This window comes from Nocardioides baculatus (assembly GCF_016735675.1).
Classification (GTDB): Bacteria; Actinomycetota; Actinomycetes; order Propionibacteriales; family Nocardioidaceae; genus Nocardioides; species Nocardioides baculatus.
Genome location: NZ_JAERSG010000001.1, coordinates 960,871 through 1,074,821, shown reverse-complemented (window position 1 = coordinate 1,074,821; position 113,951 = coordinate 960,871). Strand labels below are relative to the sequence as shown.

The following is a 113,951-nucleotide window of genomic DNA, read 5'->3' as shown; positions in this document are numbered from 1 at the left end:
ACGACGGCGGACCCGACCGCGACATCACCGGCCGCGACCTGGACTGACCGGGCCGTCCCGTTGGTCGAGGAGGGACGAAGTCCCGTCACGAGACCCGGGTTTCGTGACGGTCGCTGCGCGACCTCCTCAACCGGCGGTTGCCGAGGCGGCGTCGAGCTGGGCGCGGGTGAGGACGGACCTGACCTCGAGCCCGACGTCGGCGAGCGGGTTCTCGTCGGCGGGCGAGCGGTCGATCGCGCAGACGACGACCTCGACGACGGCACCGAGCTCGCGGAGCGCGTTGGTCGCGTCACGCACGGCCCCGCCGGTGGTGATGACGTCCTCGATGATGGTGATCCGGCGTCCGGCGACGTCGGGGCCCTCGGCGAGCTTGGCGGTGCCGTACTCCTTGGCCTTCTTGCGCACGAAGAGGGCAGGCAGGCCCGTGCGCGAGCTGACCATCGTCGCGATCGGGATGCCGCCGAGCTCGAGGCCGCCGAGCAGCTCCGTGCCCTCGGCCAGGAGGTCGACCATCTGCGCCGCCACCCGGTCCAGCAGCGCCGGCTGGGCCTCGAAGAGGTACTTGTCGAAGTAGGTGTCGGCGACCTGCCCCGAGCGGAGGGTGAACTCGCCGGTGAGGCGGCAGGTGGCGTCGATGTCGGCGGCGAGGGCGTCGTCAGCGTGGGTCACGCGACCGACCCTAGCCACGTCGCTGGGTAGCGTGTCGGCGTGCCCACCGCCGAACCGACCAGCAAGCCGCTCGCCGCCCGCCTGGCCCACATCCCGCCGACCGTCTTCAGCGAGATGTCGGCGCTGGCGGTGCGGACCGGTGCGCTCAACCTCGGCCAGGGCTTCCCCGACGTCGACGGCCCGGCCTCGGTGGTCGCTGCCGTCAAGGAGGCGCTGGAGGCGGGTGCCAACCAGTACGCACCCGGCATCGGCGTCCCCGCCCTGCGGGCGGCGATCGCCCGGCACCAGCAGCGCCACTACGGCCTCGAGATCGACCCGGACCGCGAGGTCGTCGTCACCACCGGGTGCACCGAGGCCGTCGCTGCCGCCCTCCTCGGCCTCGTCGACCCGGGCGACGAGGTCGTCGTGCTGGAGCCCTACTACGACTCGTACGTCGCCATGCTCGACATGTGCGGCGCGAGGCGTCGCCCGGTGACGCTGCGGGCACCTGACTTCAGGCCGGACCCCGACGAGCTGCGGGCCGCGATCACCGACCGCACGAAGCTCGTCCTGCTCAACACGCCGCACAACCCGACGGGCACCGTGCTGACGCGCGAGGAGCTGCAGCTCGTCGCCGACCTCGCGATCGAGCACGACGTCCTGGTGGTGACCGACGAGGTCTACGAGCACCTCGTCTTCGACGACCGCGCACACGTCCCGATCGCCACCCTGCCGGGGATGTGGGAGCGGACGCTGACGCTGTCGAGCGCCGGCAAGTCCTACTCCTTCACCGGCTGGAAGGTCGGCTGGGCCACCGGTCCGGCACCGCTGGTGCGGGCCGTGCTGGCCGCCAAGCAGTGGCTGACCTTCACGTCGGGATCACCGCTGCAGCCGGCGGTCGCGCACGCCCTCGACCACGAGCCGGACTGGCCGACCGAGCTGGCGCGCGACCTGCAGGCGCGGCGCGACCTGCTGTGCGACGGGCTCGCCGCGGCCGGCCTCGAGCCGCGCGTGCCGGAGGGCACCTACTTCGCGACCACCGACGTGTCGCACCTCGGCTGGGCCGACGGCCGCGAGCTGTGCCTCGCCCTGCCCGAGCGCGCCGGGGTCGTCGCCATCCCGACGCAGGGCTTCTACGACGACGCCGAGGCCGGTCGCCAGCTCGTCCGCTGGGCCTTCTGCAAGCAGCCCGACGTCATCGCGGAGGGCGTACGACGTCTCGCCGCGGCGGACCTCAGCCGCTAGGTCGCGTCCCTCGACTGACGATAACGAAGCGCGGCGCCCGCAGGGCGGCGCGCAGGAGGCCATGGAGTCGAGGGACGCGGCCTAACGACCCGGGTAGTCCTTCGGCGGGTGGTCGGAGCCGCCCTCGCCCTGGGCGGGAGGCTGGCCGTAGGGGTTCTCGCTCGGCGGCGGCTGCTGGGCCGACGGATCGGGCTGACCGTAGGGGTTGTCGCTGGACGGGTAGGTCGGAGCTGCCGGGTACTGCTGGCCGGTCGGCGCCTGGCCGTAGGGGTCGCCGTACGGGTTCGGGGCGCCCTGCTGACCCGGGCTCGGGTACTGCTGGGTGTAGCCGCCGTAGCCGCCCGGCTGCGCGGGGAGCTGCTTGAACCACGCGCTGGCTCCGCCGGCGAACAGCATCACGATCACTGCCACCGCGGCGATGAGCCACACGGCGGAGATCACGCTGGTGATGCTCAGCAGGGAGAGTAGGGCCGTCACCGAGCACGAGATGACGAGCAGGATGCGGGCGACGTTGGAGCGCTTGAGCACGAAGACCGCGAGCACGACGGCGATCAGCGACCACACGAGGAAGCCGAGCATCACCGCGACCAGGACGCCCACCGCGGCGTCAGCGTCGATGTTGGCGTCCTGGAACTCCGGGACCCGCTCCATCTCGGTGATCACCTGGTCGCGCGCGACGATCAGCGCGAGCGTGGCGAAGCCGAAGACGGCCGCGACGATCGCGGACAGCACGATGGTGATCCAGGCGGCCGCGGTCACCGTGCCGGGACGACGGTCACTGGTCGGCTGCCCGTACTGCCCGTAGGCCTGGCCGTACTGCTGGTCGTACTGCTGGCCGTAGGGGCTGGGCGCGTCGCTCGGCGGCTGGCCGTAGGGGCTGGGCTGGCCGTAGGGGTCGGGCTGTCCGGACGGCTGGCCGTAGGGCGTGTGCGTCGGGCCGGGCTCCTGAGGATCACTCATGCCGGTATTCCACCATGCCGGACAACCTGGTCCGGGCGGGCGAGGCTCAGCGCGACTCGAGCATGAACCAGCGGCGTACCTCGACGCGCCGCAGGCACATGACCGTCGCCACGGCCGCCATCGCGGGGAAGACGACCAGCGGGCTGTCGAGCACGAAGAACATGCAGCCGACGGCGCTGAACGCGGCGATGACCATGAGCCCGCGCCGCGCCCAGTCGCGCCGGGCCATCGCGAAGCCGGCCAGGACGAGGGCGACGACGCACCACACGATGAACGCGCCGGCGAAGGCGAGCACGGTGTCGCGCACCTGGTCGAACGTCAGGCCCTCGTCGAACAGCTCGGGCTGCTGCTCGAGCACGCTGCGCAGGAAGTCGGGCGACAGGCCGGCGATCGCGACCCACAGCAGCGACATCGTCAGCAGGCCGCCGGCCATCACGACGGTGATCACGAACGCAGCCACCATCGCGGCGGGGCGGGCGTGGAGGTCCTGGTGGTGCTGCCACGCGTGGGTGGAGTAGGCGTGCGGGGCGTAGGCCGGGCCGGAGGGGGGCGGCGGCAGCTGACCCGGAGGCCGGTGCTGCGGCGGCGCGCCGGGAGGCAGCGTACGACGTGGTGCGACGTCGTCGGCCTGGGGGCGGGGCGAGGGAGGCGTCCACCGACCGGTGGCGAACCACTCACGACCGGGCGAGAGCCAGAGCATGACGGTGCCGGCAGCGACGAACGAGCCGGCCAGTCCCCCGACGGACATGCCGCTGAGGAAGACGGGCACGGCGAAGATCGACAGGCCGAGGCGAGCCGAGCGGTCGGGCTTGCGGACGTACCACCCGAGGATCGCGGTGGCGCACGCCGACATCGCGGCGACCAGCACCACCCAGCGCAGGAGGTCGGAGGCCGACTGCACGTCGAGGCCGAGCGACGAGAACGGCGGCTCCGCCAGCGCGGTCGCGATCGCCTCCTGCGTCTCGAGCGAGCCGAGCGTCGTCACCCGCTCCCAGGAGGTGAGCAGCACCATGATCGAGGCGAACATGATGATGCCCGACGCCAGGGTGACCTGGGGCGGACGCTGCTCGGTGGGCTGGCTCACGACACCATTGTCCCCGGACGCGCCCAACCCGCCCACATCTGCGGGCACCGGGGTCTTCTCAGGGTCGGTCTCGGGGACCGACCGGGCACTCTCCCCGATGTGCGGGAGCACCGGTCGCCACGAGGGTTGACCCATGATCAGCGTCGAGTCCCTCACCAAGCACTACGGCCCCTTCACGGCCGTCGACCACGTGTCCTTCACGGCCGCGACGGGCCGGGTCACCGGCTTCCTCGGTCCCAACGGTGCCGGCAAGTCCACCACCATGCGCGTCATGGTCGGCCTCACCCGCGCCAGCTCCGGCCGCGTCACCATCAGCGGCCGCGACTACCGCGAGCTCGTCAACCCCGGCCTCGAGGTCGGCGTCCTGCTGGACGCCTCCGCCCAGCACGCCGGTCGTAGCGGCCGCGAGATCCTCACCATCGCCCAGCAGACGATGGGCCTGCCGAAGGCCAGCGTCGCCGAGACGCTCGCCCGCGTCGGCCTCACCGACGACGAGGCCGGCCGCCGGGTGCGCGACTACTCGCTCGGCATGCGCCAGCGCCTCGGCATCGCCACGGCCCTGATCGGTGACCCCGAGGTCCTCATCCTCGACGAGCCGGCCAACGGCCTCGACCCGGCCGGCATCCGGTGGATGCGCGACCTGCTCCGCGGGTTCGCGAACGACGGCGGCACCGTGCTGCTGTCCTCGCACCTGCTGCACGAGATCGAGGTCATCGCCGACGACATCGTCGTCATCGGCCAGGGCCGGATCGTGGCGCAGGGCAGCAAGGCCGAGCTGCTGGCCGCCGCCGGCACCCTCGTCCGTACGTCCGATCCCGCCCACACGGAACGCCTCGCCCGTGCCCTGCACGAGGCGTCCGTCGTCACCACCCCGATCGACGGCGGCCTGCGCGTCGACGCCGAACCGGAGCTCGTGGGCGAGACCGCCCACCGCGCAGGCGTCGTCCTGCGCGAGCTCCGCCCCGCCGACGGCGCGGGCCTGGAGGAGATGTTCCTCGAGCTCACCGCCGACACCGCCCGTGAAGGAGCAGCAGCATGACCACCACGATCCAGCCCGCAGTCCTCGACACACCCGCCACTGAGGCGGCCACCCCGGCCCGCGTCGTACGCCCCATCCCCACCGCCCGACTCGTCAAGGTCGAGCTCCGCAAGATGTTCGACACCCGCGCCGGCTTCTGGCTGATGGCGAGCGTCGGCATCGTGTCCGTGCTCGCGACGGCCGCGGTGATCATCTGGGCGCCGGACGAGGCGATCACCCAGAACACGTTCTCCACCGCGATCGGGATGCCACTGTCGGTCGTCCTGCCGATCATCGCGATCCTGTCGGTCACCGGTGAGTACAGCCAGCGCACCGGCCTGACGACGTACACGCTCGTGCCGTGGCGCGGTCGCGTGCTGTCCGCCAAGGTGGTCGCGACGCTGCTCGTCGGCGTCGTGGCGATGTTCGTCGCGCTCGCCGTCGGTGCGCTTGGCAACGTCGTCGGCTCGGCGATCACGGGGCTCGACGCGACCTGGGACATCTCGCTCGCGCAGTTCGGCAACATCGTCCTGGCCAACGTGCTCGGGATGCTGATGGGCTTCATGCTCGGCGTGCTGTTCCGCAGCTCGGCCGCGGCGATCGTGGGCTACTTCGTCTACTCCTTCGTCCTGCCGGTCGCCCTCGGCACGCTCGCCGCCTTCCAGGAGTGGTTCCGCGACCTGCAGCCGTGGGTCGACGTGCAGTTCGCGGTCACCCGGCTCTTCGACAGCTCGATGACCACCGAGTACTGGCAGCAGCTCGGCGTCACCACGCTGTTCTGGCTCTGGATCCCGCTCGCCTTCGGGCTGCGCGCGGTCCTGCGTGCCGAGGTGAAGTAGGTCCCCTCTACTCCCTCGTGCCGCGTCGGCGGTCACCGGTCGGGGGACCGGTGGCCGCCGACGTCTGTCCGATGTCGCCCGCAGGTCCCCGGATATCCGGGGACCTGCCCGCTCACAGGTAGAGATCCCTACCTCGAAGCGGGCATCTCGAACTGGAAGGTCTCTGACAGGCTGACGGCATGCATCCCGATGCCTGGCTGGTCGTGATCGACCCGCAGCGGATCTTCGCCTCGCCCGACAGCCAATGGGGCTCGCTCATGTTCCCGGGCATCGTCGAGCCCGTACGCCGTCTCGCGTCCGCGGCCGGAGAGCGCACCGTGGTCACGCGCTGGGTGCCCGCGCCCGAGCCGCAGGGCAGCTGGGCGGCCTACATGGAGGCGTGGCCGTTCGCCGCGGTCCCCGACGGGGACCCGCTGCTGTCGCTCGTTCCCGAGATGGACGGGATCGGGAGCCACGTCGTCTCGGTGCCGACCTTCGGCAAGTGGGGACCTGCACTCGAGGCGATCACCGGCGCCACCCCGCACCTCGTGCTCACGGGCGTCTCGACCGACTGCTGCGTCGTGTCGACCGCGCTGGCCGCCGCGGATGCCGGCGCGACGATCACGGTCGTCACCGACGCGTGTGCCGGCTCGACCCCGGAGAACCACCGGTCGGCGCTGGACGTGATGGCGCTCTACCCGCCGCAGATCACCCTCGCCACGACCGCCGAGGTCCTGGAGTCGTGAGCCGGGTCATCCACACCGGCCAGGCGCTGGTCGACGTCGTCGTCGAGGTCCCCGACCTGCCGGCGCGCGGCCAGAACGTGATGGCGTCCTCGGCCACCGACTACGCCGGCGGTGCCGTGACCGTGCTGGTCGCCGCGGCCCGCTTCGGCGCCGAGTGCGTCCAGGCCGGGGCGATCGGCACCGGCCCCCACGGCGACCTGATCCGGTCGGCCCTCGCGGCCGAGGGGATCTCCGCGGCCGCCGACCCCGTGCCCGACCGCGACACCGGCATCTGCGTGGTGATGGTCGAGCCGAGCGCCGAGCGCACCTTCGTCACGACCCTCGGCGCCGAGCGCCACATCTCCGTCGAGTCGCTCGCGACCTCGGACCCGCGACCCGGCGACCTGGTCTGCGTGACCGGCTTCTCGTTCGCGCTCGCGAGCACCGGCGAGCCGTTGTTGGCCTGGCTGCCGACGCTCGACCCCGACGTGGTCGTCGTACTCGATCCGGGGGCTGCGTTCGCCGGCCTCAGCGAGCACGTCCGCGCCGCGATGCTCGAGGTCACCGACGTCTGGTCGAGCAACGCCGAGGAGGCCGAGGAGCTGCTCCGCGCGGTCGGCCAGGAGCCGCCGACCGACCTCGCCGAGCTCACCACCGCGATCGCTCCCCTGCTGCGTGGCGACGCGGTCGCCATCGTGCGCGACGGGCCCGAAGGGTGCGCCGTGCACGTGGAGGGCGGGACGACGTACGTGCCCGGCTTCCCGCAGACACCGGTCGACACCAACGGTGCCGGCGACACCCACACCGGTGCGCTGCTGGCCGAGGTGGCGGCCGGTACGCCGTGGGTCGAGGGCTGCCGGCGCGCCAACGCCGCCGCCGCCATCAAGGTGACGCGGCGCGGGCCGCAGTCGGCCCCGACGGCAACCGAGGTCGACGACTTCCTGCGCACGGCGGTCGAGTAACGGCCCGCAAGTCGACGTGCAGTGGCCTGCACGCCACCGGCAACCGGAGTACCTCACGGTCGCTGCATGACCACCACAACGCTCTACCGTCTCAGCGCCCTTGCGCTCATCATGTCCTTCGTCCTCAGCCTCCTCGGCGGGGTGCTGCACCCCGTCATCGACGGGCAGTCCCACTCCGTCGAGGTCTTCCTCGCTCCCAGGTCGCCGTGGGCGCAGTACCTGATCTACGCCGGCGCCGTCTTCCTGATGCTCGGCCTCCCCGGCGGCTACCTCTTCTTCCGCGAGGAGCTCGGCAAGCTCGGGTTCGTCGGCTTCACGACCTACATGGTCGGCAACGCGCTCAGCGCGATGGCTCACCTCGTCGTCGAGGCCTTCGTCGGTCCCACCCTGGCGGCCGACCCGCAGGGACGGCACCTCGTCTCCGACACGGGCGAGATCTTCGACGCGACGTCGTTCGTCGTCCTCCAGGCGGTGGGCGGGTTGATCTTCGTCTTCGGCCTGATCCTCATCGGCATCGCGCTGATCAAGGCAGGGGGCATCCCAAGCTGGATCGGCATCATGCTGGTCCTCGGCGTCCTGCCGCTCTTCGTGCCATTCCCGGAGCGCGCTGTGGTCGCCGGCCTCATCGTCGAGGTGCCGCGCGGGCTGATGGTCGCCTCGCTCGGCATCCTCATGATCCAGCGAGTCGGCGCGCCGCGAACGGCCGAGCGCGAGCTCGAGCGGGTCTGACCAGCTGCAAGTCGATCGCAAGTGGGGCGGCTGAGGATCCGTTCATCTCAGCCACCCCACTCCCTCGTCCCTAGGATCAGCCCATGCTCGAGGTCCGTGCCTTCGGCGGCGTCCGCGCCCGCCTGGACGGCGAGCCGGTCGACCTCGGCGGCCCACGTCAGCGCGCGGTGCTCGGGCTGCTGGTCGCCGCCGGTCGCCGGACGGTGTCGACGGACCGGTTCCTCGAAGAGCTGTGGAGCGGCGAGCCCCCGCCGAGCGCGACGGGCGCACTCCAGGCGTACGTCTCCCGCCTCCGATCCGCCCTCGAACCACACCGCGAGAAGCGCCGGCCGGCCGGCGTCCTGGTGAGCAACCCGCCCGGGTACGCACTCGCGCTGCCGACGGCCGCCGTCGACACCTGGCACTTCACCGCCCTCGTGCGCCGCGCCATCGGGCTCGACGACGCCGCGGCCGTGGACGCCCTCGACGAGGCGCTCGCGCTGTGGAGCGACGACCCGTTCGCCGAGTACCTCGACCACGAGTGGGCGGCCACCGAGTCCACCCGCCTCCACGAGCTGCACTCCGAGGCCGTCGAGCTGCGAGCCGCGGCCGCGCTGCGGCTCGGTCGTGGCGGGGAGGCGATCGCGGACCTCGAGGACCACGTCCGCACGCACCCGCTGCGCGAGCAGCCGGTCGGCCTCCTCGCCCGCGCCTACTACCAGGCCGGCCGCCAGGCCGACGCCCTCGCCGCCCTCGCCGTCCTGCGGGAGCGGCTGGTCGACGAGCTCGGCGTGGATCCCGGCCCGGACCTGCGCGACCTCGAGACCGACATCCTCAACCACGCCGACCACCTCGCGATCCCCGCGCGCCCGGCTCCGGTCGTGCCGCCCGGTCCGGTCCCGGAGGTCGTCGACGTCGATGCGCCGACCCTCCTCGGCCGGGAGGACGAGCTGGCCCGCCTCGGTGCGGCTGCGGACGCCGTCCGCAGCCGCGCGGGACTGGTCTGGGTGGAGGGCGATGCCGGCTTCGGCAAGTCGGCGCTGGTCTCGCGGTTCGGCGACCAGTCCGTGTCGACCTGGTCGGTGCTGCGGGGGCACTGCTCGGAGGTGGCTGGCACACCGTCGGGCCAGGCTTGGCTGGAGATCCTGGAGGGACTGGCTGTCGCACCGCCGGAGGACGCGCGCCCCTTCGCGCTCGCAGACGCCCTGCGGCACCAGCTCGAGGCGCGTGGCACCCGGACCTTGGTGATCCTCGAGGACGTGCATCGCGCAGACGACGACACGCTCCAGGTGCTGTGGCAGCTCGTGGAGTCGACGCACGCACCGGTCCTGTTCGTCGCGACCTTCCGCAGCCACGAGGTCGGGCGCGACCTGGCCGCCACCCTCGCCCTCACCACCGAGCGGACCCTCGACCGGGTCGTGGTCGGCGGGCTCGACGACCGCGCTGCGAAGGAGCTGCTCGTGCAGCGCGTCGAGGCGACGTTGCCCGACGGCGCGTGGCAGCGGCTCGTCGACCGCTCGGCGGGCAACCCGCTGTTCCTGCGCCAGCTCGCGCAGCTCGTGGACTCCGAAGGTCTCGACTCCGTCGACACGGTGCCGGCTGCGATCCGCGACCTGCTGCTGCGACGCATCGACCGCCTCCCCGTCGCGACGGCCGACGCCCTGTCGCGCGCGGCGGTGCTGGGTCGCGACCTCGACTTCGACCTCGTCGTCGCCTTCGAGCAGGAGTGGGCCGACACGGACGAGGACTCGGTGGCCAACCACCTCGACGCCGGCCTCGTGGCGGGCCTGCTCGACAGCCCGCGACCCTCGGACCTGCGATTCACCCACGCCCTCATCCGCGACACCTTCTACGGCCGGCTCGCACCCCTGCGGCGTACCCGGCTGCACCGGGCAGCTCTCGCGACCTACCTCCGCCAGTGGCCGGACCGGGTCGAGGAGGTCGCCCACCACGCCACCGCGAGCCTCGACCGGCGCTCGGCCGCAGATGCGGTGCCGCTGTTGCTCGCCGCGGCCGCCAGGAGCGGGTACGCCGCCGCGGTCCCGCACCTGCGCACCGCGATCCGGGCCCTCGACCTCGCCGGTGCCGACCCGGCCGAGGCCCTCCCGGTCCGGCTGGACCTCGTCCGGGCGCTGGCACGCGACGGGAACATCACGGCGGCGGCGACCGAGCGCCAGGTGGCGATCCGCGAGGCCACGGAGCACGGCACGCAGGTCGACGTGGCCCGCGCGTGGCAGTGGCAGTCGCCGATGATGTGGACCCGCCGTGCCAGCGACCAGGTGGACGCCTCCGCCATCGACGAGCTGCGCCGGCTGCTCGCAGCGGTCGGCGACGACGACCCAGCGCTGCACATCGAGCTGCTCAACGCCCTCGTCATCGAGGCCGACCCGTGGAACATCGACGTCGTCGTCGAGGCGGCCACCGAGGCACTGGCCATCGCGGAGGAGCTCGACGACCCCGAGCTGGAGTGCCGGGCACTCAATGCCGCCTACTTCGGCGTGCTCGCCTCCGACGACCCCGGTGTCCTGCGTCGCATCGGGAAGCGGATGCTGGAGGCGGCCGAGCGGGCCGACCTCCACGGCTACGTCGCCGTGGCCCACATGTACCTGCACTCCGCCGCGGTCGCCGAGGCCGACCTCGGCACCGCGGCCGCGCACATCGAGTCGGCCGTGCGCGCCGGCACGAGCGGCCAGCTCCCCGAGCTGCTGATGCTGTCGTCGATCTTCGAGGCGACGACCATGCTCGTGCAGGGCGACCTCGACGGGTCCCGGACCGCGTTCGACACGATCGCCGCGACGATCACCGCGTCCGGCGACCCCAACGGCTTCTTCATCTGGCTCTGGTCGATGTTCGCGATCGAGTTCGCCGCGGGCGACACGTCGTCGCTCCACGAGCACGCGGTCCGGATGACCGAGCTGATGCCGTGGCACTCCACCGATCTCCTGGTCGTCACGCTCCTCGACGCCGGCGACGTCGGTGCCGCTCGCCGGACGTGGAGCCCGACGCCGATGCAGCACGACGCGACGTGGCTCTTCGACATCGCCGTGCGCGCCCACATCGTCAGCGAGCTCGGCGACGTCGAGCAGGCCCGGGTGGTCTACGACGAGATGCTGCCGTGGGCCGGACAGCTCGCCCGATCACTCAACGGCGCCCTGGCGCTGGGACCTGTCGACCACTACCTGGGGCTGCTCGCGACGACGCTCGGCGAGCACGTCATCGCCCGGCACCACTTCGACGCCGCCCTCCGGCTGACCGGCCCTGGCCAGGCCAGCACGTGGGACCGCAGCTGGGTCCGCACCCCGGCCCACCTGCGGACCTGACGCTGCAAGTCCGCTGACAGTCGTCGGCAAGCGGGCCGGGCGACAGTGACCGCATGAGACGAACCACTGCGATCCCCCCAGCCGCGGTCGACGCCCTGCGTCGTACCGTCGACGGGCTGGTCGCCTACCCCACCGACCCGGCGTACGACGCCGCGCTGTCCGACCCGCACGCACCGCACGTCCGCCCGGACGTCGTCGTGGTTCCGGCCACCGAGCTCGCCGCAGCAGCGGCGGTCGACGTGGCACGCGCCCACGGTCTCCGCATCTCCGGACCGACATCCGGCGACGAGCCCGTGATGATCGTGCTGACCCACCGGCTCGTCGACGTGGACGTCGACCCCCGGACCGCGACGGCCACCGTCGGGGCCGGCGTCACCTGGGCCGACCTCGAGACCCGCGCCCTCGACAGCGGGCTCGCGCCGCAGCACCCCGGTCCCGACGCGCCGAGGGGTGTCGTCGCGTCGGCGTGCGCCGGCGTCGTCGATGCGCTGGCGGTGCGGGTCGTGCAGGCCGACGGCTTCGTCCATGTCGTCGACGACCCGCGGCCCGCGCCCGGCCAGGCGCAGCCGTGGATCGTCACGGCCGTCATCGTCCGGCTCCGACCGCTCACCACCTCCACCACCACGCCCAGCACCACCACCCACGCCACGAACGAACGGATGCCGTCATGAACCAGACCGCCCTCCCACCCCTCCTGCTGCCCGGCCAGGCTGCGGCACCGCCCGGACCGTGCGACATGACCGGCATGTACGTCATGCACCACGCCTTCCGACGTGACCTCGGCCGGTTCGCCTCCGCGGTGCGTCTTACGCCGCTCGACCAGCACGGCACCTGGCGCGCCCTCGAGCAACGCTGGGCGCGGTTCGCCCACGAGCTGCACGAGCACCACACCAAGGAGGACGTCGGCATCTGGCCGCTGCTGCTCGAACGCGTCGGTGGCGATGACCGGGCGGTCCTCGAGGCCATGGAGGCCGAGCACGCGCTGGTGGACCCGCTGCTCGAGCGTGCCGAGAGCCTGCTCGGACGCCTGGCCACCTCACCGCGCAGCGTCTTCACCGAGGACGAGCGTGACGGGCTCACGACGACGGTCGAGGAGCTGCGCGACGCGCTGCACGAGCACCTGTCGCACGAGGAGGCCGACGCGATCCGCATCATCCAGACCGAGATCACCGCCGACGAGTGGGCGCACCTGGAGGCCACGGTGCTGCGCGGCAAGCCGTCACCAGGGCAGATGCTCTTCATGCTCCCCTGGGCGACCGACGAGCTCCCGGCGGAAGCGGTCGCACGCCTGCTCGACGGCGCACCGCCCCCGATCCGCTGGCTGCTCGCCCTCGGTCGCCGGTCCTACACCCGGCTCGACCGACGCGCGTTCGCGTACGCATGAGCGGTCACACTGCTGCCATGGATCTGGACCTTCCCGCCGGGCTGACCCACCGTCCGCTCACCTTCGAGGACGCCTCCGGCGTGCTTGCCGCGATCGCTGCCGAGGAGGTGCACGACCTCGGTGAGTCGTCGATGACGCTCGAGGACGTGGAGGCCGACTGGCTCCGGCCGAGCTACGACATCGCGTCGAGCACCGTCGGTGTCTTCGACGGCGACCTCCTCGTGGCGTACGCCGACCTCAGCACGCCCACGGTCGGCTACACCGCCGTGCTGCCCGAGCGTCAGGGCCAAGGCATCGGCACGGCCCTGGCCGACTGGATCCAGGCCCGTGCCCGCGCCGCGGGGAGCGACCGCGTCGGTGCGCAGGTGCCCGAGGGCAGCGCCGCCGACCGGCTCATGCGCGACCTCGGCTACGAGGCGCTCTGGACGGCGTGGGACCTCGAGCTGCCTGCCGACCGCGAGATCGAGGCCCGCAACCTCCCTGCCGGGTTCACGATCGCCGACGCAGGCGAGGACGACCGCAGGGCCACCTGGACACTGCTCGAGGACGCCTTCCTCGAGTGGTCGGACCGCGACCGGCAGAGCATCGAGGACTTCGGGGCGCGCATCTGGGGACGTCCCGGCTACGAGCCGTGGAACCTCCGCGTCGCGCGCGCCGAGGACGGGACCGTGGTCGGTGCCACGCACGTGCACCTGTCCGGGGCCGACGAGGACACCGGGGAGGTGGGTGCGTACGTCGCCAAGATCGGCATCCGTCCGGACCACCGTGGCCGCGGACTCGCTCCCACCATGCTGGTCGACGCGTTCGGCCGGGCTCGGGTGCACGGCGCGAGGCGGTGCTTCCTCTCGACCGACACGAGGGCTGGTGCTCGCGGGCTCTACGAGAAGGTCGGCATGGTCGCCACCTCCACGTGGGTCAACCGGAGCATCCGCCTCTGAGGCACAAGCCGGACGCAAGCGGGCCACAAGCGGTGGGGCGCATCGTCGTCTCGACGGCCGCCGGGGTCGTCCCGCACAGAGAGACACGCAGATGCACACCGTCCAGATCCACCGACCGCTCACCCACCTCACCAGGCACCGACGTCACCGGCTCCAGCAGGACATCCAGCTGGAGATCGCCGTCCGCCGCATGGACTTCATCCGCTGAGGTGGACCACCCGTCCGCACCATCCGCCCCAGGGCCGCGCCGATCCTCGGCGCGGCTCTGCTGACATCTCGGGGCTCAGCGGACGAGGCAGGGGCGCTTCGGGTCGAAGGCCCAGTCCTTGACGAGGTACTGCATCGCGACGGCGTCGTCGCGCGCACCGAGGCCGTGCTCGAGGTAGAGCTCGTGCGCCGCGGCCAGCCGGTCGCGGTCGAGCGTCACGCCGAGCCCGGGCCGGGACGGCACCTCGATCGCGCCGTCGATGATCTCGAGCGGCTGCTCGGTGAGGCCTTGGCCGTCCTGCCAGATCCAGTGCGTGTCGAGCGCGGTGATCTCGCCGGGCGCCGCGGCGCCGACCTGGGTGAACATCGCGAGCGAGACGTCGAAGTGGTTGTTGGAGTGCGAGCCCCACGTCAGGCCGAAGTCGTGGCACAGCTGGGCGACCCGGACCGAGCCGGCCATCGTCCAGAAGTGCGGGTCGGCGAGCGGGATGTCGACGGCGTTCGTGCGGACGGCGTCGGCCAGCTGGCGCCAGTCGGTCGCGACCATGTTGGTCGCCGTCCGCAGTCCGGTGCGGCGCTTGAACTCCGCCATCACCTCGCGCCCGGAGAAGCCGCCCTCGGCGCCGCAGGGGTCCTCGGCGTAGGCGAGCACGTCGTCCTTGCCTGCCAGCAGGCGTACGGCGTCGTCGAGCAGCCAACCGCCGTTGGGGTCGAGGGTGATGCGCGCGTCGGGGAAGCGCTCGTGCAGCGCGGTGACCGCGGCGACCTCCTCGTCGCCGGGCAGCACGCCGCCCTTGAGCTTGAAGTCGCTGAAGCCGTAGCGCGCCTGCGCGGCCTCGGCGAGGCGTACGACGGCAGCGGGCGTCATCGCCTCCTCGCGCCGGACCTTCGCCCAGTCGTCGTCCCCAGCCTCGTCGTGCGAGCGGAGGTAGGGCAGGTCGGTGCGGTCGGGGTCCCCGACGTAGAAGAGGTAGCCGAGCATCGGTACGCGCTCGCGCTGCTGGCCCTCGCCGAGCAGCTCAGCGACCGGTACGCCGAGCGCCTGGCCCGACAGGTCGAGGAGCGCCGACTCCAGCGCGGTGACCGCGTGGATGGTGGTGCGGAGGTCGAAGGTCTGCAGCCCGCGGCCGCCGGCGTCGCGGTCGGCGAAGCGTGCGGACACGCCTCGCAACAGCGACCGGAACGACGCGACCGGGTGTCCGACGAGGACGGCGCCGGCGTCCTCGATGGTGGCGCGGATCGCCTCGCCACCCGGCACCTCCCCCAGTCCGGTGCGCCCGTCGGAGTCGGTGACGATGGCGATGTTGCGGGTGAAGAAGGGGCCGTGCGCGCCACTCAGGTTGAGCAGCATCGAGTCGTGACCGGCGACCGGCACGACCTCGACGGCGGCGATCGTGGTGGTCATTCCAGGTCCCCGTCGATCCGGCGGCGCACACCCCACGGGTTGTCGTCGCGGACGGCCTCGGGCAGCAGGGCGGCAGGCACGTCCTGGTAGGCGACCGGCCGCTGGAACCTTTCGATCGCCAGGCTGCCCACACTCGTGCTGCGGCTGTCGGAGGTCGCGGGGAACGGTCCGCCGTGCACCATCGCGTGCCCGACCTCGACGCCCGTCGGCCATCCGTTGAAGAGGATCCGGCCGGCCTTCGTCTCCAGCACCGGGAGCAGCTCTGCAGCAGCCGGCGCGTCAGCATCGGTGGCGTGGACCGTCGCGGTCAGCTGGCCCTCGAGGCCCTCGAGCCGCCCCAACAGGTCGGCCACGTCGTCGAAGCGGACGACCACGCCGGACGCACCGAACACCTCGTCGGTGACCGGGCCCTCGAGCGCCGACACCTCGACGACCTGCGGTGCGGGCGCGAGGTCGCCGGACGCGGTGCCCTGAGCCACGATGCGTACGCCGGTCACGTCCCGCAGCGTCGCGGTGCCGCTGCGGTAGGCCTCGGCGATGCCGGGGGTGAGCATCGTCTGCCCGGTCGCGGCGGCCACGGCCTCGCCGGCCGCCCGGAGGAACGCGTCGCCCTGCTCGCCGCGCGGGAGGAAGAGCAGGCCGGGGTTGGTGCAGAACTGGCCGGAGCCGAGCGTCAGGCTGCCGACGTACGCCGTCGCGAGGGCGCTGACGTCGCCGCCGAGCGCGCCGGGAAGGACGACGACGGGGTTGATCGACGACATCTCGGCGAAGACCGGGATCGGCACGGGGCGGGCCGAGGCCGCCTGCACGATCGCGAGGCCGCCGCCGCGCGAGCCGGTGAAGCCGACCGCGGTGATCCGCGGGTCGGCGACGAGCTCCTGGCCGGTCTCGACGCCGCCGAGCACGAAGGAGAAGGTGCCGGCGGGGAGGCCGGACTTCTCGACCGCGCGGGTGATGGCGCGGGCGACAAGGGTGCCGGTGACCGGGTGCGCCGGGTGGCCCTTCACGACGACCGGGCAGCCGGCGGCGAGGGCGGAGGCGGTGTCGCCGCCGGCGGTCGAGAACGCGAGCGGGAAGTTGCTGGCTCCGAAGACGGCGACCGGGCCGAGCGGCACCATCCGCTGGCGGATGTCGGCCCGCGGGAGCGGCGTACGGTCCGGGAGCGCCGGGTCGATGCGGACGCCGAGGTGGTCGCCCTGCTTCACGACGCCGGCGAACATCCGCAGCTGACCGGTCGTGCGACCGACCTCGCCGGTGATGCGGGCCTCGGGCAGCCCGCTCTCGCGGACCGCCTCGACGATGATCGCGTCCCTGTCGGCCTCGATCTCGGCGGCGACGGCCTCCAGGAACGCGCCGCGCTCCTCGGGCGAGGTCGCGCGGTAGGCGCCGAACGCCTTGGCAGCGGCCGTGGTCGCCGCGGCGACGTCGGGCTGTTCGGAGTCGGCGCCCGCGATGATCGAGTGTGCCTGGTCGGTCATGTCGTCCTTCGGTTGTAGCGGGGCGTCAGGCCTTCGAGCCTGCCACCTTGTCCACGAGGGTCTGGAGCTCGTCGCGCTCGGCGTCGAGCAGATCCGACAGCGGCGGCCGCACCGGCCCGGCGGGGCGACCGACAGCGGCCAGGCCGGCCTTGACGATCGACACGGCGTAGCCCGACTCGCGGTCGCGGATCTTCGTGTAGGGGATCACGAAGTCGTTGAGCATCGCGTAGACGGACGTCTGGTCCTGACGGCGCACGGCGGCGTAGAAGTCGAGCGCGAACTGCGGCACGAAGTTGAAGATCGCCGAGCTGTAGGTCGTGACACCGAGCTGGAGGAGCGGCAGCGCGAACACCTCCGCGGTGGGCAGGCCGCCGACGTAGACGAGGCGGTCGCCGAGCTGGGCGTAGGTGCGGGTCATCTGCTCGATCGAGCCGACGCCGTCCTTGAACCCGACGAGGTTGGCGTTGCGGGCGCAGGCCTGCTCGAGGGCATCGGTGCCGAGCACGGCGTTCGCACGCGAGTAGTAGATGACACCGAGGCTGGTCGCGGCGCAGACCTGGCTGATGTGCTCGACGAGGCCGCGCTGGCCGGCCTCGGTGAGGTACGGCGGCATGAGCAGGATGCCGTCCGCACCGGCCTTCTCGGCCGCCTGGACCTGGGCGACGGCGTTGACCGTCGAGCCCGTGGCGGGCGCCAGCACCGGGACCTTCCCACCCGCGCCGGCGATCGCGGCGCGGACGACGCGGTCGGTCTCCTCGGCCGTGAGCGAGAACCCCTCGCCCGTCCCGCCGGCGGCGAACAGCCCGGCGACGTCGTACCCGCTGAGCCACTCCAGGTGCTCGCGGTAGGCAGGCTCGTCGAACTGCAGGTCAGCGTCGAAGTGGGTCACCGGGAAGGACAGGAGTCCGTTGCCCAGGGTCTCGACGAGCTCGGTGGGGGTGTACGTCGTCACGCTGCGTCCTTCAGTTCGGGCGGTGAGGTGTGGCGGTGCTCACCAACCTAGGAACGAGCGACGATGCCTGTCCAAGCCCGATTTTGGATGCAGTGATGCATGGGGGGCATGGCTGTAGGTTCCAGTGGTGAGCAGAGATGTCCTGCTGGTCGGCGCGGGTGACCTCGGCGCGGCGGTCGGGCTGCGACTCGCCTCGCGGGGGCTCGACGTGCTGGCCCTGCGACGCAGCGCCTCGCTCGTCCCCGCCCCGCTGGTCGGTCGGTCCGTCGACCTGACCGCCTCGCCGCCGGACCTGTCCGACGTACGCCCGCGCTTCGTCGTCGTCGCGCTGACTGCTCGGCCGCGGACCGAGGAGGCCTACCGGGCGACGTACGTCGACGGGATGGCGCGGGCGCTCGACGCCCTCCCGGTCGCGCCCGAGCGGGCGGTGCTCGTGTCGTCGACGGCGGTGATGCCGTCCCACGACGGCCCTCCGCCGCTGGACGACGAGACGACGCCGGTCGCCCCGTCCGACGGACCGGGTCGTCAGCTGGTGGCGGCGGAGGAGGCGTTCCACGAGCGGATCCCGCACGGCACGGTGCTGCGCCTCTCGGGGCTGTACGGCGGCTCGAGCACGCGGCTGCTCGACCAGGTCCGCGAGGGGCGGATCGACGACCCCCACCGCTGGACCAACAGGATCCACCGCGAGGACGCGGCGGCGGCGGTCGTGCACCTGCTGACGATGTCCTCCGACCCGGATCAGATCTATCTCGGCACCGACAACGAGCCGGCGCAGCTCGGGGACGTGGCGGCGTACCTCGCCGAGGGGCTGGACGCACCGACCCCGCCGCCCGCTGATCCCGCGCACGGGCACGGCAAGCGGCTGTCGAACGCCAGGCTCCGCGCGACGGGGTGGACGCCGACGTACCCGTCGTACCGCGAGGGCTACGCCCGGGCGACATAACGTCACTCTTGGAGGGCGAGTCGCGCACTTGGAGGCCTTTGCAAAGGCCTCCAGGTGTCGGAGTCCCCGCACGAGCGGGGACTCCGACAGACCCGCGAGTCAGCCCATCCCCGCCAGCCGGGCCAGCGCCGCGACGCCCGGCCCGGTGGAGGCGGCAAGCCGCTCGCGGACCACGTCCAGCTCAGGTGACGAATAGCCCGGCGGGATCCGGGCCGGGTTGACCGCGACCGTGTTGGCCCAGGCGGCGATGTCCGGCTCAGCGCCGAAGGCCGCGGCGGCGCGGGCGCCGCGGACGTTCATCTCGGCCCACTGCTCGAGCGAGTTGCCGTAGCGCGAGGGCGGGCACAACCGGTTCTTCTCGGCGTCGTCGTGACGGGTCGCCTCGACGTAGCCGGTGATCGCGGCACCGAAGCACGGGAACCCCGCGCGGACGGGTTGCAGGGTGATCTCGGCGGGCGACCAGATCGGCACGAGCGGCGGGTTCTTCAGACCGTCGGCCGCGCAGTGCACCACGACGGCGTCGTCGGCGACGCGCACCGACGACCCGTCGCGGAAGGTCAGCAGCCCGCGGGAGACCGAGGCCAGGTGCCCGTGGCGTACGACGTCCTCGATCGACCGCAGCAGCTCGAGCTCCCACTCGCCGAGGGTCGGCGCCTTGGCCATCGTCGGCGTGAGGGACCGGTCGATCCGCATCATCACGCCGGCGTCCTCGAGCCGGAGGAAGACCTCGTCGAGCGACGACGACGCGATCGAGGCCTCCCACATCGTCGCGGGCACGCCGAGGTAGACGGCGGGGTCGGGCTGGATCAGCGCCCGGTTGAGCATCCACGGCTCGCGCGGGCGCACCCAGCAGATCGCGCCGGGATCGACGCCCTGCCCGAGCAGCCACACGCACGCGTCGGTGGCGGTCTTGCCCGAGCCGACGACGACGTACTGGCTCGGCGCCTCCTCCAGCCGCACGACGTCGTTGACCGTCACTACCCGCGCGTCGTCCGCGACGGCGAAGGGCGGGGACGACTCGGCCGGGATGCTCGGAGCGAGCAGGTGGGCGTTCACGATCCGGCACGAGTCCGGGACGACCCACGACTGCCCCGAGATGCGCGACACGACCGTCCGGTCGGCGTACGACGCCCCGGTGAGCACCTCGACGCGACCGGTCTGCCGCAGCCGCTCGACCTGCTGCGCGTAGTAGTCGACGATCTCCGGCTGCGACGCCCGCACCTGCAGCCCGGCCTCGGGCCCGCGCTCCTGCTTCCGACCGCCCGCGAGCACCGACGACGCGACGCCGTAGAAGGCCGACGACTGGTGCAGCCGGACGAAGGGGTAGTCCTCCAGCCAGTGCCCACCCGCCGCGTGCCGGCGGTCGACGACCGCCACCCTGGCGGACGGGGAGTGGTCGACGAGCGTGTCGACGAACCCCATCCCCATCGCGCCGGCCCCCACCACGAGGTAGTCCACGTCGAGCGTCCGCGTCATGCGCACACCGTCGCACCCACCCGGTCGGCGCGTCCATGATGGGTCCGTGCAGATCGCCCGAGCCGACTTCGCCGACCCGCGCCTGGCCGCGTTCCTCCAGGCACACCTCGACGACATGGAGCCGACGGCGCCGCCCGAGAGCCGCCACGCCCTCGACCTCTCCGCGCTCCAGCGAGAGGGCGTACGCCTCTGGGTGGCGACCAGCGGCGACACGATCGTCGGCACCGCGGCCCTCGCCGCGCTCGACGACCGGCACGAGGAGCTCAAGAGCATGCGCACCGACCCGGCGCACCGCGGCACCGGGGTCGCCAGCCGGATGCTCGCGCACGTGCTGGCGGATGCGCGCGGACGCGGGGTCGCGCGGGTGTCCCTCGAGACCGGGAGCATGGACTTCTTCGTGCCGGCGCGGACCTTCTACGCAGGCGCCGGCTTCACGCCGTGCGAGCCGTTCGGGTCCTACGTCGCCGACCCGAACAGCACCTTCATGACGCTGGCGCTCCGCTGAGGTCGGGGTCGAACGCGGGCAGCGTCACCGACACGGTCGTGCCCTTGCCCAGCTGCGACGCCACGTCGACCTGCCCGGAGTGGCGGCGCACGATGCGGTCGACGATCGCCAACCCCATGCCGGTCCCGGGCCGGGCGAGGGCGTGCGGGTTGGTGGAGCGGAAGAACTCGCGGAACAGCTGACGCTGGTCGGGCTCGGAGATCCCGATGCCCGCGTCGGCGAAGGCCACCCGGACCACGTCGTCGTCGGCCGTGAGGCGTACGTCGATCGCCGAGCCCTCCGGCGAGTACTTGATCGCGTTGCTGGCGAGGTTGGCGAGCATCCGGTGCAGCTCGTCGGGGCTGCCGGCGACGAGGACCGGCTCCTCGGGCGCGTCGATGCGGCAGTCCTGCGACTTGGCAGCCGCGGCGTGGCGGCACTCCTCGGCGACGTCGAGCAGCACCGCCCTCAGGTCGACCCGGTCCGGCACGAACGCGCGCTCCGGGTCGGCGATCTGCGCCATCGTGAGCAGGTCCTCGATGACGGCGCGCATCCGCTCCGCGCCGCGACTGGCCGCGGCGACCGAGCGCCGGTCCTCGGGGCCGAGGTTGTCGACGTCGAGCAGCTCGAGGTTGGCGGTCATCGAGAACAGGGGTGTCCGCAGCTCGTGGCCGAGGGTGTTGACCATCTCCATGCGGTAGCCGTCGATGCGTCGCAGGTGGTCGGCGACGGCCCGCTCGCGAGCGAGCTGACGGGCGTTGGCGACCGCGCGGCCGAGGTCGCGGCCGATGTCGAGCGCCGCGTCGCGCTCGACGGCCGTCCACTCCGGGGTGTCGCTGATCCGCGTGAGCACCAGGAAGCCGAGGCACTCCGGGCCCGCCCCGAGCGGGACGAAGAGCACCGAGCCGATCCCGATCCGGTCGAGGAAGGCGAGCAGTCGCTCGGCGTCCGCCTGCGGGAGGCCGGGGTGCTCGGCCCGCGCGTGCGAGAAGTGCGCGACGTACTGGTCGGTCCAGTAGCGGTGGGCCAGCCGGATCACCACATCGTCGATCTCCGCGAAGGGCGGCGTCGCGTCGTTGCCCACGGCGTACGACGTCGTGGCCTGCACGCCGTCCTCGTGGAACGCCGTGAGCCACAGGCCGATGGCGTCGAAGCACTCGGTGACCGCGGAGCGGCAGGCCTCCAGCACCATCTCGAGCGACGGCTCGCCGAGCGCCTGGCGCACGATCCCGCGCGCCTCGTCGGTGATCCGGACCCGCTCGGCGAGCGTCTCCCGCTCCAGCGCGAGCAGCACGAGCGTGCGCGCGACGCCGGCGTACTGGGTGAGCACCTTCATCTGCTCGGGACCGGGCTTGCGGCCGTTGCGGGGGCTGTCGACCGACAGCAGTCCTCGCAGCACGCCGTCGTCGTCGTGGAGGGGGGCGAAGAGCATGTCGAGCGGGTGCCACGCGTCCTCGACGTCCAGCGGCACGACGTCGGGGATGTGGCTGTAGGCCAGCACCTCCGCGCTCACGCGCTCGTGCGGGACGTAGCGCCACACGCCCCAGTCGTCGGCGCGCGACATCTCCTCCTCCATCGCCGACAACGGCACCCGCGTGCCGGCGAAGCCGTCGGGGACGCCCGCCGCGACGAGGATCAGGTAGTCCTCGCTCCGGCGCAGCGTGATCGCCGACTGCTCGAACCCGGCCAGCGTCGCGACGCTCTCGACCAGCACCTGGAGATGCTGGCGCGTCTGCTCGTCGGCCCACGGGACCGCTCCGTCTGGCCCCCCTGCTGTCACGTCTGCCACGTTGCCCCCTGGCTCGATCCCGCTACCGCCCCCACCTTCACAGATGAAGGGCCCCTGAGGGGAGGAATCGCGCTCTCGTGACCTAGCCGTGCTCGCGCTCCGCGACGACCTCGAGCACGCGCCGTACGACCGGGGTGACCGCCTCGCGCGACCAGATCGCGTGCAGCTCGACCGGCCGGTCCGGGTCGGCGTCGACCCGCGTGTCGCCGCCGTGCTGGGCGAGGTCCTTGAAGACGACGCCGTCCACGTGCAGCGACGCCGCCGACGCGGGGGCCAGGGTGATGCCGCGCTCGGCGGAGACGAGCAGCATCGCGGTCAGGACCTGGTGGACCCGCTGCTCGATGCGCGGGTGCGCGTTGGCGAGGAACCGCACCGACAGCTCGTGGAAGTAGCGCGACTGGTCGGGGTGGTAGCCGATCACCGGCTCGCCGTCGAAGTCCTCGGGCGCGAGCGGGCGGTCGGCGGTGGCCAGCTGGTGGGCGGCCGGGACGACCGCGACGAGCGGCTCGCGCAGCACCACGCGCGAGCGCAGGAGCGAGGTGTCGAACGGCGGCCGGGCCAGCCCGATGTCGAGCTCGCCGCGCCGGATGCCGTCGACCTGCGCGTTGGTGACGCGCTCGGACAGCACCACCTCGACGTCCGGCAGCTCGGCGGTGAGCCGGCGCAGCAGCGGGCCGAGGATGGAGATCGCGGAGACGGCGGTGAACCCGAGTCGTACGACGCCGGCGGCGCCCGCGTCGACGCGACGGGCCAGGTCGCCCGCCCCCTCCACCAGGTTGAGCAGCCGGTAGGCCTCGTCGAGGAACGCGGCGCCGGCACCGGTGAGCTCGACGCGGCGGTTGTCGCGCTCGAGGAGCCGCGCCCCGACGGTCTTCTCGAGCTTCTGGATCTGCCGGGAGAGCGGCGGCTGGGTCATCTGGAGCCGCTCCGCGGCGCGACCGAAGTGCAGCTCCTCGGCCACGGCGACGAAGGAACGGACCTGGTCGAGGGTGATCACGCGCCGAGGTTACGATGCTCTCGCTGGATCAGTCCATGCCGAATCGGGCTTGGACCGGCATCGTCGTACAAACCTAGTGTCGGTGGTCACACCCCTCATAAGGAGCACCACGATGCGCAAGCAGACCCTCAGCCTGGCGGCCCTCGTCGCCGGCGCTGCCCTTGCCCTGACCGCCTGTGGCGGCGTCCAGAACACCGCTGGCGGCGGCAGCGACAGCGGCGACTACCCCACCGGTGCGGTCAACATGCCGGTCGGTGCGTCGGCCGGTGGCTCCTCCGACCTGATCAGCCGCCAGATCTCGCGCGGGCTGTCCGACGAGCTCGGCGGCAGCTTCCCGGTCATCAACCGCGAGGGCGCCAACGGCGCGCTCGCCGCCGCGGAGGTCGCCAAGGCCAAGGCCGACGGCTCGACCATCTCGGTGCAGAACGCCTCGCTCTTCGCGATCACCCCGCTCGCCGTCCCCGAGGACCAGGTCACCGACATCGCCGACTTCGACGTCGTCCAGGGCGTCTCGCGCGACGACTACGTCCTCGTGGCGAGCAAGGGCTCGGGCTTCACCTCGATCGACGACTTCGCGAACGCCGACGGCAAGGTCACCTACGGCACCACGGGCGTCGGCACGGGCGCACAGCTCGCATGCGCGCTGACCTTCAACGTCAACGACACCCCGGCCGAGGCGATCCCCTTCGACGGCGGCGCCCCCGCGCTCACCGCCCTGCTCGGCAACCAGGTCGACACCGCCTGCCTCCAGGTCGGCGAGGCGATCGAGAACATCAACTCCGGCAAGATCGTGCCGATCACCGTCTTCGGCCCCGAGCGCGTCGGCTTCCTCCCCGACGTGCCCACCGCCCAGGAGCAGGGTCTCGACGTCGAGGTCGCGCAGTACCGCTTCATGACCGTCCCCAAGGGCACTCCGCAGGACGTCCAGGACGCGATCGCCGAGGCGATGCAGGCGACCTTCGAGACCGACGAGTACCAGGCGTTCAACGAGCAGAACAACCTCACCCCGATGGAGATCCCGGGCGACGAGGTCGTCGCCCAGCTCGAGGAGGACAAGCAGCGCTACGCCGACCTCGTCGACGAGTACGGCATCGACCTGGGCGACGCCAGCTGACCCTCGGACCCTCATCACCCCCGCACGAGAGATGACCACCATGAGCGAGACCGCACCGCGACCGGGCGAGGCCCGGGAGCACGACATCCTCGCCGAGCTCCAGGCCGAGGTCGCCCGGGACCTGGCCGACGAGCGACCGCCGCAGGGGGGTCCGTCCTACCAGGTCGTCGCGGCGGTCGTGGTGCTCGTCCTCGGGCTCGCCGGAGCCTGGTTGGCGTACGGCTACGGGCTCGGGTCGCTCCGGCGGCCCGGCCCGGGGTTGTGGCCCTTCGTGGTGTCCGTCCTGATCGCCGTCCTCGCCGCGGTCCTGCTGGCCGTCGGCCGGCACCTTGACGACGCCGAGAAGTTCACCCGGTCCAGCCTGCTCGTGCTGGCGGGCGGCGCCACGTTCGTGGCCCTCGGCGTGCTGCTGCCCGTCGTCGGCTTCGAGATCCCGGCCGCCCTGCTCGGCATCGTGTGGCTCCGCTTCCTCGGCGGCGAGTCCTGGCGCAGCACGATCGTCGTCTCCCTCGCCACCACCGCGGCCTTCTACGTGCTGTTCCTCTACGGCCTGAAGATCCCGCTCCCCCACCTGATCGCCTTCTGAGCGCGAGAGGAGACCACCATGGACTGGAACGCATTCCTCGACGGCTTCGGCGTCGTCACCCAGCCGAGCAACCTGCTCTACTGCTTCATCGGCGTCGTCATCGGCATGCTGATCGGTGTCCTGCCGGGCCTCGGACCCGCGGCGACGATGGCGATCCTCCTGCCGATCGCCTACAACGCCGACGACCCCGTCTCGGCGATCATCATGCTCGCCGGCATCTACTACGGCGCCCAGTACGGCGGCACGATCACGTCGGTCCTCCTCCGCATCCCCGGCGAGGCCAGCTCGGTCGTCACGGTGTTCGACGGCTTCGCCCTGGCCAAGCAGGGCAAGGCCGGCACGGCCCTCGGCATCGCCGCCATCGGCTCCTTCGTCGGCGCCACGATCTCGATCGTCGGCCTCACGCTCCTCGGCCCGGTCGTGGCCGGCTACGCGCTCGACTTCGGCCCGCCGGAGTACGCCGCCCTCGCACTGCTCGGCGTGCTCCTGGTCGCCACGGTCGGCAACGGCAACACCGTGAAGGCGCTCGTCGCCGCCGCGGTCGGCCTGCTCCTGGCCACCGTCGGCAGCGACAGCTTCACCAGCGCCGACCGCTTCACCTTCGGCAGCCTCAACCTCGAGGGCGGCATCGACTTCGTCGTCGTCGCGATGGGCCTGTTCGGTGTCGGCGAGATCCTCTACAACCTCGAGGAGCGGCACGGGAAGCCCCACGTCCCCGCGGCGATCGCCAACATCTGGCCCTCGCGCAAGGACCTCAGGGAGGCCGGCCCCGCGATCGGTCGCGGCTCGCTCATCGGCTTCTTCCTCGGCGTGCTGCCCGGTGGCGGCGCGGTGATGGCGTCGCTGGCGGCGTACGCAGCCGAGAAGCGCATCGCCAAGAAGCCGGAGCGCTTCGGCCGCGGCGCGATCGAGGGAGTCGCCGGACCCGAGTCGGCCAACAACGCCGCCGCGACGTCGTCGTTCATCCCCCTGCTCACGATCGGCATCCCGGCCAACGCGTCGATGGCGATGCTCTACGCCGCCCTGCTGGTCGTCGGCGTCACGCCCGGCCCGCAGCTCATCGACGAGCGTCCCGACCTGTTCTGGGGCGTCATCAACTCGATGTACATCGGCAACCTGATCCTCCTGCTGCTGAGCATCCCGCTGGTCGGCATCTTCGTGAAGATCCTGCGGATCCGGCCCGCGATCCTGGCGCCGATCACCGCGCTCATCACGATCCTCGGCGTCTACACGATCAACAACTCGGTCTTCGACATCTTCGTGATGATCATCTTCGGGATCATCGGCTACCTGATGAAGAAGACCGGCTTCGAGCCCGGCCCGCTCGTGCTGGCCTTCGTGCTGGGCTCGCTCATCGAGTCGAGCTTCCGCCGCTCGATGCTGCTGTTCGACGGCGACGCGACCGGCTTCGTGACGCGGCCGATCTCCGGCACGATCCTCGCCTTCGTCGTCCTGGTGATCGCGATGCCGCTCATCAGGAAGGCCTTCCGTCGCGACACCCCGGAGCCCACCTCCGCCGAGACCGAGCCCGCCCCCCGAGAGGACTCCCTGCGATGACCAGCACGATCGTGATCGGCTACGTCCCGTCCCCCGTCGGCGAGGCGGCCCTCGAGGCCGGCCTCGCCGAGGCCGCCGCCCACGGCGACGAGGTGGTGGTCCTCAACAGCCCGCGCCGGCGCAGCACCGTCGACGGTGAGCTGATCGACGAGGCCGCAGGCGCCGACCTGGTCGCCCGCGCAGCCGCCGCCGGGGTGACGGCGACCGTCGACCACGCGGACCACGGCGACGACCTCGTCGAGACCTTCCAGAAGGTCGTCGACCGCACGTCGGCCCGGCTCGTCGTGATCGGGCTGCGCCGCCGCTCGCCGGTCGGCAAGCTCGTCACCGGCAGCGACGCCCAGCGCCTGCTGCTCGACCTCGACGTGCCGATCCTCGCCGTGAAGCCGGCCCGGTGAGCCGGAGCCGCATCTCGCAGGTCGTCGTCACGCCGGTCGCCTTCGGTGACCCGCCGCTGCTCAACGTCGTCGGCGTCCACCAGCCCTACGCGCTGCGCGCGATCGTCGAGGTCCACACCGACTCCGGGCTCCTCGGCCTCGGCGAGACGTACGCCGACGAGGCACACCTCGCGCGCCTGTCGGCCGTCGCGGAGGTGCTGCCGGGCCACGACCCGTACGACCTGCACGGCCTGCGGCGGCTCGTCACCGACGTGCTCGGTCGCGAGACCGGTGGCGGCGGTGCGTCCTTCGGCGGGATGCTCGACGTGGACTCCGCCGTCGACACCGTCTACTCCCCCTTCGAGGTCGCCTGCCTCGACCTCCAGGGCCACGAGGCCGGCGTGCCGGTCAGCGACCTGCTCGGCGGCGCCGTCCGCGACCGGGTGCCCTTCAGTGGCTACCTCTTCCACAAGTGGGCCGGCCACCCCGGCCTCCCCGACGACGCGTGGGGCGAGGCGCTGACCCCCGACCAGCTGGTCACGCAGGCGCGCCGGATGGTCGACGGCTGGGGCTTCGGCTCGCTCAAGCTCAAGGGCGGCGTGTTCCACCCTGACCGGGAGTGCGAGGCGATCGAGGCGCTGCGCGACACCTTCCCGGACCTGCCGCTGCGGCTCGACCCCAACGGCGCGTGGACGCCGTCGACGTCGCTGAGGGCGGCCGACCGGCTGGCGGGGGTGGTCGAGTACCTCGAGGACCCGACCCCCGGCATCCGCGGCATGGCGGAGGTCGCGGCCGGCACCGACGTACCCCTCGCGACCAACATGTGCGTCATCGCGATGGAGCACCTGCCGCCCGCGATCGCGCAGGGTGCGGTCCAGGTCGTGCTGTCGGACCACCACCTCTGGGGCGGGCTGAAGAAGTCCGCTCTCCTCGGCGGCATCACCGACGTGTGGGGGCTCGGGCTGTCGATGCACAGCAACTCCCACCTCGGCGTCTCGCTCGCCGCCATGGTCCACCTCGCGGCGGCCACGCCGAACCTCACCTACGCCTGCGACACCCACTACCCGTGGAAGACCGAGGACGTCATCACCGACGGCGTGCTGTCCTTCGAGGGCGGCTCGGTCGCCGTCCCGACCACCCCCGGCCTCGGCGTCACGCTCGACCGCGACCGGCTCGGCGAGCTCCACGAGCAGTACCTCTCCTGCGGCGTACGCCGTCGCGAGGACACGGTCTACATGCGCTCGATCCACCCGGACTTCGAGGTCAACACCTCCCGCTGGTGATCCTCTCCGCTGGTCGAGGAAGGCGCCCTGGCGCCTGTCACGAGACCCACCCGTCCGACGACCAGGTCTCGTGACGGTCGCTGCGCGACCTCCTCGACCAGCGGCGGAGCAGCTCAGGTGACGCGGCGGCGGGTGTTGCCGAGGTGGAGGCGCATGGCGGCGCGGGCCGTCTCGGCGTCGCCGGCGAGGACGGCGGCCGCGACGTTGTCGTGCTCGCGCTGGACGCGCTCGACGTGGCTCGCGTCGGTCATCGAGTACGCCTCGCCCAGCCGGGTGCGCGGCAGCATGATCATCATCGGTCCGAGCGAGCCGAGCAGGTCGACGTAGAACCTGTTGCCGGTCGCCTTCGCGATGGCCAGGTGGAAGGCGAAGTCGGCCTCGACGGCGCCCTCGTGGCCGGCGCGCACGAAGCCGGCCATCGCCTCCTCGATCGCCGCGACGTCGCCGGGCGCGTGGTCGCGCGCGGCCAGGGCGGCCGCCTCGCTCTCGACGCCGATGCGGAAGTCGAGCATCGCCATCACGTCGGCCTGCGTGCGGATCGCCGACGACTCGACGAGGAACGACGACGCCTCGGGCACCGCGAGCACGAAGGAGCCGCGGCCCTGCTGGGTCTCGACGAGGCCCTCGGCCCGCAGCCGGGTCACCGCCTCGCGTACGACGGTGCGGGAGACGGCGTACTCCTCGATGAGCTCCGACTCGGACGGCAGCTTGGCGCCGGGGGCGAGGTCGCCGGCCAGGATCTTGTCCTTGAGGCCGGCGACCACGCCCGCGGAGAGGGTCGTCATGCGGAGAAGGTAGCCGTCTCCAGGGTCAGCTCGCGCATGCGCTCGGTCAGCGTGAAGCCGAGGCCCGGGCGGTCGGGCACGAAGATGTGGCCGTCGCGGATGTCGATGCGCTCCTCGAAGAGCGGGTTGAGCCACTCGAAGTGCTCGACCCACGGCTCGGTGGGGTACGTCGCCGCGAGGTGCAGGTGGATCTCCATCGCGTAGTGCGGCGCGAGGTCGAGGCGGTGGTGCGCGGCGAGGGTGGCGAAGCGCAGGAACGGCGTGATGCCGCCGATGCGCGGGGCGTCGGGCTGCACGATGCCGCGGTAGCCGGCGTTGACCAGGCCCATGTGCTCGTCGACCGAGGTCAGCATCTCGCCGGTCGCGATCGGGGTGTCGAAGGTCCGCGAGAGGTCGGCGTGGCCGACGTGGTCCCAGGCGTCGAGCGGCTCCTCGATCCAGACCAGGTCGTGCTGCTCGAGCTCGCGACACATCCGGCGGGCGCGGGCGCGGTCCCACTGCTGGTTGGCGTCGACCATGAACGGTCCGTCGCCGAGGTGCTCGCGCAGGGCGGCGACCCGGCGCAGGTCCTCGCGCCAGTCGGGCTGGCCGACCTTGATCTTGATGCCGCCGATGCCGGACTCGATCGAGGCGGTCGCCTTCTCCTTGATCTCCTCGACCGAGGCCTGGAGGAAGCCGCCGGAGGTGTTGTAGACGCGGCACGAGTCGCGGTGCGCGCCGAGCAGCTTGGCCAGAGGGAGGCCCGCGCGACGGGCCTTGAGGTCGTACAGCGCGACGTCGAGCGCGGCGACCGCCTGGGTCGCGACACCCGAGCGGCCGACGGAGGCACCGGCCCACATCAGCGACTCGTAGATCTTCGCGATGTCGTTGGGGTCCTGGCCGATCGCGACGTCGAGGACCTCCTTGAGGTGGGCGTACTGCGCCTTGCCGCCCGCGCGCTTGCTGTAGCTGAAGCCCATCCCCTCGAGGCCCTGCTCGGTGGTGAGCTCGACGAAGAGCATGACGGTCTCGGTCAGCGGCTTCTGGCGACCGGTGAGCACCTTGGCGTCGCTGACCGGGTTGGGCAGCGGGAGCACGACGTGCGACACGGTGATGCTGCGGATGCGATCTCCCGTGCTCGTCGCAGCTGCGGAGGCGGGCGGGGCGAGATCAGGGGTGGCGGTGAGCGTCATGGGGTTCCCTCGGGTCGTGACCAACTTGTATGATGAGTTTGCAACTCATCGCATGAGTTCGTCAAGACCCAGGAGATGACGTGTCAGACGGGAGTCACCAGCTCGCCGCGCTCGAGGAACGCGTCGACGTTGTCGAGCACGACCCGGCCCATCGCCTCGCGCGTCTGGGTCGTCGCACTGCCGACGTGCGGCAGCAGCACGACGTCGTCGCGGGCGAGCAGGGCCTCGGGCACGTGCGGCTCGTCCGCGAACACGTCGAGCCCCGCACCGGCGATGCGCCCGTCCTCCAGCGCGGCGACGAGCGCGACCTCGTCCACCACCGAGCCGCGGGCGACGTTGACGAGGTAGCCCTCCGGCCCGAGCGCGTCGAGCACGGCGGCGTCGACGAGGTGCTCGGTGCCCGCACCGCCGGGCGTCAGCACCACCAGCACGTCGCTCGCGGACGCCAGCTCGACCGGGCTGGCGTGGTAGGTCCAGGCCACGTCCTTGGGGCTGCGCGAGTGGTAGTGGACCTCGGCCCCGAAGGCTTCCAGCCGCTCCGCCGCGGCGGCGCCGATGCGCCCCAGCCCGAGCACGCCGACGACCGCGCCGCGCACGTCGCGGGTGAGCGGGAACTTCTCGCCGCGAGCCCACGCACCGCTGCGGACGAAGCGATCGGCCGCCGTGATGCCGCGCAGCACGTCGACGACCAGGAAGGCCGCGAGGTCGGCGACCGCGTCGGTCAGCACGTCCGGGGTGTTCGAGACCACGATGCCGCGGCGCGAGGCCTCAGCGACGTCGACGTTGTCGTAGCCGACGCCGAAGTTCACGATCGCCCGCAGGTCGGGCAGGGAGTCCATCTCCGCGGCTCCTGCCGGGGCGCCGCCCCCGACGACCGCCACCTCGACGCCCGCGGGTTGCGCGAGGTCGGCCAGCACCGGGGCGGCGTACCGCTCCTCGAGCCACTCGCGGACGAAGGGCATCAGCCCTCCGAGCTGGACGACACGGGCCTGGGGCGGGTGCTGGGCGTCGGAGGTCACCACGACATCCTTGCCGGGCTGCGGTCGCGCCGTACAGGACGACCTCGCTATCGCGCGATACCCGGGGAGGTGCACGCATGGACCTGCTGATCGGCTTCACGACGATCCTCGTCGTCATCGCCGCCGGCGCCGGGCTCGCTCACGCCGGCGTCCTCGACCGCCGCTCGCAGCGCACCCTCGGCGAGATCGCGTTCTTCGTCGCCTCCCCCGCCCTGATGGTCGTCACGATCAGCCAGGTCCACCTCCAGGCGGCGGCGGCCAACCTCGTCGCCTCGACCGTCTCCCTCGGCGCGTGCTTCGCGGCGTACGTCGTCGTCGCGCGGCTCCGCTGGGGCCTGTCGACCGGGCCGTTGCTGATCGGCGCGCTCACCTCGTCCTACGTCAACGCCGGCAACCTCGGCATCGCCATGGCCGCCTACGTCGTCGGCGACATCACCGTCGTCGTGCCGACGCTCCTGGTCCAGATGCTCGTCGTGCAGCCGGCCGCCCTCATCGTGCTCGACCGGATCACCGGCCGCGGCGAGGGCGTCGGGCAGGCGCTGCGCCGGCTCGTCACCAACCCGCTGACCATCGCCGCGGTCGTCGGCCTCGTCCTCGCCCTCACCGGCTGGCGGCTGCCCGCAGCCGTCGTGTCGCCCCTGGAGATGCTGGCCGGGGCGGCGATCCCGCTGATGCTGATGTCGTACGGCGCCGCGCTGAGGCTGAGCCCGCCCCTCGGCCGCGCCGGCCACAACGGGGAGGTGCTGGTGGCGAGCGTGCTCAAGCTGGTCGTCATGCCGGTGGTCGCCTGGTCGGTCGGCCTGGCGCTCGGGCTCGACGACCGGGTGCTGCTCGGCGTCGTGATCACCGCCGCGCTCCCGACCGCGCAGAACATCTTCCTGCACGCCACCCGCTACCGCGTCGGCGAGGATGTGGCGCGCGAGACCATCCTTGTCACCACGCTGGCCTCGCTGCCGGTGGCGCTGCTCGTCGCCGTGCTGCTGGGCTGATCCACGAAGAGGGACCTGTCATGACCGACCTGCTCGACCACCTCCGTACGGCCGTCGGCGCGGAGCACGTGCTCACCGACGACGCAGACGTGGCGGCGTACGTCGTCGACTGGACGGGCGTCCACTCCGGTCGGGCGCTCGCCGTGGTGCGGCCGGGATCGACGGCCGAGGTGGCCGACGTGGTCGCCGCGTGCCACGCGGCCGGGGCCGCGATCGTGCCGCAGGGCGGCAACACCGGGCTCGTCGGCGGCGGCGTGCCCGACTCCTCCGGCGGCCAGGTCGTGCTGTCGCTCGGCCGGATGCGCACCGTGCGCGACGTCGACCCGGTCGCCGGGACGATCACCGTGGACGCCGGGGTCGTGCTCGCCGACGTGCAGGCCGCGGCCGCCGGGGCGGGTCGGCTCTTCCCGATGTCGCTGGGCTCGGAGGGCAGCTGCACGATCGGCGGCAACCTCGCCACGAACGCCGGTGGCACCGCGGTCCTGCGCTACGGCATGACCCGCGAGCTCGTGCTCGGCCTCGAGGTCGTGCTGCCCGACGGCCGGGTCTGGGACGGGCTGCGGGCGCTGCGCAAGGACAACACCGGTTACTCGCTCAAGGACCTCTTCATCGGGTCCGAGGGCACGCTCGGTGTCATCACCGGAGCCGTCCTCCGGCTGTTCCCGGCGACGCCGCGGCACGCGACCGCGTGGGTGGCCGTGCCGTCGGTCGACGCCGCAGTGGCGCTGCTCGGCGTCGCCCAGCAGCACGCGGGCGCGCACCTGGCGACCTTCGAGATCGCGAACCGTCAGGCCCTCGACCTCGTCCTCACCCACCTCCCCGGGGCGAGCGACCCGCTGGCCGGGCCGAGCGACTGGTACGTCCTGGTCGAGCTGGCCGGAGCGTCGTCCGAAGACGGCCTCGACGGTGCCCTGGAGGCGATTCTCGGCGCCGCTGTCGAGGCCGACCTCGCCACCGACGCGGCGATCGCCGGCAGCCCCGCCCAGCGGTCCGCGCTCTGGGCACTCCGCGAGGGGATCTCGGAGGCGCAGAAGGTCGAGGGCGCGACCCTCAAGCACGACGTCACCCTGCCGATCGCCGACCTCGCCGCGTGGGCGAGCTCGATCGGTCCCGTGCTCGACGAGGTCCTCCCGGGCGTCCGTCCGGTGACCTACGGCCACGTCGGCGACGGCAACCTGCACTACAACCTGAGCTCTCCGGTGGGTCGCGACGACGACCTGCGCGCGGCGGAGCGCGACCTCTCGACGGCGATCTACGACTCCGTCGCCGCCGGCAACGGCTCGATCAGCGCCGAGCACGGCCTCGGTCGGACGAAGGCCGTCGCGGGGGCGTCGTACAAGAGTGAGGTGGAGGTCGACCTGATGCGGGCGGTCAAGGCTGCGCTCGACCCCGCGGGGCTGATGAATCCGGGCGTGCTCCTGCCGCCCGCCTAGGCTGGGGGCATGAAGGCTCAGACAGTCGGCCGCGTCGTGCTCGGCGGCTTCATGGTCACCGCGGGCGTGCTCCACCTGACCACGCAGCGCGCGGAGTTCCAGGCGCAGGTGCCGGACTGGTTCCCGATCGACGAGGACCTCACCGTCGTCGGGTCCGGCGTCGTCGAGATCGCCCTGGGCAGTGCGTTCGTCGCGATGCCGCAGCACCGCCGCACGATCGGCGCGCTGCTCGCGGCGTTCTTCGTCGCGATCTTCCCGGGCAACATCGCGCAGTACGTCGAGGGCACCGACGCGTTCGGCCTCGACACCGACCGGGCGCGCTTCATCCGCCTCTTCTTCCAGCCGGTCCTCGTGCTCGTCGCGCTGTGGGGCGGGGGCTGGCTCGGCCGACGCGCCGATGAGCGCCGCGCCGAGGAGCTCGCCACCGAAGAGGTCGACGTCCACGAGTGAAGCTCCGCACGCCTGCCGGCACCCCATCCCTGCCGGCGGAGATCCGGGTCCTGCTCGCGGCCGCCTTCCTCATCGCGATCGGATTCGGACTCGTCTCCCCCGTCCTGCCCGCCTACGCGCGCAGCTTCGACGTCGGCGTCGCCGCCGCCTCGGTCGTGGTCTCGGCCTTCGCCTTCTTCCGCCTCGTCTTCGCACCCGCCGGCGGTGCGCTGATCCAGCGCCTCGGTGAGCGTCCGGTCTACCTGGCCGGGCTGCTCGTGGTCGCCGCCTCCTCGCTGGCCACGGCGTTCTCGCAGAGCTACGTCCAGCTGCTGGTGCTGCGCGGGCTCGGCGGGATCGGCTCGACGATGTTCACCGTCTCCGCGATGGCACTGCTGGTCAGGCTGGCCCCGCCGGCCATCCGGGGCCGGGTCTCCTCGGCCTACGCCAGCGCGTTCCTCATCGGCGGCATGGTCGGCCCGGTGCTCGGTGGCGCCCTCGCGGGCTTCGGCCTCCGGGTCCCCTTCGTGGTGTACGCCGTCGCGCTGGTCGCCGCGGCCGCGCTCGTCGGCGTGCGGCTCGGCGGCGCCCGCCTGCGACCGGCCGACCACGCCGGCCCGCTGGACCCGCCGATGCGGCTGGGCGAGGCGCTCGGGCACCGGGCCTATGTCGCCGCGCTGGGCTCGGGCTTCGCCAACGGCTGGTGCAACTTCGGGGTCCGCGTGGCCGTGCTGCCGCAGCTCGCGGTGGCGGTGCACGACGACACCTGGGTGGCCGGCGTCGCGCTCGCACTCGCCGCGGCCGGCACCGCCGCCACCCTCCAGGTCTCCGGGCGCCTCGCCGACTCGCTCGGGCGTCGCCCCCTCGTCGTCGCCGGTCTCGTCGTCACCGCCCTGTCGCTCGGCCCGCTCGGGCTGAGCCACTCGCTCGTCGTGCTGCTGGTGCTGTCGGTGCTCTCCGGCATCGGCGCGGGGCTGGTGAACCCCGGCCAGCAGGCCAGCGTGGCCGACGTCGTGGGGTCCGGACGCAGCGGCGGCACGGTGCTGAGCACCTTCCAGATGTCGCAGGACGCGGGCGCCATCCTGGGACCGGTCCTGGTCGGCCTGATCGCCGACCAGTCGGGTTTCGGCTGGGCGTTCGCGACGACCGCGCTCGTCAGCCTGCTCGCGATCCCCCTCTGGCTCGCGGCCCCCGAGACGCGGCCCGCTGAGGCCGCCGCCCGCTAGAGCGTCGGCAGCCAGTCGACACGGCCGGCCAGGGCGGCGTACCCGACGAAGGCGCCGACGTCGAGCAGCGTGTGCGCGACCACGAACGGCATCACCCGGCCCCAGCGGCGGAACAGGTAGCCGAAGAGCAGCCCCATGACGAGGTTGCCGACGAACCCGCCGAGGCCCTGGTAGAGGTGGTAGGACCCGCGCAGCAGCGCCGCCAGGCCGATCGCTGCGGTGTCGCCGAAGCCGATCTGGCGCAACCGCACCTGCACGAAGCCCAGCACGACGAACTCCTCGAGCACGGCGTTCTCGGCGGCGGCGAGCACGAGCACCGGTACCTGCCACCACTCACCCGGCAGCGACTGCGCGACGACGGTGAGGTTGGTGCCGAGGGCGTAGGTCGCGAGGTAGAACACCACGCCGACCGACCCGACGCCGAGCGCGAGGACCGCCCCGCGACCGAGGTCGCCGAGGGACGCCCAGCGACCGCCGCGGGCCCACACCTCGGTGAGGCGCGAGCCCGACCGGACCAGGAGGTACGCCGCCAGCGCGACGGGCACGAGCGCGAAGCCGATCCGCAGCAGCTGGTAGGTCAGGTCGAGCCACGGCCGCTCGGGGGCGAGCGAGTTGTTGAGGTTGGCCCCCTGCGCCGACAGCGGCCCGGGTGCCGTGAGCGCCGCGACGAGGTTGACCACCGAGTAGACCGCCGAGCGGCCGAGCGACACGAGCAGGACCAGCGCGAGCTCGCACCACAGCAGGGCCTTCGCCAGCTCCGGCACACCACCGGGCACCGGCGTGTCCGGGAGTCGCCACCACGCGCGACGGGCAGCGGTCGTCGTACTCACGCAGGACAGCATCCCTCAGCCGGCTGAGAGCAGCCTTGCCGTTGGTCGAGAAACCGCTGGTCGAGGCGCCCTGGTGCCTGTCACGAGACCCGGCCAGTGGGGCCATGGTCTCGTGACGGTCGCGGCGCGACCTCCTCGACCAGCGGAGCGAGCAAGGGAGATCAGTAGGTGTCGGCCAGCGTCGTGGCCATCGACTCCCACTGGGCGTACGCCGTCGGGCAGCAGGAGCGCTGCACCTTGTCGGCGGCGTAGGTCTTGCCCATCGTCTCCCAGCCGGAGATGTCGAAGAGGCCGGGGTTGGTCGTGTAGGCCGAGACGCCGAGGAAGCCCTGCGTGGCGTACGTCGGGTTGACGCAGGCCGTACCGCCGCTGCACCAGCCCTGGCTCGGCCGCTGCTGGAAGAGGCCGAGCGAGTCGCGGTCGCCGAACTGGATGTTGCAGAGGCGAGACTCCTGCATCGCCGTCATCAGCGCGATGATCTGCGCGTTGCGGTTGCCGCCGGCGTTGCGGGTCGCGGTGAGGATCCGCTGCACGTTGTCGACCTGCGCCGGGATCAGCGATGACGCGGTCGAGCCGCCGGTGACGTAGCAGAGCGTCTGGTCGTAGGTCTGGCTCCAGCCGAGCAGCTCCTGCCAGGTCGCGAGGTCGACGGTGCCGGTCTGCGACAGGCCGCGGTTGGCCTGGAACTGGACGACGGACGCGCGGGTGCGCGAGCCGAAGACGCCGTCCACGACGAGGTTCGCGCCGTACTTGTTGAGCTGCGTCTGCGCGGCCTTCACCGCGTTGGTGTCGGCCGAGCCCTGCGCGACCTGGATGACCAGCCGCGGCCAGGTGCCGCTGCCGGCGATGCCGTCGACGGGCGAGATCCCCTGCGCCGACTGGAAGGACTGGAGGTTGGCCGTCGTGCCGCTGCCGAAGACGCCGTCCGCGGTCGTCGGGTAGCCCCGGGCGGTCAGGAGGTACTGCAGGGCCATCGCGTTGTTGTTGCGCGGCTGCCCGGCCTTGGTGATCGGCCACGCGCTGGCCGCCTGGGCGGGTGCGGCGGCCGTCAGCGCCAGGACTCCGACGAGCAGCGCGACGAGCGTCGCGGCGAGGGTACGGCGGCCGGCGCGGGCGCGCGCGGACATGGTCGTTCGATGCATGTGGTGCTCCCGAGAGAAGTGCCCGGGAGTTCCGAGAGACCCGGGCGCGTGGCCCCGACCCTGCCACACACACCGCTGGTTGAGGAGGGACGAAGTCCCGTCACGAAACCCCGTCACGCGGGAGACGGGTCTCGTGACGGGCGCAGGGCGCCCTTCTCGACCGACGGAGAGATGTGTACGACGATCGAGACGTGACCACGATCTACGAGGCGACCGGCGGCATGGAGGTCTTCGTGCGCCTGGCCGAGGCGACCCACGAGCGCTGCCTGGCCGACGAGCTGCTCAACCACCCGTTCTCCCACGACGACAACCACCCCGAGCACACGACGAGGCTGGCCGCCTACTGGGCCGAGGCACTGGGCGGACCGGCGACCTACACCGGGGCGATGGACGGCAGCGAGTCCCACGTGCAGCGACTCCACGCGGCCGAGGGCGACTACATGAAGGAGGCGAGCCCGCGCTTCGTGCGGTGCGTCGTCGACAGCTTCGACGAGGCGGGCGTGCCCGACGACCCGCGACTCCGCACGGCCCTCACCGACTACGTCACCTGGGCGGCGCTCGGGCCGTTCCAGGCCTGGCCGGGCTCGGCCGACGACGTCCCCGCCGACCTCCCGATGCCCCGCTGGGACTGGGACGGCCCCGCCTGACGACCCTCAGGTGTGCGGAGTCTTGCGCGGACCGGCCGTTGCAACGGCCCAATCGTGTGGGAGTCACCGCTCCAGCGGTGACTCCCACACGTCAGTCCCCACTCAGCGGAGGACCAGCCCGTCCTCACCGACGTCGACCGTCACCGAACCGCCGTCGGTCACCTCGCCGGCGATCAGGCTCCGCGCGAGCGGGTCGCCGATGGCGGACTGGATCAGCCGCCGCAGCGGCCGTGCGCCGTAGGCCGGGTCGTAGCCGGTGTCGGCGAGCCAGGCGCGCGCGGCGTCGGTCACCGAGATGGTGATCCGCCGGACCGCGAGCCGCTGCTCGAGCAGCGCGAGCTGCAGGTCGACGATGCGGGCCAGGTCGTCCTTCGACAGCGCGTCGAACATCACGACCTCGTCGAGCCGGTTGAGGAACTCCGGCTTGAAGTGCGCCCGCACGACGCCCATCACCGACTCGTGCTTCACCTCGGGCGCCAGCGACGGGTCGACCAGGAAGTTCGAGCCGAGGTTGGAGGTGAGGATCAGCAGCGTGTTGCGGAAGTCGACCGTGCGGCCCTGCCCGTCGGTGAGCCGGCCGTCGTCGAGCACCTGCAGCAGGATGTCGAACACCTCCGGGTGCGCCTTCTCGACCTCGTCCAGCAGCACGACGCTGTAGGGGCGACGTCGTACGGCCTCGGTCAGCTGGCCGCCCTCGTCGTAGCCGACGTAGCCGGGAGGGGCACCGACGAGCCGCGACACCGAGTGCTTCTCGCTGTACTCGCTCATGTCGATGCGGACGATCGCCCGCTCGTCGTCGAAGAGGAAGTCGGCCAGCGACTTCGCGAGCTCGGTCTTGCCGGTGCCGGTCGGCCCGAGGAAGAGGAACGACCCGGTCGGCCGGTTGGGGTCGGCGATCCCGGCGCGCGAGCGGCGTACGGCGTCGCTGACCGCGGTCACGGCCGCGCGCTGCCCGATGAGCCGCTCGCCGATGACCGACTCCATCTCGAGGAGCTTGGCGGTCTCGCCCTGCAGCATCTTGCCGGTGGGGATCCCGGTCCACGCCTCGACGACGTCGGCGATCTGCTCGGCACCGACCTCCTCGCCGACGAGCGGCTCGAGGTCGACGGCCTCGGCCTTCTCGACCTCGGCGATCTGCTTCTCGAGCTCGGGGATCTTGGCGTAGTTGATCTCCGAAGCCCCCGCGAGGTCGCCCTCGCGCAGCTTCTTCTCGGCCTCGATCTTGAGCTGGTCGAGCTGGCGCCGCAGCTCACCCTCGCCCTGGAGCTGGTCCTTCTCGCGCTCCCACCGCACCTCGAGCCCGCGCAGCTCCTCCTCGCGGTCGGCGAGGTCGCGGCGCAGCGTGTCGAGCCGCTCGACCGACGCGGCGTCGGTCTCCTTGGCGAGCGCGAACTCCTCCATCTTGAGCCGCTCGACCTGGCGCCGGAGCTGGTCGATCTCCTCGGGCGAGGACTCGTGCTCCATCCGCAGGCGGGACGACGCCTCGTCGATGAGGTCGATCGCCTTGTCGGGCAGCTGGCGACCGGTGATGTAGCGGTCGGACAGCGTCGCGGCGGCGACGAGCGCGGCGTCGGTGATGCGTACGCCGTGGTGCGCCTCGTACTTCTCCTGGATGCCGCGCAGGATCTGGATCGTGTCCTCGACCGTGGGCTCACCGACGAAGACCTGCTGGAAGCGGCGCTCCAGCGCCGGGTCCTTCTCGATCCGCTCGCGGTACTCGTCGAGCGTCGTGGCGCCGATCATGTGCAGCTCGCCGCGCGCGAGCATCGGCTTGAGCATGTTGCCGGCGTCCATCGCGGAGTCGCCACCGGCGCCCGCGCCGACGACCGTGTGCAGCTCGTCGATGAACGTGATGACCTGTCCGCCGGCGTCCTTGATCTCCTCCAGCACGGCCTTGAGCCGCTCCTCGAACTCGCCGCGGTACTTCGCACCGGCCACCATCGCGGCCAGGTCGAGCGACAGGACGCGTCGGCCCTTGAGCGAGTCGGGGACGTCGCCGGCGACCACGCGCTGCGCGAGCCCCTCGACGACGGCGGTCTTGCCGACACCGGGCTCGCCGATCAGGACGGGGTTGTTCTTCGTCCGACGCGACAGCACCTGCACGACCCGGCGGATCTCGGCGTCGCGGCCGATGACGGGGTCGAGCCGGCCGTCCTCCGCCGCCCGGGTGAGGTCGACGGAGTACTTGTCCAGTGACTCGTACGACGCCTCGGCGGCCTCGCTGGTCACCCGGCGGTTGCCGCGGACGGCCGTGATGGCCTCCCGCAGCCCGGCCGCGGTGAGGCCGGCGTCGGTGAGCACCTTCTGCGCCGACGACTCGACGGTCGCGAGCGCGACGAGCAGGTGGTCGGTGGCGACGTAGTCGTCCTTCATCGAGCCCGCCAGGTCGAGCGAGGAGGCGAGCACGCGCGTGAGCGCCGCGGAGGCGCTGGGCTGCTGGACGGTCGACCCGGTCGCGCTGGGCAGCGCGCGCTGGGCGGCGACCGCCTGGGCGAGCAGGTCGGTCGGATCGACACCTGCCTTCATCACCATGCTGCGGGTGGACCCGTCCTCCTGCTGGAGGAGGGCGACGAGCAGGTGGATCGCCTCGGTGTGGGCGTTGCCACCGGTGGTGGCGGCGAGCTGGGCGGCCTCGATCACCGCGCGGCTGCGGGTGGTGAACTTCTCGGCACCGAACTGACTCAACTCTGGTCCTCCTGGATCGAGCACGTGGCCGGGACCACTGTGGTCCCATCAGGTCCAACGCGCCACAAGTTGAGTCGATTCCCCTCAACTCTGGGGAACTTTGCCGACCGGCGGAAGACTTTACTTTTCAATTGTTTGATTCTTGGGACAGCCGGGCACTCTTGGTCTATGGGCCTGTTCACGATGCCGAAGTACCTCGACGACAACCGCATCATCGCTGCACTCTTCGGCGCGCTCTGCCTGGTGAACGCGATCGCGATCCAGAACAGCTGGTACTGAGCCGTCGCATGACACCATCCTCCGGTGGCTGCACCGGGGACGCTGAAGTCTGACTGCTCGAGCTGCTTCGCGCTCTGCTGCGTGCTCCTCCCCTTCTCCGCCGACGCGGGGTTCGGCGTCGACAAGCCCAACGGCCGGCCCTGCCTCAACCTCCTCGACGACGACCGCTGCGGCATCCACACCACCCTGCGGGAGGACGGCTGGCCCGGGTGCACGGTCTTCGAGTGCTTCGGCGCCGGCCAGCAGGTCTCGCAGGTCACCTACGCCGGCGTCTCGTGGCGCGAGGCCGGCAACCGCGGCGAGATGGGCGCGGTGCTCACCGTGATGCGGCTGCTGCACGAGATGCTGGTGCACCTCGACGAGGTCGCTCGCCGCAGCCCCGACGACGACGCCGCAGCGGCGCGCCGGCGGATCGAGACGCTCACCGCCGCCGACCCCGAGACCCTGCTCGCGGTCGACCTCGACGAGGTCCACGACCAGGTCGGGCGGCTGCTCGCGCACGCCAGTGTGCGCGTACGCCGACGCTGGCCGGACGCTGCCGACCACTCCCGCCGCGACCTGGCCGGGAAGCGCATCACCGGGGACCTTCGCGGTTGCTCGCTGCGCGGCGCCCTGCTGATCGGCGCGGACCTCACCGGCTGCGACCTCACCGAGGCCGACCTGCTGGGCGCAGACCTCCGCGGCGCCGAACTCCGTGGTGCGGACCTGGCGAGCTCCCTGTTCCTCACCCAGCCGCAGGTCAACGCGGCCGTCGGCGACGGCGCGACAGTCCTCCCCGACGACCTGGCCCGGCCGGGCCACTGGACCTGAACCCGGATACTCACGCGCGACGCGGCGCGGGTGGACGACACTCGGCGCATGGAACCCACGTGGCAGCGCCCCGGTCTCCGTGCCGCACTTCTCTACGCCTTCGCGGCCGGCCTCCTCGGCACCGTCGTCTCCGCCGTCAGCCGCCTCGAGCTCACCCGCCGCGCGGTCCCGGACGCCGAGCTCCCCGACGGACCGGTGATCGTGGTCGCCAACCACACGAGCTTCGCCGACGGGATCCTGCTCGCCCTCGTCGGCCGACGGCTGGGCCGCTCGCTGCGCCTGATGGCGACCGGTGGCGTGTTCCGCTCCGGCCTGGTCGGACCGCTCGCCCGCCGGCTCGGCTTCATCCCCGTGCTCCGCGGCACGGCCTCGGCCGCCGGCTCGCTCGACGCGGCCGCGACGGCCCTCGACGCCGGCGAGGCCGTCGGGCTGTTCCCCGAGGGGCGGATCACCCGCGACCCGCAGCACTGGCCCGAGCGGTCGAAGACCGGCGCCGTCCGGCTCGCGCTCCGCACGGGCGCCCCCGTCGTACCGGTCGCCCTCGTCGGCGCCCAGCAGGTCGTCGGCAGGACCGGCATCGTCGCCCGCCTGCTCCGCAACACCGTCCTGCGTCCGCGGGTGGCGGTCGCGGTCGGCGCGCCCATCGACGTACGACGCCTCGCCGGCGTCAGCGGCGACCAACCGGTCGACGACGCGACCGTCCGCCGCGTCGCGGACGAGGTGATGGCCGTGCTGGTGGCGCAGGTCGCCGAGCTCCGCCAGGAGCCTGCGCCCCACCCGACCGGCGTGCCGGAAGAGGCGCTCAGCGCCTGAGCCGACCGCGCCGGCTAGCTGTAGCGGTGGCTCTTGGCCGCGTGGCCACGCTCGCGCGTGCAGGTGCGACCGCTCATGTTGCGGTGGCCGCACAGCTCCTCGTCGGTCGATGCGACCGCCTCGGCCAAGGGGTCCCCTGCCGTCTTCGCCGGGGCCGGCGGCGCCACGGGCGCCTTCGGGCGGGCGGGGGCCGCGGCCGCACGCTTCTGCGACTCGGCGTACTTCGCCTCGCGCATCGCGCGCAGGTTGTCCATCTTGCTCATCGGGTGATCACGCCCCCGACCCTATGCGGCGGCGCGGACATCCGTGGGAGCGGTGGTCGCCGTCAGGTGCCGCGGCGCCAGACGACGACGGACTGGCCGACGGACTGGTGCAGCACCGGCAGCTTGTTGGCGGGCATGGCCGACTGGCCGGCGGCGCGGGCGGCGAGGCCGTGGCGCAGCGCCTCGACCTCGGCCTGCAGCTCCTCGTTGCGGGCGCGCAGCGCGTCGACCTGGAGCTCGAGAGCCATGATCCGGCGGACGCCCTCGATCCCGATGCCCGCGCTGGTGAGGTCGGCGATCTGGCGCAGCCGCTCGAGGTCGCGGTGGGAGTAGCGCCGGCCGCCGCCACCGGTGCGACCGGGCGCGATGAGGCCCATCCGCTCGTAGGCGCGCAGGGTCTGCGGGTGCAGCCCGGTCAGCTCCGCGGCGACGCTGATGACGTACACAGCGGCCTCGGGGCTGGGGGCTCCGAACGGCGAGCTCATGTCGGGATCCCCGCGGCGTTGTGCGACGGAGGAGCGAAGCGGGGGAGACGAAGAACGTCGTGGGGTGTTCTCATGAGTCGAACAGTCCTGCGCGCAGGGGCGTACCGGCCATGGCCGCACGATAGGCCTCGAGGGCCTCGCGCGCCGTCTGGTCGAGCGTGGCGGGCACCTGCACCTGCACGGTCGCGAGCAGGTCGCCCTTGGAGCCGTCCTTCTTGGTGGCGCCCTTGCCCCGCACCCGGAAGGTGCGTCCGTTGGGCGTGCCCGGCGGCAGCTTGAGCGTCACCGGCGGACCGCCGAGGGTCGGGATCTTCACCTCGCCGCCGAGCGCCGCCTCGTCGAACGCGACGGGCACGTCGAGGGTGAGGTTGTCGCCGGAGCGACCGAAGACGCGGTGCGGCGCGACCTTCACCGTGACGAAGAGGTCTCCCGCGGGACCGCCGTTGTCGCCGGGCGAGCCCTTGCCCTTGAGCCGGATCCTCGCGCCGTCCTTCACCCCGGCCGGGACCCGCGCCTGGATGGTGCGGGCGGACGTGCCGCGCCCGCTGCCGTGGCAGGTCGGGCACGCCTCGTCGTACACCAGCTGGCGCCCGCCACACCCGGGGCAGGTCTCGTTGATCGAGAACGCGCCACCGGTGCCGGACACCACGAAGCCCGCGCCCTCGCACTGAGGGCAGATGTGCGGCCGAGTGCCGGGCTTGCCGCCCGTGCCCTGGCAGGTGGGGCACGCCGTGTCGGAGGTCAGCCGGAGCGAGACCGTGACGCCGTCGAGCGCCTCGGTGAACCCGATGGTGGCCGTGCTCTCGACGTCGGCGCCGCGGCGGGGTCGGGGCTGCTGGTGCTGAGTGCGACCCCGCTGGGCGCCGCCGAAGAGGTCGCCGAACATGTCACCGAGACCACCGCCACCGCCCCGCTCGCGGAGCAGGTCGTCGAGGTTGAAGCCACCGCCCTGGAAGCCACCGCCGCCCATGCCCGGGTTGAACCCGCCCCGGGACTGGAGCGAGCGGAACTCGTCGTACTTCTTCCGCTTGGCGTCGTCACCGACGACGTCGTAGGCCTCGGCGATCGCCTTGAACTTCTCGTGCTTGGCGGCGTTGCCGGGGTTGGAGTCGGGGTGGTTCTCGCGGGCGAGCTTGCGGTAGGCCTTCTTGACGTCGGCCGCGCTCGCGTCCTGGGCGATGCCGAGGACCTGGTAGAAGTCCTTGGTCGCCCAGTCGTTCCTGAAGCCGTCATCAGCCATGGATGAACCCCCTCCTCCCTCTCATCGCGTGGTGGTCAGCCCTCGACGGGGTCGACCACGAGGACCTGGGCGGCGCGCACGACGCGGTCGCCCATCGTGTAGCCGGCCTTGGCGACGTGCTTGATGGTCGTCACCTCGACCCCCTCCTCGGTGCCGAGGTGGCTGAGCGCCTCGTGGAGCGTCGGGTCGAACGCCTCCCCGACCGCACCGAAGCGCACCAGGCCTGAGGCAGCGACGACCCGCTCGAGCTGGTCGGCGACGGTCTTGAAGCCGCCGTCGAGCTCGCCGTGCTCCTTGGCGCGGTCGATCGTGTCGAGCACCTCGATCACCGGGGTGAGCGCCTTGTAGGACGCCGAGTCCGCGACCTGCTGGCGGTCACGGTCGACGCGCTTGCGGTAGTTGGCGTACTCGGCCTGCAGCCGCTGGAGGTCGTTGGTGAGGCTGGCGACGTTGCCGCGCAGGGCGGAGACCTCGTCCTGCTCCTGGCGCTCGTCTCGGCCCTGCTCCTCGGCCGTGCCCGGGTCGGAGCCGGCGACGGCGTCGCCCTCGACCTGGGCCTCGACCTCGGTGGCATCGGTCATCTCGCCGGCCGCGTCGCCGAAGCCGGTGGCCTCGTCGGAGGGCGCGCCCTCCGGAGAGGGAGCCGCGGTGGGCTCCCCCTCCGGGAGGTCGCTGGGACGCTCGGTCACTTGGACTCGTCCTCGGTGCCGGTCGAGCCGTCCGTGCTCTCGCCCTCGACCGTCTCGTCGACGATCTCGGCGTCGACGACGTCGTCGTCGGACTCGCCGGTCGCCCCGGTGGCACCGCCGGCAGCCGACTGCTCGGCCTCCGCGGCGGCGTACATCGCGGCGCCCATCTTCTGGCTGGACTCGCCGAGCCTGGTGACGCCGGCGGTGATCTCCTCCGACGTCGCGTCCTCCTTGGCGAGGGTCTCCTTGAGGGCGTCGAGGTCGGTGCGGACCTCGCTCTTGACGTCCTCGGGGAGCTTGTCGTCGTTGTCGGTGAGGAACTTCTCGGTCGTGTAGACGAGCTGGTCACCCTGGTTGCGGGCCTCGACCGACTCGCGACGCTTGGCGTCCTCCTCGGCGTACTGCTCCGCCTCCTTGACCATCCGGTCGATCTCGTCCTTCGACAGGGCCGAGCCGCCGGAGATCGTCATCTTCTGCTCGCGGCCGGACGCCTGGTCCTTGGCGGAGACGTTGACGATGCCGTTGGCGTCGATGTCGAAGGTGACCTCGATCTTGGGCACGCCGCGGGGCGCGGGCGGCAGGCCGGTCAGCTCGAAGTTACCGAGCGGCTGGTTCTGGCTCCACATCTGGCGCTCGCCCTGCGCGACCTTGATCTCGACCGACGGCTGGTTGTCGTCGGCGGTCGTGAAGATCTCCGAGCGCTTGGTCGGGATCGTGGTGTTGCGCTCGATGAGCGTGGTCATCACGCCGCCCTTGGTCTCGATGCCGAGGGACAGCGGGGTGACGTCGAGCAGCAGCACGTCCTTGACCTCGCCCTTGAGGACGCCGGCCTGGAGCGCGGCGCCGATGGCGACGACCTCGTCGGGGTTGACGCCCTTGTTGGGCTCCTTGCCGCCGAGCAGCTCCTTGACGACCTCGCTGACGGCGGGCATCCGGGTGGAGCCGCCGACGAGCACGACGTGGTCGATCTTGTCGACCGCGACGCCGCCGTCCTTGAGCACCGACTGGAACGGCGCCTTGGTGCGGTCGAGCAGGTCGGCCGTCAGCTTCTGGAACTCGCTGCGGGTCAGCTTCTCCTCGAAGTGGAGCGGGCCGCCCTCGCCGTGGGTGATGTAGGGCAGGTGGATCGTGGTCTCGGAGCTTGAGGACAGCTCGATCTTCGCCTTCTCGGCGGCCTCCTGGAGGCGCTGCTTGGCGATCTTGTCGGCACCGAGGTCGACGCCGTTGTTGTCCTTGAACTTCTTGATCATCCAGTCGACGACGCGGTTGTCCCAGTCGTCACCACCGAGGTGGTTGTCACCGGAGGTCGCCTTGACCTCGACGACACCCTCGCCGATCTCGAGCAGGGACACGTCGAACGTGCCGCCACCGAGGTCGAAGACGAGGATGGTCTGGTCCTCGCCCTTGTCGAGGCCGTAGGCCAGGGCCGCCGCGGTGGGCTCGTTGACGATGCGGCTGACGTTGAGGCCCGCGATCTCGCCGGCCTCCTTGGTGGCCTGGCGCTGCGCGTCGGAGAAGTACGCCGGGACGGTGATGACCGCGTCGGTCACCGTCTCGCCGAGGTAGGCCTCCGCGTCGCGCTTGAGCTTCTGCAGCACGAACGCGCTGATCTGCTGGGGCGTGAAGGACTTGTCGTCGATGTCGACCTTCCAGTCCTCGCCCATGTGGCGCTTGACGGACCGGATGGTGCGGTCGACGTTGGTGACCGCCTGTCGCTTGGCGACCTCGCCGACGAGGACCTCGCCGGACTTGGTGAAGGCGACGACGGACGGGGTGGTCCGGGCGCCCTCGGCGTTGGCGATGACGGTGGGTTCGCCACCTTCGAGGACCGCGACGACGGAGTTCGTCGTACCGAGGTCGATGCCGACCGCTCGAGCCATGGTTGTTACCTCCTGCATAGATGCTGTGGATGCCTGCTGGCGCTGCTGCCATCCTGCCGCGCTGCGAGCCAGGAGGCAAAACAGTTGAGTCGATCTCACTCAAGTCTGTTCATGTGGTTCAACGCATGGCGGGGCGAGGTGTTCCCGGATCCGGCGACTATTTTCGAGCCGGCCCCTCCGCGAGGCCTAGCCTTGGCCGCATGATCCGGCACACCGTCGCCTTCCGCCTCCACCACGCCGCCGGCTCGGCCGAGGAGCTCGACTTCCTCGCCGCCGCTCGGGCGCTGGCCGACATCCCGGGGGTCGAGGCGTTCGAGCAGCTGCGGCAGACCAGCGCGAAGAACGACTTCGCGTTCGGCCTCTCGATGGAGTTCGCCGACGAGGAGGCGTACGCCGGCTACGACGAGCACCCGGTGCATCGCGCGTTCGTGGCCGAGCGATGGGTGCCCGAGGTCGCCGACTTCCTCGAGATCGACTACACCCCTCTGGCCTGACGCGTCCAGACGTAGGGCGTCGTGGTCGTGACCGCGCGGAGGCCGGAGCGCTCGAGGATCGGGCGCGACATGTCGGTGCAGTCGGAGTGGATGAACCGCACCCCGCGGTCCAGCGCGGACGACGCGCGGGCCGAGACCAGTGCGCGGTAGATGCCGCGGCCGCGGAACCCGGGCAGGGTCGAGCCGCCCCAGACGCCGGCGAACTCGGTGCCCTCGACGGGCGTCAGCCGGCCGCCCGACACCACCCGGCCGCCGACCTCGGCGATCCAGAGCTCCGACGCGTCCGACTCGAGCTCGGCCAGGGACGAGGCCACCGACGGGCCGCGACCGGTGCCGAACACCGACTCCTGGGCCTCCAACATCCGCGACACGTCGTCCGCCGCCGACGGGCCGGGAACGATGCGTCGTACGACGACGGGGCCGTCGGGCGTCTCCTCGAGGGGTACGTCGACCGCGAGCAGCGACGCCTCGCCGATCATCACGGTCTCGACCGGCTCGGCGACGAGGCCGTGGGCGACCAGCCGCTCCCCGAGGTCGGCGGGCAGGTCGTGGCCGCGCGACTTCCACTCGAACGAGTCGACGTCGGTGTCCTCGCGGTAGTGCGCGACCACCCGCTCGATGAGCCCGTCGAGCTCGTCGCCGTCGATGCCGCCGAGGTCGCGGTAGCTGACGAAGCCGCCGTGGTCGAAGATCGCGCACAGGAGCGGCCCCACGCGGGTCACCTCGATCGCGCGGGCCATCTCCGCATCCGTGCGGAGCTGGTCGTCGTACGCCGCCAGGAGGTCGTCGGGGGTCACGGCGAACACCCTAGGGCCGTGAGGTCCCCGTCCAGCCGATCGGCTGCGGGGCAGGTGACTAGACCACGCGTCGCGGCTCTGGCGACCACCCGGGGCACGGGACTAGAACGGAGTACCGCTGTGGTGCGTCGCCCCTCGGCGGCACAGTCGTCGCCGGCGAGGAGCGACGAACCCGGATCGGAAGCGATGACTCCTTCATGACCAGATCACGTCTCACTCGGGCTTCGCTGCTGGCACTCGCCAGCAGCGGCGTGCTCGCCTCCACGGTTCTCTCACCGCCGGCACAGGGATCGGCGCAGACCGCTGCTGCCGCCACGGTGCCGGTCGCGTGCAACACCCCTGCCCTGGTCGCCGCGATCACCGCGGCCAACGCCAGCGCCGGGGCGGACACCCTCGAGCTGACGGCCGGCTGCGGCTACCAGCTCACCGCCGTGGACAACACCTACTACGGCCCGACCGGTCTCCCGACGATCACCTCCGAGCTGGTCATCGACGGCAACGGCTCGACCATCAGCCGCGCACCCGCAGCTCCGGCCTTCCGGCTCGTCACGGTGGCCGCGGGCGCCAACCTCACGCTGCAGGAGGTGACCCTCACGGGCGGTCTGGCCCGCGGCGGCAACGGCGGGACCGACCGTGGCGAGGGCGACAACGGTGGCGGTGGAGGCGGCGGCGCCGGCCTCGGCGGCGGCGTCTTCAACCTCGGCACCCTGACCATCGACGGCTCCATCACGGGCAACACCGCGCAGGGCGGCAACGGCGGCGACGGTGCCATCAACGCCGGCGGCGAGGACGACGGCGGTGGCGCCGGCGGTGGCGGCATGGGCGGCAACGGTGGCGACAGCGGCACGGACGGTGGCGACGGCGCCGCCGGCGGTGGCGGCTGGGGCGGCACGGGCGGCCCGACGAACGAGTCCGGGGACGGCAGCGGCGGCGGCGGTACGACGGGCGACGGCGGCGCGCCGACCACCGACCCGGGCGTCGGCGGCGTCGAGAACGGCGGCGCGGGCGGCGACGACGGCGTCCCCACCAACGGTGCTGACGGCGGCCTCGGTGGCGGCGGCGGCGGTGGCGCCGACGAGGCCAACGGCGGCAACGGCGGCATCGGCGGCGGCGGCGGCGGCGCCGGCGAGAACGACAACGAGATCGTGATGAAGAAGGGCGGCATCGGCGGCTTCGGCGGCGGCGGCGGCGGTGGCGGCGAGGACGGCTCCGGCGGCAACGGCGGCTTCGGCGGCGGCGGCGGCGGTGCCGACGCCAACGGGGACACCTCCGACGGTGAGGTCGCTGGTCTTGGTGGCACCGGCGGCGGCAACGGCGGCGGCGCCGTCGGCGCCAACAGCTTCGGCGGCGGAGGCGGCGGCGGGGCCGGCATCGGCGGCGCCGTCTTCAACAACAGCGGCACCGTGCGCGTGGTCGAAGGCTCCAGCTTCGCGGGCAACACCGTCACCGGCGGGGCCGGCGGGCTCGGCGACACCGCCGAGGTCAACGGTCAGGCCGGCCAGGGAATCGAGCCCGGCGTCTACAACAACGGCGGCACCGTCGTGAGCGTGCCCAAGGTGGTGCCCCCGCCGCCGGTCGTCGACAAGGGCACGTGCCGGGGCCAGGACGTGACGATCCTCGGCACCACGGGCAACGACGTCCTCGTCGGCACGTCCGGCCGCGACGTGATCAGCGCCCTCCAGGGCAACGACCGGATCCGCGGGCTGGGCGGCAACGACATCGTCTGCGGCGGTGGCGGCAACGACACCATCCGCGGCGGAGCCGGCAACGACAGCCTCTTCGGGCAGGCCGGCAAGGACAAGATCGTGGGCCAGGGCGGCAAGGACAAGCTGCGGGGCAACGGCGGCCGCGACACGCTCCGGGGCGGAGGCGGCAACGACTCCGTGAAGGGCGGCGGCAAGGGCGACAAGCTGAACGGCGGGGGCGGACGCAAGGACGTCTGCAACGGCGGCGGCGGTCGCGACACCGGCGGTGGCGGGTGCGAGACGGTCAAGAGCATCAACCCCTGATCGGCTGACCACAGCGTGGGGCCCGGTCGTCCTCGGACGGCCGGGCCCTTCGCGCGCGTGCCCGCAACCCTGATGTTCCCCCTACTTTCGGCGAATCGGCTACGTCATCGGGCGAGGAGGCCGCACACTTTCACCGTGCTCCATCGGGGGAACCTGCGTCGGCTGACCGGCGCCTCAGTCGTCGTGCTGCTGCTCGCTGCCCTCATCGCGTTCTACGTCGCCGACCGCGCGGGTGCCGGTGCGACCCGCTGCCAGCAGCACCGCATCGACGCACGCGAGCGGACGCGCATCGTCACCGGCAGCGGTGAGCGGGTCCTGGTCATCGGCGACTCGTGGTCCGTCGGGCTCGGCCAGGACGACCTCGCCGAGTCGTGGGCCGAACGGCTGCCGGGCGAGGTCCATGTCGCCGGGTTCTCCGGCTCCGGTTTCAGCGCCCGGGCGAGCCTCTGCGGTCGCGTCTCGTTCCACGACCGCGCCGCCACCGCCCTGGCGATGCGGCCGTCGCTGGTCGTCGTCGAGGGCGGCCTCAACGACTACGACCAGCCCACGGCTGCGATCGACCGCGGCTTCCGTGACCTGATGACCGACCTGGCCGGCCACCGTGTCGTGGTCGTCGGCCCGGCCGGCGCCCCCTCCCGCTCGCGGGCCGTGCCGCGGGTCGACACGCTCCTGGCCCGCCTCGCAGCGGAGTACGGCGTGCCCTACGTCCGTACGAGCGACCTCGACCTGCCCTACCTCGAGGACCGGCTCCACCTGACGACCGACGGTCACCGCGAGTTCGGCGACACCGTTGCCGACCGGATCGCCGCGCTGACTCCCGCGCGGCCGGCCGTCCTCAGCCGCTGATCCGTTCGTCCATCCGCTCACGGGCCACGCGATTCCCTCGCTGTCCGATGATCGGACAGTTGTGTCGATCGTCGACCGAACGGTGCAGGTTCTCGCGCTGCACGAACCTGCAGTTCGAGGTCCATTGACGCTAATCCGCGCGATTGCGAACTTGTGCAGTGGTCCGCAACACCCAATCCATCCTCGGGCCTCGGGCCCGAACTCATGATTGGACAACTCTCAGTGAAGACAACTCGCCTGGCCGCACTGGCCGGTATCGCAGCGACAGCAGTCGCCGCGTCGTTCCTGGCACCGACCGTCACCCCGGCCGACGCCGCACCCGCCGCGGGCAATCCCCGCGCGGAGGCCCAGCAGGCAGCCGCTGCCTGGGTGAAGGGCCACGGAAATGCGCTCGAGCGCGCCTCGCAGGACGCCTTCGTCCGGACGGGCACCTTCGAGGGCAACGGCTCGATCTACTCGATGGCCTACGAGCGGACCCACGAGGGCCTGCGCGTGGTCGGTGGCGACTTCGTCGTCCTCGCCAACGGCGCCGGCCAGGTCGTGGGCACGTCGGTGGCCCAGGAGGCGCCGGTCGACATCGCCAGCACCACGGCGAAGATCGACGCCGCCCGCGCCACCGAGGCCGCCAGGACCCTCGCCGACGCGGGCGCCGAGACCACCACGCCCGAGCTGGTCATCTGGCACCGTGAGGCCGGCACCAAGCTGGCCTACGAGGTCGAGGTCCGCGGCACCAACAAGGGCGAGGTCTCCTGGCAGCGCGCCTGGATCGACGCCGACAACGGCAAGGTCCTGGAGACGCGCGAGCAGATCGCGCACGGTCAGGGCACCGGCAACTGGGAGGGCAAGGTCACCATCCCGACCTCCGGTTCGGGCTCGTCGTACTCGATGACCAACCCCAACGCCACCACGATGAAGTGCCAGGACGCGGCCGCCAACACGACGTTCTCGGGCACCGACGACCTGTGGGGCAACGGTGTGGGCACGAGCAAGGAGACCGGGTGCGTCGACGCGCTCTACAGCGCCGAGCAGGAGCGCCTCATGCTCTCGAGCTGGCTCGGCCGCAACGGCATGAACGGCTCGGGCGGCTGGGTGCCGATCCGCGTCGGCCTCAACGACGTCAACGCCTACTACGACGGCACGCAGGTCCAGATCGGTCACCGCCAGGGCACCAACGAGTGGATCGGCGCCATGGACGTCGTGGCCCACGAGTTCGGTCACGGCATCGACGACAAGACCCCGGGTGGCATCTCGTCCAACGGCACGCAGGAGTTCGTCGCCGACACGTTCGGCACCGCGACCGAGTTCTTCGCCAACAACCCGGCCGACCCGGCCGACTACACCATCGGCGAGGAGGTCAACCTGGTCGGCGCCGGCCCGATCCGTGACATGTCCAACCCGGGCAACGTCGGCGACCCGTCGTGCTACTCCAGCTCGATCCCGACCGCCGAGGTCCACGCGGCCGCAGGCCCCGGTGACCACTGGTGGTACCTCCTCGCCAACGGCGGCACGTCGAGGTGCAACGGCCAGGCCGTGAGCGGCGTGGGCGTCCAGAACGCCATGAAGATCATGTACAACGCGATGCTGATGAAGACGAGCTCCGCGTCCTACCTGAAGTACCGCACCTGGACCCTCACCGCGGCGAAGAACCTCGACTCCACCTGCGGGCTCTTCAACTCCACCAAGGCCGCCTGGAACGCCGTCAACGTGCCGGCCCAGACCGGCGACCCGACCTGCGGCGGCACCACCACGCCCCCGCCCACCGGCGGCAACATCCTCGGCAACCCGGGCTTCGAGTCCGGCCCCACCGTGTGGACCGGCAACACCGGCCTGATCACCACCAACACCGGTCGCCCGGCCCGGACCGGCTCCTACAAGGCGTGGCTCGGCGGCAACGGCACCACCAGCACCGAGACGATCAACCAGTCGGTGACCATCCCCTCCACCGCGACCGCGGCCACGCTGTCGTACTGGATCCGGACGGACACCTCGGAGAGCGGCTCGACGGCCTACGACACCATGCGCGTGCAGGTGGTGGACGGCTCGACCGTCACCACGCTCCGCACGTTCACCAACGTCGGCACCAACGCGACCTACACCCAGTACTCGCACGCCCTCACGGCGTACAAGGGCAAGACGGTCACGATCCGCTTCACCATGACCGAGGACTCGTCGCTCCAGACGAGCTTCGTGGTCGACGACACCGCGCTCAACGTCTCCTGACGTCCGGCCGCACCTGACGGGGCGGGGCAGCCTGGCTGCCCCGCCCCGTCCTCCGTTCCTGCCACCCGCACCTCTCGGGAGACCTTCCATGCGCACCCTCCGTACGACGGCGCTGTCCGCCGTCGCGGCCACGGCCGTCACCGCCTCGATGCTCGCCGGCGGCAGCTCGCCGGCCGTCGCGGCCCCCTCGCCCGACCTGAGCATCACCAACGTGACCGCCCACCTCCAGCAGCTGCAAAACATCGCGACCGCCAACGGCGGCAACCGGGCGACCGGCCGACCGGGCTACAAGGCCTCGCTCGACTGGGTGAAGGCCAAGCTGGACGCGGTCGGCTACACCACCACGGTCCAGTCGTTCTCGACCTCGTCGGGCACGTCGTACAACCTGATCGCGGACTGGCCGGGCGGCGACCCCGAGCACGTCGTGATGACCGGCGCGCACCTCGACAGCGTGTCGGCGGGACCGGGCATCAACGACAACGGCACCGGATCGGCCGCGATCCTCGAGGCCGCGCTGGCCTGGGCCGGCAGCGGCAACACCTCGCGCAACCACCTGCGCTTCGCCTGGTGGGGAGCCGAGGAGCAGGGCCTGCTGGGGTCCAACAAGTACATGTCGCTGCTGCCGACGGCCGACAAGGACCGCATCGACCTCTACCTGAACTTCGACATGGTCGGCTCGCCCAACCCGGGCTACTTCGTCTACGACGACAACGCCGTCGGCAACTTCGCCCGCGACGCGATGACGTCCTACTACACCTCGAAGGGCATCCCCTGGGAGTACATCGACGTGCAGGGGCGCTCGGACCACGCGTCGTTCCGCAGCTACGGCATCGCCACGACCGGCATGTACTCCGGCGGCGAGACCACCAAGACGTCGGCGCAGGCCCAGAAGTGGGGCGGCACGGCCGGGAGTGCGTTCGACCCCTGCTACCACCGCTCGTGCGACACGATCTCCAACATCAACAGCACGGCGCTGGACCGCAACATCGACATGATCGGTCACCTGGTGTGGCTCTACGCCGACAAGGACTTCGGCACCACGACCCCGCCGACCACGCCGCCCGCCGGCGGCAACCTGCTCGCCAACCCGGGCTTCGAGTCCGGCGCGGTCAGCTGGGCCGGCACCTCGGGCCCGATCACGAGCAACACCGGTCGACCTGCCCGTACGGGCTCGTGGAAGGCCTGGCTCGGCGGCAACGGCACCACGTCGTCGGAGAACGTCTCGCAGCAGGTGACGATCCCGTCGACCGCCACCGCCGCGTCGCTCGGCTACTGGATCCGCACCGACACCGCCGAGACCGGGTCGACGGCGTACGACACCCTCAAGGTGCAGGTGGTCAGTGGCACCACGACCACGACGCTGCGGACCTTCAGCAACGTCGGGACCAGTGCGACGTACGCGCAGTTCACGCACAGCCTGCTGGCCTGGAAGGGTCAGACGGTCACCGTGAAGTTCCAGATGAACGAGGACTCCTCGCTCCAGACGAGCTTCGTGCTGGACGACACCTCGGTGACGACCAGCTGATCCCCCTCACCGTGCCGGCCCTGCTCCCGGCTCACTCAGCGAGCCAGGCAGCCCAGCTGTCGAAGGAGTAGGGCCGGCCCAGGAAGTCGGCGACGAGGTCGGCCGCGTCCTTGCGACCGCCCATGCCGAGCACCTTGTCGCGGTAGGCGTGGGCGACGTCGGGGGCGAACATGTCGCCTGCGTCGAAGGCCGAGAACAGGTCCTTCGCGATCACGAGCGACCACATGTAGGTGTAGTAACCCGACGAGTAGCCGTCGAGGTGGCCGAAGGCGCAGTGCATGTGCGCACCCTCGAGCGGCGGGAAGACCGAGTAGCGGCGCTGGAGCTCGTCGCCGTAGGCCGTGAGGTCGTCGTGCTGGCCGGCGTGGAAGAAGTAGGACCGGGCGGCGTAGGACATCTGGTGCACGGCGTAGATGCCCTTGCCGAACTGGTCGGCCCGGCGCATCGCCGCGACCAGCTCGGCCGGGATCGTCTCCCCTGCGGCGTTGCGGGCGAAGGTCGCGAGCACGTCGGCGTCCCAGGCCCACTCCTCGAGCATCTGGCTGGGGGCCTCGACGAAGTCCCACTCGGTGGCGACCCCCGAGAACTGCACCCACTGGCCCTGGCCACCGAGGACGTGGTGGACGAGGTGGCCGAACTCGTGGAACAGGGTGACGACCTCGTCGTGCTCCATCAGGCCGCGGGCGAAGTTGCAGACCAGCACGCCCTCGGGGAGCTGGTGGCCGGCGACGCCCTTGACCATGTCGAACTGTGCGGCGTGCTTGAACTTGCCCTCGCGCGGGTGGAGGTCGAGGTGGATGCGCCCGATGCGGCGGCCGTCGAGACCGACGTCGTAGCTCGCGACCTCGTCGTGCCAGATGCCGGCGTCCTCGCGGGAGACCGGGGTCCACTCGAGGCCGAACAGCCGGCTGGTGACGTCGAGGAGGCCCTGGCGGACCTGCTCGAACGGGAAGTACGTGCGCACGACCTGGCCGTCGACGTCGTACTGCTCACGGCGCACGAGCTCGGCGTAGTAGCGCGAGTCGTAGGTCGCCACGGTGTCGGCGCCCGGGTCGTCGACCCGCTTGCGCTCCAGCAGGACCGCGACCTCCTCCTCGGCGCGCTCGACGGCCGCGGCGCTGATGCGTTCGATGAAGTCGGCGACGGCCTGGCCGCTGCCGATCATCTTGACCTCGGTGTCGAAGTCGGGCCACGACGCGTAGCCGAGCAGCGCGGCGGTCTCGCGGCGAACGGCGAGGAGGTCCTGCAGCACCCGGTCGTTGGCGGGCCAGGCGACGTTGTTCTGCGCCAGGGCCAGCTCGTGGCGGGCCTCACCGTCGGAGCCGAAGGTGGTGAACGGGACGAGGTCGGGGTAGTCGGTGGTGATGGTCACGAGCCCGTCGTCGCCGGCCGGGTGCGCCTCGCGGTAGTCGTCGGGGAGTCCGGCCAGCCGCTCCGGCGCGATGCGGATCGAGCGGACGTCGTCGCGGATGTTGCGGCCGAAGTCCTGGGACAGCTTCACGCCGGTCTCGCTGAGCTCGCGGAGCCGGTCGCGGGTCGCGTCGTCCCGGTCCACACCGGCGCGGCGGAAGTCGCGGAGCGTGTGCTCGAGGACCCGGCGGGCATCGTCGTCGAGGCCCTCGGTGGGCAGGGCGTCGAGGACGGCGAAGAGGTCGCGGTCCTGCCCGAGCTCGGTGACGTACTTCTGCACCTCCTGGCTGAGCTCGTCGGCGCGGTCGCGGACGGCGGCATCGGGGTGGACCTCGGACCAGAGGTGCGCGACCTCGGCGTTGGCGATCGCGGTCTCGGCGCGGTTCCACGCCGCCAGGACGTCGCCGTCGCCGGCCTTGACCTCCGCGACGTGTCGCTTGGCCTCGGCGAGCTGGCCCTCGGTCCGCTCGGCCACCCACGCGAGCCAGTCGCCGGAGCCGGGGAGCTGGAGGGGAACGGGGGCGGATGCGGTGTCGTGGGTCACGCTCCGAGCCTAGGACCCGTCCACGACCTCACGTCCAGCGGAATACGGAGCGAGGTCGACGGGTAGAGACAGGTATGACTGTTCCGAACCTCACGCTCCACGACGGCACGTCCATCCCCCAGCTCGGCTTCGGTGTCTTCCAGGTGCCGCCGCCCGAGACCGCGGCCACGGTCACGAAGGCGCTCGACGCCGGCTACCGCCACATCGACACCGCACAGATGTACGGCAACGAGGCGGGCGTCGGCGAGGCGATCCGCGAGTCCGGCTTCGACCGCGACGACCTCTACGTCACGACGAAGCTCAACAACACCTTCCACCTCCCTGACGACGCGCGTCGCGAGATCGACGCCTCGCTGGAGCGGCTCGGCCTCGAACAGGTCGACCTCTTCCTCATCCACTGGCCGCTCCCCACGCGCTACGACGGTGACTTCGTGCAGACCTGGCGTGCGCTGATCGAGGCACAGGAGGCCGGCAAGACCCGCAGCATCGGCGTCTCGAACTTCCAGCCCGCCCACCTCGACCGCATCGTCGAGGAGACCGGCGTCGTGCCAGTCGTCAACCAGGTCGAGGTGCACCCGTTCTTCGCCAACGAGGACGTGCGCGCCGCCAACAAGGCGCACGGCATCCTGACCGAGGCGTGGTCGCCGATCGCGCAGGGCAAGGTCGTCGACGACGACACCATCGGCGAGATCGCCTCCCTCGTCGGCCGTACGCCGGCCCAGGTCACGCTGCGCTGGCACGTGCAGCGGGGCGACATCATCTTCCCGAAGTCGATGAATGCCGACCGGATGAAGCAGAACTTCGAGATCTTCGACTTCGAGCTCGAGCCGACCCACATGGCCGCCATCGACGAGCTCGACAGCGGCGAGGCCGGCCGGATGGGCCCCAACCCCGACACCTTCGACTGGATCCCCTGATCCTGCACTGAGCGGTGTGTGAGGGGGCCGCCAAGGACTGTGGGTCCTCCTCACGCACCGCCGGCGCGGCACCTTGAGAGGATGGGGCGATGAGCTCGGGGACGCAGGACTTCAGGTTCCGCGACATCTGGCTCGTGGCCTACGGTCCCTCGATCGTCTCCGCGATCGGGCACGGCGCGATGATGCCGGTGCTCGCGCTGCGCGCGCGCGACCTCGGCGCCGACGTGAGCATGGCGGCCGCGATCGTCGCGCTGACCAGCGTCGGCATGCTCGTCGCCAGCCTGCCCGCGGGTGCGCTGGTGGCGCGGATCGGCGAGCGGCGGGCGCTCGTGGCGGCCGGCTTCGCCGACGCCGGGGCGATGACCCTCGCCGCCGTCACGGACTCGGTCGCCGGGTTGGCGGTCGCCGTCGTGCTGAGCGGCATGTGCTGGACGATGTTCCTGATCGCCCGGCAGGGCTTCATGATCGACGTCGTCCCGGCCACCCACCGGGCGCGGGCGATGTCGTTCCTCGGTGGCTCCTACCGCGTCGGCGTCCTCATCGGGCCGCTGATCGGCGCGGGCCTCATCGCGCTGAGCGGCCTGGCCAGCGTCTTCTGGCTGGGCGCAGCGATGTCGGTCTGCGCCGCACTCCTCGCCGCGACGATGCCCGACCTCGGCGAGGAGAAGCGCCTGGCCGCGAAGGAGACCGGCCACGTCAGCGTGTGGTCCGTCATCACCTCGCACCGGCGCGTGCTCGCGACGCTCGGCAGCGCCGTGGTGATCCTCGGCATGAGCCGCTCGCTGCGGCTCAGCCTGCTGCCGCTGTGGGCCGACCACATCGGGCTGTCGGCCTCGACGACCTCGCTGATCTTCGCCTTCGCCGCAGCGCTCGACGTGGCACTGATGTGGCCCGGTGGCTTCCTGATGGACACGCGCGGCCGGAGGGTGGTCGCCGTGCCGGTGGTGCTGTCGATGGCGATCGCCTGCCTGGTCCTGCCGCTCGCGGGGTCGGCGTGGTCCGTCGCGCTCGTGATGGCGCTCATCGCCGCCGGCAACGGGCTCGGCGCCGGCATCGTGATGACGCTCGGCGCGGACGCGTCACCGGAGCTCGGACGCTCGCAGTTCCTCGGCGCCTGGCGCCTCTGCGGTGACATCGGCAACTCCGGCGGGCCGCTGCTGGTCAGCGCGGTCGCGGCGGTCGCGCCGCTGGCCGTCGCCTGCCTCACGCTCGGCGCGCTCGGCCTCGCCGGCGCGGGGTGGGTCGGCTACTGGACGGGCCGCGTGGACCGCGAGCGCCGTACGACGACCGAGACGCTGGCCGCTAGCCGACGGTGACGGTGACCTCGTTGGAGATCGCCTCGGAGTCGGTGTCGACCACGCGCCACCGGTTCGGACCGACCTGGGCCGTCTGGACGTAGGTGCTGAAGGTGCCGCCGGTCACCGACACGGTCACCGGGAAGTCCGACCACGCGCCGTTCTCGAAGCGCTGCACCTGGAGGACGGCCCCCTCACCGGCCTGGTAGGTGCCGGTGATGTCGATGTTCTGCATGGGGCTCACCGACTGCTGCGCGACGGTGAGCGAGATGGGCTCGGCGGGCGCTTCCGACGTCGACTCGCCGGCGGTCGGCTCGTCCGACTCGTCGGGGGGCGGGATCGACTCGTCGGTCTCGGTGGGCTTGGGCAGGTTGAACGTCGACGGGCTGGCGCTGCTGTCCGTGGCGCTCGACGATCCGTCGAGGCCGGTCGCCTTCACGCCGACCATCACCGCGAGCCCGCCGAGCAGGCCGATCGCCACGGCCACGCCCACGAGAGCGAGCAGCCCCATGAGCACGGGGCGGTCCTTCTCGCGATCACGGGGGGCCATGCCCGCCATTGTCCAAGATGGCCGGTGGCATGGCCAACCGACGGGCGGTCCGCGCACCCGGCAGGCAGGATGGGCCCATGCAGTCACCGTTGCGACACGGCAAGGCAGCCATCGGTACGACGATCGCCACCGGCGCCCTCGCCGCACTCTCCCAGGCGCCCGAGCGCGCGTCCCGCCTGCTCCGGCACCGCTACCCGACCGTCGCCGTCACCGGGATGACCGGCGTCGGCAAGACCCGGCTGGCCGACCGGTTGTCGCGCCGCGCGAGCGCCGAGGGCGGCCAGGACGTGGGCTCGGCGGTGATGGAGCGGCGTACGCGCCGGGACCCGCGGATGCGCGGCTACCGGTTCCGGGTGGTGCCGGGCGAGAACGCCGCGACCCGCCTCGGCGCCCTCGACGAGGTCTTCCACGACGAGCCGGTCGACGGCGTGCTGCACGTCGTCGCCAACGGCTACGCGACCCCGCGGCGTACGGGCGGCACGAGCGGCACGGCCGCGGCGACCCGCGAGGAGCAGCTGGCCGCCGAGCTGGAGGACTGGTCGATCACCGCCCACCGGATCGCCAGCATGGCCGTGCGCCGCGACCGCCCGACGTGGCTGGTCATCGCGGTGACGAAGGCCGACCTGTTCGCCGACGACGTCGAGGCGGCGGTCGACTACTACTCCCCCGGCAGCGGCTCGCCGTTCGGCGACAAGCTCGACGAGCTCCGCGCGCTCGCGGGCGGCGCGAGGCTCTCGATCGACGTGCTCCCGGTCTCCGCGCAGGGGGGCGGCAAGAAGTCCGACCGGGCGGCCGCCGACCTGCTCGGCAGGCTCGAGCTCCGGCTCGCCCAGCTCAGCGGCCACGTCTGAGCCGGGGCCGGTCCAGACCTCCGAGCGATCTGGTTCACAACTTCACGACTTCGGGTTTCGCCGCCGTTCATCGGGGCAGAAGGTCGCCATGAGGCCGATCGCCATCAACCAGCGGGCGCTGCGCGGCGCCAAGGCAGAGCTGGACTCCGCCCGCGAGGACCTGAGGTCCGCGCTCGGCGACGTCGACCACCCGGCCGACGACTTCCCGTGGCGCGACCTGATGGTCGAGGGCGTCCGCAGCCTCGTCGAGGACGCCGAGCAGATCGCCACGCGCTGCCGCAACATCGCGCAAGCGATCGACGACTCGATCATCGACTTCGACGAGCTCGACTCGATGGTCGAGCAGGCCGCCCACGTCGCGCTCCAGCTCGACCAGGTGAAGCCGTCATGAAGGTGCTCGTCGACCGCATCGAGACCCAGCAGTCCGAGCTGAAGTTCGGCGACCCGATCGGCTGCCACTACCACTGGACCGAGCCGGGCGAGGTCGACAAGTACGGCGACTCGGTGCGCCACCTCGCCACCAAGGTCGAGCTCGCCGTCGATGCCTTCGAGCGCACCGCCGGCCTGTCCGAGGACGTCTTCGCCGGCGAGGCCGCCGACACGCTGCGTGAGCGGGCCGGTCGTCGCCACGAGGAGTCGGTGACCGTCCGCGACAACCTCCGCGGCCTCGGACGCGCGATCAATGCCTACTCCGACGTGCTCCGCCGCCACCGCGACGGCCTCCAGGAGCTCCGGGCCTACGCCTCCTCCCATGGACTCGAGGTGCGGGACAACCGCATCTGGCCGCCCGTCGAGACGATCGCCGGCGACGCTCCCGAGAAGGAGATGAACGCCTGGGAGCGGGACTGGAAGACCTATCAGGCCTGCTTCGACCTCAAGATCGAGCTGCGCGACGCGCGCCGGGCCAGCACCCGCGAGCTCGTCAAGGCACTGGCGGACTACGCCGACGTGCACCCCGACAAGGACAAGCAGAAGCTCGTCGCCGCCAACGCCCACCAGGTGAAGTTCGGCGACCTGCGGCGCGAGGCCGCCGAGGAGGCGATGGAGGCGGTCCAGGCCAACCACGCCGCCGACGCCGCCCGCCACACGGTCGACGTGCTCAAGCGGCGCGAGCAGTCCGCGCTCGACGACCTCGAGAAGATGGTGCTCGCCGAGAAGTCGCCCGAGGAGATCACGGCCCAGTCGGCCAAGGTCCAGGCGCTCCACCGCGAGCTCGTCGAGGCCCGCACCGAGGCCCTCGACGCGGAGCGCGTCGCCGACCGGGAGCAGGCGCAGGCCAACCGCGCCGCCCGCGACCTCGAGGCGGCCGAGCAGGGCAAGCCGCGCCTGGTCGTCGAGCAGACCGACTGGCAGCCGGTGAACCTGAAGGACCGGCTCGGCTAGAGCCCTGGGTCGAGTGCGCAGCCCTCTGGCGACTGCTACCGCCGGGGCACTCAACCCTCCACGACGAAGCGCGGCACCGGGTTGTCACGCAGCGCGCCGCAGGTCAGCTGCTGCGCGGGTTCGAGCACCCGTCGCACCTGCACGGTGACCTCGCGTCCGGCGGCGTCGAGGGTGACGGAGGTCAGGTCACCGTCGCCACGGGCTCCCGTCGGGCGTACGTCGTCGAGGCCGGCGAGGCCGAACCGACGCCGCACCTCGATCTCGGCGGCCTGCACCGGCATCGCCCGGTCGGACCGCCCACGGAGGTGGTCGAGCTCCAGGTGGCCGGCCGCGAGGGCGTCGGCGACACCGAGCACCGAGGCGGGGTCGAGGCGACCGTAGTAGAGGCCGCGCGGCAGCACGAGCAGGTTGCCGGCGAACCGGTCACCGCCGACGTGCGAGCACTCCCAGACCGTCTCGGCGTGCGGACTGTCCGCCAGCGCGGCGGCGAGGGGCCGGCCGCGCTCGGCGCAGCAGGCGTCGTGACGGCCGTGGGTGCACACCGCCAGCACGGGGCCGGCATGCGGCGCGAGACCGGGCGAGCGACCGGAACCGAGTGCGGCGAGGTCGAGGTCGCGGACCTCCTCGACGGAGTCGAGGGTCGCCGACTCCAGCCACGAGTCGGGGCCTGCGGCACGGGCCGCGAAGACGCGGACGCCGTCCTGGTCCCGCCGACCGTGACGGCGTACGAGCAGGACCCGGACCCGGTGCCGCCGGCCCTCCGCGGCGAGGTGCGCCCCGAGGCCGTCGGGCAGGCGGGCGTCGCGGAGTGCGTCGCTGCCCCAAGACCCGGCATGCTCGACGAGCAGGAAGCTGCGCACGGTCGAGGCGGTGCCGGCGAGGTCGTCGCCGCGGGCCTCGCTCGCGGCGGCGCAGCGGAACGCCGTCACCGGACGACCTCGAGCAGGCCCTCCCGCACCAGCCGTCGGCACAGGACGAGCGCGCTGTCGGGGTCGAGAGGCAGGTCGGCGGGGGTGAGCGAGCGCGAGCTCTCGACCACCCCGACGGCCTCGCGCAAACGTCCGGGCACGCGCAGCACGCGGTCGCCGAGCAGCAGCCGGAGCGTGTCGCCGTCGGGCACGACCTCGCACGGGTGCCCGGTGCGACGGCGCAGCGTCGTGCCGGCCGAGATCCCGCGCGCCAGCGCCTCGCGGTCGAGGAGCGCGCCGGCCATCCGGGGCGGTCGGCCGCTGAGGAACCGCTCGGCCTGCGCCCGGGCAGCCACCGGGGCATCGAGGCGTCGTACGTCGTCCGCGACGGCCGCGAGCCGCTCGGCGAGCTCGCCCGACAACCGGTCGGGGTCGTCGAGGTAGCCCGCGGGCAGGTGGTCGTCGGCCACGTCGGCGATGACCTCGTCGATCAGGCGCGAGACCAGGTGCCGCCACGTCACCTGGTTGATGCCGATGGTCAGGTGGAGCGACACGGCCTCCTGCGCGCGGGCGGCGTGGGGCGTGCCGGTCGGGAGGTAGGCCACGACACCGGGCTCGAGCAGCAGCTCACCCGGTCCGCCGTCGCCGTGGATCTCCCACAGCTTGGTCCCGTGGGTCTGCATCACGAACACGTCGTGCGAGTCGGTGTGCACTGCGAAGCCCTGCGCGCCGGGCGGCGTGAGGTAGGCGTTGGCCTGGCAGGGGTGCCCCAGCTCGAGCTCGAGCTCGGCGACGAGGTCGGCGACCGGGGTCCAGTAGCGCTGGAGGCCCTGGAGCACGATGGTGGCGCCCTCGTCGTGCAGGCGCATCAGCTTCACCGGGTCCACGAGACCGGTCAGCGGCTTGCCGGCGAGGCTGCCGCCGCGGGTGAAGCGCGACTCCGCGAGGACCGATCCGTCGTGCGCCACCCGCACGGCGGGCGTGCGGATCGCCGTCTCGGTCAGCAGGTGGTCGACGTCGGCGAGCGAGAGCACCGACGCGCCGAGCCCGGCGTCGGTGCGGTGCACGTGCACCGACGACGCCCAGACCTTGTCGATGAAGGTCTGGGCGTCTCCGGTCAGCCGGTCGAGTGCGCTCAGGACGCGCCGTCCGTGCCGTCGGCGTCGCCAGCGTCGCCGTCGGTCGCGTCGGTGGAGTCACCGTCGGTGCCGTCGGCGTCCGCGCCGTCCGTGCCGTCCGCGTCCGTGGAGTCGCCGTCCGTGGCGTCCGTCGAGTCGCCGTCGGACGAGTCGCCGTCGGTGCCGTCGGCGTCGGCGCCGGGACCGGCCGCGACGCCTGTGGGGTCGACGCCCTCGGTGGTCATCTCGTCGTCGCCGAGCGGGTTGTCGGGAGTGGTCGTCATGGTTCCTCCTCGCGGGCCGCGACGGACGGTCCGCCCCGGGTCGTACGTCGAGTCTCGTCCTGCGGGGTTGGGCCGGCCCACACCCTTGCGGGCGACCGGGTCAGCGCCGGATCCCCTTGCGCCACGCACTGTAGGACGTGAGGCGCTGACCGGCCGGCCGCTCCAGCCACGGCCACGGGTGCACCTCCGCGAGCCGCACGGACGCGGCACGGACGGCAAAGCCTGGCACGGGGGCGAAGGTCACGGCGAGCGCGGTCCCGGCGAGCTCGTCCGGCACCCGCCCGAGGCGTAGGTCGACGTTGCGTCGCGACGCCAGGTCGGCCAGGCACTCGGCCAGGAACACCAGCCGCTTGCCCGAGAGGTGGAGCCGGCGCAGGAGCGGCTCGTCGAAGACGAAGACCGCAGGGAGGTCGGGATGCGCGGCGAGCGCCGGATCCGCGTCGCCGAGCGACTCGGCCGTGAGCCACACGGCGGTCGGCATGCCGTCGGTGACGACGTCGCTCGGTCCCGGGCCCGGCGCACCGACCACGCCCTGCCCGCCGTCGTAGGACGCGAAGCGTGGCCCGGACGTCGCGTCCGGCCAGCCCTGGATCGGGCAGGCGGCGCTCAGCGGGCACGAGCGGCACAGCTGCGGTGCGCGCTTCTCGACCTGCCACCGGCTGAAGCCGTAGGGCTTGCCGGTCGCGGTGCCGACGGTCCACTGCCAGCCCAGCCTGTTGGCCGCGCGGGAGCCGTCGAGGAGGTGGCGGAAGAAGTCGTCCTCGCCCTCGCGCCAGTCGCGACCGCGCCGGACCGCCCAGTGCGAGGCCCACCACATGCGGGTCTGGTTGACGAGCCACCCGTCGTCCTCGAGCCCACGCCGCAGCCAGGACACGCAGGCCATCTCCTCGTCCCGGTCGGCCGGCCCCTGGGGACGCGGCTGCTGCCGGCGGAGCGGCTCGGCGAGGCCCGGGCCGAGGCCGGCATAGAGGTGGCGCGCGAACTCCTGCCACAGCAGCTCGTCGCGATAGCGCCGGCGATCGCCCGAGGGGGCGTCCGCGACGGCGTCCCACATCTCCGGCAGGCTCAGCAGCCCGTGTCGGACGTAGGGCGACATCCGGCTCGCCCCGCGCCGCTCCTCCGGCAGCACCACCGACCGCGAGCGTGCGTAGCCCGTGATGTCGAGCGTCGCGAGTGCCCGGTCGGCCGCCGCCTGCCCGCCGCGGTGGCCACCGGGTCGTACGCCGTCGGGGCCCTCCAGCGTCAGGTGGCCCAGGTGGGCGGCGACCCACGCCACGACGGCGTCGGTGTCGTCGACCGACGGCAGGGGCGGGAGGGAGGGCACCTCCACACCCTGTCAGGGGCCACCGACTATGCCCCGACGGTCGCCTGCGTCCCGTCGGCCGAGACCTCGATGTCCACCGGCCGGCCGTGGGTGCCGAGCCCGGAGATCCGGGTGGACCCGAACGACCACGGCTGCACCGGGTCGACGACGAGCCCGTCGCGACCGGGCCGGAGGCCCAGGACCGAGGAGACGAGCGACAGCGCGGACGCCGCCGACCACGCCTGGGGCCGGCAGGCAGCGGGATAGGGCAACGGCGCCGGCTGCGCCGAGCGCGCGTCGCCCGCGAACAGCTCGGGCGGCCGGCCGTCGAAGGCGGTCAGGGCGGCGAGCAGCGCGTCGGCGACGGGGCCGGTCTCGGGCCGCTGCTCGGCGGCGAGCCCGGCCAGGCAGATCGCCGTGTCGTGGGGCCACACCGAGCCGACGTGGTAGCCGGTCGGCGAGTAGCCGGCGGCCTGCGTCGACAGCGTGCGGATGCCGAAGCCCGAGAGCATGTCGGGCCCGACGAGCCGCCGCGCGACGAGGTCCACCCCGTCCGGGTCGAGGATGCCGGTGCCGAGCAGGTGGCCGATGTTGCTGGTCAGCGAGACGACCGGGCGCTTGTCGCGGTCGAGCGCGATCGCCGGGAACGCGCCGAGCGCGTCCTCGACCCAGAAGCGCTGCGCGAACTCCCGGCGCAGCCGCTCGGCCCACTCCCGCCACCGGTCGGTGCCCGGTCGGCCGAAGGCGTCGAGCAGGTCGGCCCCGTGCACGGCGGCGGCGTACGCGTAGCCCTGCACCTCGGACAGGGCGAGCGGCGAGCTGGCCCGCGAGCCGTCGCTGCGGCGCACCGCGTCGCCGGAGTCCTTCCAGCCCTGGTTGGACAGGCCGTGCCCGGAGCGGTCGACGTACTCGAGGAGGCCGTCGCCGTCGGCGTCGCCGTGCTCGACCTGCCACGCGAGGGCGCGCTCGAGCGCGGGCAGCAGTCGCTCGACCTCGTCGGCGGGAGCACCCCACCGCCACGCGTCGTGGAGGGTCAGCGCCCAGAGCGGGGTCGCGTCGATGGTGCCGTAGTAGACCGGCGGCAGGTGCCGGTCGCCGCCGTCGTCGTCGGCCTCGTTGAGGCTGAAGCCCGCCGAACGCACCTCGTGCAGGATCTTCCCGGGCTCCTCGGCGGTCGCGTCGTCGGTGCGGGTGCCCTGGCGGTGTGCCAGCAGCCGCAGCGTCGACATGGCCAGGTCGGTGGAGACGGGCAGCAGCATCCGCGCCGTCCAGAGGCTGTCGCGGCCGAAGAGGGTGAGGAACCAGGGGGCGCCGGCGCCGACGAACTCCTCCTCGACGCCGTCCGCTCCGGGAGCGGCGAGCCGCAGCAGCCGCAGGTCGTCGAGGCAGCGCTCCACCACAGGCGCGAGGCGTCGGTCCGCGCTCTGCACCTCGACCCGGCTCCAGCCGGCCTCGCGGGAGGGTGCCGTCACGGCCGCACGGCTGTCGTCGAGGGTCAGCAGGAGCTCGTGGGTGACCGACTGCCCGGGAGGGACGACGAGGTCCCAGGTGGCGCGGGCATGGTCGCCCTCGCGCGTCGTGTGGGCGCCGGGCACGCGAAGCACCGCGCGCAGCGAGCCCGCGTGCCAGGTGAGCACCGGGCCACCCACGCCGTCCGGCGCCACGGCCGGACGACCGGCGCCGCCCTTGACCGCGTCGAGCGATGCGAGGTCGGCGCCGACGAGCAGTCCGAGCGTGCAGGTCACCGGCTCGGCCGCCGTGCTCGAGACCGTGTAGCGCTCCCGGACCAGTCCCGGCTCGACGTCGCGCTGCCGCTCCACCCGCACCGTGGGGTCGGGACCGGGGTCCCCGAGGTGGCGCGGCACGGCGACGTACGACGTGGAGTCGCCGCGCGCGCTGTGCGAGGCGACCGCTGCGGGCTCACGGCCGTCGACGTCGAGCACGAGCAGGCTCAGCACCCGCCGTTCGCCGTGGTGCACGCCCGCCAGTCCCCGGCCCGCGATCTGCCCGTCGGCGGCCGACCACACCTGCGTCGGGGCGGCGAGGGTGAGGGACAGGTCGTGGAGCCACGGCTGCTGCGGCGCCTCGTCGGGATGCATCTGGGGCCCTTCCGGTGGGGGACGAGTCGGGGACGAGCTGATCGAACGCGTGAGGGGGTGACACCGAGTGTGACGTGCGTTACGGTTTGAGCGCTCAAACATTTGAGCGCTCAAACACAGTAGTGGGCCGCAGCCCCGCCCGCCACCACCCCCGACCGGCCGCTGGCCGGACGAGACGAGGAGGACCGCCATGGCAGCCCACGAGCCCGCCACCCTCGACTCGGTCGCCGCCCGCGCGGGGGTCTCGCGCCAGACCGTCTCCAACGTCCTGCGCCACCCGGCCCGCGTGGCCGAGGCCACCCGCGAGCGCGTGCTGGCCGCGATCCGCGAGAGCGGCTACCGGCCGTCGCTGCCGGCCCGCCAGCTCGCCACCCGCCGCGCCCACGCGATCGCCGTACGCGCCGAGCGGCAGCAGGACGGCATCTCCGGGCTGGTCCTCGACGCGTTCTACCACGGGCTCGCGGAGGCGGGTCAGGACAACGGCCTGCGGGTGGTGCTCTACGCGCAGCCGGCCGACGAGGCCGCCGAGCTGGAGATCATCGACGACCTCGTGCAGACCGGTGCCGCCGACGCCGTGGTGCTCACCGCGACCAGTGCCGACGACCAGCGACCCGCCTACCTCTCCGGCAGCGGTACGACGTTCTGCGCGTTCGGTCGCCCCTGGGGCCACGACGACGAGCCGCACGACTGGGTCGACGTCGACGGCGCGCGGGGCACCGGCCTCGCCGTGCAGCACCTGCTCGACCTCGGCCGGCGCTCGATCGCCTACCTCGGCTGGCCCGGCGACGGCGCCGAGCCCAGCACCGGGAGCGACCGGCGCCGTGGCTGGCTCGAGACCGTCGAGGCCGCCGGGCTCGGTGCGCCCGTCGAGGCACGCAGCCTCAACGACGCCGCTGCCGCCGAGGCGGCCGTGGCGTCCCTCCTCTCCGGCGCCGACGCCCCGGACGCGATCGTGTGCGCGAGCGACACCCTCGCGCTCGGCGCGCACCGCGCCGCCGTGGCGGCGGCCGGCGGCGGCACCCCCGCGACCGTCGTCGGCTTCGACGCCACCCCCGTCGCGGCGGCCCTCGGCCTCGTCAGCGTCGCCCAGCCGATCGACCAGGCCGCCCACCTCTGCATCGACCTGCTCACCGGCCGCTTCGAGACCCCCGACCGACCGGCGCGAGGAGTCCTCGTGCCACCCGTGCTCCACCTGCCCGCCTGACCTCCCTCCCGCACCGTCCGCAGATCCCCCGATGAAGGAGCTCCACATGTCCCCCGTGTCTTCCCCCTCGCGCCGCCGTCGTACGTCCCTCGTCGCACTGGCCCTCGGCTCCTCGATCGCGCTCGCCGCCTGCGGCGGTGGCGGCTTCGAGGAGAACGGCTCCGACGAGCCCGCCTCGTCCGGTGACGGTCCAGCGAAGCTCCAGGTGCTGATCGGCTCCAGCGGCGACGCGGAGACCCAGGCCGTCCAGGACGCCGCCGACGCGTGGGCCGAGGAGAGCGGCAACGAGGTCGAGGTCGTCGTGGCGAACGACCTCGCGCAGCAGCTCTCGCAGGGCTTCGCCGGCGGCAACCCGCCGGACCTCTTCTACGTCGACGCGGGCGTCTTCGGCGACTACGCCGAGGCCGGCAACCTCTACCCCTACATGGACCAGCTGGCCGACGCCGACGACTTCTACCCCAACCTCGTCGACTCGTTCACGCTCGACGGCGAGGCCTACTGCGCACCCAAGGACTTCTCGACGCTCGCGCTCGAGATCAACACCGCGGCGTGGAAGAAGGCCGGCCTCACCGACGCCGACATCCCCACCACCTGGGACGAGCTCCAGGCCGTCGCGAAGAAGCTGACCACGCCCGACCAGGCCGGACTGGCGCTCAGCATCGGCCGTGACCGCGTCGGCGCGTTCCTCGTGCAGAACGGCGGGTTCTGGGTCGACGCCGAGTCCGGCGAGGCCACAGCGACCGAGCCGAGCAACGCCGAGGCGCTGGAGTACGTCCAGAGCATGCTCGACGGCGGTGAGGCCGTGCTGGCCCCCGACGTCGACGCCGGCTGGGGCGGTGAGGCCTTCGGCACCCAGAAGGCCGCGATGACCATCGAGGGCAACTGGATCCGCGGCGCGATGGAGAACGACTACCCCGACGTCGAGTACACCGTCGCCGAGCTGCCCGAGGGCCCCGCGGGCAAGGGCACCCTGCTCTTCACCCAGTGCTGGGGCATCGCCGCGGACTCGGAGAACCAGGCGGCGGCCGTCGACTTCGTCGAGGCCATGACCACCCCGGAGCAGCAGCTGACCAACGCCGACGCCTTCGGCGTCATGCCGAGCCGCGAGGCCGCCCAGGCCGACTACGTCGAGCAGTTCCCCGAGGACGCGCCGTTCATCGCGGGCGGCGACTACGGCCAGGGCCCGGTCAACCTGCCCGGTCTCGGCCCGGTCGTGGCCGACCTCGACTCGCAGCTCGAGCAGCTCAGGACCGCCGACGTCGAGGACATCCTCGAGTCCTTCCAGAAGAACGCCGAGGCGGAGCTTCAGTGAGTCGGGACAGGAGCATCCGGCGCGGCCAGGCCCTGGCGGGGTGGACGTTCGTCTCCCCCACCCTGGTCGTGCTGGGTCTCTTCCTCGCGGTGCCGGTGGCGATGGCGCTGTGGGTGTCGTTCACCGACTGGAACGGTCGTGGCAGCCCGTTCGCCTCGGGCATCGGGTTCGTCGGTGCGGACAACTACCGCGAGCTGGTCGGCGAGCAGGGCGGGTTGACGAGGTCGGACTTCATGACCTCGCTGCGCAACAACTTCTTCTACGTCCTGCTCGTGGTGCCGTTGCAGACGGCGTTCGCGCTGTTCCTCGCCCTCGTGCTCAACCAGCGGCTGCTGAAGGCGGTCGGCTTCTTCCGCACCGCCTTCTACTTCCCGTCGGTCGTCAGCTCGGTCGCGATCAGCCTGGTGTTCCTGTTCCTCTTCAGCGGCACCGGCGTGGTCAACTCGATGCTCGACGCGATCGGCATCGACGGGCCGACGTGGTTCAACGACTCGCGCGGGCTGTTCCACCTGCTCGGTGACGGCCTCGGCCTCTGGAGCACCGCGGACCCGCCGTCGGCGCTCACCGGCAGCGGCGTGCTCGGGCTCACCTGGTGGCAGTGGATCTCCGGGCCGAGCGTCGCGCTCTCGGTGATCATCATGCTGGTCGTCTGGACGACCGCCGGCACCTTCATGCTGATGTTCCTCGCCGCCCTCCAGGACCTGCCTGTCGAGGTCGAGGAGGCCGCCCGCATCGACGGCGCCGGTGCGTGGGGCGTGTTCCGCAACGTCACGCTCCCCCACCTGCGACCGACGATGCTGCTGGTGACCACGCTCGGCCTGATCGGCACGTGGCAGGTCTTCGACCAGGTGTACGTCATGACGCAGGGCGGGCCGGGCAAGTCGACCCTCACCCCGGCGTACCTGTCGTACTCCTACGCCTTCGACAACCAGAAGTGGGGCATCGCAGCAGCCATGGCGTTCGTGCTGTTCCTCATCATCTTCGCGATGACCTCGTTCCAGCGGTTCCTGTTCCGTGACAGGGACGCGATCGCCACCAAGCGGGCGGAGAAGCGGACGAAGAAGGCGCACGCCAACGCACCCGCAGGAGGTGCTTCATGAGCACCACGTCCTCCCCGTCGGCCAAGCCGATGGTCCGCGACCGGACGGCCCTGTGGCTGTTCCTCGGCTACGCCGTCCTGCTCTTCTTCGCCTTCGTCTACCTCTACCCGTTCCTGGTGCAGGTCACGACGTCGTTCAAGACCAACACCGACGCGGTGGCCAATCCCCTGTCCCTCGTCCCGGACCCGTTCTCCACGGGTGCCTACGGCGAGCTGGCCGAGAAGGACTTCCCGCTCTGGTTCCGCAACTCCGTCATCGTGACCGTGCTGGTCACGGCGGGCCGGGTCTTCCTGTGCTCGCTCGCCGGCTACGCCCTCGCACGGATCAAGTTCCGCGGCCGCGGAGCGGTCTTCACCGCGATCCTCGCGGTGATGGCGGTGCCGGGCGTCATCCTGCTGATCCCGAAGTTCCTCGTGCTCAACTACCTCGGGATCTACAACACGTGGCCGGCGCTGGTGCTGCCCCTGCTGGTCGACGCCGCGGGCGTCTTCATCATGAAGCAGTTCTTCGAGACGATTCCCGAGTCCGTGGAGGAGGCGGCGCGGATCGACGGCGCCAGCACGTTCCGGATCTTCTGGTCCGTCGTGCTGCCGATGGCCCGTCCCGCGCTCATCCTCCTGACGATCCTGTCGTTCCAGGGCTCCTGGAACGAGCTGCCCCACTTCCTGGTCGCCAGCCAGGACCCCGACCTCTTCACCCTCACCAAGGGCGTCGGGACGCTGACGAGCGGTCAGCTCGGGTCGGGCAAGCAGTACCCGATCTCGATGGCCGCGGCGCTGCTGATGACCATCCCGGTCGCGATCGTCTTCTTCGTCTTCCAGAAGTACCTCGTGCGGGGAGGTACGGCGGGGGCGGAGAAGGGCTGACCACAGACTCCGGCGCCGGGCGGGTTCCGCCTCCTAGCACCGCCCGGCGCCGGGACACGTCACCGCGACCTGCGCACCTCGTAGTGCGTCGTCCCCTTGACCTTGTCGTCCCCGCACGACTGGCGTCGCGCCGGTCCGGGCACCGCCACGACCTCGTCGGTCGGATCGCCGCCCGCGAGCACGTGCAGCTCGCGCGCCTGCTCGGCACCGGAACGGCCCGCGCGACCGCGGACCCACTCGGTCGGCACCTCCCCGCGCTCGACGGCCTCGCAGGCAGCAAGCGCGGTGGCGGTGTCGAGGCGCCCCAGGGTCAGGCCGCTCGGCAGCGCGAGCAGCGTGCCGGAGAAGCGGTGCCCGCCGAGGTGCGTGGTCTCCCACGTGCCCTCGGGCCACTCCTGGCTGAGCAGCCCGGCGATCGGCCGGCCGAGCTCGGCGCAGCAGCGGTCGCGCTTGCCGTTGGTGCACACCAGCCAGAGCGGACCGTCGTACGCCGTCAGGCTCGTGGAATCTCGGCCGAGGTCGAGGTCGAGGAGGTCGTCCGGACGCTCGAGCACCGTGCCGCGGACGTCGTAGCCCTCGGCGGTGGCGGTGGCGTGGAAGACCCTGGTGCCGGGACCGGCACTGCCGTCGTACCGACGCAGCAGGAACACCTTGAGGTCCAGGCCACCGAGGTGCTCGCGCACGGCCTCGGGCAGCCGGTTGTCGGTGACGGCCTCGCGGCCCCACGGGCCGGGGCACTCGACGAGCAGGATCTCGGGGTCGGTCGGCGCGGTGCCGACGATCGGCTCCGCGTCCTCGAGGCTCGCGAAGGAGCAGCGGAAGTCAGGCACGGCTCCAGTGTTGCCGACGGGTCGCGGTCAGTACCTCTGACCCTGCCAGAGCAGGCCCGCGGCGGCGTTCTCGGTGGGGTTGCAGTAGCCCCCGTAGGTGCGCTCGGCACCCGAGGTCACGAGGAACGTCGCGCAGTCGGCGGCGTGCTCGAGCGGCGCCCAGTCGGACGCGTTGGGCGGCGTCGGGCCGTTGGGGTTGGCGTCTGCGACGAAGATCTCGCCGGACCGCTTCTCCATGGCGCGGTAGCCCTTGAGGGTGCCGCCCCAGTTGTAGAACTGCCGCCAGTGGGCGCACTCGTGGATGGCGACCGCCAGCTTGGAGGCCTCCGACTCGTCGGTGACGGCGTTGATCTCCTCGACGTCGATGGCGATGCCGTACTGGAAGGAGAAGACCGCCTCGCGCTTCTCGGCGATGGTGTGGTCGGTGTCGAGGGTGACGCTGGCGTTGGGGCACAGGTTGGCGATCGGTGCGTAGAAGCGGGCCTGGTCGCCGGTGTACATCGCCTGGTTCTCGAAGCGCACCGAGACCGGCTTGGACGTCACGCTGCGCCGGGCCTTGCGCGGACCGGAGGTGATCTTCTTGGTCTTGAGGCGGTAGTCGACCGTCTGCGCCGCCACGCCGGCCGGCACGACGTGGGCCGGCACCTGGGCCAGCACGTAGCCCCTCTTGCCGATCCTGCCCCGGGCGCCGGAGACCTTGGCCCACGAGCCGCCGTCGATCCGCGCCTGGACGAACACCTTCCTGGGCAGGATCGGCCTCACCCCGCGGTAGGTCTTCCACGCCACCCCGAGCTGGATGCTCGTGCCGGAGCCCCGCACGCCCGTCTGGTAGGGGAAGCCGTCGATCCGGTTGTACTTCTGGCCCCAGAACGCGAAGAGCGGGCGTGCCGCACGCCTCGAGGTCGGGAGCCCTGCCCGCGTCCGCGCCGTGGTCGCCCCGCTGAGCACCGGCGGGGTCGGCGTGCGTACGTCCGTGGTGAGCGCGGCGTCCGGTTCGCGGTCAGCGGTGGCCCCGGCAGGCGCCGCGCCGACGAGCGCGCCGGCGAGGGTCAGGGCGGTGGTGGCGACGGCGACGGTCAGGCGACGGCGTACGTGCATGGGTGCTCCCCGTGTCTCGAGATCGGTGCCGATCTCCTACCCGCTCGGGGACGTGCGAAACGGTTCGCCGTCAGATCAGGCCGCGGCGCCGGGCGACGGCCGCGGCCTCGGTGCGCGAGGCGGCGTCGAGCTTGGCGAGCACGTTGGAGACGTGCACCGAGACGGTCTTGGTGCTGATGAAGAGCTGCTTGCCGATCTCGCCGTTGCTCCGGCCCTCGGCGACGAGCGCGAGGATCTCGGACTCGCGCGGCGTGAGCGCCACCTCGCCGGTCGCGGTCGCCGGGGCGGGCGCCGAGCCCTGCGCGGTGAGCTCGTCGAGCAGCGGGCGGGCGCCCATCGCGTGCGCCGCGTCGCGGGCCAGGTCGGCCAGCTCGCGCGCTGCGCCCGCATCGCCGGTGGCGCGGAGCACCCCTGCCAGCCGCACGCGCGCCTGGGCGATCTCAGGCACGCTGCCGTAGGCGACGGCCGCCTCCTCGGCTGCCCGCCACGCGGCGACGAGCTCGTCGCCCGACGGCGGATCGACCTGCGCGAGCCAGCGCCAGCGCAGGTGCTCGGCGGTCCGGCGGGCGACCCACATGTGGTACTCCGGGCCGTGGCTGCCGTCGTAGGGGGCGTAGAAGTCGATCACCCGGCCGCCGTCGGCGACCATCCGCTCGACGTCGACGCGCGCCGACCCACGCTCGTCGGCCGACTGCCGCGGCGCCGCGTTGGCGAGCGCGGCCACGACGAGCGTGGCGAGCCGGAGCCGCGCCTGGAACCAGTCGTGCCACAGCGGCACGACCGTCTCCACCACGTGGTCGTAGACCTCGACCGCGGTGGCGGCGTCGCCGGCCGCCGTCGCCCGCAGCAGCTCGGCGCTCCCCGAGGAGATGGCGGTGAGACCGTCGGTGCCCCAGTAGTCGCGCAGCCGCTCGAGCGCCTTGGGCTTGGGCTCGCCGCGGATGCCGATGAGGATCAGCATCTGGTGGGCGAAGTAGAGCCACTCGAAGACCATCGGCGGGTTCTGCCCGCTCACGTCGAGCAGGTCCCAGGCCTCGTCGAGGCGACCCTGGTGGGTCAGCGCCACCGCGAGCAGGAGCCGCGCCTCGGCGGGGTAGGGCGACCAGGCGAGGCCACCGACCTCGCTGCGCTCGATCACCTCGCGGTAGACCTCGATGGCGGAGTCGATGTCGCCCTCGTCCTGGTGCAGCCGACCGAGGAGGTAGAGCGCGCGGAGCTCGGGCTCGAGCAGGCCGGCGCGACGGGCCCGGTCGGCCGCCGAGCGCCAGCCCGCGCTGGCACTCGATCCACCGTCGGGGTCGAGTCCGGCGACCGTCGTGTGCAGCTCGACAGCAAGGCTGGTGAGGTCGTTGCGCTCGGCGATCTCGAGCGCCTCCAGCGCGACCGACCGCGCGTCGTCGGTGTGCCAGCTGCCGAGGCTCTGGGCGTGCACGAGGAGGGCGCGCGCCAGCAGCTTGGGCGCCGCGCCGCGCAGCAGCGCGACCGCCTCGGCCGAGGTCTCACGCGGGGAGTCGGTGGTGTCGGTGAGCAGCTGGGCCGAGGCGAGCGACGTCAGCAGCTGGCCGCGGTCGAGGTCGGAGCCGTCGCCCGGCAGGGTCGCCAGGCGGGCCCGGAGCACCTTGACCGCCTTGGGCACCCGGCCGGCAGCGATGAGTGCGTCGGCACACCGTCGGGTGAGTGCGACGGCGTCGACGCCGGGGACCGCGGTGCGCGCCGTGTCGATCAGCTCGAGGGCGTCGAGGAAGTGGGTGGCCGCCTCGGACGGACCGCCGACGGCGAGCGCCTCCTCGCCGGCCTCGATGGAGGCGTGGACGGCGACCGGCCGGTCGTCGGCCCGGCGGGCGTGCTGCGCCAGCTCCGCCGCCGTACCGACGGCGCGTCCCTCGCCCAGCGCCGAGACGAAGTCGGCGTGGAGCCGGATCCGCTCGCCCGGGAGCAGGTCGTCGTAGACCGCCTCGCCGAGCAGGGCGTGGCGGAAGGCGTAGGTGCCACCGCGCGAGGCGACGAGCACGTGGGACTCGACGGCGTTGCGGAGCGCGGTCTCGAGCTCGGCGGCCCCGAGGTCGGACACCGCGGCCAGCAGCTCGTGGCTGACCTGCCGCCCGGCGACCGAGACCAGCCGCACGACCTGGCGGGTGGTGTCGTCGAGGCGGTCGAGGTGGACGAGCAGCACGTCGGCGAGCTCGCCGGGCACCTGGCCGGACCACGCGGCGCCGACGAGCTCCTCGATGAAGAACGGGTTGCCCTCGGCCCGGTCGACGATCGAGACGTACTCCGCCTCCGACATGGTCGAGGGGTGCAGCGCGCGCACGAGGAGGCGTACGTCGTCGTCGTGGAGCGGCTCGACCTGGAGCCGGTCGACGCCCCGCAGACGCATCCACTCGGCGACCTGGCGGCGGAGCGGGTGGCGCCGGTGGAGGTCGTCGGCGCGGTAGGAGACGACGAGCGAGACGCCGGGGACGGGCCGGGAGAAGAGGAAGCTGAGCATGTCGCGGGTGGACTCGTCGGCCCAGTGGGCGTCCTCGACCACGACGAGGACGGGCGCGTCGTGAGCGACGGCGGCGAGGAGGTCGCCGAACGCGTCGTAGACGTTGCCGCGGTCGAGGGCCTGGTCGCCCGACGCGGTCTCGCTGCTGCGGATCCGGCGGCCCGGCTGGAGCCGGGCGAGAGTGGGGTGCTGGTCGAGGACGCGGCTCGCGACGTCGGGCTGGTCGGCCATCACGCGGCCGAGGATCTCGGAGAAGGGGAGGTAGGGAAGGGAGCTGTCGGCGAGGTCGAGGCAGTGGCCGGCGACCACGTGCCAACCCGCCTCGATCGCGGCGTCGCGGAGCGCCATCAGGACGCGGGTCTTGCCGACGCCTGCGTCGCCGGCGACGAGCATCGCGCGGACGGACTGCTCGGTGGGCGCGGCACCTCCGGACGCACGAATGCCGAGCTGGGAGCTCAGCTGCTCCAGCTCGGCATCGCGTCCGATGAGATCGGTGGTCCTCAGCGCCGGCACGGACGACATTGTGTCGTGCCGCTCCGACACCCCGGCGCCGATCGCGCCGCGCGTCACTTCTGCGTGGTCGCGACGTCGTCGCGGCGGATCCAGCGGCGCGGCCGGTAGTCCTGGCGGACCTTCTCCTGGCGGTACTTGATCTCGGCACCCAGGAAGCTGTCGGTCGTGAACATGTGCTTCTCCTCTTCTCGGCGGTCCCGTGGTGGACCGTGAGAAGAGATTCCGTCGCTGAGGTAGGCCCGGACATCGGGCAGGTGCCCTATCTACGCGTGGCTGGCTACCTCAGATCGGTGCGCGGACGGCGTACGACGGACGTCTGAGGTAGCCGGGGGCCGGGGTAGTCCACCGGGAAAGGGCTGTCCCGAGGCCGCCTGGACGACCGTTTGCCGGTGGACTACCCCGGCACGCCCGACGACCGTTTCCCGGTGGACTACCCCAGCGTGGGGCGGCCGGCCTGCCAGACCCCCGCCACGAGCGGGACGCCCGGGCGGTAGGCCAGGTGGACGTAGGACGGGGCGTCGAGCAGGACGAGGTCGGCGGCCTTGCCGGGGGCGAGCACGCCGACGTCGTCGCGGTCGAGGGCGGCGGCACCCATGGCGGTCGCCGCGTGCAGCGCCTCTGCCGGGCTCATCCGCATCTCGCGGACCGCGAGCGCGATGCACAGCGCCATCGAGGAGGTGAAGCACGAGCCGGGGTTGCAGTCGCTGGCGAGGGCGATCCGTACGCCGGCGTCGAGCAGGCCGCGGGCGTCGGGATAGGGCTGGCGGGTGGAGAACTCCACGCCCGGCAGGAGCGTCGCGATCGTCCGTGAGTCCCTCAGCGACTCGACGTCCAGCGGGCTGAGGAAGGTGCAGTGGTCGACCGCGACCAGGCCCAGCTCGCAGGCCAGCTGCACGCCGCCGCCGTACGTCAGCTGGTTGGCGTGGAGCCGCCCGCGCAGGCCGCTGGCGGACCCCGCGGCGAGGATGGTGCGCGCCTGGTCGACGTCGAAGGCGCCGTCCTCGCAGAACACGTCGATCCACCGGGCGTGCGGTGCCGCGGCCGCCAGCATCGGGCCGGTGACGAGGTCGACGTACGCCTCGGCAGAGGTGTCGGCGGGCACCACGTGGGCGCCGAGGAAGGTCGTCTCCTCGGTGAACTGGCGGGCCACCGCGAGGCTGCGCGCCTCGTCGTGGACCGACAGCCCGTAGCCGCTCTTGATCTCCAGGGTGGTCGTGCCCTGCGCCCGCATCTCGGCGACGAGCCGGGCGACGTGGGAGGTCAGCTGCTCGTCGGAGGCGGCGCGGGTCCGCGCGACGGTCGTGCGGATGCCGCCGGCCGTGTAGGGCTGGCCGGTCATCCGGGCCTCGAACTCCGCCGACCGGTCGCCGGCGAAGACGAGGTGGCTGTGGCTGTCCACGAAGCCGGGGATCACGGCGCGGCCGCCGGCGTCCACCTGGACGTCGGCCTCAGGTGCCTCGGCGGCCGGGCCGACCCAGGCGATGCGGCCACCCTCGACGACCAGAGCTGCGTCGTGGACGAGGCCGAGCAGCCCCTCCCGCCCGGGGTCGTTGGTGACGAGCTCGCCGATGCCGGTGATCACCGTGGTCGTCATGCGGGGTCCCTGCGGCGTTGTTCGGAGGAGCGCTTCGAGGTCCCCGCAGGCTCGTGGTGGAGGAGCGCAGCGGGGGAACCAGGAGGCTGTGGGGTGAAGTGTTGCGGAGGAGAAGAAGGTCGTGGGGTGAGCTTCATGTCCTGATCCTCCCGATCACGTCGTCGAGCTCGCGCCCGATGGCGGCGCGGTCGCCGTCGTCGGCGATCCAGCGGCCGTCCGCCATCACGCGACGTACGTCCTCGGCGGCGGCCGCGAAGACGGCGGTGTTCTCGTCGCGGCCGGTGCCCGCCGTGCGGGGGGACGCCGGGTCCAGCACGACCAGGTCGGCCCGCTGCCCGACGGCGATCGCGCCCGCATCCACCCAGCCGAGCGACGCGTGACCGTCGGTGGTGGCGGCCGTCAGCAGCTCCTGGGCGGTCCAGTGGCCGCGCTGCTGGGTGGCCAGCCGCTCGTCGAGCTCGACGGCGCGCATCTCCTCGAACGGGTCGATCACGGCGTGGCTGTCGGACCCGAGGGTCAGCCGGGCGCCGGCGTCGTGCAGCCGCCGCGACGGCCCGACGCCGTCGCCGAGGTCGCGCTCGGTGGTGGGGCAGAACGCCGCGTAGGCGCGCGCCCCGCCGATGAGGGTGACGTCGTCGTCAGTGAGGTGGGTGGCGTGCACCAGCGATGTCGTCGGCCCGACCAGGCCGTGGTCGGCGAGCAGCCGCGTCGGGGTGACGTCGTACGCCGCCAGGCACGCGTCGTTCTCGGCGACCTGCTCGGAGACGTGGACGTGCAGCGGCCGGTCGCCCACCCACGCCGCGACTGCGTCGAGGTCGGCAGCGGGGACCGCGCGGACGGAGTGGACCGCCGCACCGACGCGGGCGTGGCCTCCCTCGACCAGCGCATCCACCCGGTCCACCCAGGACGCGACCGACCCGTCGCTGTAGCGCACCTGCGCCCCCTCGGGGGCGGCGCCGAAGCCGGACGACAGGTAGACCGTGTCGAGCAACGTGATCCGGATGCCCGCCTCGCGCGCCGCGTGCACCAGGGCGAGCCCCATCTCGTTGGGGTCGGCGTAGGGCGTGCCGTCGGGCTGGTGGTGGAGGTAGTGGAACTCCCCGACGCAGGTGATCCCGGCCGCGGCCATCTCGCGGTACGTCGCCCGCGCGAGGGCGAGGTAGGTGTCGGGATCGAGCCGCGCGGCGACGTCGTACATCTGGTCGCGCCAGGTCCAGAACGTGCCGCGCTCGCGCTGGGTGCGACCGCGCAGGGCCCGGTGGAAGGCGTGGCTGTGGGTGTTGGCGAGGCCCGGCACGACGAGCCCGCGCACCGGGATCGCGCGCGGCGGGTCGGAGTCGGGGGTCACCGACGCGAAGCGTCCGTCCTCCACCTCGACCAGCACGTCGTCGTGGAACCGGTCGCCCAGCCAGGCACGCTCGAGGAGGTACGCCGTCATGCGAGGTCCGCGCTGCCGGCCAGCTCGGCCAGCACGTCGGCCAGCGCCTCGACCCCGGCCAGGCAGTCAGCGGTCCCGGCGTGCTCGTCGGGCGAGTGCGAGATGCCCGTCGGGTTGCGGACGAAGACCATGGCCGTCGAGATGCCGGCGGCGGAGAGGATGCCGGCGTCGTGGCCGGCCTGCGTCGGGATGACCGGCCAGCCGCCGAGCGCGGCCAGGCGGGCGGCCAGGTCGGCGTCGAAGACGACCGACCCGGACACCGACTCCGGGGTCACGACCAGCGAGGTGCCGTCGCGACCGGCCCGGTCGTCGGCCTGCCGCTGAACCTCGGCCACCAGGGACGCGAGGGCATCGTCCGACGAGGCGCGGGCGTCGAGCCAGGCGGTCACCAGCGACGGCACCGCGTTGGTGCCGTTGGGCTCGACCGCGAGGCGACCGAAGGTCGCGCGCTGGCCCGCGAGGCGGGCCTGCTTGTTGGCGGCGAGCGCGGTCATCGCATAGGTGAGCATCGGGTCGTGCCGGTCCTCCATCCGCGTGGTGCCGGCGTGGTTGGCCTGGCCCGCGAAGTCGAAGCGCCAGCGCCCGTGCGGCCAGATCTCGCTCGCCAGCCCGACGGCGACGTCGCGGTCCACGAGGTCGCGGCCCTGCTCGACGTGGAGCTCCACGAAGGTGCCCACGCGATCCAGCGAGAGCAGCCCCGCCGACGGGTCCAGCCCGGCGCCGGCGATCGCGTCGGCGAGGAAGACGCCGTCGCGGTCGGTCAGCTCCTTCGCCTGGTCCCACGTGGTCGCGCCGGTCACCAGCCGTGAGCCGAGGCAGGCCCGGCCGAACCGTGAGCCCTCCTCCTCCACGAAGACGCCGATCCCGATCGGGCGCGCCGGCGTGACGCCCCGGTCGCGCAGGGCGTCGAGCGCCGCCAGGGCGGACACGACGCCCAGCGGGCCGTCGTACGCACCGCCGTCGAGGACGGAGTCGAGGTGCGAGCCGGTGAGGACGCCCGGCCCCTCGCCGTCACCCCACCAGGCGACCTGGTTGCCGATGCCGTCGGTCTCGACGGTGAGCCCGCGCGCCGCGCACTGCTCGACGAACCACGCCCGCAGCTCGGTCTCGGCGGACGCCCAGGGCTGGCGGTAGTAGCCGCCGGAGGAGGCGGACCGGCCGACCGGTGCGAGGTCGCGCCACATCTCCTCGAAGTCTCGGCTGGCGGGCATGCGAGCAGTCCACCGGCATCACCGACCCCGGTCAACGCGCCACGTCGGCAACTCGTCTCGGATATGAGACGCGGTGGCGAGACCCGCTCCGTCTCGCACCTCAACCACCGATGGATCTTGAACTTCCACCACCTCCTGCTCCGCGATGATGGAGCCATGGAGTTCCGTGACGTCGTGCGCCGCCGGCGGATGATCCGTCGCTACTCGTCGAAGCCGGTGGACCCTGCCGCGGTCGACCGGATGCTCGAGCACGCGCAGCGGGCGCCCAACGCCGGCTTCAGCCAGGGCTGGGCGTTCCTCGTGCTCGACACCCCGACCGACGTCGACCTCTTCTGGTGGGCGACGGGCGCGCGGTCGACCGGCGCCCACGCCCGGCCCAACACCTGGCTCGACGGCATGCGCACGGCGCCGGTCGTGATCGTGCCGCTCGCGTCCAAGGATGCCTACCTCGACCGCTACGCCGAGCCCGACAAGGGCTGGACCGACCGCAGCGAGGACCGCTGGCCGGTTCCCTACTGGTACGTCGACGCCGGGATGGCCTCGCTGCTGATCCTCCAGACGGCCGTCGACGAAGGACTCGGTGCGTGCTTCTTCGGCGTGCCCGGCGAGTACGTCGACGACCTCCGCTCGGCGTTCAGCATCCCCGCCGACCACACGCCGGTCGGCGCGATCACGGTCGGCCACCGGGACGAGGACACGGGCTCGCAGGGGTCGGCGGCCCGGCGCGAACGGCGTACCAATGTCGTCCACCGCGGCCAGTGGGGCACTACGGTCAGCCCATGACCGTGCCCGTCGAGACGCGCGTGGTGACGGCCCTGCAGGCCCTCGTCCGCATCCCGACCGTCTCCGACCGCGACCCCAGCCGCGTCGACCCGGAGGCGTTCGACCGGCTGCTCGCCGAGCTGAAGACCCAGTTCCCGCTCCTGCACGAGCGGCTGACGCTCACCATCGTCGGCACGCACGGGCTCCTCTTCAACTGGCCCGGCGCCAGCGCCGACCGACCGGTCGTGCTGATGGCCCACCTCGACGTAGTCCCCGTCGACGCGGACGCACCGTGGCAGCACGACCCGTTCGGCGGCGAGATCCACGGGTCCCCCACCGGACCGGCGATCTGGGGCCGCGGCACCCTCGACGACAAGGGCTGCGTGGTCGGGATCTGCGAGGCCGTCGAGTCGCTGCTCGAGGCCGGGCACGTGCCCGCGCAGGACGTCTGGCTGTCCTTCGGCTGCGACGAGGAGGTCAGCGGCACGGCCGCCGTCGAGGCGGTGGAGGTGCTCCGCGAGCGTGGTGTCACGCCCTGGCTCGTCGTCGACGAGGGCGGCGCGATCGCAGGCGAGGCGTTCCCCGGCGTGAAGCCGCCACTCGGCGTCATCGGCGTCACCGAGAAGGGCACCACCTCGCTCGAGCTCGTCGCCAAGGGTCGCGGAGGCCACGCCTCGACGCCCGCGAGGAACGGCCCGACCGCCCGGATCGCCCGCGCCATCCTGCGGATCGAGAAGTCACCCTTCCCGGCATCGGCTCCCGCCCCGACGCTCGAGCTGATGCGCCGCCTCGCGCCCCACGTGCCGCTCCCCCTGCGGCCGCTGCTGGGTCGCGCCGACAGGATCGCGCCGGCCGTCACCCGCGCCCTCCTCGCCGCCGGCCCGGAGGCGGCTGCCATGACGCGTACGACGGTCGCCACGACGACGCTCAGCGGATCGCCCGCGCTCAACGTGATCGCCTCGACCGCCAAGGCCGGCCTCAACATCCGCTTGATGGTGGGCGACACCGTGGCCGGCGTCGTGGAGCACGTCCGGGCCGCGATCAAGGACGACTCGATCCGGATCGACGTCATCGAGTCCGGCGAGCCGTCACCGATCTCCCCGATGGACGAGGCCTTCGAGCTGCTCGAGGAGTGCATCGCCGAGGTCTTCCCCGAGGCGGTCGCGACGCCCTACGTGATGATGGCCGCCACCGACTCGCGCCACTTCACCGCGATCAGCGAGCACGTCTACCGCTTCGCGCCCTTCCGGATGACCAAGGCCCAGCGCCAGGCGATCCACTCCTACGACGAGCACATCGGCGTGGCCGACCTCGTCGACGGTGCCCGCTGGTACCAGCTGCTGATCGAGAGGCTGCCTGCATGACGACCACCAAGCCCGCCGCGCAGACCGCGGTGAAGGGTCTCGCCGCGATCGTCGGCTTCCTCGTCCTTGTCGAGTTCGCCAGCGGCATCCTGCAGGGCTACTACACGCCGATCTACCCGCAGATCGCCGAGCACCTCTCGATCGCCGAGGGCGACATCAACTGGTTCGAGGCCGCACAGCTGATCGTCAGCGCCCTCTGCATCCCGCTGCTCGCCCGGCTCGGCGACCTCATCGGGCACAAGAAGGTCCTGCTCATCTCGACCGCCGTCACCGCGCTCGGCTCGTGGTGGCTGGCCTTCGCCCCGGGCTTCACGACCTTCCTCATCGGCTGGGCCATCCAGGGGGCGTACGTCGTCTGGCTGCCGCTCGAGATCGCGATCATCCACCGCCGCACGCGCGACTCCGGCCGCCAGGAGCTGCTCACCCGGCGCGGCGCGGCGATCCTGGTCGGCTCCCTCGAGCTGGCCGTCATCATCGGCGCGCTGACCAGCGGCCTGCTCGTCGACTCGATGGACATGAACGTCCTGCTCGCGATGCCCGCCGTCGTCGTCACCGCGGTCTTCTTCGTGATCCTCGTCGGCATCGAGCAGGCGCCCGGCGACGACAGCGGCGGCATCGACTGGACCGGGCTCGGACTGATCAGCCTCGCCCTCAGCGTCCTGATGGGCGGCCTCGTCTGGCTGCGCCTCGACGGGGCGGGCTCGCTCCTCGGCTGGCTGACCATCCTCGTGTCCGTCGCGGTCTTCGCGTGGTTCTGGCGCTTCGAGCAGCAGCACCCCGAGCCGATCGTCGACGTGCGGCTCCTCTCCAGCCCCGCCCAGTGGCCGGTCCAGCTGACCGCGTTCCTCTTCGGCGTCCCGGTCCTCGGCGGTCAGATCCCGCTCTCGACCTACGCCCAGGCCGACCCCGCAGTGCGCGGCTACGGCCTCGGTGCGGACTCGGCCTTCATCTCCACGCTCATCGGGTTGTACGTCGTCACGCTGGCGATCGGCGCCTTCACCCTTCCCCTGACGACGCGGCTGCTGGGCGGCGTACGCCGTGCCCTGATCGTGGCGTGCTGCCTCGTCGGGGTCGGCTACCTCCTCTGGCTGCCCTTCCACGACCACACCTGGCAGGCGCTCATCAACATGGCGATCGCGGGCCTCGGCTCGGGCGCCCTCGTCGCCGCGCTACCGGCCGCAGCCGCGGCTGCCGCACCGCCCGAGCGCACCGGCATCGCGACCGGCATGACCAACGGCACCAAGACCGTCGGCGGCGCCATCGCCTCGGCGATCTTCGCGATCGCCCTCACGGCGACCGGTTCCCTCGACGCGACCGCCGAGAAGGTCGCGCCGCTCAGCGGCTACCTGACGGTGTGGGCGGTCTGCGCCGGTGCGTCGTTCCTCGCGGCGCTCGCCCTGATGGCCGCGCCGAAGCACGCCTTCAGCGACGCCCCCACGTCGGTCACCCACTGACCCACCGGGACGATCAGACCAGCGTGCAGGCGCGGGCCTCACTGACCCGGAAGTCGTCCTCGACGATCCACCGCGCCACCGGCCACGACGTGACGTACCGGGCGATGCGGTCGATCGACTGGATCGGCCCGTGGTCGTCCGGTTCGATCGACCGCTTCACCGCCCAGACCCCCATCTCGGGCTCGGGCCGACCCGGTCCGGTGAACACCATCACCACCAGGTAGGTGCCGTTCATCCCGTCCGGTCGGTACGCCATGCTGCGGCCCGGCACGGGGTCGATCGGGTCGATGCTCCCGTCGGCGATGTCCTGCGCCGTGGCGTCGTCCACCCGCTCGCAGCTCACGCCCTCTGACGCCGACGCGGTCTCCGTGCCGGCGTCGACCTCGGCGTCCGTGTCCCCGGCCTCGTCCGTCGGCTCGGCACTCCTGCCCGGCTCGTCAGCAGACGCGCGCGACGAGGTCGAGGTGGGGTCCGACGACGAGTCGCCCCGGTCGGCCGAGCAGGCCCCGAGCACGAGCAGGAGGCCGACGAGGGTCGCGGCCGCGCCTCGTCGGCGTACGCGCGTGGGGGTCATCACGGGGAGACGACTCCCGGGGCGAGAAAGTTGTCAGCGGCTGGGCGCGTGCACGACGGAGACCGTGCTGTCCTCGGACGGCATCAGGAACCACAGCAGCGGGTAGACCAGGAACTGGCTCCCGGGGATGACGACCAGGGTCACCAGGAAGAGCAGGCGGGTGACCCAGGGGGTCAGGCCGAGCCGACGCCCGACGCCGGCGCAGACGCCGCCGATGACGGCGCGGTCGGTGGAGCGGACGAGGCCCTGACGGGCGAGGGAGGCACGGAACTTTTCCATGTCCCCAGCCTGCACCGCGACGACACGGCAGACCATCGGGATCACCCCCGGTCCGACCCCGAGCCCGAGCGGGTCGGACCTGGGTCGACGTAGGCTCGGGACATGTCGCCCGACGACGAGTTCGAGACCGCGGACACCGAGTCCGTACGCCGCGAGGTCGAGCGCGACGAGCGCACCGGTCGGTCGGCGGCGGCTGCGCGCATCCACCACCAGTCCAGCTGGGTGGACCAGCAGATCCGGATCGCGATGGAGCGCGGCGACTTCGACGACCTCGCCGGCTACGGCAAGCCGATCGAGGACCTCGGCGTCGAGCACGACCCCGACTGGTGGATCAAGAAGCTCGTCGAGCGCGAGAACATCGCGATCCTGCCGCCGGCCCTCGCCCTCCGGAAGGAGGACGCCGAGCTCGACGGCCTGCTCGACCGGATCAACGTCGAGTCGGAGGTGCGCCGCGAGGTCGAGGACTTCAACGCCCGGGTCCGCAAGGCGATCTACACCCCGCCGACGGGGCCCTCGGGGCCGCCGGTGATCACCCGCCAGCGCGACGTCGACGACGAGGTCGTGGCCTGGCGCGCCCGGCGTGCGGCCCGGATCGAGGCCCAGCGGGCCGCACGCGAGCAGGCGGCCGCGGCCGAGCCGCCCAAGCGCCGCTGGTGGCGCCGGCACTGACCGCGAGACATCCGTCATATCGACGACGGCCTGCGCGACGGTAGTTTGCGCCCATGTCACGAACCGCCAAGGACTTCTTCGCACCGCTGGCCGTGGGGGCCCCGACGCCGCTGCGCGACATCCCGGCCCGGCCGAGCCGCGCGATCCACTTCTTCGACCCGGGCAACGAGAAGATGGCCGCCAAGGTGCCCGACATGGTCGGCTCGGTCGACGTCCTCCTCGGCAACCTCGAGGACGCGGTGAAGGCCGAGAACAAGGAGAAGTCGCGCCAGGGCCTGGTCGCGATCGGCAAGGCGACTGACTTCGGGAAGACCCAGTTCTGGACGCGCGTCAACTCGCTCGACAGCCCGTGGGGCCTCGACGACCTCGTCACCCTGGTGACCGAGATCGGCGACAAGCTCGACGTGATCATGGTGCCGAAGGTGCAGGGCGCCGAGGACATCCACTACGTCGACCGGCTGCTCGCGCAGCTCGAGGCGAAGGCCGGCCTCGACCGACCGATCCTCGTGCACGCGATCCTCGAGACCGCCCGCGGTGTCGCGAACATCGAGGAGATCTGCGCGGCCAGCCCGCGCATGCAGGGCCTGTCCCTCGGCCCGGCCGACCTCGCCGCCGACCGGCGGATGAAGACCACCCGGGTCGGCGGCGGCCACCCCGGCTACCTGGTGCGCGAGGACCCGACGCGCGACGACCTGGGCGTCCCGCAGTACGACGCTCCGCGCACGTCGTACCAGCAGGACCTGTGGCACTACACGATCGCCCGGATGGTCGACGCGTGCGCGATGCACGGGATCTACCCCTACTACGGGCCGTTCGGTGACATCAGGGACACGGTCGCGTGCGAGGACCAGTTCCGCAACGCGTTCCTCCTGGGCTGCGTCGGCGCGTGGTCGTTGCACCCGGCGCAGATCACCATCGCGAACAAGGTCTTCTCCCCCAGCGTCGAGGACGTCGCGCACGCCCGCCGGGTGATCGCCGCAATGGGCGACGGCACGGGCGCGGTGATGATCGACGGCAAGATGGAGGACGACGCCTCGGTGAAGCAGTGCCAGGTGATGGTCGCCCTCGCCGAGGAGCTCGCCGCGATCGACCCCGCGCTCAAGGAGCAGTACGACGCGATCGAGGTCGCCGATGTCTGAGTTCACCCCCCTCCGCTCCGTCCTCTACATGCCGAGCTCCAACGAGCGCGCCCTGGAGAAGGCCAAGGACATCGCGTGCGACGCACTGATCCTCGACCTCGAGGACGCCGTCGCCCCCGACGCCAAGCCCGCCGCGCGCCAGGCGGCAGCCGCGGCCGCAGCCAGCGGCGACTACGGACGGCGTACGGTCAGCATCCGCGTCAACGGGATCGGCACCGAGTGGCACGCCGCGGACCTGGAGGCCGCGGCCGCCGCCGGCCCCGCCGCAGTGGTGGTGCCTAAGGTCGAGACCGCCGACCAGGTGCGAGGTCTCGCGACGGCGCTCGAGTCGGCGGGCGCTCCCGAGCACACCCGCCTCTGGGCGATGGTGGAGACGCCGGAGGCGATCTTCAACGTCCGCGAGATCGCGGCCGCGTCGCCCCGGCTCCAGGCGCTCGTCCTCGGCACCAACGACCTCGTCAAGGAGCTGTACGCCGAGCACGTCCCGGGTCGCGCACCGATCCTGCCGAGCCTCCACACCGTGCTGCTCGCCGGCCGGGCCGCCGGGATCGCGGTGATCGACGGCGTCTACAACGACGTCAAGGACGCCGAGGGCTTCCTCGCCGAGTGCGAGCAGGGCCGGCAGATGGGCTTCGACGGCAAGACGCTGATCCACCCCGGCCAGGTCGAGGGCGCCAACACCGCGTTCGCCCCCAGCGAGCAGGCCGTCGAGGACGCCCGCGGGCTGATCGCGGCGTTCGAGGACGGCCAGGGATCGGGCGTGGTGACCTACCACGGCCGGATGGTCGAGAACCTCCACGTCGAGTCCGCCCGCCGCACGCTCTCGATCCACGACGCGATCCAGGCACTCGCCACTGGCTGAAGGCTCACCCAGAGGGAGGTGCCCGGCTTTCCAAAGCGGGCGCCACGCGGCAGAGTGCTGGGGCCGCCCACAAGGGCGCTTCACAAGGAGGCAAAAAGACATGGTTGTCCTCGGACTGATCCTGCTCCTCATCGGAATCCTCGTCGGACCGCCGGTCCTCACCTACATCGGACTGGTGCTGATCGTCGTCGGCCTGATTCTCAACTTCGTCCCCATCGGCGGCAGCAGCCGTCGGGTCTTCTAGCGGACGGACGCCACGCCTCCAGGGCCTCGGACACCTCGGGTGTCCGAGGCCCTGATGCATGTCCGGCGCGTCTCCGGCCGCGCCCGTCGGTCACGTCCGAAACCCGCGTGCACGCTGGCGGTGCCTGACGACACAATCGACGGGTGAGCTCATCGGTGACCCTGCGCCAGTTCTGGACCGGGCTGTCGGCCGAGGGGCGGTGGCTGCTGTCCACCGTCGCGGTCCAGACGCTCGGCCGCGGGCTCACCCTCCCCTTCACCGTCATCTACCTCCACGAGGTGCGGGGGTTCTCGCTCGACCTGGCCGGCACCCTGATGGCCTTCATCGCGATCGTGGCCCTGGCCGTGACCGGACCGGGCGGCGCGCTCACCGACCGCATCGGCGCCCGACGGGTGCTGCTCTTCTCCACGACGTGCCAGCTGATCGGCTGCGCGGTCCTGGCCTTCGCGACCACCCCGGTGGTCGCTGCTGTCGCGATGGCGTTCCTGGGCATCAACTTCGGGATGTCGTGGCCGGCCTTCAACTCCCTCATCGCCGCAGTGACGACGGGCGAGCAGCGCCAGCAGTACTTCGGCATCAACTTCGCCCTCGTCAACCTCGGGATCGGCGTCGGCGGCGTCATCGGCGGGATCTACGCCGACGTCTCCGAGCCCCACACGTTCACGGTGATCTTCCTGGCCGATGCCGCCAGCATGCTCGTCCCGATCGCCCTGCTGCTCGGTCCGCTCCGTGGCGTCACCGGACACCACGAGGCACCCGACGACGACACGTCCGACGGGTCCTACCTCGCGATCCTGCGCAGTCCCGCGGTCATCGGGATGACCGCGCTGACCTTCATGGCGGTCTTCGTCGGCTACGGCCAGCTGGAGGCGGGCTTCCCGGCCTACGCCCGGCAGGTCGGCGAGGTGTCGACCGCGGTGATCGGGTTCTCCTTCGCGATCAACACCGCGGTGATCGTCCTGCTCCAGTTCCTCGTGCTGCGACGCATCGCCGGTCACCGCCGCACGCGGGTGATGCTCGTGATGTGCGCGATCTGGGCGGTGTCCTACGTCGCGCTCGGCGCGACGGGTGTCCTGCCGGGTCCGGTCGCGGCAGCGTGCGTCCTCGCCTACATGGGACTGTTCGCACTCGGCGAGACGATGATGCAGCCGACCATCCCGGCCATCACCAACGACATGGCGCCCGACCACCTGCGCGGCCGCTACAACGCGGTCAACGCCGGCGCCTTCCAGGCCGGCGCGATCTGCGGGCCGCTCTTCGCGGGCGTGGTGCTCGACCGCGGCTGGTCGTCGGCCTACATCGTCGTCCTCGTCGCGAGCTGCGGGCTGATCGCCGTGCTCGCCCTCGTCGTCGAACGGCTCATCCCCGCCACCGTCAACGGCATCCCGGACGAGAGCGTCCCGGTCGTCGACCCGGCCACCGGCGAGCACGCGCCGCACGGTCGGCAGCGGGACTGAGGGCGTGACGGAGCGGTCGCTCGGGCCGCCGCTCGCGTCACGTCTGCCCGATCAGGCGCTCTCGTCGCCCCGTCGGAAGCGGTCGTTGAGCCAGGTGCTCGCGGTGCCCATCCAGCCGGCGAGGTCGTGGACCAGCCTGCCGAGGGTGTCCTGGGTCCGCTCGAAGGCGACGGCATAGCTCGCGGCCGCCTCCTGGGCGGCCTCGCTCACCGAGGCGTCGTCGTCGCCCTCGCGGCGCGGGTAGGCGCCACCGAGGATCGCGGTGTACGCGCCGGAGTCGATCCAGCGACGCAGCTCGGTCGCCCGGACGACGGCGAACGGGTGGGTCTGCTGCTGGAGCAGGGACAGCTTGATCAGCGACTCGCGGACGTCGCCGCCCTCGTCGTACTCCGCTCCCTGGGCGAGGAACGAGGTGACGTCGAGCTCGTCGAGGTTGCCGCCGCTCGCGAGCTTCATGTGGGTGCGCAGCGCGGCGGTCGGGTCCTGGCTGGCGAGGAGTCCGGCCCGGTCGGCCGACAGCTCGGCCTTGCGGGACCACTCGAGCAGCCCGACGGTCACCATCCGGATGCCCAGCGCCCCGCCGGGGACCGCGTTGAGCAGGCCGCCGAGACCGAGCAGCCGCAGCAACAGCGTGCGGTAGACCGCGTGACCGCTGATCGCGTGGCCGAGCTCGTGGCCGATGACGAAGCGCAGCTCGTCGTCGTCGAGGTGGTGCACCATGCCGGACGACAGGATGATGATCGGCCGATCCATGCCCACGGTCTGGGCGGACAGCGTCGGGTCGGCCTGGACGTACATCTCCGGGAGCACGGTCGCGTCAAGGCTCTGGCCGACCTCGGCCAGCAGGCGGTGGAGCCGCGTGAACTGCCGCTCGTCGACGCGCACCGCCGAGCCGAGCAGCGTCAGCCGCCAGGCCCGCTCGCGGAAGACCCCCGACATGGTCTTGAGCAGGACGTCGAAGCCCTTGAGCTTGCGCAGCGCGACGAGCGCACCCTTGTCCGCGGGGTGCTCCCACGCCCGCGAGCTGATGTCCGTCAGCACGACGCGCGCACGCGCCGGCTTCTTCCTGTCCCCCGATGCCATGGAGGGATCTTGTCCTACTCGGCCACGAAAGTCAGTGGTTTCCTGACAGGTTCCGGGACCGACCGGCGGAGCGGGCGGCCGCCTCGATCTCCGCGCGCCGCTCGGTCCAGAACGTCGCATCGTGGCCGTCCGTCGCCATCGCCTCGGCATCGGTGCCGACCGCGCCGTCGATCTCCTCGCGCAGGATGTCGGCGTGGCCGGCGTGCCGGCTGGTCTCGGCGAGCACGTGGACGAGGACGTTGAAGAGCGGCACCTCGTCGGCTCCCCACCACTCGACGCGACCGGTGTCACCCAGGGCCAGCGCATCGATGGTGGCGTCGCTGTGCGCCCACACCCGGCGATAGCGGTCGACCACGTCGTCGCGCGCCTCGTGCTCGCTCGCCCACATGTCGGCGAGCCGCTCCTCCTCGACGTCCCACCGCGACAGCGGCTCGGTGAACGGCCGGCCGAAGACCTCACCGAGGTAGCGCGCCTCCCACGTCGCGAGGTGCTTCACCAGCCCGAGCAGGTTGGTCCCGGTGGTGGTCATCGGGCGGCGTACGTCGTACTCCGACAGGCCGTCGAGCTTGGCGAGCACCGCCTGCCGCTCGTGCCGCAGGTAGTTGTGGAGGTTGGCCTTGGCCGCCGAGTCGTCCATGCCCCCACCCTGCCAGTCCCGGTCAGTCGCGACGCCGCGCCTCGACCGGCACCCGCACACCGCGCTCGTCCGCGACCTCGATCGCGCGACCGTAGCCCGCGTCGACGTGCCGGATGACGCCCATGCCGGGGTCGTTGGTGAGCACACGCTGGATCTTCTCCGCGGCGAGGTCGGTTCCGTCGGCGACGGTGACCTGGCCGGCGTGGAGCGAGCGGCCGATGCCGACGCCGCCGCCGTGGTGGAACGAGACCCACGTCGCCCCGGAGGCCGTGTTGACGAGCGCGTTGAGGATCGCCCAGTCACCGATCGCGTCGGAGCCGTCGAGCATCGCCTCGGTCTCGCGGTAGGGCGAGGCGACCGAGCCGCAGTCGAGGTGGTCGCGACCGATCACGACGGGCGCCTTCAGCTCGCCGCTGGCCACCATCTCGTTGAACTTCGCGCCGGCCTTCGCACGGTCGCCGTAGCCGAGCCAGCAGATGCGGGCCGGGAGGCCCTGGAACTGCACCCGTTCGGCAGCCATGTCGAGCCACGCGTGCAGGCGGGCGTACTCCGGCTTCTCGTCGGCCGGGAACAGCTCCTTGATGGCGCGGTCGGTGGCGTAGATGTCCTCGGGGTCACCGGAGAGCGCCGCCCAGCGGAAGGGGCCCTTGCCCTCGCAGAAGAGGGGTCGGATGTAGGCCGGGACGAAGCCGGGGAACTCGAACGCGCGGTCGTAGCCGCCCTTGCGGGCCTCGTCGCGGATCGAGTTGCCGTAGTCGAAGACCTCGGCGCCGGCATCCTGGAGCTCCACCATCGCGCGGACGTGGCGGGCCATCGACTCCTGGCTGCGCTTGGTGAAGCCGCGGGGGTCCTCGGTGCGCTCGCGCTCCCAGTCGTCGTACGCCGTCCCGGCGGGGAGGTAGAAGAGCGGGTCGTGCGCGGAGGTCTGGTCGGTCACGACGTCGATGAGCACCGACCCGTCGAGGTGCCGCTCGAGCAGCTCGGGCAGGAGGTCGGCGGCGTTGCCGAGCACGCCGATCGACAGGCCACGGCGCTCGTCGCGCGCCTCGATCGCGAGCTCGATCGCGTGGTCGAGGTCGCGCGCCTGCACGTCGAGGTAGCGGGTCTCGAGGCGACGGTCGATGCGGTGCTGGTCGCACTCGATGCAGATCGCGACGCCGTCGTTCATCGTGACGGCGAGCGGCTGGGCGCCGCCCATCCCGCCGAGCCCGGCGGTGACGGTGATGGTGCCGGCCAGGGTGCCCCCGAACCGCTTGTCCGCGATCGCGGCGAAGGTCTCGAACGTCCCCTGGAGGATCCCCTGCGTGCCGATGTAGATCCACGAGCCGGCCGTCATCTGGCCGTACATCGTCAGCCCGAGGTCTTCCAACCGGCGGAACTCCTCCCAGTTGGCCCAGTCGCCGACGAGGTTGGAGTTGGCGATCAGCACGCGCGGCGCCCACTCGTGGGTGCGCATCACGCCGACCGGCTTGCCCGACTGCACCAGCAGCGTCTCGTCGGCCTCGAGGTCGCGCAGCGTCCGCACCAGGGCGTCGTACGACGGCCAGTCACGCGCCGCCTTGCCGGTGCCGCCGTAGACGACGAGGTCCTCCGGGCGCTCGGCGTTGTCGGGGTCGAGGTTGTTCATCAGCATCCGCAGCGGCGCCTCGGTCTGCCACGACCTCGCGGTCAGCTCGGTGCCGTGGGCGGCGTGGATGGGCAGGCGGTCGTTCACTGCAGTTCTCCGATCACGGACTCGGCGGCGGCGAGGACCGCGCCGGACTGGACGAGCGAGACGGCGGTCTCGATCTCGGGCGAGAGGTGGCGGTCGGGGCCGGGGCCCTCGATGCCGGAGCTGCGAAGCAAGGCGACGACCGCGGCCGTGGCGGGCGACGGTGCCAGCGGGGCGCGCAGGTCGAGCGCGCGCGCCGCGGTGAGCACCTCGACGGCGATGACGCGCGACAGGCCGTCGACGGCCGTGCGCAGCTTGCGCGCGGCGTTCCAGCCCATCGACACGTGGTCCTCCTGCATGGCACTGGAGGGGATCGAGTCGACGGAGGCCGGGACGGCGAGGCGCTTGAGCTCGGACACGATCGCGGCCTGGGTGTACTGCGCGATCATGTGGCCGCTGTCGACACCCGGGTCGGAGGCCAGGAACGGCGGCAGGCCGTGGCTGCGGGCACGGTCGAGGAACCGGTCCGTGCGGCGCTCGCTGATCGAGGCCACGTCGGCGGCGACGATCGCGAGGAAGTCGAGGACGTAGGCGATCGGCGCACCGTGGAAGTTGCCGTTGGACTCGACCGTTCCCTGCCCATCAGGTCCGGCGATGACGACGGGGTTGTCGATCGCGCTGGCGAGCTCGCGGCCGGCGACGCTCGCGGCGTGCTCCACGGTGTCGCGGGCGGCCCCGTGCACCTGCGGGGAGCAGCGCAGCGAGTACGCGTCCTGCACGCGGTTGCAGTCCCCGGTCCGGTGCGACGCGACGATCGCCGAGTCCGCCATCAGCGCGGTGAGGTTGGCGGCGGACAGGGCCTGGCCGGGGTGCGGTCGGATCGCCTGGAGCTCCGGGGCGAAGACCCGGTCGGTGCCGAGCTGGCCCTCGACGCTCATCGCGGCGGCGACGTCCGCGGTGCGCAGCAGCATCCGCAGGTCGGTGATCGCCATGACCAGCATGCCGAGCATGCCGTCGGTCCCGTTGATGAGGGCCAGGCCCTCCTTGGCGACCAGCTCGACGGGCTCGAGGCCGGCCGCGGCGAGGGCCTCGGCGGCAGGCATCAGCGTGCCGTCGGCGTCCCGGACCTCGCCCTCGCCCATGAGCGCGAGCGCGCAGTGCGAGAGCGGCGCGAGGTCACCGGAGCAGCCGAGCGAGCCGTACTCCCGCACCACCGGGGTGATCCCGTGCGACAGCAGGCCGGCGAGCAGCTGGGCGGTCTCGCGGCGTACGCCGGTGTGCCCGGTCGCGAGCGTCGAGAGACGCAGCAGCATGAGACCGCGCACGACCTCGCGCTCGACCTCGGGACCCGAGCCGGCGGCGTGCGAGCGGACCAGCGAGCGCTGGAGCTGGGCCCGCATCTCGGTGGGGATGTGGCGGGTGGCGAGGGCACCGAAGCCGGTGCTGACGCCGTAGGTCGGCGTCTCGGCCGCGGCGAGGGTCTCGATCACCTCCCGGGCCCGGTCGATGGCGCCGAGCGCCTCGTCGGTCAGGACGACGGGTGCGCCGTCGCGCGCGACGTGGACGAGCTCTTCGAAGGAGACGGGGCCGACCCCGACCTGGATGGTCTGCATGTCGCTCATCAAACTCCCGGCCGCTGGGCGCCGCCAGCGCGCCGTCGGGAGAAGGGTCTGACATACGAGACTCACCCGCCGGGGTGCGGCTGCACTGGACACGACGCCTCCGGCTGCGAGACTGGCCTTCCCTGTCGAAGTGAAGAAGGAACTCTCGTGACCCCCACCGTCATCGTCATCATCGTCGTCGTCCTCGTCGTCGCGGCAGCCGCGGCCTTCCTCGTCAACAAGCGCAACAAGGACGCGAAGATCGCCCAGGCCGAGGAGCTGCGCGGCCAGGCCGCGTCCCGGGCCCAGAGCACCATCGCGCCGGCCCAGCAGGAGGCCGCCGAGGCCGAGCGGAAGGCCGAGGAGGCCCGGCTCCAGGCCGAGCGCGCCCAGGCGGAGGCACAGGAGGCACAGGTCGCCGCCCAGCAGGTCGAGGCGGAGCACGAGGCGCAGGTGCGCGATGCCGACCGCCTGGACCCGCGGGTCGACCACAAGGCCGACGACTACGCGCCCCAGGTCGGCGGCACGACGGACCAGCAGCCCACCCCGCCCTCGGAGGCCAACCGCGCACCCGAGACCGCACCGGAGCAGCCGGCGGCCGCGACGCAGCCCGCCACGGACACCGCGACCACCGCCGACGAGCAGGCGGCCGCTCCCGGCCTCCCGCAGCGCACCCGCGGCGCCCAGGAGATGCCGGGCAAGCCGATCGAGAAGACCGACGAGGGTGGCGGCTGGTTCACCCGCAAGGACTCCGACACCGACAGGGCCTGACGACCACCCCGTACGGATCCGTGAGCCAGGTCCCCGCCGCCACCCGCGCCCTGCGGGTGCTGCGGTTCCTGGCCACGCAGGCCGACCCGGTCCCGCTCGACCGGGTGATGCGCGCGTGCGACCTCCCGCGGAGCACGGCCTACCACCTGCTCAACACGATGATCGACGAGGGCTTCGTCGTGCACCTGCCCGACGAGCACCGCTACGGCCTCGGCGTCGCGGCCTTCGAGGTGGGCAGCGGGTTCACCCGCCAGGAGCCGCTGGCCCGGCTGGCCCGCAGGCCGCTCGCCGAGCTGGTCGACACCACCGGGCACGGCGCCCACCTCGCGGTCCTCCACGGCCGCGACGTCCTCTACGTGATCGAGGAACGCGCCCCGGGACGCCCCCCGCTGATCACCGACGTCGGCGTACGCCTCCCCGCGCACCTCACGGCGTCGGGCCGGACGATCCTCGCCTCGCTGCCGGCGAGCCAGGTGCGCGCGCTCTACCCGGACCGCAGCGCGTTCGTCGACCGGCACGGCAAGGGTCCGACGTCGTTGAGCGCGCTGCGCTCGCTCCTCGGCGAGACCCGCCAGCGCGGGCACGCGACCGAGGACGGGGAGGTGACTCCCGGGTTGCGGAGCGTCGCGGCGGCCGTGCTCGACCACAACTCCCACCCGGTCGCCGGGGTGGCGGTCACGTTCCCCAGCGACGACTCGACTGACGTCGCGGCGATCGCGGCGGCCGTGACGGCGACGGCCGCCCGCCTCACCAGGCGGGTCAGCGGCGGCTCAGCCGCCGCGCGCTGACGAGGATCCGGCTGCGGTAGACGCCCGTCGTGTTGTTGCGGTCGCCGCACGTGATCAGGACGAGCCGGGACGGACCGCGGTCGGAGAACAGTGCCGCGACCGCGTTCCGCGACATGTCCCGCACCCGGCGCACCCGGGTCACCTCGAAACGGTTGCGACCGACGACGACCCGGTCGCCCACCTCGAGCCGGCCGAGCCGGTCGAAGACACCCGGCCCCTTCGACCACGTGTGGCCCGCCAGCACGGCGCTGCCCTCCTGGCCCGGGACGACGCCGTCACGCCACCGGTAGACGTCGCGCGCGCTGCGGCCGATCGCGAGCTCGCCCCGCCTCGTGACGCCGACGGGGATGATCGCCGCACTCACGCCGATGGCGGGGATGGAGAGCCGTCCGAGCAGCGCCGTCGTACGTGTCTCGACGGCCGGTCGTGCCTGCGCCGGGGCGACGACCGACACCGGGGCGAGCATCGCGGCGACCGCCACCAGCACCACCACCCATGCCCGCACGGCGCCGAGGCTACGCCCGGGCCGGGTGGTGGCCGCGTAGCCCGACGCGGGCGACGGTCGTTGCACCTCTGAGGCACCGCATGCTGCCGCCCGCCCGACGTGACTCGAGGACCGCCGTGACCCAGACTCCCCGCCACCTCCGCCGCACCCTCCTCTCCGTGCTGGCAGCCGGCGGGCTCCTGGTCACCGGGGTACTGTCCGCCGCGCCGGGCGGCCTGCCGTCCGCCAACCTCTTCTCGACGTACGACGCCGAGGTGCGCGCCCGCGCCGAGGCCGTGGCCGGCCCGGCTCCGATCACCGACCCCGGTGCCGCCGCGATCGCCCAGCTCGCCGGCACCGCGAGCCGCGCCGACGACGGCCACGTCCACAACGACCCGGCCACCAAGAACGCCATCAGCCGCAGCGGCGAGGCGACTGCCGCGCCGGACCGCACGACCCCGGCCCAGCGTGCTGCCAGCCGCTCGCGCGTCGCCGCGCAGCGCACCCAGCGCGAACCTCGACTGGTCGGCGTACCCCTCCGGAGCAAGCGCCTGCGCGTCCCCGAGAGCGTGTACGCCATGGCCGGCGGCTGCTACTCGCTGGGCGGTCAGTCGATCACCTTCCAGGCCACCGGCCTCGGCAGCTACCTCCTCTACGCCCCCGACCGCACGTTCCTCGCCGCCGCGGGAAGCGGCGCCACCTGGGCGGCAGCGCCGTCGCCGGAGTCGGACTGGACGGTGCGCGAGGCCGGCCGGGGACGGTTCACCTTCACCCTCGCGGACGGCCGCGCGCTGCGGTCGTCCGGCGGCGGCTTCGCCACCGGCACCGCCGAGGCCTTCGCCCTGCGCCGCACCGAGGGCTGCGCGGCGTTCCCCGAGGTCGAGACCAACGTCAGCGGGCGTCCGTTCGGAGGCGTCACCGGCTTCCAGGAGGTCCGCGGCTACGTCGATCCGCACGTGCACGGCCAGACCCACGAGTTCCTCGGCGGCCGGGTCATCTGCAGCCCGCCGTTCCACAAGTACGGCGCCGCCGCCGCGCTGGTCGACTGCCCCGACCACCAGCTCGCCGACGGCCGCGGCGCGGCCCTCGAGGACGTGCTCGCCGACCGGACGCCCGGGTCCGGCCACGACCCGGTGGGCTGGCCGACGTTCTCCTACTGGCCCAACCCGCACTCGCTGACGCACCAGCAGGTCTACTACAAGTGGCTCGAGCGGTCGTGGCGCGCGGGACTGCGGATCCACACCAGCCTGCTCACCGAGAACCACATCCTCTGCACCGTCTACCCGCTCAAGAAGAACTCCTGCGACGACCGCGACTCCGTGCGGCTCCAGGCCGCCGACATGCGCGCGATGCAGGACTACATCGACGCGCAGTACGGCGGTCCGGGCCGCGGCTGGTACCGGATCGTCACCAACCCCTTCGAGGCCCGCAAGGTCATCAACGCCGGCAAGCTGGCGGTGGTGATGGGCATGGAGACGTCGGTCCCGCTGGGCTGCAACGTCCAGCTCGGGCGGCCGACGTGCACCGAGGAGCAGATGCTCGCCGAGCTCGCCGAGATGAAGGAGCTCGGTGTCAGCCAGATGGAGCTCACCAACAAGTTCGACAACGCCTTCACCGGCGTGGCCGGCGACGCCGGCTCGACCGGGACGCTGACGAACAGCGCCAACTTCCTCAGCACCGGGTCGTTCCTGCGGATGCAGACCTGCCCGACGAGCTATGCCCCCGGCACCGAGGACCGGCTCCAGTCGCCCAACCTCGGCGACCTCGGCAGCCCGCCGCAGGGTACGCCCGACCAGGACGCCATCTTCGGCGCGATCTGGAAGCTCTTCGGCGACCTCGGCGTGCAGCCGGCACCGATCTATCCGAAGGGCCCGCACTGCAACCAGCTCGGCCTCAGCCCGCTCGGCCGGCGACTGCTGTCGGCGATGATCGACCAGAAGATCCTCTTCGACCCCGACCACATGAGCGTCGCCGGCCGCAACGCCGCCCTCGACTACATGGAGCAGCAGCAGGCCGCCGGCCGTCCGGTCGGTGTCGTGTCGTCGCACTCGTGGTCGACCCCCGACGCCTACCCGCGGATCTACCGGCTCGGCGGGTTCGTGGCGCCCTACGCCGGCGACTCGACCGGCTTCGTGGAGAAGTGGCGCCAGCACCTCGGCTGGACCGACAAGAGGTTCTACTTCGGCTTCGGCTTCGGCTCGGACATGAACGGCTTCGGCGCCCAGGGCGACCCCCGCGGCGCCGACGCGCCCGACCCCGTGACGTACCCCTTCACGGGGCTCGACGGCGTCACGATCAGCCAGCAGCGCAGCGGCGAGCGGGTCTTCGACATCAACCGCGACGGCGTCGCCCACTACGGGATGTACGCCGACTGGGTGGAGGACGTCGAGCACGTGGCGGGCGCCGACGGGGCCGCTCTCGGCGCCGACCTCAGCCGGGGCGCCGAGGCCTACCTCCAGACGTGGGAGCGGTCGTGGGGTGTCGCGCCCGACTCGTGCCGCAACCCCGGCCTGCGTCGCTCGGTCCGTTCCTTCAGCCGCGCCGCGGAGACCGGGCTGCGCGCCAAGGCGCTGATGCTCCGCGTCGGCCAGCCGTGGCAGCGCCTCGGCCAGGAGTTCACCTACTGCGCGAAGAGGCCGGGCAAGAAGCGGGTCCTGATGACCGTCGAGCTCTCGCGCAAGGGCAAGGTGACCGCCGTACGCAGGGGGTGACGCATCGTCGATGCCGCCATCAGGTGGTGGCGGGCGGTGCGAGCTCGTTGGTCACGCCGCGCCGGTCGAGGAGGTCGTCGACCGCTGCCGTCGCCTCGAACACCCCGGGCTCGACGACGGTCGCGCCGAGGGACTCGGCCCGCGAGGCGTCGTCGATCAGCAGGAGGACCCGCGCGCCGGACGGCCCCGACTCGAGGATCCGGACCGGGACGCCCCGCCAGGTCGCGGTGAGGACGACCTCGAAGAGCTCGCACTCGGCGGCGGGGACGGCTGCGACCCAGGTCTGCGGCCGTACCTGCTCCCACCCCTGGGGTCCTTCGTCGGCGCGCACGCTGAGCAGGACGCTGTCGCCCACGACGTCCGCGGCCATCTCCGCGTCGCGCCACCTCGCACGCGGACCCACGAGTGGGCTCCAGGGCCGCCAGCCGGCAGCGCCTCGCCAACCACGCGCGACGCCCTGGTAGGCCGACAGGCACTTCTGCTCACCGTCGGCCCGGATCCGCCAGTACTCCGCACCAAACGAGTAGCGCGTACGGCTCAGCTCCCAGACGGGGACGATCACGTCGGCGCGGAGGAAGCCGGTCGGGTAGAGCGGTGTCCGCGCGGCGTCGGGCGCGACGGGGTTGACGAGCTGGGCCAGCGGAGGCAGCTCGAAACGGACGACGTCGACGAACTCGAGGCCGGTGACGTCGAAGCCGTAGGCACGGAGCAGCAGATCAGGCGTGTTGAGGGCAGCCGCGTCGGGGGCGCTCACCACGATGCCGCCGACGTGGTCGTAACCGTCATCGACGATCGCCCGGCCGAGGTCGGCCGTGAGCAGCTTCTGGAGCACCATGCGCTCGGGAGCGTTGCTGGTCATGACACCTTCTCCTCGGAGACCTCGACGTCGGTGAGCTCGGTGACGGGCGCCCGCCCGAGCCAACCCTGCTGCTGGTCGCCCGGGATGCCGAGCCGGGCGGCGCGGCGCGGGTCTGTCGTGGTCACGCCGACTGTCCCGCCGTCCTCGCGTCCGACCACTGCCACGCGCTCACCCTTCCACAGGGCGCTGACGCCGACCCGCCACCAGACCACCTGGTCGGCCGGCACCTTGACCCAGTCACCGCGGCTGTTGGACCCCGCCTCGAGGGCGTCGGGGAAGTCCGACGCCGGAGCGCCGCCGAGGGCCAGCGCGCGCCAGCCGTCCCCGTGGAAGAGCAGCTCGTAGCGTCGACCGCGGTACTCGCCCTCGGCTCGGCTCACCTGCACGTCGTCGCTCCCTCTACGTCCGGACCCACTAGTTGCCCTGCGGGATCCACTCGCCGTCGCGCAGCACACCGGTCAGGCGCTGCGTCCCGTCCGGGAGAACCTCCCACATCTCGGCACCGTCCCTCATCGGTACTCCGGCGTTGCCGGCGGCGTCGGGGTAGGACTGGTACTCGGGGATGATGTCGTCACCGGACTTGGTGAAGCCGTTGCCGGTGAACGGATCACTCCATCCGTCGTAGTTCCCGTGCGTGGGGTTGCCCATCTGCGAGTTGGTCGGGGACTCGAAACGCGGGTCGTCGGTGGTGAAGCGGATCAGGTGCGTCGAGTCGTCGTCGGCTCGGAACGGGGTGTTGTCGTAGTCGAGGCGAAGCCCGTCGTGGATCTGCTGCGGCGTGCCGAGCTGGCTGGTGTCGTCGGCGCGGGTCACCGACCCGCGGACCTCGCTGGCGTTGAAGTCGGGGTCGCGTCCCATGAGGTAGCGGTCGGCCACCTCAGGCGAGACCACCTTCTGCATCACGGTGTCGGGGCCCGGCTTGGCGATGTCGCCCTCGAGCGCGCGCATCGTGCGCCACTCGTCGGGAGTCAGGTGGGAGACCGGCTTGTTGATGAGGTCGATGGCCTCGTCGCGGGTGAGCCCGTGGCGGGACAGCAGGTCGTCGGTGACCTGGCTGCGACCGAGCTGGTCGGGCGAGAACGTCGTCCGGTGCGGGACGTCGTCCATCATCGAGTAGATGCGGCTGTTGTCGAAGCCGTCGAGGTGGCGCAGGTCGCCGAGGTCGTCGACGTGCCTCAGGTCGCCCAGGTCGTCGAGGTGCCGCAGCTTGCCCATGTCGCTGAGGGCGTCGAGCCCGTCCATCGCGAACTTGCCGCCGCGGGTCGCCACCGCGCCGGCACCGCCGGTCGCCACGGCCGCGATGGCATCGGGGACCAGGTGCCCGATCGCGCGGGCCGGGTCGTCGGCCCAGGTGTCCCAGTCGAGCAGCGACTTGCCGAGCTCCTTGCCGAACCCGATCGGATCGGTCGTCAGGCCGGTGTAGATGCCCTTGGCCATGTCCCAGGCGTTCTCGGCGGACAGCTCGTACTTCTTCATCAGCTCCTCGGGCGTGATGTCGCCCGTCGCGAGCTTGTAGGAGTCGATCACCATGTTGACCGGGCTGAACGGCACCATCGTGAGCAGGTCCCAGACCGCCTCGCCGGCCCCCTCGAGGATGCCGCCGACGAACTTGAGGCCCGACTCGAGCCAGTTGGGCTCCTCCGGGGCGTCGGCGCATCCCGCCTTCACCTCACCCGCGCAGACGTGGGCCGCGTTGTCGAGGTCGGACCGGGCCGATGCGAGCTCCTCGAGCGCGCCCTGCTGGATCGGGTTGCCCGAGTCGACGAAGGGCTCGGCCTGGTCGGTGCCGCCGCTGGCCCAGTAGGTGCGCATCCGCCCCATGTAGGAGTCGTACCGCGTGCGGGCGTCGGCGGACTCCTGCTGGCCGCGCTCGTACTCCTTGCGCGCCCACTCGGCCCGCGTCTGCGCGTTCTCCAGCGCACCGGCGTACGTCGTCAGCCCGGCCGCCGCTCGCTTGAAGCCGTTGCCGGACTTGTACCAGCGCTCCGGCTCGAGGTCGTGGGCCTCGCGGAACTCGTCGGCCGCGCGTCCGGTCCAGCCGGACACGTCGATCTTGGACAGGGCGTCCCCGGTCTCGTAGAAGAGCTGCCCCTTCTGCTCCATCGTGACGGCCTTGGACCGGATGTTGCCGGGGCTCCCCTCGATCTCGAAGTCCGGCACGTCACATCACCTTGATCGCGGCGATCGTGCCCTTGAGCGCGGAGAGGGAGTCGTAGCCGGCCTTGTCGGTCTCGAAGTAGTTCATCGCGATCTTGCCGAGCCGGCCGGCCATCTCCTCGACGTCCTGGCAGAGGTTGTTGACGCCTTCCTCCCAGCGACCCTTGAACTCGTCGAGCGCGTCCCAGACCACGTCGTTGCCGACGTCGCCCTTGGACGGCACCAGGTCCTCGACGTCCTTGTCCTTGAAGAGCTGGAGGGTCTCGTTGAGCCCCTGGGCGGCCTTGCCCATGCTCTCGAGGTCGACTTCGTAGTCGTAGGACGGCATGGCTCCTCGATTCCCCGTGACGGTGCGCCTCAAACCGAACGATCTCGCGCACCCACGGCGGGTGTGAAGATGGGTCGACGCGGGTAGGACACCCGCACCACCCGAGACATCGTTGAGAGGGGGCGGCCGTGGCCGTCGGACTTGTCTACGCCGAGATGCAGGCCGCTGCGCAGGCGGTCGCCGAGGCGATCGAGCCGCTGCAGACGACGCTGAGCGACCTCGGCGCGACCATCGAGACCGAGGCCGGCTCGGGCTTCAAGGGCCAGGCGGCCGCCGGCTTCGGCGAAGCGATCAACGAGTGGTTCGACGTCGCCGTCACGCTGGGCCCGATCCTCGAGGGCTACGCGCAGAACCTGATGTACGTCGCCCAGGAGCACCAGACCAACGACGTCGCGCAGGCGCAGCGCGCGGGGCAGCTCGCCGACCGGCTCGGGGGTGCCCAGTGAGCGAGCGCGGACTCGTCGTGCACCAGGGGTCGCTGTCGACGATGGAGACCGCCCTGGCCGACGCGACGACGACGATCACGACGCAGATCACCGAGCTGCTCGAGCAGGTCGAGACGCTCACGCCGGGGTGGGACGAGACGAGCGACTCGCACGCGGCCCACGTGGCCTACCAGCAGAAGCTCCGCGACGGCGTCGAGAAGCTGACCGAGGCGCTCGACCAGGTGAAGGCCAAGCTCGCGACCTATCGCGAGGACGCGCGCGAGATCGAGGTCGAGAACGTCGCGATCGTGAACTGAGCGCGACCGCCCTCCCGATCGAAGTTACCTGCGGGTAGGATTCTTCTCACTCGTGGGAGCCCTGCCGTCCCTGTGTCCGACGGCCATATGCTCCGGCTCAGTACGCCCGATCCGAGGAGCAGACCTTCATGCAGATGTTCGCGATCGTCGTCTCGTTCGCCCTGACCGTCGCGGCAGTGGCCATGCTGGTCCCGGCCGTACGCCGCATGCTGGGCGTGATCCGCAGCGGGCAGGCCGATGCGAGCCGCAGCGAGAACCCGTCGGGTCGCGCACTGACGATGCTCAAGGAGACGTTCCTCCACACCCGGATGCTCCAGTGGCACTGGGTCGGCATCATGCACTGGTTCGTCTACGCGGCGTTCCTGTTCCTCTCGACGGCGGTGCTGGCGGCCTACTTCCAGCTGTTCTCGCCGTCGTTCGCGTGGCCGCTCATCGGCCACTGGTACCCCTACGAGTGGTTCAGCGAGCTCATCGGGCTGCTCAGCACCGTCGGCATCGTCTACCTGATCGTCTACCGCCAGAAGCACCACCCGCGGTCCGAGGGCCGCAGGAGCCGGTTCTTCGGCTCGACCTTCTGGCAGGCCTACTTCGTCGAGGCGCTCGCCCTCCTCGAGGGTGGCGCGATCCTGTTCGTGCGTGCCGCGGAGTGGAAGCTCGACGAGGACGCCGGGCGCTCGCACTACCCGATCGCGTCGTGGATCGGCGACGCGTTCTACTCCAACGACCCCGGCACGCTCGAGAACGTCATCTACGCCATCGCGGCCTTCAAGATCGCGCTCGCGATGATCTGGCTGATGGTGATCGCCCGCAACATCACCATGGGCATCGCGTGGCACCGCTTCACCGCGTGGTTCAACATCTACTTCAAGCGCGAGGCCGACGGCAGCACCGCCCTCGGCGCGATGAAGCCGCTGACCTCTGCCGGCAAGCCGGTCACCCTCGACGACATCGACGACCTCGACGAGGACTCGGTGCTCGGCGTCGGCAGGGCCGAGGACTTCTCGTGGAAGGGCATCCTCGACTTCACGACGTGCACCGAGTGCGGTCGCTGCCAGTCGCAGTGCCCGGCCTGGAACACCGAGAAGCCCCTGTCGCCCAAGCTGCTGATCACCGCGCTGCGCGACCACGCGTACGCCAAGCACGACGGGGTCGAGGGGCACGCCGACCGTGCCCTGGTCGGCTCCGGCACGAAGGGCGAGTCGGCCGGCAGCGGCACCGACGTCCTCGACTACTTCTACAACCCGGCCGACGGCGACTTCGTCATCGACGAGGACGTCCTCTGGAGCTGTACGTCGTGCGGCGCCTGCGTCCAGCAGTGCCCCGTCGACATCGAGCACGTCGACCACATCATGGACATGCGGCGCTACCAGCTGCTCGTGGAGTCGAACTTCCCCGCCGAGCTCAACCAGCTCTTCAAGGGCCTGGAGAACAAGGGCAACCCGTGGAACATGTCCGCCTCGGCGCGCATGGACTGGGCCAAGGGCCTCGAGTTCGACGTGCCGGTGGTCGGGGAGGACCTGGAGTCCCTCGAGTCGGTCGACTGGCTGTTCTGGGTCGGGTGCGCGGGGGCGTACGAGGACCGCGCGAAGAAGACGACCCGCGCGGTCGCCGAGCTGCTCGACATGGCAGGCATCTCCTTCGGCGTGCTCGGCAACGGCGAGACCTGCACCGGTGACCCGGCGCGCCGCGCCGGCAACGAGTTCGTCTTCCAGGGCCTCGCGCAGCAGAACGTCGAGACCTTCAAGGAGTACAAGGTCAAGAAGGTCGTCTCGACCTGCGCCCACTGCTTCAACACGCTGAAGAACGAGTACAAGGACTTCGGCATCGAGCTCGAGGTCGTGCACCACACCCAGCTGCTCAACCGCCTCGTGCGCGAGGGCAAGCTGACCCCGGTCAAGGACGGCGCGGGTGCCGCGAAGCGCTCGATCACCTACCACGATCCCTGCTACCTCGGCCGCCACAACCAGGTCTACTCGCCGCCGCGTGAGCTGCTCGAGATCCTGCCCGGCGCCGAGTTCGTCGAGATGGAGCGCAACTCCGAGCGGTCCTTCTGCTGCGGCGCCGGCGGTGCCCGGATGTGGATGGAGGAGAACCTCGGCGAGCGGATCAACATGAACCGCACCCGCGAGGCCGTCGGCACCGGTGCCGACCAGATCGCCGTCGGTTGCCCGTTCTGCCGCGTGATGCTGTCGGACGGGCTGACCTCGCAGCAGGCTTCCGGCGAGGCGCGCGAGGAGGTCGAGGTCCTCGACGTCGCGCAGATGCTGCTCGCGTCCGTCAAGGGTGAGCAGGCGACCAAGGCCGCCCCCTCCGCCGCTCCCGCTGCGGCCGCCGCCGCTCCTGCCGCCGCTCCTGCCGCCGCTGCTGCCTCCTCGGGTGACGTGGCCACCAAGGACGAGCCCGAGGCCGGGGACGTCACGGTCACCGAGGACACGGTCACCGAGACCGCCGACGCCGGGCCCGCCGCGAAGGCGTCCGGCGGCACGTCGCTCTTCGACACGCCCGCTCCCGACGCCGAGCCCGCATCTGCGCCCGCCGACCCCGGCGGGTCACTCTTCGACCTCGGCGGCTCCGAGTCGGAGGGCGCGCCCGCCGCCGAGGCACCGGAGGACAAGGCTCCCGAGGAGCCGGCAGCGGAGGAGAAGCCTGCTGCGACCGCGGACCTGGGCAGTGGCGGATCCCTCTTCGACGTCGGAAGCCCGGAGCCCGAGCCGGACCCGGCGCCCGCCGCGGAGGCCGAGTCGCCGCAGGCCGAGTCGCCGCAGGCCGAGTCGCCGCAGGCCGAGGCACCCGCCGCGCCCGAGGAGCCCACCGCGACCGACCTGGGCACCGGCGGATCGCTCTTCGACATCGCCGCTCCCGAGCCGACCGAGACGCCAACCGCCGCGGCGGAGCCGGCGCCCGAGCCCGAGCCCTCGGTGGACGTTGAGTCTCCCAGCGACTCAACCCCCAGCGAGCAGCCCGCACCGGCGCCACAGGCCGACCTGGGCAGCGGATCGCTGTTCGACATCGAGGCGCCCGAGCCCGCCGCAGCGGCAGCCGCGCCGGAGCAGTCCGAGCCCGCAGTGGACGTTGAGTCTCCCAGCGACTCAGCTGTCGCCGAGACCGCCGAGGACGACGCCGGGAAGGACGCCGAGGCCGCGACGAGTGATGTCGCAGACGAGGCGGATGCGCCCGCCCCGAGCCGTACGACGTCGACGCCGGCGACGGACGTGGACCTGACGAGCGTCGGTTCGCTGTTCGACATCGAGGCCCCAGTGGCCGTTGAGTCTCCCAGCGACTCAACGCCTAGCAAGCCCCAGGCGGAGGCGCCGGAAGAGGTTGAGTCTCCCAGCGACTCAACGCCCAGCAAGCCCGAGCCCGAGGCGCCAGAAGAGGTTGAGTCTCCCAGCGACTCAACGCCCAGCAAGCCCGAGCCCGAGGCGCCGGAGGAGGTTGAGTCTCCCAGCGACTCAACGCCCAGCGAGGAGCCGGCCGCAGCTCCGAGTGCGCCGCCGAGCGGGGCCGACCTGAGTCGCGCCGCGCTCTTCGCCGGCCCCCACGAGGCACCTGCCTCGGACGAGTCGCCCGAGCCCGAGGCACCGGCAACAGCGGTGGACGAGGCAGCCCCCGAGTCGGAGGCCCAGGTCGAGGACCCGGACACGATCCTCGACTCCGACGACGACCGGGCCGCTGGGGACGACGTCCCGGACGCCGACGAGGACGACGAGACGACCGACGCGAAGCCGACCGAGGAGGAGCCCGCCAAGCCCGCAGCGGACGGCACCGGGCACACGCCGCGTACGGACGCCGACATCAGTGGTTCGGGCTCCCTCTTCGACCTCTGACTTGTCAGGCTCTCGCTGAACATGTCGGCCCGCGCACGGGCCGACATGTTCAGCGATCCCCGGTCATCCGGGGATCACGATGGAGCGGATGACATCACCGGACGTCACACCTGACGTCATGTGACATCACTTTGGTGTTGACATGACGTCACAGTGATGTCAGAGTGATGCACATGGACCTCACCCCCTACGTCGACACCCTGCGCCGCGACCTCGTCGCCGCGGCCGAGGCGGGCAGCGACGACCTCAAGCAGGCGGCCGAGCGGCTCGCCTACGCGCTCGACCCGAGCGCCCGGCTGGCCCTGATGGAGGCCATCTCTCACGCCGCTGCCGAGATCACCGCCGAGCTGCCCGATGGCAGCGTCGACGTACGCCTCAACGGTCGCGAGCTGGACTTCGTCGTCGAGGTCGCCCCGCAGGCCGAGATGCCCGCACCTCCCCCGCCGCCGGCGCCGCCGGCCCCGCCCGAGGAGGAGGACGGCGACCTGGCCCGCGTCACGCTCCGGATCCCCGAGGCCGTCAAGGCTCGGGCCGAGGAGAAGGCCGCCGCCGCCGGGCAGAGCCTCAATACGTGGCTGGTCGGCGTCGTGCGCAGCGCGAGCAGCGAGCACGCGATCAACGTCGACATCGACCTCAGCAGCGTCCCCTTCGTGGGCTACGACCCGTTCGCCGGCAACCGCAAGAAGGGCACCAACAACCGCCGGATGACCGGCTGGCTCTGACCGACGACCCACGCCGTCACGCCTGACGGCCCACCACACCGCCCCCAGCGGACCGGCACCTGCCGGCCCGGTGGACGAACACACCCGAAACCGGAGACACCATGAGCAACCAGATCGACCACACCTTCGACACCTCCGAGCCGATCGTGCTGCACGTCGAGAACGGCCGCGGCCTCGTCGACGTCACCGCGACCGACACGGCACAGACCACCATCCGGATCACCGGCGAGCGGGCCGAGGAGTTCGACGTCCGGGACCTCGGCGACCGGATCGCGATCGTCGCCCCGCACCGCAACGGCGGGATCTTCGGAAAGGACGCCCGCGCCGAGATCGTGGTCGAGGTGCCCGTCGCGAGCGGCCTCAGCGCCAAGGTCGGCAGCAGCGACGTGGTGACCCACGGCCGCTTCGCCGACACCCGCATCGACTCCGGCTCGGGCGACATCACCCTCGACGTCGTCGACGGCGACACCGCCGTGCAGTCCGGGTCGGGCGACCTCGTCGCCCAGCACCTGGCCGGCGACTCCCGGGTGAAGACCGGCTCGGGCGACATCCGGATCGACCGGGTCGACTCCGACCTCGTCATCACCACCGGTTCGGGCGACGTCCGGATCGGGCGGGCCGGCGGCGAGCTCGCCGTCAAGACCGGGTCGGGAGACGCCGACGTCGCCGAAGCGGCCGGCGACGTGGTCTTCACCGCCGGGTCGGGCGACCTCGTCATCGGCCGCGCCTCGTCAGGCCGGATCACCGCCAAGACCGCGAGCGGCGACGTCAGCATCGGCGTCGCGGGAGGTACGCCGGTGTGGACCGACGTCCGCACCGCGAGCGGCCGCCTGTCGTCCTCGCTGCCCGCCACGGGCGAGCCCGCCGAGGGCCAGCCCTTCCTCGAGGTCCGCGCGACCACCGCCTCGGGCGACGTCACCCTCCACCAGAGCTGATCCGCACCCAGCTCTCCACTCCAGCCCAGGAAGGAGCACGGCCATGTACGACTCACTCACCGACATCGAGCTCATCGCCCGCCACCGCATCGCCGAGCGCGTGCGCTACTCGCCCCGCGCCCCCAAGCGCCGCTGAACCAGCGGCTCACGCCCGGACCGACGTCCGGGCGTCGAGCCATGTCAGGACTTCATCGCGACCCCGCGGCGCCAGTAGCCCATGAAGGCCACCTGCCGGCGGTCGAAGCCGAGGTCGTTGACCAGGTGCCGGCGCAAGCCGGTCACGACCTTCGACTCCCCCGCGATCCAGGCGTAGGTACCGCCGACGACAGCGGCCTCCGCGGGCACCTCCTCGCCGGACGAGGAGTAGGTCGGCGTCTCCCACAGGTCGGGGTCGACCTCCTCGGCCGCCACCTCGACCTCGGCGCCGGGGATGCCGAGGTGCGCGACGACCGCGTCGTGGAGCGGTACGCCGAGGGGCGCCCCCTCACGCGCCAGCCACGTCACCGAGACCCCGGCGGGACGGCGTACGTCCTGGATGTCACCGGCGTGCGGCACCTCGAGGAAGGCCGCTCCGCGCGCGTCGTCGGGCAGCTGCTCGAGGATGGTGCACACGGCCGGCACAGCGGTCTCGTCGCCCACCAGCAGCAGGTCGGCACCCGGCGCGGGCGTGAACTCGATCCCGCCGTAGTGGAACCCCCGCCGCGGCCCCGTCAGGACGATCCGGTCCCCGACGCTCGCCCGGGCCGCCCACGTGGACCCCGGACCCACCGCGTCGCCGTCGAGGTGCAGCACGATGTCGACGACGAAGGTGGTCTGCTCGCCGGAGCCGCGGACGTCGCGGATCGTGTACGTCCGCATGTGGCCGCGCTCCTCGGCCGACCGCTCGATCCAGGTGCCCCACCACGACGCGTCCGCACCCTCGGTCGACGTGATGCCGCCGGTCACCGGGTCGGGGAAGATCAGCTTGATCCGCTGGTCCCAGCGAGGACCGTCGACGCCGTAGTCGGCGAGTCCGCGACCGCCGAGCTCGATGCGGACGAAGCTCGGCGACAGGCGCTCGACGCCGACCACCTCGACCTCGGTGAAGAGCATGGGCAGGGTGGCCCGGTTCGAGCTGGCGGTCACGGTCATCGGTTCTCCTGGAGGTGGGCGTGCGGGACGTGGCGGCCGACGGGCAGCACGAGCGGGGTGTGCGAGACCGGGTCCTCGATGACCCGGTTGTCGAGGCCGAAGACGGTGCGGACGACGTCCTCGGTGACGACCTCGACCGGCGTGCCCTCGGCGACGACCCGGCCGTCGTGGAGGGCGACGAGGTGGTCGGCGTAGCGGGCCGAGAGGTTCAGGTCGTGCAGCACCATCACGATCGTGGTGCCGCGGCGGGCGTTGAGCTCGACCAGCAGGTCGAGCATCTCGACCTGGTGCGCGACGTCGAGGTAGGTCGTCGGCTCGTCGAGCAGCAGCAGGTCGGTGCCCTGCGCGAGCGCCATCGCGATCCACACGCGCTGACGCTGCCCGCCCGACAGCTCGTCGACCGCCCGGTCGGCGAGCTCGAAGGTGTCGGTGAGGACCATCGCCTCCTCGACGGCCGCCCGGTCCTCGGCGGTCCACCGCGTGAAGACGCCCTGGTGCGGGTGCCGACCGCGGCCAACGAGGTCGGCGACGACGACACCCTCCGGCGCGATGGGGTTCTGCGGGAGGAGGCCGAGGACCTTGGCCACCTCCTTGGTCGGCCGGCGGTGGATCGCCTCGCCGTCGAGCAGCACCACGCCGCCCTGGGGTCGTACGAGCCGGGCCAGGCCCTTGAGCAGCGTGGACTTGCCGCACGCGTTGGGCCCGACCACCACGGTGACCTTGCCGTCGGGGATCGCCACGCTGACCTCGTGGACGACCCGGCGCTCGCCGTAGCCGAGGGTCAGGTCCTGGGCGAGCAGCCTGTGGCTGGGTTCGATGTCGGGGTGATTCATCCGGTCCTCCCGGTCGCGGCGCCACGCGCCAGTAGCCAGAGCAGGAACGGTCCGCCGACCGCTCCGGTGACGATGCCGACGGGCAGCACCACGCCGGGGACCAGGTACGCCGCGGCGTAGTCCGCGAGCAGCACGAGGACCGCGCCGACGAGGGCGCCGGCGAGCAGGCTGTGCCGCCCGCCCATCAGGGCACGCGCGATCGGGCCGGACATGAAGGCGACGAAGGCCACCGGTCCGGCCGCTGCGACCGCGACGGCGGTGAGCAGCACGCCCACGAGCAACAGCGCGTCGGTGCGGTGCCGACCGACCCCCAGCCCGGCGGCCGCCTCGTCGCCGAGCTCGAGCACCTCGAGCGAGCGCGACATCACCGCGAGGGTCGGCAGCAGCACGGCGAGGCTCACGGCGAGCAGCCCGATCGTCGACCACGGGACGTTGTTGAGGCTGCCCACGAGCCACCGCAGGGCGAGCTGGACGTCCCAGGTGTTGGAGCGCGCGAGGAGGTACTGCACCACCGAGACCATCGCGGCCGCCACGCCGACACCGGTCAGCACGAGGCGGTAGCCACCGGTGGTGCCGGCGACCCACCGGACCACCGCGGAGACCACGACGGCACCGACCACGGCGAACGCCGACACAGCGCCGTCGCGCAGGCCGAGGGTCAGCAGCGCGAAGATCCCGGCGGCGCTGGCGCCGAGGCTGACGCCCACGATGTCGGGGCTGGCGAGCGGGTTGCGCAGCAGCATCTGGAACAGCGACCCCGCCGACCCGAGCGCGAGCCCGACGAGCACCGCCAGCACGGCGCGCGGCAGCTTGCTCTCCATCAGGATGAAGGTCGAGACCGGCAACTGCTCACCGAAGAGGATCCGGAAGAAGTCCGGGACGGTGAAGGTGTAGTCACCGAGCAGCACGCGGATCGCGAAGGCGGCCACCAGGGCGAGCACGAGCCCGCCGACCACCAGCCGGCGACGCCGGCGCGGACGCCGCGTCGCCGCCCGGAGGTCGCGCCGGACCGCGGGCCGGTCGGGCAGCGCGGTGGTCGTCACCAGCGCCAATGGGGCGATGGTCAGAGCAGCGGGGTCCCCGCGGCGTTGTTCGGGGGAGCGCAGCGGAGGAGAAGAACGTCGTGGGGTGCTCATAATCCCATCCGTCCACGGCGGACCAGCAGGAGGAAGAACGGCACCCCCACGACGGCGGTCATGATCCCGACCTGCACCTCCGAGGGTGGCAGCACGACCCGGCCGACGGTGTCGGCGAGCAGCACCAGCACCGCGCCGTACGCCGCGCTCAGCGGGAGCAGGTGGCGGTGGTCGGACCCCGTGCGGGTGCGGACCAGGTGGGGGACGATGAGGCCGACGAAGGCGATCGGCCCGGCGGCGGCGGTCGCGGTGCCGGCGAGCAGGACGATGGCCAGGCCGACGAGGACTCGGTCGCGTGTGGTGTGCCGGCCGAGCCCGGCGGCCATCTCCTCGCCGAGCGCGAGGGCGTTGAGGGTGCGACTGAGGGTGAGCGCGAGGACGACACCGACGGCGAAGACGGGCGCGAGCGAGACCACGAGGTCCCACGACCGACCGCCGATCGAGCCCACTTGCCAGCGGCGCATCACGTCGAGCGTGGTCTGGTCGACGAGCTGGACGGCGACGGTCCAGCTGCTCGCCGCCGCGGCGAACGCGGCGCCGGCCACGGTGAGCTTGGCGGGCGTCGCGCCGTCGCGGCCGATCCCGGCGATGGCGTGCACCGCGAGCGAGGCGAGCCCCGCGCCGATGAGCGCGAGGACGACGTAGGCCGTCATCCCGCCCGCGCCGAGGTAGGCGATGCCGAGCACGATCGCGAGCGCCGCACCGGCGTTGACGCCGAGGATGCCGGGGTCGGCGAGCGGGTTGCGGGTCAGGCCCTGCATGCACGCGCCGGCCAGGCCCAGGGCGACGCCGACGAGGATTCCCAGGGCGGTGCGGACGGCGCGGACCTCCAGCACGGTGCGGTCCGGGCCGGCCTCGAGCAGCGCGAGCGGCGAGATGGTCCGCGAACCGATGAGCACCGACGCGACGGCGGCGATCGCCAGCAGCCCGAGCGCGACGGCGTACGCCGTCCCCGGACCGGCCGCGGAGGTGCTCCGCGGCCGGTCCAGGAGCCCGGTGGTGGTGATCGCCATGTCAGGGATGTCGGTGCGCGCCGGTCAGGAGGGCGTCGAGCCGTCGCCGTCGACCGCCGCGGCGACCTTCGGGATGTAGCGCTCCATGCCGACCGGGATCGAGAGCGGGGACGGCGCGGACAGGCCGATGGCCTCGGTGAGCTCGACGGTGGCGTACCAGCGGTTGTCGGCAACGGCCGGGATCTGCTGGAAGAGCGGGTCGTCGGCGAGCTCCTGCACGTTGGCCTCGGAGGTCGCGTAGGTGAGGAACACGTCGG

The 113,951-nt window shown here is 72.2% G+C and carries 105 protein-coding genes (2 of these 105 only partly in view); 55 read left to right on the top strand and 50 right to left on the bottom strand.

Annotated features, from left to right (window positions below; all coding sequences use genetic code 11):
- A protein-coding gene (locus tag JI751_RS05185; protein ID WP_307813849.1) for a DedA family protein crosses the window boundary here: on the top strand, positions 1-47 show its end. It extends 709 nt beyond the left edge of the window; 47 of the gene's 756 nt are visible here — the last part of the coding sequence; its start codon lies off the left edge, out of view; its stop codon occupies positions 45-47.
- Between the two features lie 79 nt (positions 48-126).
- Here the strand turns inward: JI751_RS05185 and pyrE are convergent, their stop codons facing one another.
- The gene (pyrE, locus tag JI751_RS05180) at positions 127-669 is read right to left on the bottom strand and encodes an orotate phosphoribosyltransferase (RefSeq protein ID WP_201934171.1); all 543 of its coding nucleotides are present in this window, start codon (positions 667-669) and stop codon (positions 127-129) included.
- A gap of 39 nt (positions 670-708) precedes the next feature.
- Here pyrE and JI751_RS05175 point away from each other — a divergent pair, with 39 nt between their 5' ends.
- A complete protein-coding gene (locus JI751_RS05175; RefSeq protein ID WP_201934170.1) occupies positions 709-1,893 on the top strand; it encodes a pyridoxal phosphate-dependent aminotransferase in 1,185 nt (394 codons plus the stop codon).
- Positions 1,894-1,974: 81 nt separating this feature from the next.
- Here the strand turns inward: JI751_RS05175 and JI751_RS05170 are convergent, their stop codons facing one another.
- The gene (locus tag JI751_RS05170; protein WP_201934167.1) at positions 1,975-2,853 is read right to left on the bottom strand and encodes an MFS transporter; all 879 of its coding nucleotides are present in this window, start codon (positions 2,851-2,853) and stop codon (positions 1,975-1,977) included.
- Between the two features lie 46 nt (positions 2,854-2,899).
- Complete coding sequence (locus JI751_RS05165) at positions 2,900-3,937, bottom strand: hypothetical protein (protein ID WP_201934164.1); 1,038 nt, start codon at positions 3,935-3,937, stop codon at positions 2,900-2,902.
- Between the two features lie 133 nt (positions 3,938-4,070).
- Between JI751_RS05165 and JI751_RS05160 the strand changes: the two genes are divergently transcribed.
- From JI751_RS05160 to JI751_RS05120, 9 genes are all read left to right on the top strand, one after another.
- On the top strand, positions 4,071-4,976 hold the full coding sequence (locus tag JI751_RS05160) for an ABC transporter ATP-binding protein (RefSeq protein WP_201934162.1): 906 nt from the start codon (positions 4,071-4,073) through the stop codon (positions 4,974-4,976).
- The gene (locus JI751_RS05155; protein ID WP_201934156.1) at positions 4,973-5,794 is read left to right on the top strand and encodes an ABC transporter permease; all 822 of its coding nucleotides are present in this window, start codon (positions 4,973-4,975) and stop codon (positions 5,792-5,794) included. The genes JI751_RS05160 and JI751_RS05155 overlap by 4 nt, the downstream gene beginning before the upstream one ends.
- A 179-nt stretch (positions 5,795-5,973) precedes the next feature.
- Entirely contained in the window at positions 5,974-6,519 is a 546-nt protein-coding gene (locus JI751_RS05150; protein ID WP_201934155.1) for a cysteine hydrolase family protein, read from the top strand.
- Positions 6,516-7,460: a PfkB family carbohydrate kinase gene (locus tag JI751_RS05145; RefSeq protein ID WP_201934154.1), complete on the top strand. Its 945-nt coding sequence runs from the start codon at positions 6,516-6,518 to the stop codon at positions 7,458-7,460. Before JI751_RS05150 ends, JI751_RS05145 begins: the two co-directional genes overlap by 4 nt.
- Before the next feature lie 66 nt (positions 7,461-7,526).
- Positions 7,527-8,189 carry a hypothetical protein gene (locus tag JI751_RS05140; protein WP_201934148.1) on the top strand — a complete coding sequence of 221 codons (663 nt, stop codon included), beginning with the start codon at positions 7,527-7,529 and terminating at the stop codon, positions 8,187-8,189.
- A gap of 83 nt (positions 8,190-8,272) precedes the next feature.
- A complete protein-coding gene (locus tag JI751_RS05135; RefSeq protein WP_201934146.1) occupies positions 8,273-11,488 on the top strand; it encodes an ATP-binding protein in 3,216 nt (1,071 codons plus the stop codon).
- Positions 11,489-11,541: 53 nt separating this feature from the next.
- Positions 11,542-12,159: an FAD-binding protein gene (locus tag JI751_RS05130; RefSeq protein WP_201934144.1), complete on the top strand. Its 618-nt coding sequence runs from the start codon at positions 11,542-11,544 to the stop codon at positions 12,157-12,159.
- Positions 12,156-12,872, top strand: a complete 717-nt coding sequence (locus JI751_RS05125; protein WP_201934142.1) for a hemerythrin domain-containing protein — start codon at positions 12,156-12,158, stop codon at positions 12,870-12,872. The genes JI751_RS05130 and JI751_RS05125 overlap by 4 nt, the downstream gene beginning before the upstream one ends.
- A 17-nt stretch (positions 12,873-12,889) precedes the next feature.
- Complete coding sequence (locus JI751_RS05120; RefSeq protein ID WP_201934139.1) at positions 12,890-13,810, top strand: GNAT family N-acetyltransferase; 921 nt, start codon at positions 12,890-12,892, stop codon at positions 13,808-13,810.
- Positions 13,811-14,093: 283 nt separating this feature from the next.
- On the opposite strand, the gene JI751_RS05115 is transcribed toward JI751_RS05120, so the two are convergent.
- Genes JI751_RS05115 through kdgD form a run of 3 tightly spaced genes read right to left on the bottom strand, consistent with a single transcriptional unit; the run spans position 14,094 to position 17,852 of the window.
- Positions 14,094-15,422 (bottom strand): enolase C-terminal domain-like protein, encoded by a 1,329-nt coding sequence (locus JI751_RS05115; RefSeq protein WP_201934135.1) that lies wholly within the window; start codon positions 15,420-15,422, stop codon positions 14,094-14,096.
- Positions 15,419-16,900, bottom strand: coding sequence for an aldehyde dehydrogenase (NADP(+)) (locus JI751_RS05110; RefSeq protein WP_201934132.1), 1,482 nt, complete (start codon positions 16,898-16,900; stop codon positions 15,419-15,421). Before JI751_RS05110 ends, JI751_RS05115 begins: the two co-directional genes overlap by 4 nt.
- A gap of 25 nt (positions 16,901-16,925) precedes the next feature.
- A complete protein-coding gene (gene kdgD / locus JI751_RS05105; RefSeq protein WP_201934128.1) occupies positions 16,926-17,852 on the bottom strand; it encodes a 5-dehydro-4-deoxyglucarate dehydratase in 927 nt (308 codons plus the stop codon).
- Between the two features lie 127 nt (positions 17,853-17,979).
- Here kdgD and JI751_RS05100 point away from each other — a divergent pair, with 127 nt between their 5' ends.
- Positions 17,980-18,795, top strand: coding sequence for an NAD-dependent epimerase/dehydratase family protein (locus JI751_RS05100; protein WP_201934126.1), 816 nt, complete (start codon positions 17,980-17,982; stop codon positions 18,793-18,795).
- A gap of 99 nt (positions 18,796-18,894) precedes the next feature.
- Here the strand turns inward: JI751_RS05100 and JI751_RS05095 are convergent, their stop codons facing one another.
- Entirely contained in the window at positions 18,895-20,271 is a 1,377-nt protein-coding gene (locus JI751_RS05095) for a pyridine nucleotide-disulfide oxidoreductase (RefSeq protein WP_201934124.1), read from the bottom strand.
- Positions 20,272-20,317: 46 nt separating this feature from the next.
- Between JI751_RS05095 and JI751_RS05090 the strand changes: the two genes are divergently transcribed.
- Positions 20,318-20,776, top strand: a complete 459-nt coding sequence (locus JI751_RS05090) for a GNAT family N-acetyltransferase (protein WP_201934122.1) — start codon at positions 20,318-20,320, stop codon at positions 20,774-20,776.
- Here JI751_RS05090 and JI751_RS05085 read toward each other — a convergent pair.
- Both JI751_RS05085 and JI751_RS05080 read right to left on the bottom strand, forming a co-directional pair.
- The gene (locus tag JI751_RS05085) at positions 20,754-22,469 is read right to left on the bottom strand and encodes a sensor histidine kinase (protein WP_201934120.1); all 1,716 of its coding nucleotides are present in this window, start codon (positions 22,467-22,469) and stop codon (positions 20,754-20,756) included. The genes JI751_RS05090 and JI751_RS05085 overlap by 23 nt on opposite strands.
- 157 nt (positions 22,470-22,626) lie before the next feature.
- On the bottom strand, positions 22,627-23,541 hold the full coding sequence (locus JI751_RS05080; protein WP_201934117.1) for a LysR family transcriptional regulator: 915 nt from the start codon (positions 23,539-23,541) through the stop codon (positions 22,627-22,629).
- Between the two features lie 112 nt (positions 23,542-23,653).
- Between JI751_RS05080 and JI751_RS05075 the strand changes: the two genes are divergently transcribed.
- From JI751_RS05075 to JI751_RS05055, 5 genes are read left to right on the top strand one after another with little or no spacing between them, the layout of a single operon-like run.
- Positions 23,654-24,655, top strand: a complete 1,002-nt coding sequence (locus JI751_RS05075; RefSeq protein ID WP_201934115.1) for a Bug family tripartite tricarboxylate transporter substrate binding protein — start codon at positions 23,654-23,656, stop codon at positions 24,653-24,655.
- Between the two features lie 40 nt (positions 24,656-24,695).
- The gene (locus tag JI751_RS05070) at positions 24,696-25,241 is read left to right on the top strand and encodes a tripartite tricarboxylate transporter TctB family protein (protein WP_201934108.1); all 546 of its coding nucleotides are present in this window, start codon (positions 24,696-24,698) and stop codon (positions 25,239-25,241) included.
- Positions 25,242-25,259: 18 nt separating this feature from the next.
- Positions 25,260-26,798 (top strand): tripartite tricarboxylate transporter permease, encoded by a 1,539-nt coding sequence (locus JI751_RS05065; RefSeq protein WP_201934105.1) that lies wholly within the window; start codon positions 25,260-25,262, stop codon positions 26,796-26,798.
- Positions 26,795-27,196, top strand: a complete 402-nt coding sequence (locus tag JI751_RS05060) for a universal stress protein (protein WP_201934103.1) — start codon at positions 26,795-26,797, stop codon at positions 27,194-27,196. The genes JI751_RS05065 and JI751_RS05060 overlap by 4 nt, the downstream gene beginning before the upstream one ends.
- Complete coding sequence (locus JI751_RS05055) at positions 27,193-28,458, top strand: glucarate dehydratase family protein (RefSeq protein ID WP_201934101.1); 1,266 nt, start codon at positions 27,193-27,195, stop codon at positions 28,456-28,458. The genes JI751_RS05060 and JI751_RS05055 overlap by 4 nt, the downstream gene beginning before the upstream one ends.
- A gap of 113 nt (positions 28,459-28,571) precedes the next feature.
- On the opposite strand, the gene JI751_RS05050 is transcribed toward JI751_RS05055, so the two are convergent.
- From JI751_RS05050 to JI751_RS05040, 3 genes are all read right to left on the bottom strand, one after another.
- Positions 28,572-29,243, bottom strand: a complete 672-nt coding sequence (locus JI751_RS05050; protein ID WP_201934099.1) for a FadR/GntR family transcriptional regulator — start codon at positions 29,241-29,243, stop codon at positions 28,572-28,574.
- Positions 29,240-30,415, bottom strand: coding sequence for an L-talarate/galactarate dehydratase (locus JI751_RS05045; protein WP_201934097.1), 1,176 nt, complete (start codon positions 30,413-30,415; stop codon positions 29,240-29,242). Before JI751_RS05045 ends, JI751_RS05050 begins: the two co-directional genes overlap by 4 nt.
- 83 nt (positions 30,416-30,498) lie before the next feature.
- Positions 30,499-31,434 carry a 2-hydroxyacid dehydrogenase gene (locus JI751_RS05040; RefSeq protein WP_307813845.1) on the bottom strand — a complete coding sequence of 312 codons (936 nt, stop codon included), beginning with the start codon at positions 31,432-31,434 and terminating at the stop codon, positions 30,499-30,501.
- 77 nt (positions 31,435-31,511) lie between these two features.
- Between JI751_RS05040 and JI751_RS05035 the strand changes: the two genes are divergently transcribed.
- The 4 genes from JI751_RS05035 to JI751_RS05020 are packed head-to-tail and all read left to right on the top strand — an operon-like array spanning position 31,512 to position 35,511.
- Positions 31,512-32,423: an AEC family transporter gene (locus tag JI751_RS05035; RefSeq protein WP_201934094.1), complete on the top strand. Its 912-nt coding sequence runs from the start codon at positions 31,512-31,514 to the stop codon at positions 32,421-32,423.
- A 20-nt stretch (positions 32,424-32,443) separates the two neighbouring features.
- Positions 32,444-33,856 (top strand): FAD-binding oxidoreductase, encoded by a 1,413-nt coding sequence (locus JI751_RS05030; RefSeq protein WP_201934092.1) that lies wholly within the window; start codon positions 32,444-32,446, stop codon positions 33,854-33,856.
- A 9-nt stretch (positions 33,857-33,865) separates the two neighbouring features.
- Positions 33,866-34,306 (top strand): DoxX family protein, encoded by a 441-nt coding sequence (locus tag JI751_RS05025; RefSeq protein WP_201934090.1) that lies wholly within the window; start codon positions 33,866-33,868, stop codon positions 34,304-34,306.
- Positions 34,303-35,511 carry an MFS transporter gene (locus JI751_RS05020; protein WP_201934088.1) on the top strand — a complete coding sequence of 403 codons (1,209 nt, stop codon included), beginning with the start codon at positions 34,303-34,305 and terminating at the stop codon, positions 35,509-35,511. The genes JI751_RS05025 and JI751_RS05020 overlap by 4 nt, the downstream gene beginning before the upstream one ends.
- Here the strand turns inward: JI751_RS05020 and JI751_RS05015 are convergent.
- Both JI751_RS05015 and JI751_RS05010 read right to left on the bottom strand, forming a co-directional pair.
- Complete coding sequence (locus JI751_RS05015; RefSeq protein WP_307813843.1) at positions 35,508-36,341, bottom strand: CPBP family intramembrane glutamic endopeptidase; 834 nt, start codon at positions 36,339-36,341, stop codon at positions 35,508-35,510. The genes JI751_RS05020 and JI751_RS05015 overlap by 4 nt on opposite strands.
- 161 nt (positions 36,342-36,502) lie before the next feature.
- Positions 36,503-37,483, bottom strand: coding sequence for a peptidoglycan-binding domain-containing protein (locus JI751_RS05010; RefSeq protein ID WP_201934082.1), 981 nt, complete (start codon positions 37,481-37,483; stop codon positions 36,503-36,505).
- 191 nt (positions 37,484-37,674) lie between these two features.
- On the opposite strand from JI751_RS05010, the gene JI751_RS05005 reads away from it, so the two are divergent.
- A complete protein-coding gene (locus tag JI751_RS05005; RefSeq protein WP_201934080.1) occupies positions 37,675-38,130 on the top strand; it encodes a globin domain-containing protein in 456 nt (151 codons plus the stop codon).
- A 102-nt stretch (positions 38,131-38,232) separates the two neighbouring features.
- Here the strand turns inward: JI751_RS05005 and clpB are convergent, their stop codons facing one another.
- Entirely contained in the window at positions 38,233-40,815 is a 2,583-nt protein-coding gene (gene clpB / locus JI751_RS05000) for an ATP-dependent chaperone ClpB (RefSeq protein ID WP_201934078.1), read from the bottom strand.
- 303 nt (positions 40,816-41,118) lie between these two features.
- Here clpB and JI751_RS04995 point away from each other — a divergent pair, with 303 nt between their 5' ends.
- Positions 41,119-41,904, top strand: a complete 786-nt coding sequence (locus JI751_RS04995) for a pentapeptide repeat-containing protein (RefSeq protein WP_201934076.1) — start codon at positions 41,119-41,121, stop codon at positions 41,902-41,904.
- A gap of 48 nt (positions 41,905-41,952) precedes the next feature.
- Complete coding sequence (locus JI751_RS04990) at positions 41,953-42,717, top strand: lysophospholipid acyltransferase family protein (protein ID WP_201934072.1); 765 nt, start codon at positions 41,953-41,955, stop codon at positions 42,715-42,717.
- A gap of 14 nt (positions 42,718-42,731) precedes the next feature.
- On the opposite strand, the gene JI751_RS04985 is transcribed toward JI751_RS04990, so the two are convergent.
- The 5 genes from JI751_RS04985 to dnaK all read right to left on the bottom strand — a co-directional run bounded on the left by JI751_RS04985 (position 42,732) and on the right by dnaK (position 47,274).
- Positions 42,732-42,980 carry a hypothetical protein gene (locus JI751_RS04985; RefSeq protein ID WP_201934069.1) on the bottom strand — a complete coding sequence of 83 codons (249 nt, stop codon included), beginning with the start codon at positions 42,978-42,980 and terminating at the stop codon, positions 42,732-42,734.
- Between the two features lie 62 nt (positions 42,981-43,042).
- Positions 43,043-43,465: a heat shock protein transcriptional repressor HspR gene (locus JI751_RS04980; RefSeq protein WP_201934066.1), complete on the bottom strand. Its 423-nt coding sequence runs from the start codon at positions 43,463-43,465 to the stop codon at positions 43,043-43,045.
- 70 nt (positions 43,466-43,535) lie between these two features.
- The gene (gene dnaJ / locus JI751_RS04975; protein WP_201934063.1) at positions 43,536-44,705 is read right to left on the bottom strand and encodes a molecular chaperone DnaJ; all 1,170 of its coding nucleotides are present in this window, start codon (positions 44,703-44,705) and stop codon (positions 43,536-43,538) included.
- Between the two features lie 35 nt (positions 44,706-44,740).
- Complete coding sequence (gene grpE, locus JI751_RS04970; protein ID WP_307813840.1) at positions 44,741-45,394, bottom strand: nucleotide exchange factor GrpE; 654 nt, start codon at positions 45,392-45,394, stop codon at positions 44,741-44,743.
- Positions 45,391-47,274, bottom strand: coding sequence for a molecular chaperone DnaK (dnaK, locus tag JI751_RS04965; protein ID WP_201934061.1), 1,884 nt, complete (start codon positions 47,272-47,274; stop codon positions 45,391-45,393). The genes grpE and dnaK overlap by 4 nt, the downstream gene beginning before the upstream one ends.
- A 200-nt stretch (positions 47,275-47,474) precedes the next feature.
- Here dnaK and JI751_RS04960 point away from each other — a divergent pair, with 200 nt between their 5' ends.
- Positions 47,475-47,768: a Dabb family protein gene (locus tag JI751_RS04960; RefSeq protein WP_201934053.1), complete on the top strand. Its 294-nt coding sequence runs from the start codon at positions 47,475-47,477 to the stop codon at positions 47,766-47,768.
- On the opposite strand, the gene JI751_RS04955 is transcribed toward JI751_RS04960, so the two are convergent.
- Entirely contained in the window at positions 47,750-48,565 is an 816-nt protein-coding gene (locus JI751_RS04955) for a GNAT family N-acetyltransferase (RefSeq protein WP_307813838.1), read from the bottom strand. The two genes, JI751_RS04960 and JI751_RS04955, sit on opposite strands and share 19 nt — an antisense overlap.
- 197 nt (positions 48,566-48,762) lie before the next feature.
- On the opposite strand from JI751_RS04955, the gene JI751_RS04950 reads away from it, so the two are divergent.
- From JI751_RS04950 to JI751_RS04935, 4 genes are all read left to right on the top strand, one after another.
- Positions 48,763-50,574 (top strand): calcium-binding protein, encoded by a 1,812-nt coding sequence (locus JI751_RS04950; RefSeq protein ID WP_201934050.1) that lies wholly within the window; start codon positions 48,763-48,765, stop codon positions 50,572-50,574.
- 135 nt (positions 50,575-50,709) lie between these two features.
- Complete coding sequence (locus JI751_RS04945; RefSeq protein ID WP_201934048.1) at positions 50,710-51,420, top strand: SGNH/GDSL hydrolase family protein; 711 nt, start codon at positions 50,710-50,712, stop codon at positions 51,418-51,420.
- Between the two features lie 222 nt (positions 51,421-51,642).
- Positions 51,643-53,640 carry a M4 family metallopeptidase gene (locus tag JI751_RS04940; RefSeq protein ID WP_307813835.1) on the top strand — a complete coding sequence of 666 codons (1,998 nt, stop codon included), beginning with the start codon at positions 51,643-51,645 and terminating at the stop codon, positions 53,638-53,640.
- 88 nt (positions 53,641-53,728) lie between these two features.
- Positions 53,729-55,165 (top strand): M28 family metallopeptidase, encoded by a 1,437-nt coding sequence (locus tag JI751_RS04935; RefSeq protein ID WP_201934038.1) that lies wholly within the window; start codon positions 53,729-53,731, stop codon positions 55,163-55,165.
- Between the two features lie 31 nt (positions 55,166-55,196).
- Here the strand turns inward: JI751_RS04935 and JI751_RS04930 are convergent, their stop codons facing one another.
- A complete protein-coding gene (locus JI751_RS04930; RefSeq protein ID WP_307813833.1) occupies positions 55,197-57,119 on the bottom strand; it encodes a M3 family metallopeptidase in 1,923 nt (640 codons plus the stop codon).
- A gap of 74 nt (positions 57,120-57,193) precedes the next feature.
- On the opposite strand from JI751_RS04930, the gene JI751_RS04925 reads away from it, so the two are divergent.
- Together JI751_RS04925 and JI751_RS04920 are read left to right on the top strand one after the other, a co-directional pair.
- The gene (locus JI751_RS04925; protein WP_201934035.1) at positions 57,194-58,036 is read left to right on the top strand and encodes an aldo/keto reductase; all 843 of its coding nucleotides are present in this window, start codon (positions 57,194-57,196) and stop codon (positions 58,034-58,036) included.
- 89 nt (positions 58,037-58,125) lie between these two features.
- Positions 58,126-59,352, top strand: coding sequence for an MFS transporter (locus JI751_RS04920; RefSeq protein WP_201934032.1), 1,227 nt, complete (start codon positions 58,126-58,128; stop codon positions 59,350-59,352).
- On the opposite strand, the gene JI751_RS04915 is transcribed toward JI751_RS04920, so the two are convergent.
- Complete coding sequence (locus tag JI751_RS04915) at positions 59,339-59,881, bottom strand: hypothetical protein (RefSeq protein WP_201934031.1); 543 nt, start codon at positions 59,879-59,881, stop codon at positions 59,339-59,341. The genes JI751_RS04920 and JI751_RS04915 overlap by 14 nt on opposite strands.
- Before the next feature lie 77 nt (positions 59,882-59,958).
- On the opposite strand from JI751_RS04915, the gene JI751_RS04910 reads away from it, so the two are divergent.
- The 3 genes from JI751_RS04910 (at position 59,959) to JI751_RS04900 (ending at position 62,115) form a co-directional block, all read left to right on the top strand.
- Positions 59,959-60,732 carry a GTPase domain-containing protein gene (locus tag JI751_RS04910; RefSeq protein ID WP_201934030.1) on the top strand — a complete coding sequence of 258 codons (774 nt, stop codon included), beginning with the start codon at positions 59,959-59,961 and terminating at the stop codon, positions 60,730-60,732.
- Positions 60,733-60,820: 88 nt separating this feature from the next.
- Positions 60,821-61,123 (top strand): hypothetical protein, encoded by a 303-nt coding sequence (locus JI751_RS04905; protein WP_201934024.1) that lies wholly within the window; start codon positions 60,821-60,823, stop codon positions 61,121-61,123.
- Positions 61,120-62,115: a hypothetical protein gene (locus JI751_RS04900; RefSeq protein WP_201934019.1), complete on the top strand. Its 996-nt coding sequence runs from the start codon at positions 61,120-61,122 to the stop codon at positions 62,113-62,115. The genes JI751_RS04905 and JI751_RS04900 overlap by 4 nt, the downstream gene beginning before the upstream one ends.
- A 50-nt stretch (positions 62,116-62,165) precedes the next feature.
- On the opposite strand, the gene JI751_RS21720 is transcribed toward JI751_RS04900, so the two are convergent.
- The 5 genes from JI751_RS21720 to JI751_RS04875 all read right to left on the bottom strand — a co-directional run bounded on the left by JI751_RS21720 (position 62,166) and on the right by JI751_RS04875 (position 67,827).
- Positions 62,166-63,044, bottom strand: coding sequence for a ferredoxin family protein (locus tag JI751_RS21720; protein ID WP_201934016.1), 879 nt, complete (start codon positions 63,042-63,044; stop codon positions 62,166-62,168).
- Positions 63,041-64,096, bottom strand: coding sequence for a cupin domain-containing protein (locus tag JI751_RS04890; RefSeq protein WP_307813831.1), 1,056 nt, complete (start codon positions 64,094-64,096; stop codon positions 63,041-63,043). Before JI751_RS04890 ends, JI751_RS21720 begins: the two co-directional genes overlap by 4 nt.
- A 62-nt stretch (positions 64,097-64,158) precedes the next feature.
- Complete coding sequence (locus tag JI751_RS04885) at positions 64,159-64,425, bottom strand: hypothetical protein (protein WP_201934013.1); 267 nt, start codon at positions 64,423-64,425, stop codon at positions 64,159-64,161.
- A gap of 100 nt (positions 64,426-64,525) precedes the next feature.
- Positions 64,526-65,749, bottom strand: coding sequence for an FAD-binding domain-containing protein (locus JI751_RS04880; RefSeq protein WP_201934010.1), 1,224 nt, complete (start codon positions 65,747-65,749; stop codon positions 64,526-64,528).
- Positions 65,750-65,775: 26 nt separating this feature from the next.
- Positions 65,776-67,827 (bottom strand): amylo-alpha-1,6-glucosidase, encoded by a 2,052-nt coding sequence (locus JI751_RS04875; RefSeq protein WP_201934007.1) that lies wholly within the window; start codon positions 67,825-67,827, stop codon positions 65,776-65,778.
- 190 nt (positions 67,828-68,017) lie between these two features.
- Between JI751_RS04875 and JI751_RS04870 the strand changes: the two genes are divergently transcribed.
- Genes JI751_RS04870 through JI751_RS04855 form a run of 4 tightly spaced genes read left to right on the top strand, consistent with a single transcriptional unit; the run spans position 68,018 to position 72,309 of the window.
- The gene (locus JI751_RS04870; protein WP_201934005.1) at positions 68,018-69,031 is read left to right on the top strand and encodes a LacI family DNA-binding transcriptional regulator; all 1,014 of its coding nucleotides are present in this window, start codon (positions 68,018-68,020) and stop codon (positions 69,029-69,031) included.
- 46 nt (positions 69,032-69,077) lie between these two features.
- Entirely contained in the window at positions 69,078-70,343 is a 1,266-nt protein-coding gene (locus JI751_RS04865; protein ID WP_201934003.1) for a sugar ABC transporter substrate-binding protein, read from the top strand.
- Entirely contained in the window at positions 70,340-71,443 is a 1,104-nt protein-coding gene (locus JI751_RS04860) for a carbohydrate ABC transporter permease (protein WP_201934001.1), read from the top strand. The genes JI751_RS04865 and JI751_RS04860 overlap by 4 nt, the downstream gene beginning before the upstream one ends.
- Positions 71,440-72,309 carry a carbohydrate ABC transporter permease gene (locus tag JI751_RS04855; RefSeq protein WP_201933999.1) on the top strand — a complete coding sequence of 290 codons (870 nt, stop codon included), beginning with the start codon at positions 71,440-71,442 and terminating at the stop codon, positions 72,307-72,309. The genes JI751_RS04860 and JI751_RS04855 overlap by 4 nt, the downstream gene beginning before the upstream one ends.
- 59 nt (positions 72,310-72,368) lie before the next feature.
- Here the strand turns inward: JI751_RS04855 and JI751_RS21715 are convergent, their stop codons facing one another.
- The 6 genes from JI751_RS21715 to JI751_RS04825 all read right to left on the bottom strand — a co-directional run bounded on the left by JI751_RS21715 (position 72,369) and on the right by JI751_RS04825 (position 81,481).
- Positions 72,369-73,139 (bottom strand): sucrase ferredoxin, encoded by a 771-nt coding sequence (locus JI751_RS21715; protein WP_201933997.1) that lies wholly within the window; start codon positions 73,137-73,139, stop codon positions 72,369-72,371.
- A gap of 27 nt (positions 73,140-73,166) precedes the next feature.
- Positions 73,167-74,237 carry a hypothetical protein gene (locus JI751_RS04845; RefSeq protein WP_201933995.1) on the bottom strand — a complete coding sequence of 357 codons (1,071 nt, stop codon included), beginning with the start codon at positions 74,235-74,237 and terminating at the stop codon, positions 73,167-73,169.
- Between the two features lie 70 nt (positions 74,238-74,307).
- Positions 74,308-77,238, bottom strand: coding sequence for a helix-turn-helix transcriptional regulator (locus tag JI751_RS04840; protein ID WP_201933991.1), 2,931 nt, complete (start codon positions 77,236-77,238; stop codon positions 74,308-74,310).
- Between the two features lie 430 nt (positions 77,239-77,668).
- Positions 77,669-78,832 (bottom strand): imidazolonepropionase, encoded by a 1,164-nt coding sequence (hutI, locus tag JI751_RS04835; RefSeq protein ID WP_201933989.1) that lies wholly within the window; start codon positions 78,830-78,832, stop codon positions 77,669-77,671.
- A 133-nt stretch (positions 78,833-78,965) separates the two neighbouring features.
- Positions 78,966-80,270 (bottom strand): formimidoylglutamate deiminase, encoded by a 1,305-nt coding sequence (locus tag JI751_RS04830; RefSeq protein WP_201933987.1) that lies wholly within the window; start codon positions 80,268-80,270, stop codon positions 78,966-78,968.
- Entirely contained in the window at positions 80,267-81,481 is a 1,215-nt protein-coding gene (locus JI751_RS04825) for an allantoate amidohydrolase (RefSeq protein ID WP_201933985.1), read from the bottom strand. Before JI751_RS04825 ends, JI751_RS04830 begins: the two co-directional genes overlap by 4 nt.
- Positions 81,482-81,637: 156 nt before the next feature.
- Between JI751_RS04825 and JI751_RS04820 the strand changes: the two genes are divergently transcribed.
- The 3 genes from JI751_RS04820 to JI751_RS04810 are packed head-to-tail and all read left to right on the top strand — an operon-like array spanning position 81,638 to position 85,061.
- A complete protein-coding gene (locus JI751_RS04820; protein ID WP_201933982.1) occupies positions 81,638-82,264 on the top strand; it encodes a nitroreductase family protein in 627 nt (208 codons plus the stop codon).
- The gene (locus JI751_RS04815; RefSeq protein ID WP_201933979.1) at positions 82,261-83,607 is read left to right on the top strand and encodes a M20/M25/M40 family metallo-hydrolase; all 1,347 of its coding nucleotides are present in this window, start codon (positions 82,261-82,263) and stop codon (positions 83,605-83,607) included. The genes JI751_RS04820 and JI751_RS04815 overlap by 4 nt, the downstream gene beginning before the upstream one ends.
- Positions 83,604-85,061, top strand: coding sequence for an MFS transporter (locus JI751_RS04810; RefSeq protein ID WP_201933977.1), 1,458 nt, complete (start codon positions 83,604-83,606; stop codon positions 85,059-85,061). Before JI751_RS04815 ends, JI751_RS04810 begins: the two co-directional genes overlap by 4 nt.
- Before the next feature lie 13 nt (positions 85,062-85,074).
- Here JI751_RS04810 and JI751_RS04805 read toward each other — a convergent pair whose 3' ends face one another.
- Together JI751_RS04805 and JI751_RS04800 are read right to left on the bottom strand one after the other, a co-directional pair.
- Complete coding sequence (locus JI751_RS04805; protein ID WP_201933974.1) at positions 85,075-85,635, bottom strand: hypothetical protein; 561 nt, start codon at positions 85,633-85,635, stop codon at positions 85,075-85,077.
- A 33-nt stretch (positions 85,636-85,668) separates the two neighbouring features.
- Positions 85,669-85,914: a PspC domain-containing protein gene (locus JI751_RS04800; protein ID WP_201933971.1), complete on the bottom strand. Its 246-nt coding sequence runs from the start codon at positions 85,912-85,914 to the stop codon at positions 85,669-85,671.
- A 102-nt stretch (positions 85,915-86,016) separates the two neighbouring features.
- On the opposite strand from JI751_RS04800, the gene JI751_RS04795 reads away from it, so the two are divergent.
- From JI751_RS04795 to JI751_RS04775, 5 genes are all read left to right on the top strand, one after another.
- Positions 86,017-86,583: a DnaJ family domain-containing protein gene (locus JI751_RS04795; protein WP_201933969.1), complete on the top strand. Its 567-nt coding sequence runs from the start codon at positions 86,017-86,019 to the stop codon at positions 86,581-86,583.
- Positions 86,584-86,636: 53 nt separating this feature from the next.
- Positions 86,637-87,722 carry an HpcH/HpaI aldolase/citrate lyase family protein gene (locus JI751_RS04790; protein ID WP_201933968.1) on the top strand — a complete coding sequence of 362 codons (1,086 nt, stop codon included), beginning with the start codon at positions 86,637-86,639 and terminating at the stop codon, positions 87,720-87,722.
- Positions 87,715-88,584: an HpcH/HpaI aldolase/citrate lyase family protein gene (locus tag JI751_RS04785; RefSeq protein ID WP_201933965.1), complete on the top strand. Its 870-nt coding sequence runs from the start codon at positions 87,715-87,717 to the stop codon at positions 88,582-88,584. The genes JI751_RS04790 and JI751_RS04785 overlap by 8 nt, the downstream gene beginning before the upstream one ends.
- Before the next feature lie 100 nt (positions 88,585-88,684).
- Positions 88,685-88,828 (top strand): hypothetical protein, encoded by a 144-nt coding sequence (locus JI751_RS04780; protein ID WP_165354420.1) that lies wholly within the window; start codon positions 88,685-88,687, stop codon positions 88,826-88,828.
- Between the two features lie 143 nt (positions 88,829-88,971).
- Complete coding sequence (locus JI751_RS04775) at positions 88,972-90,285, top strand: MFS transporter (protein ID WP_201933961.1); 1,314 nt, start codon at positions 88,972-88,974, stop codon at positions 90,283-90,285.
- Between the two features lie 51 nt (positions 90,286-90,336).
- On the opposite strand, the gene JI751_RS04770 is transcribed toward JI751_RS04775, so the two are convergent.
- Genes JI751_RS04770 through hutH form a run of 4 tightly spaced genes read right to left on the bottom strand, consistent with a single transcriptional unit; the run spans position 90,337 to position 95,269 of the window.
- The gene (locus JI751_RS04770) at positions 90,337-91,368 is read right to left on the bottom strand and encodes a M48 family metallopeptidase (RefSeq protein WP_201933959.1); all 1,032 of its coding nucleotides are present in this window, start codon (positions 91,366-91,368) and stop codon (positions 90,337-90,339) included.
- 31 nt (positions 91,369-91,399) lie between these two features.
- Complete coding sequence (locus tag JI751_RS04765) at positions 91,400-92,005, bottom strand: DinB family protein (protein WP_201933957.1); 606 nt, start codon at positions 92,003-92,005, stop codon at positions 91,400-91,402.
- A 22-nt stretch (positions 92,006-92,027) separates the two neighbouring features.
- Positions 92,028-93,719 carry a urocanate hydratase gene (gene hutU, locus JI751_RS04760; protein ID WP_201933956.1) on the bottom strand — a complete coding sequence of 564 codons (1,692 nt, stop codon included), beginning with the start codon at positions 93,717-93,719 and terminating at the stop codon, positions 92,028-92,030.
- Complete coding sequence (gene hutH, locus JI751_RS04755; protein ID WP_201933953.1) at positions 93,716-95,269, bottom strand: histidine ammonia-lyase; 1,554 nt, start codon at positions 95,267-95,269, stop codon at positions 93,716-93,718. Before hutH ends, hutU begins: the two co-directional genes overlap by 4 nt.
- 156 nt (positions 95,270-95,425) lie before the next feature.
- Here hutH and JI751_RS04750 point away from each other — a divergent pair, with 156 nt between their 5' ends.
- Together JI751_RS04750 and JI751_RS04745 are read left to right on the top strand one after the other, a co-directional pair.
- Positions 95,426-96,028 carry a hypothetical protein gene (locus tag JI751_RS04750; RefSeq protein WP_201933950.1) on the top strand — a complete coding sequence of 201 codons (603 nt, stop codon included), beginning with the start codon at positions 95,426-95,428 and terminating at the stop codon, positions 96,026-96,028.
- A 20-nt stretch (positions 96,029-96,048) separates the two neighbouring features.
- The gene (locus tag JI751_RS04745; protein WP_201933948.1) at positions 96,049-96,816 is read left to right on the top strand and encodes an IclR family transcriptional regulator; all 768 of its coding nucleotides are present in this window, start codon (positions 96,049-96,051) and stop codon (positions 96,814-96,816) included.
- Here JI751_RS04745 and JI751_RS04740 read toward each other — a convergent pair.
- On the bottom strand, positions 96,788-97,321 hold the full coding sequence (locus JI751_RS04740) for a class F sortase (protein WP_201933947.1): 534 nt from the start codon (positions 97,319-97,321) through the stop codon (positions 96,788-96,790). The genes JI751_RS04745 and JI751_RS04740 overlap by 29 nt on opposite strands.
- A gap of 116 nt (positions 97,322-97,437) precedes the next feature.
- Between JI751_RS04740 and JI751_RS04735 the strand changes: the two genes are divergently transcribed.
- On the top strand, positions 97,438-100,011 hold the full coding sequence (locus JI751_RS04735) for an amidohydrolase family protein (RefSeq protein ID WP_201933946.1): 2,574 nt from the start codon (positions 97,438-97,440) through the stop codon (positions 100,009-100,011).
- A gap of 19 nt (positions 100,012-100,030) precedes the next feature.
- Here the strand turns inward: JI751_RS04735 and JI751_RS04730 are convergent, their stop codons facing one another.
- The 4 genes from JI751_RS04730 to JI751_RS04715 are packed head-to-tail and all read right to left on the bottom strand — an operon-like array spanning position 100,031 to position 103,355.
- Positions 100,031-100,870 (bottom strand): hypothetical protein, encoded by an 840-nt coding sequence (locus JI751_RS04730; RefSeq protein ID WP_201933945.1) that lies wholly within the window; start codon positions 100,868-100,870, stop codon positions 100,031-100,033.
- A complete protein-coding gene (locus JI751_RS04725; RefSeq protein WP_201933944.1) occupies positions 100,867-101,250 on the bottom strand; it encodes a hypothetical protein in 384 nt (127 codons plus the stop codon). The genes JI751_RS04730 and JI751_RS04725 overlap by 4 nt, the downstream gene beginning before the upstream one ends.
- Before the next feature lie 34 nt (positions 101,251-101,284).
- The gene (locus JI751_RS04720) at positions 101,285-103,030 is read right to left on the bottom strand and encodes a putative T7SS-secreted protein (RefSeq protein ID WP_201933943.1); all 1,746 of its coding nucleotides are present in this window, start codon (positions 103,028-103,030) and stop codon (positions 101,285-101,287) included.
- A gap of 1 nt (position 103,031) precedes the next feature.
- The gene (locus JI751_RS04715; RefSeq protein ID WP_201933942.1) at positions 103,032-103,355 is read right to left on the bottom strand and encodes a hypothetical protein; all 324 of its coding nucleotides are present in this window, start codon (positions 103,353-103,355) and stop codon (positions 103,032-103,034) included.
- Between the two features lie 128 nt (positions 103,356-103,483).
- On the opposite strand from JI751_RS04715, the gene JI751_RS04710 reads away from it, so the two are divergent.
- The 5 genes from JI751_RS04710 to JI751_RS04690 all read left to right on the top strand — a co-directional run bounded on the left by JI751_RS04710 (position 103,484) and on the right by JI751_RS04690 (position 109,581).
- On the top strand, positions 103,484-103,801 hold the full coding sequence (locus JI751_RS04710) for a WXG100 family type VII secretion target (RefSeq protein ID WP_201933940.1): 318 nt from the start codon (positions 103,484-103,486) through the stop codon (positions 103,799-103,801).
- Positions 103,798-104,097: a hypothetical protein gene (locus JI751_RS04705; protein ID WP_201933930.1), complete on the top strand. Its 300-nt coding sequence runs from the start codon at positions 103,798-103,800 to the stop codon at positions 104,095-104,097. Before JI751_RS04710 ends, JI751_RS04705 begins: the two co-directional genes overlap by 4 nt.
- A 128-nt stretch (positions 104,098-104,225) precedes the next feature.
- Entirely contained in the window at positions 104,226-107,924 is a 3,699-nt protein-coding gene (locus tag JI751_RS04700) for a heterodisulfide reductase-related iron-sulfur binding cluster (RefSeq protein WP_201933928.1), read from the top strand.
- Between the two features lie 173 nt (positions 107,925-108,097).
- Positions 108,098-108,646 (top strand): toxin-antitoxin system HicB family antitoxin, encoded by a 549-nt coding sequence (locus JI751_RS04695; RefSeq protein WP_201933926.1) that lies wholly within the window; start codon positions 108,098-108,100, stop codon positions 108,644-108,646.
- Positions 108,647-108,747: 101 nt separating this feature from the next.
- A complete protein-coding gene (locus JI751_RS04690) occupies positions 108,748-109,581 on the top strand; it encodes a DUF4097 family beta strand repeat-containing protein (protein WP_201933922.1) in 834 nt (277 codons plus the stop codon).
- Positions 109,582-109,761: 180 nt separating this feature from the next.
- Here the strand turns inward: JI751_RS04690 and JI751_RS04685 are convergent, their stop codons facing one another.
- The 5 genes from JI751_RS04685 to JI751_RS04665 all read right to left on the bottom strand — a co-directional run.
- Positions 109,762-110,712: a siderophore-interacting protein gene (locus JI751_RS04685; protein WP_236665545.1), complete on the bottom strand. Its 951-nt coding sequence runs from the start codon at positions 110,710-110,712 to the stop codon at positions 109,762-109,764.
- Entirely contained in the window at positions 110,709-111,545 is an 837-nt protein-coding gene (locus JI751_RS04680) for an ABC transporter ATP-binding protein (RefSeq protein ID WP_201933919.1), read from the bottom strand. Before JI751_RS04680 ends, JI751_RS04685 begins: the two co-directional genes overlap by 4 nt.
- Positions 111,542-112,588, bottom strand: coding sequence for a FecCD family ABC transporter permease (locus JI751_RS04675; RefSeq protein WP_307813827.1), 1,047 nt, complete (start codon positions 112,586-112,588; stop codon positions 111,542-111,544). The genes JI751_RS04680 and JI751_RS04675 overlap by 4 nt, the downstream gene beginning before the upstream one ends.
- Positions 112,589-112,677: 89 nt before the next feature.
- On the bottom strand, positions 112,678-113,694 hold the full coding sequence (locus JI751_RS04670; protein ID WP_201933913.1) for a FecCD family ABC transporter permease: 1,017 nt from the start codon (positions 113,692-113,694) through the stop codon (positions 112,678-112,680).
- Positions 113,695-113,718: 24 nt separating this feature from the next.
- Positions 113,719-113,951, bottom strand: the 3' portion of a protein-coding gene (locus JI751_RS04665; protein WP_201933910.1) for an iron-siderophore ABC transporter substrate-binding protein. 820 nt of this gene lie beyond the right edge of the window; the window shows 233 of its 1,053 coding nt (coding positions 821-1,053); its start codon lies off the right edge, out of view — the gene reads right to left on this strand; its stop codon occupies positions 113,719-113,721.

Excerpts from the sequence above, each read along its gene's own strand:
- JI751_RS04865 (WP_201934003.1), top strand. The coding sequence starts at position 69,078 with ATGTCCCCCGTGTCTTCCCCCTCGCGCCGCCGTCGTACGTCCCTCGTC.
- JI751_RS04695 (WP_201933926.1), top strand. The coding sequence starts at position 108,098 with ATGGACCTCACCCCCTACGTCGACACCCTGCGCCGCGACCTCGTCGCC.
- JI751_RS04795 (WP_201933969.1), top strand. The coding sequence starts at position 86,017 with ATGTCGCCCGACGACGAGTTCGAGACCGCGGACACCGAGTCCGTACGC.
- JI751_RS05010 (WP_201934082.1), bottom strand. The coding sequence starts at position 37,483 with ATGCATCGAACGACCATGTCCGCGCGCGCCCGCGCCGGCCGCCGTACC.
- JI751_RS04770 (WP_201933959.1), bottom strand. The coding sequence starts at position 91,368 with ATGGCATCGGGGGACAGGAAGAAGCCGGCGCGTGCGCGCGTCGTGCTG.
- JI751_RS04810 (WP_201933977.1), top strand. The coding sequence starts at position 83,604 with ATGACGACCACCAAGCCCGCCGCGCAGACCGCGGTGAAGGGTCTCGCC.
- JI751_RS04765 (WP_201933957.1), bottom strand. The coding sequence starts at position 92,005 with ATGGACGACTCGGCGGCCAAGGCCAACCTCCACAACTACCTGCGGCAC.
- JI751_RS05065 (WP_201934105.1), top strand. The coding sequence starts at position 25,260 with ATGGACTGGAACGCATTCCTCGACGGCTTCGGCGTCGTCACCCAGCCG.
- hutH (WP_201933953.1), bottom strand. The coding sequence starts at position 95,269 with ATGCAGACCATCCAGGTCGGGGTCGGCCCCGTCTCCTTCGAAGAGCTC.
- JI751_RS04785 (WP_201933965.1), top strand. The coding sequence starts at position 87,715 with ATGTCTGAGTTCACCCCCCTCCGCTCCGTCCTCTACATGCCGAGCTCC.
- JI751_RS04790 (WP_201933968.1), top strand. The coding sequence starts at position 86,637 with ATGTCACGAACCGCCAAGGACTTCTTCGCACCGCTGGCCGTGGGGGCC.
- JI751_RS04670 (WP_201933913.1), bottom strand. The coding sequence starts at position 113,694 with ATGGCGATCACCACCACCGGGCTCCTGGACCGGCCGCGGAGCACCTCC.
- JI751_RS04885 (WP_201934013.1), bottom strand. The coding sequence starts at position 64,425 with ATGACGACCACTCCCGACAACCCGCTCGGCGACGACGAGATGACCACC.
- JI751_RS05050 (WP_201934099.1), bottom strand. The coding sequence starts at position 29,243 with ATGACGACCCTCTCCGCGGGCGTGGTCGCCGGCCTCAAGGACAAGATC.
- JI751_RS04690 (WP_201933922.1), top strand. The coding sequence starts at position 108,748 with ATGAGCAACCAGATCGACCACACCTTCGACACCTCCGAGCCGATCGTG.
- JI751_RS05110 (WP_201934132.1), bottom strand. The coding sequence starts at position 16,900 with ATGACCGACCAGGCACACTCGATCATCGCGGGCGCCGACTCCGAACAG.
- JI751_RS04855 (WP_201933999.1), top strand. The coding sequence starts at position 71,440 with ATGAGCACCACGTCCTCCCCGTCGGCCAAGCCGATGGTCCGCGACCGG.
- JI751_RS05150 (WP_201934155.1), top strand. The coding sequence starts at position 5,974 with ATGCATCCCGATGCCTGGCTGGTCGTGATCGACCCGCAGCGGATCTTC.
- JI751_RS04825 (WP_201933985.1), bottom strand. The coding sequence starts at position 81,481 with ATGCCCGCCAGCCGAGACTTCGAGGAGATGTGGCGCGACCTCGCACCG.
- JI751_RS05060 (WP_201934103.1), top strand. The coding sequence starts at position 26,795 with ATGACCAGCACGATCGTGATCGGCTACGTCCCGTCCCCCGTCGGCGAG.
- JI751_RS05170 (WP_201934167.1), bottom strand. The coding sequence starts at position 2,853 with ATGAGTGATCCTCAGGAGCCCGGCCCGACGCACACGCCCTACGGCCAG.
- JI751_RS05025 (WP_201934090.1), top strand. The coding sequence starts at position 33,866 with ATGAAGGCTCAGACAGTCGGCCGCGTCGTGCTCGGCGGCTTCATGGTC.
- JI751_RS04845 (WP_201933995.1), bottom strand. The coding sequence starts at position 74,237 with ATGCACGTACGCCGTCGCCTGACCGTCGCCGTCGCCACCACCGCCCTG.
- JI751_RS04800 (WP_201933971.1), bottom strand. The coding sequence starts at position 85,914 with ATGGAAAAGTTCCGTGCCTCCCTCGCCCGTCAGGGCCTCGTCCGCTCC.
- JI751_RS04680 (WP_201933919.1), bottom strand. The coding sequence starts at position 111,545 with ATGAATCACCCCGACATCGAACCCAGCCACAGGCTGCTCGCCCAGGAC.
- JI751_RS04980 (WP_201934066.1), bottom strand. The coding sequence starts at position 43,465 with ATGAGCTCGCCGTTCGGAGCCCCCAGCCCCGAGGCCGCTGTGTACGTC.
- JI751_RS05075 (WP_201934115.1), top strand. The coding sequence starts at position 23,654 with ATGCGCAAGCAGACCCTCAGCCTGGCGGCCCTCGTCGCCGGCGCTGCC.
- JI751_RS04920 (WP_201934032.1), top strand. The coding sequence starts at position 58,126 with ATGAGCTCGGGGACGCAGGACTTCAGGTTCCGCGACATCTGGCTCGTG.
- hutI (WP_201933989.1), bottom strand. The coding sequence starts at position 78,832 with ATGACGACCACGGTGATCACCGGCATCGGCGAGCTCGTCACCAACGAC.
- JI751_RS04870 (WP_201934005.1), top strand. The coding sequence starts at position 68,018 with ATGGCAGCCCACGAGCCCGCCACCCTCGACTCGGTCGCCGCCCGCGCG.
- JI751_RS04910 (WP_201934030.1), top strand. The coding sequence starts at position 59,959 with ATGCAGTCACCGTTGCGACACGGCAAGGCAGCCATCGGTACGACGATC.
- JI751_RS05045 (WP_201934097.1), bottom strand. The coding sequence starts at position 30,415 with ATGACGCTCACCGCCACCCCTGATCTCGCCCCGCCCGCCTCCGCAGCT.
- JI751_RS05030 (WP_201934092.1), top strand. The coding sequence starts at position 32,444 with ATGACCGACCTGCTCGACCACCTCCGTACGGCCGTCGGCGCGGAGCAC.
- JI751_RS05160 (WP_201934162.1), top strand. The coding sequence starts at position 4,071 with ATGATCAGCGTCGAGTCCCTCACCAAGCACTACGGCCCCTTCACGGCC.
- JI751_RS04990 (WP_201934072.1), top strand. The coding sequence starts at position 41,953 with ATGGAACCCACGTGGCAGCGCCCCGGTCTCCGTGCCGCACTTCTCTAC.
- JI751_RS05035 (WP_201934094.1), top strand. The coding sequence starts at position 31,512 with ATGGACCTGCTGATCGGCTTCACGACGATCCTCGTCGTCATCGCCGCC.
- JI751_RS04815 (WP_201933979.1), top strand. The coding sequence starts at position 82,261 with ATGACCGTGCCCGTCGAGACGCGCGTGGTGACGGCCCTGCAGGCCCTC.
- JI751_RS05070 (WP_201934108.1), top strand. The coding sequence starts at position 24,696 with ATGAGCGAGACCGCACCGCGACCGGGCGAGGCCCGGGAGCACGACATC.
- JI751_RS04900 (WP_201934019.1), top strand. The coding sequence starts at position 61,120 with ATGAAGGTGCTCGTCGACCGCATCGAGACCCAGCAGTCCGAGCTGAAG.
- JI751_RS04805 (WP_201933974.1), bottom strand. The coding sequence starts at position 85,635 with ATGACCCCCACGCGCGTACGCCGACGAGGCGCGGCCGCGACCCTCGTC.
- JI751_RS05125 (WP_201934142.1), top strand. The coding sequence starts at position 12,156 with ATGAACCAGACCGCCCTCCCACCCCTCCTGCTGCCCGGCCAGGCTGCG.
- JI751_RS05095 (WP_201934124.1), bottom strand. The coding sequence starts at position 20,271 with ATGACGCGGACGCTCGACGTGGACTACCTCGTGGTGGGGGCCGGCGCG.
- JI751_RS04830 (WP_201933987.1), bottom strand. The coding sequence starts at position 80,270 with ATGACGGCGTACCTCCTCGAGCGTGCCTGGCTGGGCGACCGGTTCCAC.
- JI751_RS04715 (WP_201933942.1), bottom strand. The coding sequence starts at position 103,355 with ATGCCGTCCTACGACTACGAAGTCGACCTCGAGAGCATGGGCAAGGCC.
- dnaK (WP_201934061.1), bottom strand. The coding sequence starts at position 47,274 with ATGGCTCGAGCGGTCGGCATCGACCTCGGTACGACGAACTCCGTCGTC.
- JI751_RS04875 (WP_201934007.1), bottom strand. The coding sequence starts at position 67,827 with ATGCATCCCGACGAGGCGCCGCAGCAGCCGTGGCTCCACGACCTGTCC.
- JI751_RS04730 (WP_201933945.1), bottom strand. The coding sequence starts at position 100,870 with ATGACCAGCAACGCTCCCGAGCGCATGGTGCTCCAGAAGCTGCTCACG.
- JI751_RS04685 (WP_236665545.1), bottom strand. The coding sequence starts at position 110,712 with ATGACCGTGACCGCCAGCTCGAACCGGGCCACCCTGCCCATGCTCTTC.
- JI751_RS04820 (WP_201933982.1), top strand. The coding sequence starts at position 81,638 with ATGGAGTTCCGTGACGTCGTGCGCCGCCGGCGGATGATCCGTCGCTAC.
- JI751_RS04700 (WP_201933928.1), top strand. The coding sequence starts at position 104,226 with ATGCAGATGTTCGCGATCGTCGTCTCGTTCGCCCTGACCGTCGCGGCA.
- JI751_RS04780 (WP_165354420.1), top strand. The coding sequence starts at position 88,685 with ATGGTTGTCCTCGGACTGATCCTGCTCCTCATCGGAATCCTCGTCGGA.
- JI751_RS05115 (WP_201934135.1), bottom strand. The coding sequence starts at position 15,422 with ATGACCACCACGATCGCCGCCGTCGAGGTCGTGCCGGTCGCCGGTCAC.
- JI751_RS04985 (WP_201934069.1), bottom strand. The coding sequence starts at position 42,980 with ATGAGCAAGATGGACAACCTGCGCGCGATGCGCGAGGCGAAGTACGCC.
- JI751_RS04960 (WP_201934053.1), top strand. The coding sequence starts at position 47,475 with ATGATCCGGCACACCGTCGCCTTCCGCCTCCACCACGCCGCCGGCTCG.
- JI751_RS05120 (WP_201934139.1), top strand. The coding sequence starts at position 12,890 with ATGGATCTGGACCTTCCCGCCGGGCTGACCCACCGTCCGCTCACCTTC.
- JI751_RS04935 (WP_201934038.1), top strand. The coding sequence starts at position 53,729 with ATGCGCACCCTCCGTACGACGGCGCTGTCCGCCGTCGCGGCCACGGCC.
- dnaJ (WP_201934063.1), bottom strand. The coding sequence starts at position 44,705 with ATGGCTGATGACGGCTTCAGGAACGACTGGGCGACCAAGGACTTCTAC.
- JI751_RS04915 (WP_201934031.1), bottom strand. The coding sequence starts at position 59,881 with ATGGCCCCCCGTGATCGCGAGAAGGACCGCCCCGTGCTCATGGGGCTG.
- JI751_RS04905 (WP_201934024.1), top strand. The coding sequence starts at position 60,821 with ATGAGGCCGATCGCCATCAACCAGCGGGCGCTGCGCGGCGCCAAGGCA.
- JI751_RS05130 (WP_201934144.1), top strand. The coding sequence starts at position 11,542 with ATGAGACGAACCACTGCGATCCCCCCAGCCGCGGTCGACGCCCTGCGT.
- JI751_RS05155 (WP_201934156.1), top strand. The coding sequence starts at position 4,973 with ATGACCACCACGATCCAGCCCGCAGTCCTCGACACACCCGCCACTGAG.
- JI751_RS04950 (WP_201934050.1), top strand. The coding sequence starts at position 48,763 with ATGACCAGATCACGTCTCACTCGGGCTTCGCTGCTGGCACTCGCCAGC.
- JI751_RS04925 (WP_201934035.1), top strand. The coding sequence starts at position 57,194 with ATGACTGTTCCGAACCTCACGCTCCACGACGGCACGTCCATCCCCCAG.
- JI751_RS05135 (WP_201934146.1), top strand. The coding sequence starts at position 8,273 with ATGCTCGAGGTCCGTGCCTTCGGCGGCGTCCGCGCCCGCCTGGACGGC.
- JI751_RS05140 (WP_201934148.1), top strand. The coding sequence starts at position 7,527 with ATGACCACCACAACGCTCTACCGTCTCAGCGCCCTTGCGCTCATCATG.